Source organism: Saccharopolyspora sp. NPDC050642 (assembly GCF_040654735.1).
Classification (GTDB): domain Bacteria; phylum Actinomycetota; class Actinomycetes; order Mycobacteriales; family Pseudonocardiaceae; genus Saccharopolyspora; species Saccharopolyspora elongata.
Map to the genome: position 1 here is coordinate 282,444 of NZ_JBFAIN010000001.1, position 112,420 is coordinate 394,863.

At 71.3% G+C, this 112,420-nt stretch carries 108 protein-coding genes and 1 pseudogene (1 of these 109 running past the window's edge); 57 read left to right on the forward strand and 52 right to left on the reverse strand.

The window, feature by feature from the left end:
- The first annotated feature begins 72 nt into the window (after window positions 1-72).
- Window positions 73-366 carry a hypothetical protein gene (locus AB0H93_RS01285; protein ID WP_358565550.1) on the forward strand — a complete coding sequence of 98 codons (294 nt, stop codon included), beginning with the start codon at window positions 73-75 and terminating at the stop codon, window positions 364-366.
- Window positions 367-388: 22 nt separating this feature from the next.
- Here the strand turns inward: AB0H93_RS01285 and AB0H93_RS01290 are convergent, their stop codons facing one another.
- Genes AB0H93_RS01290 through AB0H93_RS01300 form a run of 3 tightly spaced genes read right to left on the reverse strand, consistent with a single transcriptional unit; the run spans window position 389 to window position 3,329 of the window.
- On the reverse strand, window positions 389-1,831 hold the full coding sequence (locus AB0H93_RS01290) for an aromatic amino acid lyase (protein ID WP_358565553.1): 1,443 nt from the start codon (window positions 1,829-1,831) through the stop codon (window positions 389-391).
- A 32-nt stretch (window positions 1,832-1,863) separates the two neighbouring features.
- Complete coding sequence (locus AB0H93_RS01295; RefSeq protein ID WP_358565556.1) at window positions 1,864-2,436, reverse strand: cysteine dioxygenase family protein; 573 nt, start codon at window positions 2,434-2,436, stop codon at window positions 1,864-1,866.
- Window positions 2,433-3,329 carry an amidohydrolase gene (locus AB0H93_RS01300; protein ID WP_358565559.1) on the reverse strand — a complete coding sequence of 299 codons (897 nt, stop codon included), beginning with the start codon at window positions 3,327-3,329 and terminating at the stop codon, window positions 2,433-2,435. The genes AB0H93_RS01295 and AB0H93_RS01300 overlap by 4 nt, the downstream gene beginning before the upstream one ends.
- A 107-nt stretch (window positions 3,330-3,436) precedes the next feature.
- Here AB0H93_RS01300 and AB0H93_RS01305 point away from each other — a divergent pair, with 107 nt between their 5' ends.
- Entirely contained in the window at window positions 3,437-4,441 is a 1,005-nt protein-coding gene (locus AB0H93_RS01305; protein ID WP_358565562.1) for a LacI family DNA-binding transcriptional regulator, read from the forward strand.
- A 31-nt stretch (window positions 4,442-4,472) separates the two neighbouring features.
- On the opposite strand, the gene AB0H93_RS01310 is transcribed toward AB0H93_RS01305, so the two are convergent.
- Window positions 4,473-4,838, reverse strand: a complete 366-nt coding sequence (locus tag AB0H93_RS01310; RefSeq protein ID WP_358565565.1) for an MmcQ/YjbR family DNA-binding protein — start codon at window positions 4,836-4,838, stop codon at window positions 4,473-4,475.
- Window positions 4,839-4,946: 108 nt separating this feature from the next.
- Between AB0H93_RS01310 and AB0H93_RS01315 the strand changes: the two genes are divergently transcribed.
- The 7 genes from AB0H93_RS01315 to AB0H93_RS01345 all read left to right on the forward strand — a co-directional run bounded on the left by AB0H93_RS01315 (window position 4,947) and on the right by AB0H93_RS01345 (window position 12,073).
- Window positions 4,947-7,472, forward strand: a complete 2,526-nt coding sequence (locus AB0H93_RS01315) for a LuxR C-terminal-related transcriptional regulator (RefSeq protein ID WP_358565568.1) — start codon at window positions 4,947-4,949, stop codon at window positions 7,470-7,472.
- Window positions 7,473-7,776: 304 nt separating this feature from the next.
- Window positions 7,777-8,895 (forward strand): hypothetical protein, encoded by a 1,119-nt coding sequence (locus AB0H93_RS01320; RefSeq protein WP_358565571.1) that lies wholly within the window; start codon window positions 7,777-7,779, stop codon window positions 8,893-8,895.
- 20 nt (window positions 8,896-8,915) lie between these two features.
- Window positions 8,916-9,263: a hypothetical protein gene (locus AB0H93_RS01325; protein ID WP_358494937.1), complete on the forward strand. Its 348-nt coding sequence runs from the start codon at window positions 8,916-8,918 to the stop codon at window positions 9,261-9,263.
- Window positions 9,260-10,093, forward strand: coding sequence for an ESX secretion-associated protein EspG (locus AB0H93_RS01330; RefSeq protein ID WP_358565574.1), 834 nt, complete (start codon window positions 9,260-9,262; stop codon window positions 10,091-10,093). The genes AB0H93_RS01325 and AB0H93_RS01330 overlap by 4 nt, the downstream gene beginning before the upstream one ends.
- Before the next feature lie 38 nt (window positions 10,094-10,131).
- The gene (locus tag AB0H93_RS01335) at window positions 10,132-10,554 is read left to right on the forward strand and encodes a YbaB/EbfC family nucleoid-associated protein (RefSeq protein ID WP_093270741.1); all 423 of its coding nucleotides are present in this window, start codon (window positions 10,132-10,134) and stop codon (window positions 10,552-10,554) included.
- Window positions 10,551-10,865: a type VII secretion target gene (locus AB0H93_RS01340; RefSeq protein WP_358565577.1), complete on the forward strand. Its 315-nt coding sequence runs from the start codon at window positions 10,551-10,553 to the stop codon at window positions 10,863-10,865. The genes AB0H93_RS01335 and AB0H93_RS01340 overlap by 4 nt, the downstream gene beginning before the upstream one ends.
- Window positions 10,862-12,073 carry a hypothetical protein gene (locus AB0H93_RS01345; protein WP_358565580.1) on the forward strand — a complete coding sequence of 404 codons (1,212 nt, stop codon included), beginning with the start codon at window positions 10,862-10,864 and terminating at the stop codon, window positions 12,071-12,073. Before AB0H93_RS01340 ends, AB0H93_RS01345 begins: the two co-directional genes overlap by 4 nt.
- 395 nt (window positions 12,074-12,468) lie before the next feature.
- Here AB0H93_RS01345 and AB0H93_RS01350 read toward each other — a convergent pair whose 3' ends face one another.
- From AB0H93_RS01350 to AB0H93_RS01365, 4 genes are all read right to left on the reverse strand, one after another.
- Window positions 12,469-13,098: a response regulator transcription factor gene (locus AB0H93_RS01350; RefSeq protein ID WP_132479668.1), complete on the reverse strand. Its 630-nt coding sequence runs from the start codon at window positions 13,096-13,098 to the stop codon at window positions 12,469-12,471.
- Window positions 13,095-14,252, reverse strand: coding sequence for a GAF domain-containing protein (locus AB0H93_RS01355; protein WP_358565584.1), 1,158 nt, complete (start codon window positions 14,250-14,252; stop codon window positions 13,095-13,097). The genes AB0H93_RS01350 and AB0H93_RS01355 overlap by 4 nt, the downstream gene beginning before the upstream one ends.
- Window positions 14,253-14,502: 250 nt before the next feature.
- The gene (locus AB0H93_RS01360) at window positions 14,503-15,129 is read right to left on the reverse strand and encodes an amino acid transporter (RefSeq protein ID WP_358565587.1); all 627 of its coding nucleotides are present in this window, start codon (window positions 15,127-15,129) and stop codon (window positions 14,503-14,505) included.
- 28 nt (window positions 15,130-15,157) lie between these two features.
- Entirely contained in the window at window positions 15,158-16,525 is a 1,368-nt protein-coding gene (locus tag AB0H93_RS01365) for a Gfo/Idh/MocA family oxidoreductase (RefSeq protein ID WP_358565590.1), read from the reverse strand.
- A 181-nt stretch (window positions 16,526-16,706) separates the two neighbouring features.
- On the opposite strand from AB0H93_RS01365, the gene AB0H93_RS01370 reads away from it, so the two are divergent.
- The 3 genes from AB0H93_RS01370 (at window position 16,707) to AB0H93_RS01380 (ending at window position 19,935) form a co-directional block, all read left to right on the forward strand.
- Entirely contained in the window at window positions 16,707-17,489 is a 783-nt protein-coding gene (locus AB0H93_RS01370) for a DeoR/GlpR family DNA-binding transcription regulator (RefSeq protein WP_358565593.1), read from the forward strand.
- Between the two features lie 97 nt (window positions 17,490-17,586).
- Window positions 17,587-18,468, forward strand: a complete 882-nt coding sequence (locus AB0H93_RS01375) for a sugar isomerase (RefSeq protein ID WP_358565596.1) — start codon at window positions 17,587-17,589, stop codon at window positions 18,466-18,468.
- Window positions 18,469-18,546: 78 nt separating this feature from the next.
- Window positions 18,547-19,935, forward strand: coding sequence for a sugar porter family MFS transporter (locus AB0H93_RS01380; RefSeq protein WP_358565599.1), 1,389 nt, complete (start codon window positions 18,547-18,549; stop codon window positions 19,933-19,935).
- Between the two features lie 94 nt (window positions 19,936-20,029).
- Here AB0H93_RS01380 and AB0H93_RS01385 read toward each other — a convergent pair whose 3' ends face one another.
- Window positions 20,030-20,287, reverse strand: a complete 258-nt coding sequence (locus tag AB0H93_RS01385; protein WP_358565602.1) for a cell division protein SepF — start codon at window positions 20,285-20,287, stop codon at window positions 20,030-20,032.
- Between the two features lie 173 nt (window positions 20,288-20,460).
- Between AB0H93_RS01385 and AB0H93_RS01390 the strand changes: the two genes are divergently transcribed.
- The 4 genes from AB0H93_RS01390 (at window position 20,461) to AB0H93_RS01405 (ending at window position 26,163) form a co-directional block, all read left to right on the forward strand.
- Window positions 20,461-21,876, forward strand: a complete 1,416-nt coding sequence (locus AB0H93_RS01390) for a DHA2 family efflux MFS transporter permease subunit (protein ID WP_358565605.1) — start codon at window positions 20,461-20,463, stop codon at window positions 21,874-21,876.
- Window positions 21,877-21,899: 23 nt separating this feature from the next.
- Window positions 21,900-22,718 (forward strand): SDR family NAD(P)-dependent oxidoreductase, encoded by an 819-nt coding sequence (locus AB0H93_RS01395; RefSeq protein WP_358565608.1) that lies wholly within the window; start codon window positions 21,900-21,902, stop codon window positions 22,716-22,718.
- A 160-nt stretch (window positions 22,719-22,878) separates the two neighbouring features.
- Window positions 22,879-23,277: a hypothetical protein gene (locus tag AB0H93_RS01400; RefSeq protein WP_358565611.1), complete on the forward strand. Its 399-nt coding sequence runs from the start codon at window positions 22,879-22,881 to the stop codon at window positions 23,275-23,277.
- 126 nt (window positions 23,278-23,403) lie between these two features.
- Window positions 23,404-26,163, forward strand: a complete 2,760-nt coding sequence (locus AB0H93_RS01405) for an AAA family ATPase (protein WP_358565614.1) — start codon at window positions 23,404-23,406, stop codon at window positions 26,161-26,163.
- Between the two features lie 44 nt (window positions 26,164-26,207).
- On the opposite strand, the gene AB0H93_RS01410 is transcribed toward AB0H93_RS01405, so the two are convergent.
- Window positions 26,208-26,651, reverse strand: a complete 444-nt coding sequence (locus AB0H93_RS01410) for a hypothetical protein (RefSeq protein ID WP_358565616.1) — start codon at window positions 26,649-26,651, stop codon at window positions 26,208-26,210.
- Between the two features lie 485 nt (window positions 26,652-27,136).
- Between AB0H93_RS01410 and AB0H93_RS01415 the strand changes: the two genes are divergently transcribed.
- Window positions 27,137-28,420 carry a diguanylate cyclase gene (locus tag AB0H93_RS01415; protein WP_358565618.1) on the forward strand — a complete coding sequence of 428 codons (1,284 nt, stop codon included), beginning with the start codon at window positions 27,137-27,139 and terminating at the stop codon, window positions 28,418-28,420.
- Between the two features lie 12 nt (window positions 28,421-28,432).
- On the opposite strand, the gene AB0H93_RS01420 is transcribed toward AB0H93_RS01415, so the two are convergent.
- On the reverse strand, window positions 28,433-29,128 hold the full coding sequence (locus tag AB0H93_RS01420; RefSeq protein ID WP_358565621.1) for a hypothetical protein: 696 nt from the start codon (window positions 29,126-29,128) through the stop codon (window positions 28,433-28,435).
- Between the two features lie 211 nt (window positions 29,129-29,339).
- On the opposite strand from AB0H93_RS01420, the gene AB0H93_RS01425 reads away from it, so the two are divergent.
- Complete coding sequence (locus tag AB0H93_RS01425; RefSeq protein ID WP_358565624.1) at window positions 29,340-29,609, forward strand: DUF1876 domain-containing protein; 270 nt, start codon at window positions 29,340-29,342, stop codon at window positions 29,607-29,609.
- An 8-nt stretch (window positions 29,610-29,617) separates the two neighbouring features.
- On the opposite strand, the gene AB0H93_RS01430 is transcribed toward AB0H93_RS01425, so the two are convergent.
- The 9 genes and pseudogenes from AB0H93_RS01430 to AB0H93_RS01470 all read right to left on the reverse strand — a co-directional run bounded on the left by AB0H93_RS01430 (window position 29,618) and on the right by AB0H93_RS01470 (window position 38,211).
- Complete coding sequence (locus AB0H93_RS01430) at window positions 29,618-30,544, reverse strand: helix-turn-helix domain-containing protein (protein ID WP_358565627.1); 927 nt, start codon at window positions 30,542-30,544, stop codon at window positions 29,618-29,620.
- A gap of 58 nt (window positions 30,545-30,602) precedes the next feature.
- A pseudogene (locus AB0H93_RS01435) lies at window positions 30,603-30,776 on the reverse strand (zinc-binding dehydrogenase); the annotation flags it as partial.
- A gap of 39 nt (window positions 30,777-30,815) precedes the next feature.
- Window positions 30,816-31,349 carry a 2,4'-dihydroxyacetophenone dioxygenase family protein gene (locus AB0H93_RS01440; RefSeq protein ID WP_358565629.1) on the reverse strand — a complete coding sequence of 178 codons (534 nt, stop codon included), beginning with the start codon at window positions 31,347-31,349 and terminating at the stop codon, window positions 30,816-30,818.
- A 111-nt stretch (window positions 31,350-31,460) separates the two neighbouring features.
- Window positions 31,461-32,795 (reverse strand): MFS transporter, encoded by a 1,335-nt coding sequence (locus tag AB0H93_RS01445; RefSeq protein ID WP_358565632.1) that lies wholly within the window; start codon window positions 32,793-32,795, stop codon window positions 31,461-31,463.
- A 95-nt stretch (window positions 32,796-32,890) separates the two neighbouring features.
- On the reverse strand, window positions 32,891-33,268 hold the full coding sequence (locus AB0H93_RS01450; protein WP_358565635.1) for a RidA family protein: 378 nt from the start codon (window positions 33,266-33,268) through the stop codon (window positions 32,891-32,893).
- A gap of 8 nt (window positions 33,269-33,276) precedes the next feature.
- The gene (locus AB0H93_RS01455) at window positions 33,277-33,981 is read right to left on the reverse strand and encodes a hypothetical protein (protein ID WP_358565638.1); all 705 of its coding nucleotides are present in this window, start codon (window positions 33,979-33,981) and stop codon (window positions 33,277-33,279) included.
- Window positions 33,978-34,970 (reverse strand): membrane dipeptidase, encoded by a 993-nt coding sequence (locus AB0H93_RS01460; RefSeq protein WP_358565641.1) that lies wholly within the window; start codon window positions 34,968-34,970, stop codon window positions 33,978-33,980. Before AB0H93_RS01460 ends, AB0H93_RS01455 begins: the two co-directional genes overlap by 4 nt.
- Window positions 34,967-36,730: a hypothetical protein gene (locus AB0H93_RS01465; protein WP_358565644.1), complete on the reverse strand. Its 1,764-nt coding sequence runs from the start codon at window positions 36,728-36,730 to the stop codon at window positions 34,967-34,969. Before AB0H93_RS01465 ends, AB0H93_RS01460 begins: the two co-directional genes overlap by 4 nt.
- On the reverse strand, window positions 36,727-38,211 hold the full coding sequence (locus AB0H93_RS01470) for an aldehyde dehydrogenase family protein (RefSeq protein WP_358565647.1): 1,485 nt from the start codon (window positions 38,209-38,211) through the stop codon (window positions 36,727-36,729). The genes AB0H93_RS01465 and AB0H93_RS01470 overlap by 4 nt, the downstream gene beginning before the upstream one ends.
- A gap of 133 nt (window positions 38,212-38,344) precedes the next feature.
- Between AB0H93_RS01470 and AB0H93_RS01475 the strand changes: the two genes are divergently transcribed.
- The 4 genes from AB0H93_RS01475 (at window position 38,345) to AB0H93_RS01490 (ending at window position 42,196) form a co-directional block, all read left to right on the forward strand.
- Window positions 38,345-39,259, forward strand: coding sequence for a LysR family transcriptional regulator (locus AB0H93_RS01475; RefSeq protein WP_358565650.1), 915 nt, complete (start codon window positions 38,345-38,347; stop codon window positions 39,257-39,259).
- Between the two features lie 67 nt (window positions 39,260-39,326).
- Entirely contained in the window at window positions 39,327-40,319 is a 993-nt protein-coding gene (locus AB0H93_RS01480) for an alanine racemase (RefSeq protein WP_358565652.1), read from the forward strand.
- A gap of 102 nt (window positions 40,320-40,421) precedes the next feature.
- The gene (locus AB0H93_RS01485) at window positions 40,422-41,036 is read left to right on the forward strand and encodes a serine/threonine-protein kinase (RefSeq protein ID WP_358565654.1); all 615 of its coding nucleotides are present in this window, start codon (window positions 40,422-40,424) and stop codon (window positions 41,034-41,036) included.
- Window positions 41,033-42,196: a DUF3558 family protein gene (locus AB0H93_RS01490; protein WP_358565657.1), complete on the forward strand. Its 1,164-nt coding sequence runs from the start codon at window positions 41,033-41,035 to the stop codon at window positions 42,194-42,196. Before AB0H93_RS01485 ends, AB0H93_RS01490 begins: the two co-directional genes overlap by 4 nt.
- Before the next feature lie 159 nt (window positions 42,197-42,355).
- On the opposite strand, the gene AB0H93_RS01495 is transcribed toward AB0H93_RS01490, so the two are convergent.
- The 4 genes from AB0H93_RS01495 to AB0H93_RS01510 all read right to left on the reverse strand — a co-directional run bounded on the left by AB0H93_RS01495 (window position 42,356) and on the right by AB0H93_RS01510 (window position 45,448).
- On the reverse strand, window positions 42,356-43,147 hold the full coding sequence (locus tag AB0H93_RS01495; RefSeq protein ID WP_358565660.1) for an FHA domain-containing protein: 792 nt from the start codon (window positions 43,145-43,147) through the stop codon (window positions 42,356-42,358).
- Window positions 43,148-43,242: 95 nt separating this feature from the next.
- Window positions 43,243-44,490, reverse strand: a complete 1,248-nt coding sequence (fmdA, locus tag AB0H93_RS01500) for a formamidase (RefSeq protein ID WP_358565663.1) — start codon at window positions 44,488-44,490, stop codon at window positions 43,243-43,245.
- A gap of 12 nt (window positions 44,491-44,502) precedes the next feature.
- On the reverse strand, window positions 44,503-45,144 hold the full coding sequence (locus AB0H93_RS01505; RefSeq protein WP_358565666.1) for an AmiS/UreI family transporter: 642 nt from the start codon (window positions 45,142-45,144) through the stop codon (window positions 44,503-44,505).
- Between the two features lie 31 nt (window positions 45,145-45,175).
- Window positions 45,176-45,448: an FmdB family zinc ribbon protein gene (locus AB0H93_RS01510; protein WP_358565668.1), complete on the reverse strand. Its 273-nt coding sequence runs from the start codon at window positions 45,446-45,448 to the stop codon at window positions 45,176-45,178.
- 286 nt (window positions 45,449-45,734) lie between these two features.
- Between AB0H93_RS01510 and AB0H93_RS01515 the strand changes: the two genes are divergently transcribed.
- The 4 genes from AB0H93_RS01515 to AB0H93_RS01530 all read left to right on the forward strand — a co-directional run bounded on the left by AB0H93_RS01515 (window position 45,735) and on the right by AB0H93_RS01530 (window position 48,201).
- The gene (locus AB0H93_RS01515; protein WP_358565670.1) at window positions 45,735-45,926 is read left to right on the forward strand and encodes a hypothetical protein; all 192 of its coding nucleotides are present in this window, start codon (window positions 45,735-45,737) and stop codon (window positions 45,924-45,926) included.
- 282 nt (window positions 45,927-46,208) lie between these two features.
- Window positions 46,209-46,367 carry a hypothetical protein gene (locus AB0H93_RS01520; RefSeq protein ID WP_358565672.1) on the forward strand — a complete coding sequence of 53 codons (159 nt, stop codon included), beginning with the start codon at window positions 46,209-46,211 and terminating at the stop codon, window positions 46,365-46,367.
- A gap of 217 nt (window positions 46,368-46,584) precedes the next feature.
- The gene (locus AB0H93_RS01525) at window positions 46,585-47,187 is read left to right on the forward strand and encodes a TIGR03086 family metal-binding protein (protein ID WP_358565674.1); all 603 of its coding nucleotides are present in this window, start codon (window positions 46,585-46,587) and stop codon (window positions 47,185-47,187) included.
- 126 nt (window positions 47,188-47,313) lie between these two features.
- The gene (locus AB0H93_RS01530; RefSeq protein WP_358565677.1) at window positions 47,314-48,201 is read left to right on the forward strand and encodes a serine protease; all 888 of its coding nucleotides are present in this window, start codon (window positions 47,314-47,316) and stop codon (window positions 48,199-48,201) included.
- 75 nt (window positions 48,202-48,276) lie between these two features.
- On the opposite strand, the gene AB0H93_RS01535 is transcribed toward AB0H93_RS01530, so the two are convergent.
- Complete coding sequence (locus AB0H93_RS01535; protein ID WP_358565680.1) at window positions 48,277-48,447, reverse strand: hypothetical protein; 171 nt, start codon at window positions 48,445-48,447, stop codon at window positions 48,277-48,279.
- A 102-nt stretch (window positions 48,448-48,549) separates the two neighbouring features.
- Between AB0H93_RS01535 and AB0H93_RS01540 the strand changes: the two genes are divergently transcribed.
- On the forward strand, window positions 48,550-48,768 hold the full coding sequence (locus AB0H93_RS01540; RefSeq protein WP_358565683.1) for a hypothetical protein: 219 nt from the start codon (window positions 48,550-48,552) through the stop codon (window positions 48,766-48,768).
- A gap of 23 nt (window positions 48,769-48,791) precedes the next feature.
- A complete protein-coding gene (locus tag AB0H93_RS01545; protein ID WP_358565686.1) occupies window positions 48,792-50,018 on the forward strand; it encodes an Ig-like domain-containing protein in 1,227 nt (408 codons plus the stop codon).
- Here the strand turns inward: AB0H93_RS01545 and AB0H93_RS01550 are convergent.
- The gene (locus AB0H93_RS01550; RefSeq protein WP_358565689.1) at window positions 50,003-51,433 is read right to left on the reverse strand and encodes an MFS transporter; all 1,431 of its coding nucleotides are present in this window, start codon (window positions 51,431-51,433) and stop codon (window positions 50,003-50,005) included. The genes AB0H93_RS01545 and AB0H93_RS01550 overlap by 16 nt on opposite strands.
- Window positions 51,434-51,547: 114 nt before the next feature.
- On the opposite strand from AB0H93_RS01550, the gene AB0H93_RS01555 reads away from it, so the two are divergent.
- The 6 genes from AB0H93_RS01555 to AB0H93_RS01580 are packed head-to-tail and all read left to right on the forward strand — an operon-like array spanning window position 51,548 to window position 56,291.
- On the forward strand, window positions 51,548-52,765 hold the full coding sequence (locus tag AB0H93_RS01555; protein WP_358565692.1) for a cytochrome P450: 1,218 nt from the start codon (window positions 51,548-51,550) through the stop codon (window positions 52,763-52,765).
- Between the two features lie 2 nt (window positions 52,766-52,767).
- Window positions 52,768-53,412, forward strand: coding sequence for a TetR family transcriptional regulator (locus tag AB0H93_RS01560; RefSeq protein WP_358565695.1), 645 nt, complete (start codon window positions 52,768-52,770; stop codon window positions 53,410-53,412).
- A gap of 42 nt (window positions 53,413-53,454) precedes the next feature.
- The gene (locus AB0H93_RS01565) at window positions 53,455-53,655 is read left to right on the forward strand and encodes a ferredoxin (RefSeq protein WP_132484958.1); all 201 of its coding nucleotides are present in this window, start codon (window positions 53,455-53,457) and stop codon (window positions 53,653-53,655) included.
- A complete protein-coding gene (locus tag AB0H93_RS01570; RefSeq protein WP_358565699.1) occupies window positions 53,652-54,833 on the forward strand; it encodes an FAD-dependent oxidoreductase in 1,182 nt (393 codons plus the stop codon). The genes AB0H93_RS01565 and AB0H93_RS01570 overlap by 4 nt, the downstream gene beginning before the upstream one ends.
- A 22-nt stretch (window positions 54,834-54,855) precedes the next feature.
- A complete protein-coding gene (locus AB0H93_RS01575; protein WP_358565702.1) occupies window positions 54,856-56,073 on the forward strand; it encodes a cytochrome P450 in 1,218 nt (405 codons plus the stop codon).
- A gap of 23 nt (window positions 56,074-56,096) precedes the next feature.
- Window positions 56,097-56,291 (forward strand): ferredoxin, encoded by a 195-nt coding sequence (locus AB0H93_RS01580; RefSeq protein ID WP_132484962.1) that lies wholly within the window; start codon window positions 56,097-56,099, stop codon window positions 56,289-56,291.
- 40 nt (window positions 56,292-56,331) lie between these two features.
- Here AB0H93_RS01580 and AB0H93_RS01585 read toward each other — a convergent pair whose 3' ends face one another.
- A complete protein-coding gene (locus tag AB0H93_RS01585; RefSeq protein WP_358565705.1) occupies window positions 56,332-56,871 on the reverse strand; it encodes a CGNR zinc finger domain-containing protein in 540 nt (179 codons plus the stop codon).
- Between the two features lie 81 nt (window positions 56,872-56,952).
- On the opposite strand from AB0H93_RS01585, the gene AB0H93_RS01590 reads away from it, so the two are divergent.
- Window positions 56,953-57,645 carry a haloacid dehalogenase type II gene (locus AB0H93_RS01590; protein ID WP_358565708.1) on the forward strand — a complete coding sequence of 231 codons (693 nt, stop codon included), beginning with the start codon at window positions 56,953-56,955 and terminating at the stop codon, window positions 57,643-57,645.
- A gap of 222 nt (window positions 57,646-57,867) precedes the next feature.
- Here the strand turns inward: AB0H93_RS01590 and AB0H93_RS01595 are convergent, their stop codons facing one another.
- Window positions 57,868-58,881: a M14 family zinc carboxypeptidase gene (locus tag AB0H93_RS01595; RefSeq protein WP_358565711.1), complete on the reverse strand. Its 1,014-nt coding sequence runs from the start codon at window positions 58,879-58,881 to the stop codon at window positions 57,868-57,870.
- 329 nt (window positions 58,882-59,210) lie between these two features.
- On the opposite strand from AB0H93_RS01595, the gene AB0H93_RS01600 reads away from it, so the two are divergent.
- Together AB0H93_RS01600 and AB0H93_RS01605 are read left to right on the forward strand one after the other, a co-directional pair.
- Complete coding sequence (locus AB0H93_RS01600) at window positions 59,211-60,404, forward strand: amidohydrolase family protein (RefSeq protein WP_358565713.1); 1,194 nt, start codon at window positions 59,211-59,213, stop codon at window positions 60,402-60,404.
- Between the two features lie 192 nt (window positions 60,405-60,596).
- Entirely contained in the window at window positions 60,597-61,796 is a 1,200-nt protein-coding gene (locus AB0H93_RS01605; RefSeq protein ID WP_358565716.1) for an MFS transporter, read from the forward strand.
- A 22-nt stretch (window positions 61,797-61,818) separates the two neighbouring features.
- Here AB0H93_RS01605 and AB0H93_RS01610 read toward each other — a convergent pair whose 3' ends face one another.
- Window positions 61,819-62,718 carry a LysR family transcriptional regulator gene (locus AB0H93_RS01610; RefSeq protein WP_358565719.1) on the reverse strand — a complete coding sequence of 300 codons (900 nt, stop codon included), beginning with the start codon at window positions 62,716-62,718 and terminating at the stop codon, window positions 61,819-61,821.
- Window positions 62,719-62,903: 185 nt separating this feature from the next.
- Between AB0H93_RS01610 and AB0H93_RS01615 the strand changes: the two genes are divergently transcribed.
- Entirely contained in the window at window positions 62,904-64,208 is a 1,305-nt protein-coding gene (locus AB0H93_RS01615) for an MFS transporter (RefSeq protein ID WP_358565721.1), read from the forward strand.
- A 27-nt stretch (window positions 64,209-64,235) separates the two neighbouring features.
- Window positions 64,236-65,888, forward strand: coding sequence for an amidohydrolase (locus AB0H93_RS01620; protein ID WP_358565724.1), 1,653 nt, complete (start codon window positions 64,236-64,238; stop codon window positions 65,886-65,888).
- 36 nt (window positions 65,889-65,924) lie between these two features.
- Here AB0H93_RS01620 and AB0H93_RS01625 read toward each other — a convergent pair whose 3' ends face one another.
- The 3 genes from AB0H93_RS01625 to AB0H93_RS01635 all read right to left on the reverse strand — a co-directional run bounded on the left by AB0H93_RS01625 (window position 65,925) and on the right by AB0H93_RS01635 (window position 67,661).
- Window positions 65,925-66,761: a class I SAM-dependent methyltransferase gene (locus AB0H93_RS01625; RefSeq protein WP_358565726.1), complete on the reverse strand. Its 837-nt coding sequence runs from the start codon at window positions 66,759-66,761 to the stop codon at window positions 65,925-65,927.
- 250 nt (window positions 66,762-67,011) lie between these two features.
- On the reverse strand, window positions 67,012-67,179 hold the full coding sequence (locus AB0H93_RS01630; protein ID WP_358565729.1) for a hypothetical protein: 168 nt from the start codon (window positions 67,177-67,179) through the stop codon (window positions 67,012-67,014).
- Window positions 67,180-67,229: 50 nt separating this feature from the next.
- Window positions 67,230-67,661: a MerR family transcriptional regulator gene (locus AB0H93_RS01635; RefSeq protein WP_358565732.1), complete on the reverse strand. Its 432-nt coding sequence runs from the start codon at window positions 67,659-67,661 to the stop codon at window positions 67,230-67,232.
- A gap of 55 nt (window positions 67,662-67,716) precedes the next feature.
- On the opposite strand from AB0H93_RS01635, the gene AB0H93_RS01640 reads away from it, so the two are divergent.
- Entirely contained in the window at window positions 67,717-68,670 is a 954-nt protein-coding gene (locus AB0H93_RS01640) for an SDR family NAD(P)-dependent oxidoreductase (RefSeq protein ID WP_358565735.1), read from the forward strand.
- 169 nt (window positions 68,671-68,839) lie between these two features.
- Here the strand turns inward: AB0H93_RS01640 and AB0H93_RS01645 are convergent, their stop codons facing one another.
- From AB0H93_RS01645 to AB0H93_RS01660, 4 genes are all read right to left on the reverse strand, one after another.
- Window positions 68,840-70,291 (reverse strand): glutamate synthase subunit beta, encoded by a 1,452-nt coding sequence (locus AB0H93_RS01645; RefSeq protein WP_358565738.1) that lies wholly within the window; start codon window positions 70,289-70,291, stop codon window positions 68,840-68,842.
- Window positions 70,284-74,822, reverse strand: a complete 4,539-nt coding sequence (gene gltB / locus AB0H93_RS01650; RefSeq protein WP_358566864.1) for a glutamate synthase large subunit — start codon at window positions 74,820-74,822, stop codon at window positions 70,284-70,286. Before gltB ends, AB0H93_RS01645 begins: the two co-directional genes overlap by 8 nt.
- 487 nt (window positions 74,823-75,309) lie before the next feature.
- Entirely contained in the window at window positions 75,310-76,578 is a 1,269-nt protein-coding gene (locus AB0H93_RS01655) for a glycosyltransferase family 87 protein (protein WP_358566867.1), read from the reverse strand.
- A 166-nt stretch (window positions 76,579-76,744) separates the two neighbouring features.
- A complete protein-coding gene (locus AB0H93_RS01660) occupies window positions 76,745-77,227 on the reverse strand; it encodes a MarR family transcriptional regulator (RefSeq protein ID WP_358566869.1) in 483 nt (160 codons plus the stop codon).
- A gap of 51 nt (window positions 77,228-77,278) precedes the next feature.
- Between AB0H93_RS01660 and AB0H93_RS01665 the strand changes: the two genes are divergently transcribed.
- Window positions 77,279-78,922, forward strand: coding sequence for an FUSC family protein (locus tag AB0H93_RS01665; protein ID WP_358565741.1), 1,644 nt, complete (start codon window positions 77,279-77,281; stop codon window positions 78,920-78,922).
- 226 nt (window positions 78,923-79,148) lie between these two features.
- Window positions 79,149-80,129 carry an LD-carboxypeptidase gene (locus AB0H93_RS01670; RefSeq protein WP_358565744.1) on the forward strand — a complete coding sequence of 327 codons (981 nt, stop codon included), beginning with the start codon at window positions 79,149-79,151 and terminating at the stop codon, window positions 80,127-80,129.
- A 383-nt stretch (window positions 80,130-80,512) separates the two neighbouring features.
- Here AB0H93_RS01670 and AB0H93_RS01675 read toward each other — a convergent pair whose 3' ends face one another.
- Complete coding sequence (locus AB0H93_RS01675) at window positions 80,513-81,133, reverse strand: TetR/AcrR family transcriptional regulator (protein ID WP_358565747.1); 621 nt, start codon at window positions 81,131-81,133, stop codon at window positions 80,513-80,515.
- Between the two features lie 124 nt (window positions 81,134-81,257).
- Here AB0H93_RS01675 and AB0H93_RS01680 point away from each other — a divergent pair, with 124 nt between their 5' ends.
- From AB0H93_RS01680 to AB0H93_RS01720, 9 genes are all read left to right on the forward strand, one after another.
- Window positions 81,258-82,268: an ABC transporter ATP-binding protein gene (locus tag AB0H93_RS01680; protein WP_358565750.1), complete on the forward strand. Its 1,011-nt coding sequence runs from the start codon at window positions 81,258-81,260 to the stop codon at window positions 82,266-82,268.
- Complete coding sequence (locus AB0H93_RS01685; protein ID WP_358565752.1) at window positions 82,265-83,248, forward strand: oligopeptide/dipeptide ABC transporter ATP-binding protein; 984 nt, start codon at window positions 82,265-82,267, stop codon at window positions 83,246-83,248. The genes AB0H93_RS01680 and AB0H93_RS01685 overlap by 4 nt, the downstream gene beginning before the upstream one ends.
- On the forward strand, window positions 83,245-84,753 hold the full coding sequence (locus tag AB0H93_RS01690) for an ABC transporter substrate-binding protein (RefSeq protein ID WP_358565755.1): 1,509 nt from the start codon (window positions 83,245-83,247) through the stop codon (window positions 84,751-84,753). The genes AB0H93_RS01685 and AB0H93_RS01690 overlap by 4 nt, the downstream gene beginning before the upstream one ends.
- Window positions 84,750-85,730, forward strand: a complete 981-nt coding sequence (locus AB0H93_RS01695; RefSeq protein WP_358565758.1) for an ABC transporter permease — start codon at window positions 84,750-84,752, stop codon at window positions 85,728-85,730. The genes AB0H93_RS01690 and AB0H93_RS01695 overlap by 4 nt, the downstream gene beginning before the upstream one ends.
- Window positions 85,731-85,734: 4 nt before the next feature.
- A complete protein-coding gene (locus AB0H93_RS01700; protein WP_358565761.1) occupies window positions 85,735-86,592 on the forward strand; it encodes an ABC transporter permease in 858 nt (285 codons plus the stop codon).
- Between the two features lie 157 nt (window positions 86,593-86,749).
- A complete protein-coding gene (locus AB0H93_RS01705; protein ID WP_358565764.1) occupies window positions 86,750-88,282 on the forward strand; it encodes a carboxyl transferase domain-containing protein in 1,533 nt (510 codons plus the stop codon).
- 16 nt (window positions 88,283-88,298) lie between these two features.
- A complete protein-coding gene (locus tag AB0H93_RS01710) occupies window positions 88,299-89,474 on the forward strand; it encodes a CoA transferase (protein WP_358565767.1) in 1,176 nt (391 codons plus the stop codon).
- Window positions 89,471-90,793 (forward strand): biotin carboxylase N-terminal domain-containing protein, encoded by a 1,323-nt coding sequence (locus AB0H93_RS01715; protein WP_358565770.1) that lies wholly within the window; start codon window positions 89,471-89,473, stop codon window positions 90,791-90,793. The genes AB0H93_RS01710 and AB0H93_RS01715 overlap by 4 nt, the downstream gene beginning before the upstream one ends.
- Window positions 90,794-90,808: 15 nt before the next feature.
- Window positions 90,809-91,024: a biotin/lipoyl-binding carrier protein gene (locus AB0H93_RS01720; protein WP_132485012.1), complete on the forward strand. Its 216-nt coding sequence runs from the start codon at window positions 90,809-90,811 to the stop codon at window positions 91,022-91,024.
- Between the two features lie 68 nt (window positions 91,025-91,092).
- Here AB0H93_RS01720 and AB0H93_RS01725 read toward each other — a convergent pair whose 3' ends face one another.
- The 7 genes from AB0H93_RS01725 to AB0H93_RS01755 all read right to left on the reverse strand — a co-directional run bounded on the left by AB0H93_RS01725 (window position 91,093) and on the right by AB0H93_RS01755 (window position 97,974).
- Window positions 91,093-91,329, reverse strand: coding sequence for a DUF397 domain-containing protein (locus AB0H93_RS01725; RefSeq protein WP_358565773.1), 237 nt, complete (start codon window positions 91,327-91,329; stop codon window positions 91,093-91,095).
- Complete coding sequence (locus AB0H93_RS01730; protein WP_358566872.1) at window positions 91,295-91,588, reverse strand: Scr1 family TA system antitoxin-like transcriptional regulator; 294 nt, start codon at window positions 91,586-91,588, stop codon at window positions 91,295-91,297. The genes AB0H93_RS01725 and AB0H93_RS01730 overlap by 35 nt, the downstream gene beginning before the upstream one ends.
- A 219-nt stretch (window positions 91,589-91,807) precedes the next feature.
- Window positions 91,808-95,053, reverse strand: a complete 3,246-nt coding sequence (locus tag AB0H93_RS01735) for a carboxyl transferase domain-containing protein (protein ID WP_358565776.1) — start codon at window positions 95,051-95,053, stop codon at window positions 91,808-91,810.
- A 115-nt stretch (window positions 95,054-95,168) separates the two neighbouring features.
- Entirely contained in the window at window positions 95,169-95,360 is a 192-nt protein-coding gene (locus AB0H93_RS01740) for a hypothetical protein (RefSeq protein WP_358565779.1), read from the reverse strand.
- A gap of 230 nt (window positions 95,361-95,590) precedes the next feature.
- Entirely contained in the window at window positions 95,591-96,622 is a 1,032-nt protein-coding gene (locus tag AB0H93_RS01745; RefSeq protein ID WP_358565782.1) for a LacI family DNA-binding transcriptional regulator, read from the reverse strand.
- A gap of 49 nt (window positions 96,623-96,671) precedes the next feature.
- Complete coding sequence (locus AB0H93_RS01750) at window positions 96,672-97,007, reverse strand: DUF6385 domain-containing protein (protein ID WP_358565785.1); 336 nt, start codon at window positions 97,005-97,007, stop codon at window positions 96,672-96,674.
- A 10-nt stretch (window positions 97,008-97,017) separates the two neighbouring features.
- Window positions 97,018-97,974, reverse strand: coding sequence for a DUF6772 family protein (locus AB0H93_RS01755; protein WP_358565788.1), 957 nt, complete (start codon window positions 97,972-97,974; stop codon window positions 97,018-97,020).
- Window positions 97,975-98,132: 158 nt separating this feature from the next.
- On the opposite strand from AB0H93_RS01755, the gene AB0H93_RS01760 reads away from it, so the two are divergent.
- Together AB0H93_RS01760 and AB0H93_RS01765 are read left to right on the forward strand one after the other, a co-directional pair.
- Window positions 98,133-99,434: an MFS transporter gene (locus tag AB0H93_RS01760; RefSeq protein WP_358565791.1), complete on the forward strand. Its 1,302-nt coding sequence runs from the start codon at window positions 98,133-98,135 to the stop codon at window positions 99,432-99,434.
- A gap of 182 nt (window positions 99,435-99,616) precedes the next feature.
- Window positions 99,617-100,843, forward strand: a complete 1,227-nt coding sequence (locus AB0H93_RS01765) for a phospholipase D-like domain-containing protein (protein WP_358565794.1) — start codon at window positions 99,617-99,619, stop codon at window positions 100,841-100,843.
- A 175-nt stretch (window positions 100,844-101,018) separates the two neighbouring features.
- Here AB0H93_RS01765 and AB0H93_RS01770 read toward each other — a convergent pair whose 3' ends face one another.
- The 7 genes from AB0H93_RS01770 to AB0H93_RS01800 form a co-directional block, all read right to left on the reverse strand.
- The gene (locus AB0H93_RS01770; protein ID WP_358565797.1) at window positions 101,019-101,501 is read right to left on the reverse strand and encodes a cupin domain-containing protein; all 483 of its coding nucleotides are present in this window, start codon (window positions 101,499-101,501) and stop codon (window positions 101,019-101,021) included.
- 16 nt (window positions 101,502-101,517) lie between these two features.
- A complete protein-coding gene (locus tag AB0H93_RS01775) occupies window positions 101,518-102,549 on the reverse strand; it encodes an Rrf2 family transcriptional regulator (RefSeq protein ID WP_358565800.1) in 1,032 nt (343 codons plus the stop codon).
- Between the two features lie 217 nt (window positions 102,550-102,766).
- On the reverse strand, window positions 102,767-103,732 hold the full coding sequence (locus tag AB0H93_RS01780) for an ABC transporter substrate-binding protein (RefSeq protein ID WP_358565803.1): 966 nt from the start codon (window positions 103,730-103,732) through the stop codon (window positions 102,767-102,769).
- 16 nt (window positions 103,733-103,748) lie between these two features.
- Window positions 103,749-104,561 carry a class II aldolase/adducin family protein gene (locus AB0H93_RS01785; protein ID WP_358565806.1) on the reverse strand — a complete coding sequence of 271 codons (813 nt, stop codon included), beginning with the start codon at window positions 104,559-104,561 and terminating at the stop codon, window positions 103,749-103,751.
- Between the two features lie 35 nt (window positions 104,562-104,596).
- Complete coding sequence (locus AB0H93_RS01790) at window positions 104,597-105,697, reverse strand: LLM class flavin-dependent oxidoreductase (RefSeq protein WP_358565809.1); 1,101 nt, start codon at window positions 105,695-105,697, stop codon at window positions 104,597-104,599.
- A complete protein-coding gene (locus AB0H93_RS01795; RefSeq protein ID WP_358565812.1) occupies window positions 105,694-106,431 on the reverse strand; it encodes an ABC transporter ATP-binding protein in 738 nt (245 codons plus the stop codon). Before AB0H93_RS01795 ends, AB0H93_RS01790 begins: the two co-directional genes overlap by 4 nt.
- Entirely contained in the window at window positions 106,404-107,264 is an 861-nt protein-coding gene (locus AB0H93_RS01800) for an ABC transporter permease (protein WP_358565815.1), read from the reverse strand. Before AB0H93_RS01800 ends, AB0H93_RS01795 begins: the two co-directional genes overlap by 28 nt.
- Window positions 107,265-107,786: 522 nt before the next feature.
- Between AB0H93_RS01800 and AB0H93_RS01805 the strand changes: the two genes are divergently transcribed.
- Complete coding sequence (locus AB0H93_RS01805; RefSeq protein ID WP_358565818.1) at window positions 107,787-108,446, forward strand: 4'-phosphopantetheinyl transferase superfamily protein; 660 nt, start codon at window positions 107,787-107,789, stop codon at window positions 108,444-108,446.
- Window positions 108,447-108,495: 49 nt separating this feature from the next.
- Here the strand turns inward: AB0H93_RS01805 and wrbA are convergent, their stop codons facing one another.
- Entirely contained in the window at window positions 108,496-109,113 is a 618-nt protein-coding gene (wrbA, locus tag AB0H93_RS01810) for an NAD(P)H:quinone oxidoreductase (protein WP_358565821.1), read from the reverse strand.
- A 161-nt stretch (window positions 109,114-109,274) separates the two neighbouring features.
- Here wrbA and AB0H93_RS01815 point away from each other — a divergent pair, with 161 nt between their 5' ends.
- The 3 genes from AB0H93_RS01815 to AB0H93_RS01825 form a co-directional block, all read left to right on the forward strand.
- Complete coding sequence (locus AB0H93_RS01815) at window positions 109,275-109,748, forward strand: MarR family transcriptional regulator (RefSeq protein ID WP_358565824.1); 474 nt, start codon at window positions 109,275-109,277, stop codon at window positions 109,746-109,748.
- A gap of 712 nt (window positions 109,749-110,460) precedes the next feature.
- Window positions 110,461-111,783: an MFS transporter gene (locus tag AB0H93_RS01820; RefSeq protein ID WP_358565827.1), complete on the forward strand. Its 1,323-nt coding sequence runs from the start codon at window positions 110,461-110,463 to the stop codon at window positions 111,781-111,783.
- On the forward strand, window positions 111,780-112,420 hold the 5' portion of the coding sequence (locus tag AB0H93_RS01825) for an SDR family NAD(P)-dependent oxidoreductase (RefSeq protein WP_358565830.1). It continues 145 nt past the right edge of the window; only the first 641 of its 786 coding nucleotides appear in the window; it begins with the start codon at window positions 111,780-111,782; its stop codon lies off the right edge, out of view. Before AB0H93_RS01820 ends, AB0H93_RS01825 begins: the two co-directional genes overlap by 4 nt.

The window sequence follows — 112,420 nt, forward strand, 5'->3', positions numbered from 1 at the left end:
CCGCCCGCCGGATTACGACCGGAATCGGCCCGGGTACACCCATTTCGAACATCGGGATGGGTGGCGGTGGCGATGACGCAGCAGTACCTCGTCGGCGAACTGTCCGTTCGGTTGGCCCAGCTCCAGGAGGCGGCCGATCCGCAGGCCGCGGACCGGTTCGCGAGCCTGCGCCGGGAGGTGGAGGCCGCGCCGCCGCACGCGCTGGGCCCGGCGGTGGAGCGGGCGATCCGGCTGGCCGACGAGTACTGCTGGGACTCGGTGCGCAGGGGCGACGTCACCGCGTTCGACGGCCTGGCCGCGTGGTCGGCGGAGCTGTGCGAGTTCGCCGCCTGCGCGGGCCTGCTCGATCGGGAGGCCGGCGGGTGAGCCCCCGGTAGGTCCACATTGGTCACTCCCGGCGAACCAGCCGCGGGATCTCGTCGACGACGGCCGCCGCGGCCGCGACGTCGCCGGACAGCGGGCGCTCCCGGGTATCCGGATCCAGCGCGTCGCACGCCCGCTGGTAGACCGCACGGAGCCGTCGCCCCGGGCTGATGCCGCGCAGCCGGTTCGCGCGGACCGCGGCCACGAGCTCGCAGGCCAGGACTAGCCGGTACGCATCCGCGGCGCGCCGGGTCTGCCGGACCGCCTGCGGTGCGAAGCTCGCGTGTTCTTCGGCGCCCCTGGACAGCGCGATGTGGCCGAGCGTCGCCGGGAACGCCGCGGCGCGCAGTTCGGCGAGCGCGGAGCCGACGCCGTATTCGAGCGCCATGACCCCCGAGCTGCCCGGTGGTCCCGCCGCCAGGAACGGACGCAGCCCGGTCATCCCGGGTTCGGTGAGCATCGCCAGCCTCGCCGCCGACAGCTGGGCCGTGGAGAGCATCGCCAGCCGCAACCGGTCCAGCGCCAGGGTCAGCTGGGCGGCGTGGAATCCGCCGTGGTGGTGGGCCGCCGCCGGTTCGCCGGCCGTGAGCAGCGGGTTCTCCGCGGCCGCGTTGAGCTCCACCACCACGACCGCGTCGGCGTCGGCCACGGCCTCCACCGCCGGGCCGTGCACCTGCGGGAAGCACCGCAGCCCGAACGGATCCTGGATCCGGCGGCCCGGAACCACCTCGCCGCCGAGCAGCGCCAGCACCTCGGCCGCGACCCGGGATGCGCCGGCGTGCGGGCGGCCCGCGTGCACCTCGGGCGCGAACGGCTCGGCCGAGCCGTCGACGGCGAGCGCGGTCAGCGCCGCTATCGCCGCGGTCGCCGACACCAGGCCCCGCACCGCGGCCACCGCCTGCGCCGCCTGGCCGATGGTCAGGGCGTTGCTGCTGATCAACGCCAGCGCCTCGCCCTCGGCCAGGGCGACCGGGGCCGGTCCGCGGCCGATCCAGCGCGCCTCGCCCGCGAGGGCGAGCCCGAGTTCGGCCAGCGGCCCGAGATCGCCGGTCCCGACCGAACCGTGCTCGTGCACCTCCGGGTACGCCCCGGCGTTGAGCGCCGCGGCCATCGCCTCGGCGAGCCCGGGCCGCACGCCGGTGCCGCCGCGCAGCACCTGGTTCAGCCGGACGGCCAGCATCGCCCGCACGTCCCGCTCCGGCAGCAGGTTCCCGATCCCGCTGGCATGGCTGCGCAGCAGCCGCATCCCGTGCGCGGCTCCGCCGGGCACCACCTCGGAGCGGTTGGCGCCCACGCCCGTGGTGCGCCCGTAGACCGGCCCGGTGAGCACCGCTGCCGCGCCGAGCCGGGCCAGCGCGGCGGGCGCGATGCAGACCGCCACCCGGTCGTCGGCGATCCGCACGACATCCACAATGGACATATCAGCGCCGTCGAGGAGCACCGATGCTCCGGCGCGCACCGCGGTCATGACCCCTTCCCTCCCCGCGAACCCGTGCCGGGTCAGACGGGCGCGGTGTCGTCGATGGGACGCAGTTCCTCCGCGTAGGACACGGAAACGCGCCGGATCACGCCGTCGGCCACGGAGTACTGGCCCATCCGCCACAGCGGCGGCGAGTAGGCGTGGATCGAGACGCTGCGCGGCTCCTGGCCGGTGAGCCGGTGGATGTGGTCCGGCCCGCCGCCGTACGCGAAACCCGCGGCGACCTCGGTGGCCGCGCTCGGCCCGGCGACGGCCAGGTTGTGCTCGACGAGCGCGCCGCGGGCCACCGCGACCGCGAACGCGGAGATGTCGTGGTCGTGCCAGCCCGTGTCGTTCTCCGGCGTCCAGCACAGCACCCAGACGTCGACGTGCGCGTCCCGGTGCAGCGATGCGTAATGACGCTTCCCGTCGCTGAACGCGACGTGGTGCCGCCACGCATCCGGTCGGCGCGCGAGACCCGCGACCAGACCGAGCAGTTCGCCTTGGTCGAGGTAGCGCCCGGGCAGCGCTTCGAGGGTGAATCCGCCCGGCACGTCGCCGATCCGGCGCGCTCGCCTGGCGGGCAGGCCGGGCGCGGTGGGTTCGCCGATCACGGTGTTCCTCCTTCCAGCAGACGACGCGGGTTCGAGCAGCGGATGGCCCGGGCTGCGGCCTCCCCCAGCCCCGGATCGGCCGGTTCGGCGTAGGGCCGGTCGCTGCCGAGGACGACGGGGTCGATCCCGAGCACCCGGACCAGCGCGTCCACCCCGCGCGGCCCGTACGACGAGGTCTCGACGAAGACGCCCGGATCGACGCGGTCGAACGCGCCTCCCCTGGCCGCCAGCCGCTCGTGGTGCACCGGCGCCAGCCCGGCCCCGGCGGCGAAGCAGATCCGCAGCCGCGGGAGCAGTGCGCGGCCCGCGACGTGCCAGGACCACCACGCCGCCTGCAGCTGCGCCACGTAGTCGACGACCGGTGGCCACCAGCCGGGCACACCGGCGGCCGGGCTCGTCGCGGCGCCGGGGTGCACGAACACCGGCCGGTCCGCCTGCTCGCACACCGCGAGCAGCTCGGCGATGCGTTCCACATCGGCCGGTTGCCGCATGGCGTCGGCCGGGATCTGCAGGCCGGCGCATCCCCTGCCGAGCGCCTCCCGCACTTGCTGCTCGTCGGGCTCCAGCACGTTGGCCGCCGCCCACACCCGGAACGGATCGGGCAGTGCCGCGGCGCCGCGATGCCAGGCGTCCAGCAGTGGTTCGGCCTCGTCCGGCGGCAGCCACTCGATGCCGAGCGGGCTGGACAGCGACACGAGCGCGACCGCCGTCCCCGCTTCGCGAGCGGCCCGCTCGGACGGCTCGTGATCGGCCGGGTCCACCTCGAACGGCGGCTCGCCGGTCAAATGCAGCGTCCAGCCGCGCAGCAGCGGTGGATCCGCGCGTGCGCGCAACGCGTCGACGAACTCCGCGGGCCACAGGTGCTGGTGCACGTCGATCACCGGATCGGACACGGACACACCCTTGTGAAGCGCTTCAGTGAACGGTTTCAGTGAACCGCCTCAGCGTTCGCGTGGTCAAGGGCCGAACGTGCGCAACCGCCGCGCGCTAGGCTTTCCAGGTGCAACGCCGCAAGCGCCCCACGATCAAGGACATCGCGGCGGAGACGGGGCTCTCCCCGGCCGCCGTGTCCTACGCGCTCCGCGGCCTGCAAGTTCCCCCGGAAACCCAGCAGCGCGTGCGGGAAGTCGCCGACCGCCTCGGCTACGAGGCCGACCCGGTCGCCCGCGCGCTGGCCAGCGGCCGCACCGGCATGGTGGGCGTGCTGTGCAGTTCGCTGGACGACCTGTGGCAGCAGAACTTCGCCACCACGCTCGGCAGGCGCTTCCTCGCCGCCGACCGCAACACGCTGTTCATGGACTCCGCCGCCGATCCCGCGCGCGAGGCCCTGCTCGCCAAGAACCTCCTCGACCAGCGGGTCGACGCGCTGGTCACGATCCCCGTCGACCCGAATTCCCGGCACTGGCCGGACGCCGCCGAGCGGACCATGCTCGTCGCGATCGGCGACCCGCTGCCCGGGGCGGCGACCGCCGCCGAGGTGGTGTTCGACAACGGCCTGGGCGTCACCGACGCGCTGAAAACGCTCAGCTCCGCCGGGCACGACGAGATCCTGGTGCTGACGCCGGGGCCACGGCTGCTGCGCCAGCGTCCCGCGGAGAAGGTCGTCCGCGAGGTCGCGCAGGAGCTGCGGATGAGCCTGCGCGTGGTGGCCTGCCCGAACGACCTGACCGGTGCCGCCGAAGTCGCGCGGGCCGCGCTCGCCGAAAAGCCCCGGCCCACGGCCGCGTTCTGCCTCACCGACTCGATGGCCTACGGCGTCTACGAGGCTGCACGCGATCTCGGCCTGGCCATTCCCGCCGACCTCTCGGTCCTCGGCTACGACGACCACCCGGTGTCGCGCCTGCTGACGCCCGCGCTGTCCACCTACCGCTGGGACGTGCGAACCGTCGTCGACGCGGTCGTCGAGCGCGTGCTCAAGGCGGTCGACAAGAACCGGCGGAGCCGCCGCAAGCTCATCGCCCCGGAGCCGAAGCACCGCGACTCGGTGGCCGAACCGCGCGGCTGAACCCGGGCGTCCATCCACAGTGGTCCCGGGGTCAGGCGGGATCGGCCCCCGACCGGGCCGGGAGCGGATTCTCCTCGACCAGGGTTTCCGGGGCCGAGAGCCGCCACGCCTCGTACACCAGCTCGGCGAGCTCGTCGGCGTCGATCTTGGCCAGGTGCACGACGACCCAGCCGTAGCCACCCGCCGTGAACTGCACCTCGAACACCTCCGGCCGCTCGGCCACCAGCGCGACCTGCTCGGACAGCGTCTGCTTCAGCCCGACCGTCTCGGTGCGCGGCCAGTAGTAGCCGAACCCCTTGCCGCGCACGCTGAACGACGTGTAGTTGCTCGAGTCGGCCTGCTCGACCTCGGCGAGCTCGTCGACCATCCGCAGGAACTGACCGCTCGGGACACCCATGTGGAGCATTCTCCCGCAAGCCCCTGACAGGAACCGGCCACCTGGGGTTTTCTGGGCGGAATCGCCTCTTCTCGTGATCACCCGCTTGTAGGATTCCCGCTGATTGCGATGGTGAACTTATTCGGACGAGACGAGGCGCAGCGCCTGCTCGCTGACGCCACAGCGGCAGCGCGTGCCGGGCGCGGCGGGCTCGTCGTGCTGCGTGCCGATCCCGGTCTCGGCGTGACCGCCCTGCTGGACGCGCACCTCTCGGCGGCGCGCGAAATGGGCATGCGGACCCATCGGATTCCCGTGCTGCCGCAGAGCGGAACCACCGCGTTGTCGGCCGGGGTACCGGACTGGACCGAGCCCGCCACGATCGTCATCGACGATCTGCACCGGGCGGACGACGCGACGCTGCTCGCGCTGCACGAACTCGCCGTAGGACTGCCCGACCGGCCGCTGCTGGTCGTCGCCGGACGGCATCGCGGCGTCGAGCCCGCCCGGTTCGCGGGCCTCGACCGGCTCGCGACCGCGCACGACCTCGAACCGCTGGACGACTGCGCGGTCCGCGCCGTCCTCACCGAGGTCTCCGACGGTGAACCGCCGGAATCGCTGCTGCGGCTGGCCGACGGCGCAGGCGGTAACCCGTGGCTGCTGGCGCGCCTCACCGAGGACGAACGCGCCGCGGCGGTGACGGCTTGGGCGACCGGGCTGGCGGGCGACGACGCCGCCCTGCTGCGCTTCGCCGCGATCCTGGCCGAACCCGCGTCGGTGGACGAGCTGGCCGCCGTCGCCGGAACGACACCGGTGGACGCGCTGGCCCGGATCGAGCGGCTGGCCGGGATCGGGTTGCTGGCGGAAGAAAGCGGGCTCGTCCGGTTCCGGCATCCGGTGGTGCGCCAGGACCTGGCCGCGACCTCGGCGGGTTTGCGCGGCTCCGCGGCCCGCGCGCTCGCGGCCCGCAACGCCCCGCCCCGGGCGGTCGCCGAGCAGCTCGCGCACACTCCCGTGGACGCGTGGACCGTCGACTGGCTCGACGACCACGCCGATCGGCTCGCCGCCCGGCCCACGCCCGCGGTGGTGGACCTGTTCCACCGGGCCGTTTCCGGGCTGCCGCCCGGCGATCCGCGCCTGCACCCGCTGCGCGCCGCGCTGGCCGAGGCGCTGATGTGGTCGGGCCGGACCGACGAGTCGCAGCGCATCGCCACCGCCAGCCTGGCCGCGCATCCGGACACCCCGATCCGGCACCGGTTGCGGGCCGTGCTCGCCCTGATCTGCTTCCGGGAGATGGATCCTGCCGCCGCCATCGCGGCGCTGGACCCGGAACGCGTCGACGGCAAGCTGTCCGGCCGGCTCGCCGCGATCGACGCCGCCGCCTGCCTGGCGGCCGGCGATCTGACCGGGACGGAGCGCGCCGTCGAGCTCGCGACGCCGGCCGCCGCGCACGACCCGCTCGTCGAAGTGTTCCTGCTCAACGTCGAGGCGACGGGCCTGTTCGTCTTCCGCGACCTCGACGGGGCGTTGGAGCGGCTGGACCGCGCGGACGCGCTGCTGGAGATCGCCGTCGACGACCGCGGGCTGTGGCTGATGTCGCGCCTCCTGCGCGCGGTGGTCCAGGACCTGCGCCACGACAAGGCCGCGCTGGAGACCGTCGAGCAGGCGCGCCCGATCGCCCGCGAGATCGGCGCGGGCCTGCTGGTCTGGCTGCACACCATCGCCGCGTTGGCCTCGTTCAACAACGGGCTCTGGGACCGGGCGCTCGACGAGATCGGCGCCGCCATGGCGCTGCCCGACCAGCACGGGCTGGCCGGCCCGCTGCACGGGGTGGCCTCCATGATCATGCTGCACCGCGGCGATCTGCCCGCCGCCCGCGTCCACGCCGAGCTCGCCGAGCAGTCCCCCGGCCGCGGCGTTGCCGTGTTCTACGAGCAGATCTCCGTCCTGGCCAGCGCGCACGTCGCCGACGCCGAGGGCAACTCGCAACGGGCGCTGGAGATCGTGCACACCCTCGCCGCCGGCGACGTCGGCGTGCACCACGCGCACGCGGTCGCCACGGTCGGCGCCCGGCTCGTGCGCATCGCGGTCACCGGCGGCGACCGCGACCTGGCCAACCGGCTCGTCGCGCAGATGCGGGACCTGAGCACCGGCGAATCGGCCGGCGAGCGCGGCGCGCTGATGTACTGCCAGGGACTGGTCGACAGCGACGTCGACGTCCTGCTGGCCGCGGCCCAGGAGTTCACCGACACCGGCTCGCCGATCCTCGCCGCTCGGGCGGCGGAGGACGCGGCGAAGGTCCTGGCCGCGTCCGGCAGATCCGCGGACGCCCGGGCCGCCTACCAGATCGCGATCGACCGGTACACCGCGCTGACCGCCACCGGCGACATCCACCGGGCGGACGCCGCGCTGCGCGCGTTCGGCCTGCGGCGCGGCGCGACCGGCTCCCGGCGCAGGCCGAAGCACGGCTGGGAGAGCCTCACCGCCGCCGAGTACCGCGTCGCGGAACTCGTAGCGCAAGGCCTGACCAACCGGGAGGCCGCCGAACGGCTGATCGTGTCGGTGCGAACGGTCGATTCGCACGTATCGCGGGTGCTCGCCAAGCTCGGCTACTCGTCGCGGATCGAGATCGCGCTCGGATTCGGGGAGCGCGAATGACGCCCGCTACCTACCCGGCTCCCGGAACATCAGCAATGTTGCGGATGATTCCGCCGCACCGTTCTGGTGATCTTTGTGCGGTGCCCGCAGAGGGGAAGCGGGTCCGGCACGAAGGTGGACATCCCGCATGGATCTCGCGCGCAGACCAGCGCCGATCGGCGGCCCCGTCGCGCCCGCCGTGAGCGCACCACCGCTGCGCGACGACGGCGGCAGCCGTCTCCAGCGATTGTGAACTCAGCAAGATCACCGTGATCGGTGGTCCGCCGCCGGATCGGCGGACCGATTGGAAGGCAGAACACCGGACATGATCAACGACTCGGAGACGGCGAACGTCGTTGAGATGGCGTCCGCCGGCGTGCAAGACCTGGCGAACGCCGCCACCTCCGTGCTGGACCAGGCCGGGCCGGCCGGCGCGCTGGCGCAACCCGTGGTGAACGCCCTGCGCAACGTGTGGGAGGGGTACTTCGGTTCACCGATCCCGCCCGAAGGCACGAACTGGAACTCCTACTCCCACGAGCAGCTCTACCAGATGCTGTGGGACAACGCCGACGTCGGGGACGTCAGCGCGGTCGCCACGGAGTGGGGGCGGCACAGCAGCGAGCTGACCGATCACGCGGAATCGATGCGCCAGCAGCGGACCGCCATGCAGGCGAACTGGAACAGTTCGTCCGCCGACCTGGCGACGGAGCGGCTCGGCTCGATCGGCGAGCGGACCGACGACATCAGCACCCGCGCGGCCACGACCCAGCAGGCCACCCAGGACGCCGGCGACGCGCTTTCCGTCGCCCGCAACACGATGCCGCCGCCGCCCGGCGACCCGACCGGAGGCGCCGTGGCCAGCGCCGCGGCCGGTGCCGGGGCCGGCGCGGTCATCGGCGGCCTGATCGGCGCGGGCGCGGGCGGCGTCGGCGCGGCCCCGGGAGCCCTGATGGGTGCCGCGATCGGCGCTGTGGCGGCCGGTGGCGGCAGCCTGTTCCTCGCCAACGTCGCGGCCGCCGAGAAGAAGGCCCAGGCAGTGCACGTGATGCAGCAGTACGAGAAGAGCCTGCTCAACAGCAGCAAGACGATCGCCCCGGCCGGTTCGACGGAGGCCTTCGGCTTCGGGGCGCCGGCGTCGACCTCCGCGGCCGGATTCGGCGGCGCGGCCGGCGGGGCCGGCGGCGGCACGCCCTGGGGGAAGCTGGTCGGCGCCGGACCGCTGGAGGCGGGGCTGCGCGGCGGAGCCGCGGGCGGCGCGCTGCTGGCCGGGTCCGGCTCGATGGCCGGTGTCGCCGGGCGCGGCGGGGCCGGCGGCGGCATGGGGCCGGCCGGCGCGCGGCGCGGCGAGGAAGAGGAAGAACAGGTCCACCAGAACCGCATGCCCACCGTCGACCAGAAGCTCTTCGCCGACGACCGGCCGGCCAGCGCCCCGGTCATCGGCTGACACGAACAGGAGTGAATCCCTTGACCTCCGAAGCGAACCCCGGGCCCGGCTACCAGGTCTCGCCGCAGGACCTGGCTGCCCAGGTCAAAACGCTCACCAACCTCGGCGAGCAGACCAACGGCCTGGTGACGTCCGCGCGCCAGCTCGCCGAGCGGATGCCGATGCTCGGCACCGCGCCGCCGGCGATGCACCTGGCTATGCGCCTGCGCGAGGCGGCCGGCCAGTCCGGGCTCACCGGCGAGATCAGCGCGGCCGACACCGAGCTGAACGGCTTCCACGACGCGCTGCACCAGACCGTCACCCGCTACGTGAGTTCCGACGACAACACCGCGCAGGTGCTGCGCAGGACGGGCGGTGCCGCGGAATGACGACCGCGACCACGCGCACCGCCCGGCGCGGGGCCACCGACGGAACCATCCACTTCGGACAGATCGAGCTCGATCTGCTCGCCACGCACGTCGGCGTGCGCTTCCCCTTCCCACTGCGCGTGCCGTCGTTCGGGCGGATCGAGGGCGAGCGGGAGGTGCTGCTGGCCACCGCGGGCCAGACCCTCCAGGCGCGCGGGCTCGCCGACGAGGACGGGCCCGCCGGGGCCGCGGCCGAACTGGTCACGGCGCTGCGCGAGTACCGGGGCACGGTCGATCTCGTGCTGTTCGACGGCGACGGCGCGACCGCCGTCGTGGCGATGGTCTACCGGTCGTGGGCGCTGATCTGCGAGCAGCCGCTGGACGGCGACCCGGCCAGCCCGGTGCGGATCAGGCGGGTCCTGGCGAACGCGCTGGGCGACGCGCTGCGGCCGATGGTGCCCGACCTGGGCCCGGCCCGGGCGATGCCGATCTCGTTGCCCGAGCGCGCGATCGGCAGTGCGGCGGAGCTGATCCGCGACGTGGCGGACGACGAGGCGAAGGAACGCCTCCTGCGGGAGCTCGTCCGCGACTGCGGCGGCGACCCCGACGTGCTCGACCAGCTCACCGGGCTGCTGCCGACCCTGACCGGCCGGGGCCAGCTCGGCGCGACGCGGCGCGACGGCGCCGAGAACGTCCGGACCGGCACCGAACTGTCCTGGTTGGACGGTCCGCGCGGCCGGTTGCGGGTCAACCCGGCCCGCAACGGCTGGGTGAGCATCAACCCGTTGCGCAGCGAGGACCTGCGATTCGCGCTCGACGAGCTGGCCGGGATCGCCCGCCGACCGCGGTGAGCGCAGGCAACTTCCAGGACGAAGTCGGAGGAAACACCGTGGATTCACCAGCGCAGTGGCTGGCTGACTACGACAAGAAGCTCGCACGGGCGGCGGCGAACGCCCGCGCGGCCAGCGAAAGCCTGAGCCGGATGAGCGGCACGGCGTCCTCGCCGCGCGGCGAGGTCACCGTGCAGGTAGGGCCCAGCGGCGCGATGGAGGACATCCGGCTGACGCCGGCGGCTCGCGCGCTGGAGGCCGAGCAGCTCGCGCGGCTCATCCTGACCACCGCGCAGCAGGCGCAGCGCTCGGTCGGCGCCCAGGTGGTCGAGATCATGACCGACTACGTCGGCGACGGTCCCGCGCTGGACTTCGTGAAGCAGAACATGCCGCCGGCCGCCGGTGTCGACGCCTCGTCGGGCCCGCCCCCGCCGGACGACGACGACTACTTCTTCGCGAACCCGCAGGTGATCGTCCGATGAGCGCGCCAGGCGAATTCCAGGTCGATCCCGGGCAGATCCGGGAGCACGCCAAGACGGTCGCCGGCATCGCCGACGGGCTGTCCTCCGCCGCCGGGGGTCTGCCCGGCGCGCTGGCCGAGAACGCGCTCGGCTCGTTCGTGCAGTTCATCACGGCCGGGCTCAGCGGCGCCATGACCCAGGCCGGGGAGGCCATCGGCAGCGCCGCGTCCGCCATGGACGGCATGAGCTCGGCGCTCGTGCAGACCGCCGAGGGCTACGAGCGCTCCGACGACCGCAACGCCGGCCTGCTGTTCGGGAGGGACGCGCGATGACCGTGGAGATCAACTTCTCGGCGAGCCCGGACCCGTCGAACGCCTCGCAGGTCGTCGACGACCTGAAGTCGACCATCCAGGCCGTGCAGAACAAGGACTGGCAGACCGGTGACTTCGGCGGGGCCGGCGCCGGGCTGCAGGTGCTCGGCTCGGTGTCCGACCCGCTGTCGGCCCTGGCCGGTGCCGGTTTCGGCTTCCTCGCGGAATCGGTGTCGTTCCTGTCCGAACCGCTGCAGCAGCTGGCCGGCGACCCGAGCTCGATCGCCTCGGGCGCGGAGGGCTTCCAGAACGCCGGGCGAGCGGTCTCGACGATCGCCTCGGAGTACGGGCAGTCGACCGGGCCGGAGACCAGCGGCTGGTCGGGCGAGGCCGCGGCCGGATACCTGAAGACCGGCGCGGAGCTGGTGGACGGGATCAACGGGCTCGGCCAGGCGGGGGTCGCGCTGGCGGAGGCCGCGGCCGGCGCGGGCGAAGCGGTCGCGAAGACCCTCCAGGAGGTCACGACCCTCGTCAACGAGGCCGTCGGCAAGATCATCATGATCATGAACCAGGCGATCGCCGCGGCCCAGGCGACCTTCGGGGCGAGCATCGCGGCCGCGATCCCGCAGGCCGTGCAGGTCGCCGTGGAGTACGGCGGCCGGATCATGGGGCACCTGCAGACCCTGCTCTCCAGCGCGCAGAACCTGATGAAGCACGTCGATTCGACGGCCAAGGCCGTGGCCTCGCTGACCGACAAGATCGTGCAGATCAGCGAGCTCGCCCAGCAGAGCACCGGCTCGCCGAGGGGCACGACGGCCCAGAGCGCGCGGTCCGGGCACTCCGGCCTGCCGTCGGACCAGTCGTCGATCCCGGGATCCTCGTACGAGGGGTCGCCGTACTCGGCCGCGGCAGGCACGGCCGCGGCAGGCGCGACCTCGTCGCTCGCCGGCTCGCCTCGCCTGGCAGCGGCCGGCTACTCCACCGCCAATCCCGTGGGGGCCAACCCGGGTGCGTCCGGCTCGGCCTACTCGGCCGCGGCCGGGGCGGGGTCCCAGAGCGGCTCGCCCTACATGGCGGCGGGCGGCCCGATGGCACGTCCGGCGAACTCGTCCGAAGCGGCGACGACCCGAAAGAACCCGTACGAAGCGACGTGGCCGGACCCGGACTCGTCCGAAACGACCCAGTACGGCACGGGTCAGTACGGCGCGCCCCCGCCCGGCAACGCCTGAGCCCTGCCGATGAACGCCTGCACTCCCGGCTGCGCCCGGGGGTGCAGGCGTTTTTTTCAGCCCACCGACACGGCCACGAACAGCAGTCCGATGGCGATGACCCCGGCGACGACGATGATCAGCAGGTTCGACTTCTTGTCCATGGCGATCACCTTCCAGGCCGGCACCGGGGACCCGACGCCGACCGTTCGCGCCGCCGATCCCCTGACCTGCGCCTACGCCGGATCCGGCGGGCGATCGAGCCGATGGGTGAGACGCAGAACGCACAGCCGACCCCCACACCTGTGGGGTTTCGCCCCCGAATCGGGGGCTAGCGGCGAAACCCGTTCGGGTTGGTGGCGTTCTCGCGGGGACGCGACCGGTACCGGCGTGCCGGGCGAGTTCTCGAACGGGCTCTACAGCAGGCCCGACTGGGCGGCCTTGGTGATCAGCTCGATCCGGTTGCGGGCGTTGAGCTTGCGCATCGCGTTGCGCAGGTAGCCGGTGACGGTGTGCCGGGTGAGGCCGAGCTGCTCGGCGATCTCCGGGTTGGTCCGTCCCGCGGCGGCGTGCCGGACCACGTCGTACTCGCGTTGCGTCAGCCCGGTGTCGTGCAGCCGGGCTCGCATCCGGGGCGCCGCCCGGGCGTCAACGCGCGGATCGAAGATCGCGACCCCGCTCACCGCCTGGCGCACCGCCGCCACCAGGTCCGTCGCGCCGGCGTCCTTGAGCAGGCATCCGTCGACACCGGCGTCGAGCGTCGCCTGGAGCGCGGCGTGGTCGCGGTAGGCCGTGAAAACCACGATCCGCGCGTCGGGCGCGGCCTGGCGCAGCGGTGCGACGAGTTCGCTCGCCACCGCGTCCGGCAACCGCAGGTCCAGCAGGACGACGTGCGGCCGGGCCCGGGCGACCAGCCGCACCGCCGAGGCCGCGTCCGGTGCGCCGCCGACCACGCGGATCGCCGGATCGTCGCGCAGCAGCAGGCGAACGCCGTCGAGCACCACCGGGTGGTCGTCGACGACGACGAGGCGGATGTCCTCGCTCACGTCAGCGGAACCCGGATGCGCACGGTCAGCCCGCCGTCCTCGTTGGCCACCACCGACAGCGTGCCGCCGACCTCGCCGACCCGGTCGGCGGTGGCCCGCAACCCGATGCCGTTGCCCTCCTGGCCCCGGCCGGGCCAGCCGCTGCCGTCGTCGGCGACCGAGACGGTGATCTCGTCGTCCAGCGCGATCGTGCTGATGAGCACCGAGCGGGCGTTGGCGTGCTTCTCCACGTTGAGCAGCGCCTCGCGGGCGGCCGCGAGCAGCACCCGGGCGCGGTGCGGCCCGCAGTCCGGCACCGCGCCGACCTCGACCGACTGCGCCGTCGTGCCGGTGCGGCGCTGGAACGCCGCGCAGTCCCGGGACAATGCCTCGGCGAGGCCGCCGCCCGGTTCGCCGTGGTCCAGGGCGTGCACCGAGTCGCGGAAGGCGGACGCGGTCTCCGCGAGCTGGTTCTCCAGCGACACCAACCGGTCCAGCAGTTCGCTGCTGCCGCCTTCGGCGTGCGTCCGCAGGTCGCGCAGCTCCGCGCCCATCCGGAACAGCCGCGCTCCCACCGAATCGTGCAGTTCCGAGGCGATCCGGCGGCGTTCGGCCGCGGCCGCCGCCTCGCGCTGGCGCCGTGCCGCCGACGCCGTCTGCAGCGCCAGTCCCCCGCTGTTGGCGACGTGCACCGCGGCGTCGAGCTGCCTGCCGCCGAAGTCGGTGATCTCGCGCATCGCCGCGTAGACCACGCCGTGCACCTTGCCCGCCCGGACCATCGGCACCGCCAGCATGGTCTTGATGCCGTCGGCGGAGATCGGCCCGTCGAAGTCGTGGGTGATCAGCTCCGACGCGCAGTAGTCGTCGACCCACACCGGCCGCAGCTCGGCGAAGCCCAGCCCGCCGAGCCCGAGGCCCATCGGAACGCGCAGGTCGTGCAGGCCGGTGGCGCAAGTGCCGTTCCACTGCCGCAGCACCAGCAGGCGGTCGGCCTCGACCGGCCCGGCCAGGCCGATGTGCGCGCCGCACTCCTCGCGCACCCGCTGCGCGAGCCCGCGCAGCGCGGCCGTGTCGTCGAGCAGGTGCAACACCTGCGCGTGCTCGTCCAGCAGGTGCTCGAACCGAACGCCCTGTTCCGCCGCCCGCTCCACCTGCGCGCGGTGCCCTTGCGCCACCCGGCCCCCGAACTTCCGTCCACTGTGCTCGCAGCGCGAAAGCCGGCCGGGATTCCGCTGGCCGGCGGGAGGTTTCGCGCTCCGGCCACCCCGGGGGTGGCCGGAGCCCGATGCTACCCGGCGGCGTCCCGGCCCCGGCAGGACCGAGCCGCTGCCGGTCGATCACCGCAGGTCGAGGCTCAGCTCGCCTAGTGCGGCTCAGCGCCGGTGCGGTCGACACCATCGCGTGCAACACATGTGGATCCGGGCGTCAGCCGGGATCGCGCGGGGCGTCGGCGGGGACGAGCGCGGACAGCCAAGGATGGGCTCCGCAGGTCGTCGCGATCGCGTCGGCGAGCCAGCGCCGCTGCGCCGCGTCGAGGCTCGGGAGCACCGCCGCGAAGTCGAACTCGTCCTTCGGGCGCGGGTTCGCCGCCTTGTAGAACAGCTGGATCTCGGGCGCCAGGAACGGGATGCCGTCCGCGGTCCGGCCGCCGATCTCGGCGATGGACCGGCGGAGGTGCCGCGCTCGTCTCGACACCCACTCGTCGCCGGCCGATTCGTCCAGCATCACCTGGATCCGCCAGGGCGAATCCGCGGCCCGCCGGCACCAGATGTCGTGCACGCCGACGGGCAGCCGCTCGTCGCGGCGCCAGGGCCGAAGCGTTCCGGGCGGGTCGGCCGCCCACCACTCCCAGCCCGCCAGGGCCTGCTGGACGGCGAGCTGGTCCCGGCGCAGCAGCAGCACGTCGATGTCCCCGTGCTCGCGCAGCCTGCGCCCCACCGCGAGTTCGACCGCGCACCCGCCGGCCACCCACCAGGGCGCGGGCTGCCGCGCGAAGAGGCGTTGCACCTCGGCCGGTGCGGCCGGGTCCCACGGCGCGAGCTCTGGTGCCACGCACCGATCCTCGCAAATGCCCGGAACGTCAGGGTTTGGCGGAATCGGTCCCGGGGTGCGGGGTGTCCCACCGGCCGCGGGTGAAGTCCGGGAAATCGACCGCGGAGCTGCCGCCGGCGATCGACTCCGCGCTGAGCACGAACGGCGCGCTCCAGGTCGCCGAGTCGTAGACGTCGATGTCCGGCGGCAGCCCGAGGCGCATGGTCTGCGCGAGCCGGTAGAGCATCAGGTAGTCCATGCCGCCGTGCCCGCCCGGGCCCGGGCCGACGTCCCTCCACAGCCAGTGGTCGTGGCCCGCGTAGTCGTCCCAGTTGCCCCACTCGTGCGGATTTCCGGTCGGCTCCAGGTAGATCCGCGGCGGGTAGTCCTCGAACACGCCCTTGGTGCCCTGCAGCTGGTTGAGCCGGCTGTAGGGCCGCCCGTTGGACACGTCGTGCACGAGGTGGATGACGCGGCCCGCCTCGGTCTGGATCAGGCTCATGGTCGCGTCGCCCTTGACGTAGGGCTCCTGCCACGCCGGGTCGTCCGCGGGCAGGTGCTCCTGCCGGTAGGCGGCCAGCCCGAGCGCCGGGGTGCTCATGGAGGTGATCCGCGTCAGCCGGTCGCCGCGGTTGACGTCGAGGTACGCCGCGACCGGGCCGAGCCCGTGCGTCGGGTAAAGGTCGCCGTCGACCTTGGTGTGCCACGCGCGGCGCCACTGCTTCGCGTAGTAGGTCTTGGAGAACAGCAGTTCCCGCAGGTCGTGGAGGTAGGCGCCGGCGCCGTAGAGCAGGTCGCCGAACATGCCGTCGTGCGCCATCCGCAGCACGCGCAGCTCGTTCTGCCCGTAGCAGCAGTTCTCCAGCTGGATGCAGTGCCGCCGGGTCTGCTCGGAGGTGTCGACGAGTTCCCACAGCTCGGCGGTGGTCACGCCAGCCGGGCACTCCACGCCGACGTGCTTGCCGTTGCGCATCGCCGTGACCGCCATCGGCGTGTGCCATTCCCACGGGGTGGCGATGTAGACGAAGTCGACGTCGTCGCGGGCGCACAGGGCCTCGAAGTCGTGGTCCCCGCCGCCGTGCTTGGCCGGTTCCGGGCGTCCCGCGTCGACCACGGCCTTGGCCGCGCGGTTCACGGCATCGGGGTTCGCGTCGCACAGCGCGGTGATCGCGACGCCTTCGAGCTCCAGGAACAGCGGCAGCATGCTCGCGCCGCGGTTGCCCAGGCCGATGATCCCGACGCGGACGGTGTCGAGCGGCTCGAAGGGCACGCCCACCATGGAATCTCCCTTGGCCGCGGGCCAGGCCTGCTGCGCTGCGGCGGATCCGGCCGCCAGGTCGGCGAGCCCGAGCCCGGCTCCGGCCACCGCACCGGTTCGCAGCAGGGTCCGCCGGGAAAGAGGAGTGCGGTCGACCATCGGTCTCCTCCTGCATGAAAATGCGTGATTAAACAATGTTTCGCGCAGAATTGCACACCTACCCTCGAAGCAGTACCGACGCACGGGCGGTTCCGCGATGATCCGTTCGGCTGCCCCGAAGCGCCCGAGGCGCGACGGGCGCTGTAGTACTTTTCGTCGGGGCCGCGCGAAAGGAATGGCTGTGAACCGGCACGAACGGCTGAGCAAACTCCTGGACATCGTCGGCCGGCGCGAACGCGCCGACGTCGAGGAACTGGCCGCCGAGCTGGACGTTTCCGCCGCGACCATCCGCCGCGACCTCGACCACCTCGCGGACCAGCAGCTGCTCGCCCGCACCCGCGGCGGCGCGGTGGCCACCAACGTCGCCTACGACCTGCCGCTGCGGCACAAGGCCGCCCGGCACGCGCCGGAGAAGCAGCGGATCAGCGCGGCGGCGGCGCGGCTGGTCCAGCCCGGCATGGTGATCGGGCTCAACGGCGGCACCACCACGACCGAGGTCGCGCGCTGCCTGGCCACCCGGCCGGACCTCAGCGAGCGCGGCGATCCGGGGCTGACCGTGGTCACCAACGCGTTGAACATCGCCAACGAGCTGGTGGTCCGGCCGCACATCAAGATCGTGGTCACGGGCGGCGTGGCCCGGCAGCAGTCCTTCGAGCTCACCGGGCCGCTGGCCACGCACATCCTGCAGGAGATCACCCTCGACCTGCTGTTCCTGGGCGTCGACGCGATCGACAGCGAGCTCGGCGCCTACGCGCACCACGAGGGCGAGGCGAGCATCAACCGGCTGATGGCTTCGCGCGCGGCGCGCGTCGTCGTGGTCGCCGACAGCTCGAAGCTGGGGCGCCGCGCGTTCGCGCAGATCTGTGCTGGCGACGCGATCGACACGCTGATCACCAACTCCGGCGTCGACGACGAGGTCCGGCACGCCTTCGACGCCGCCGGGACCAGGGTCCTGGTCGCCTGACTGATCAATGATGCTCGAATAGAGCATTGATCAAGCACTTTCACGCACTTAGCCTGATGGCTGTTTCATTCGCCGACGCCCTTCGGAGGAGCGCGCGATGGCGCAGTCGTTCGTGCAGGCCGAGATCACCAGCCAGCCCGAGTGCTGGCGCCGGGCGGCCGCCCTGGCCGACTCGGTGCAGGACGCGTTGCCGCGAGCGGGCGAGCTGGTCGCGGCGATCGGCTGCGGGACTTCGTGGTTCGTCGCGCAGTCCTTCGCGGCGCTCCGGGAGGCGTCCGGGCTGGGCGTGACCGACGCGTTCCCCGCGTCGGAGATGCCGGCCGGCCGCCGCTACGACCGGGTGCTGGCCATCACGCGCTCCGGCACGACGACGGAGGTCCGGCAGCTCCTGGCCTCGCTGCGCGGAAAAGTGCCCACCACGGTGCTCACGGCGACGCCCGACGCGGTGCGCGACGTCGCCGACGAGGTCGTGGACCTGTCGTTCTGCGACGAGCGCTCGGTGGTGCAAACCCGGTTCGCCACCAGCACTCTCGCACTGCTGCGCACGCATCTCGGGCAATCCCTGGCCGGCGCCGCCGACCAGGCCGAGGCCGTGCTCCGCGAGCCGCTGCCGGACCTGTTGGAGGCGAACCAGTTCACGTTCCTCGGCACGGGCTGGACGGTCGGGCTCGCGCACGAGGCGGCGCTGAAATTCCGCGAGGCGACGGGGATCTGGGCCGAGTCCTACCCGGCGCTGGAGTACCGGCACGGGCCGATCAGCATCGCCGAACCGGGGCGCGTGACGTGGCTGCTCGGCGCGGCGCTGACGGATCTGGAAACCGACGTGCGGCGCACCGGCGCGACGTTCGTCCGGCACGCCATCGACCCGATGGCGGACCTGGTCCGCGCCCAGCTGCTCGCCGTCCGGCTCGCGCGGCGGCGCGGCCTCGACCCGGACGCGCCGCGGCACCTCAGCCGCTCCGTCGTGCTCGACCGCTGACGGCAGAGGCCCTGGCCGCCGTCGACCCCCGCAAGCACCTGGACGTCCTCGGAACCTGACCGCACCAAGGAGGGTGCCATGTCCGGAGCCTCCCCCTCGCTGGGCGCCGCCTCGGCAACGGCCCGGCGGATCGCGATCGCCGCCGCGACCATCGGCGTCATCTACGGCTACGACATCGGCAACGTCTCCGGCGCGCTGCTGTTCATCACCGAGGAGATGCGCCTGTCCCCCGCGCTGCAGGGCAGCGTGACCACGGTGCTGGTGGCGGGCAACATCGTCGGCGCGCTGCTCGCCGGGAAGCTGGCCACCGCGATCGGCCGGAAGCCGACGATGATCGTCGTGGTGCTCGGCTACGCGCTGTTCGCCGCCTGGTCCGGGCTGGTCTCCGACATCCTCTGGCTCGACATCGCGCGGTTCTTCCTCGGCGTCAGCATCGGGTTGTCGCTGGTGGTGGCGCCGATCTTCCTCGCCGAGTCCGCGCCGGCGGCGATCCGCGGCGCGCTGGTCGTCGGCTACCAGGTCGCCACCGTGGCCGGCATCCTCGCCGCCTACCTCGTCGACTGGAGCCTGGCCGCGTCGGGGAACTGGCGGCTGATGCTCGCGCTGTCCGCGATCCCGTCCGTGCTGGTGGTCTTCCTGCTCGTGCGGCTGCCCGACACCGCGCGCTGGTACGTGCTCAAGGGCCGGCACGACGAGGCCCGCCGGACGCTGCGGCTGGTCGACCCGGGCGCCGACGTCGAGCGGGAGCTCGCCGAGATCCGCGCCGACATCTCGGCCCGGCACGGCGGCCGGTTCGGCGAGATGTTCCGCCGCCCTTATTCCGGCGCGACGATGTTCGTGCTGGTCCTCGGCTTCCTCGTGCAGATCACCGGGATCAACGCGATCACCTACTACAGCCCGATGATCTTCAAGCAGATGGGATTCCAGGGCAACGCCACCGTGCTCGGGCTGCCGGCGATGGTGCAGGCGGCGGCGCTGCTGGCGACCATCGGATCGCTGTTCGTCGTGGACCGCGCCGGGCGGCGCCCGATCCTGCTCGGCGGCATCGCGGCGATGATGGCCGCCGGGGTCGCGATGATCCTGGTGTTCGCCACCGGATCGCTGGGCGGCGGCGGATCGTGGTGGGGTTTCGCGGCGATCCTGGTGTTCACCGCCGGGTTCAACTTCGGTTTCGGTTCGCTGGTCTGGGTGTTCGCCTCGGAGAGCTTCCCCGCGCGGCTGCGCGCCTTCGGCGCGTCGCTGATGCTGACCGCGGACCTGGTGGCGAACCTGATCGTCGCCCAGTTCTTCCTCCCGCTGATGGACGGCCTCGGCGGCGCCACCACGTTCGCGATCTTCGTGCTGCTCGCGGCGATCGCCTGGGCGTTCGTGTTGCGCTTCGCCCCCGAGACCAAGGGCCGGTCCCTGGAGAGCATTCGCGCCTACTGGGAGAACGGCGCCCGCTGGCCCGCCGACCATCGCGAGTGAGCGCACCCCGCGCAGCCCCTCCGCCCCGTGCGCGTTTTTTGTTGCTGTAGCAGCACAAAACGCGCACGGCTTTCCCCGCCCGGTCGATTCCCGGTCAGGACGGGGCTTTCGCCGGTTCCGGCTGGGTGTCCTCGGCCGACACCCCCGGCGGCGTCAGCAGGAAGACCCGCGGCGCGACCCGGTCCATGGAGCCGCCGCGCCCGACGACCATGCCCGCGGCGAAGTCGACCAGCCGCACCGCTTCCGCCTTGGGCAGGCTCGTCAGGTCCATCACCACCGGCACGCCCTTGCGGAAGTAATCACCGACGTCGTAGGCGTCGCCGTAGTTCTGCGGGTGCAGCGTCTTGACCACGTCACCAGTCTCGTCGGCCGGGCGGCAAAGTCAACTGGAAGCCGGATGAGCCGCCACGTCCCGCCGCGTGGGAACCCGCGCCCGGATCGCAGCCACCCCCGTTGCACATGTACTCACTTGATCGCTAAATTGAACTCATAAGTTCAATGTTAGATACCATCTGGGAAACGGACATGGCTGCTCGCTCAGAACCACTGGATTCCGCGCTCCGCAAGTTGCTGGTCACCATGACCCTCGGCGCGTTCCTGGCCCTGCTGGACACGACCATGACCGGCGTCGGAATCGACACGCTGGTCCGCGAATTCGGCTCGACGCTGGCCGCGATCCAGTGGGTGACCACCGCCTACCTGCTCGCCGTCTCGGTCACCGCGCCGCTGTCCGGCTGGGCGATCGACCGGTTCGGCGCCCGCCGCACGTGGCTCGCCGGGCTGTCGGTCTTCGTGCTCGGATCGGTCGCCTCCTGCCTGGCCTGGGACGCGCCGAGCCTGATCGCGACGCGGCTGCTGACCGGCCTCGGCGGCGGCCTGCTCGAACCGGTCATGCTCGCCACGCTCGCCAGCGCGGCCGGTCAGCAGCGCGTCGGCCGGGTGCTCGGCCTCGCCGCGGCCCCGATGACGATGGGACCGGTGATCGGCCCCGTCCTCGGCGGCCTGCTGCTGCAGGCGCTGCCCTGGCAGTGGATCTTCCTGGTCAAGGTCCCGGTCGGGGTGCTGGCGATCGTGCTCGCTGTTCGCCTGATGCCGCCCGACGACGCGACCACCGGCGAAGCGGCCAAGCGCCTGGACGTCCTCGGCGTGCTGCTGCTGCCGCCCGGCTTCGCCGCGCTGATGTACTCGCTGGCGAACGCCGTCGAGGGCGTCACTGTCCCGGTGCTGATCGCCGGTGCCCTCGGCGCCCTGCTCTTCGCCGGCTACGCCGCCCACGCGCTGACCACCCGGCGCGAACCGCTGATCGACCTGCGGCTGTTCCGCAGCGGCGGTTTCGCCGCCAGCGTGTCCGTGCTGTTCCTGATCGGCGCGATCATGTTCGGGACGGTCTTCCTGCTCCCGCTGCACTTCCAGCAGGTCGGCGGGCAGGGCGTGATGGCGGCGGGCCTGCTGCTCGCCCCGTTCGGGCTCGGCGCCGTCGTCGCGCAACCGACGGCCGGGAGGCTCTCCGACCGGACCGGGGCCCGCCTGCCGGCCACGGCCGGCGGCCTGCTCCTCATCCCGGGATTCCTGCCCTACGCGCTCGGATTCAACGGCGTCGTCGCCACGCTCGGGCTGGTCGTCGTCGGGTTCGGGCTCGGCGTCGTCGCGTCCGCGACCATGGGTTCGGTCTACCGGACCGTGCCGCCCGCCGCGGCCTCCCGCGCGACCGGAGCGCTGTTCATCGTGCACCAGATCGGCGGTGCTCTCGGGATCACGCTGCTGACCCTGGTCCTGCAGAGCGCGACGGCCTCCGCGCCGCCGGAGCCGGCGTTCCGCACGACCTTCTGGTGGCTGGTGGGCGCCGGCGTGGCCATCTCCGCCGCGGCCAGGATCCTGCCCGGACGCCCCGCACCGGCCGCCCCGACGACCGAAACCGCACCCGTCGCCGAACACGCGTGACCAACCATCCACTGGAGACGACCTTGACCAGGACATTCGTGATCAGCGGCGGCACGGACGGAATCGGCGCCGCCGTGGCGCGTGCGCTGTTCTCCCGCGGCGACCACGCCGTGGTGATCGGCACCGATCCGCGCAAGGGCGACCGCCTGCTCCGCGAGGCGGCCGATTCGCCCGGAGCCGCCTCGTTCGCGCGGGCGGATCTCAGCTCCGTGGCCGAGAACCGGCGACTGATCCGCGAACTGACCGAAAAGCACCCGGAGATCGACGGGCTCGTGCTGTGCGCGCGCTTCTTCCAGACTCGCCGGAAGGTGACGCCGGAAGGGTTCGAGCACAACTTCGCGCTCTTCTACCTGAGCCGCTTCCTGTTGAGCCACGGCATGATCGGCGCGCTGGCGAAGGGCGACCGCCCGGTCGTCGTCAACGTCGCCGGCCCCGGCCAGGACATCCCGATCGACTGGGCCGATCTGCAGAACGAGAACTACGACGGCGTGCGGGCGATGTTCGCGACGGGGCGCTACAACGACCTGCTCGGCGTCGACTTCGCGCGGCGCCACGGCGACGGACCCGTGCGGTACGTGCTGTTCCAGCCGGGACCGACGTCGACGAGCTTCGCGGGCGAGTTCGACGCGCCGACGGCCCGGTTCGTCGAACAGCAGAAGGCCACGGCGAAACCGGCCACCGAAGTGGTGCCACCGATCGCCGGGCTCCTCGATGCCCCGCCCGCCGAACCGCTCAGCGCGTTCGGCACGCACGCCAGGATCGGCATCCGGGACGACCTGTTCTCCCCAGCGGCGGCGGCCCGCCTCGCAGCCATCACGGAGCAGCTGCTCGGATCCGGGTGACACCGCCCCGCGGCACGCCCGGCCGAATGCGCTCCCCCACGGCAGCGCACCTGTTCGGTCGGGCGACCCGGACCGCTTGTCGTGATCCCTGCGTTCGGCGCTGCTGGTGGTGCGCCGAAACGCGGTCCGCGGTGGAACTGCGAGCAGCCGGGCTCACCCGGTGGCCGCAACCGGCAACGAATTTTGCCCGGAGACACCCGAGCTGCTGTTGCTTCCGCTGCTGCTTCGGCTGCTGGAGCTGCTGGTGCTCCCCTCGCTGCTGTTGGTCTCGCCCCTGGTGTTGCCCCCCTTGCTCTTCTTGTCCTTGCTGTTGTCCTTCTCGGCGTGGAAGTGCCCCGCTGTCGAGGCCGGTTGCGCCGCGGCCACGACGCTCGACGCGCCGCTCGCAGCAGCCGTTCCGACATCGGCAACTCCCAGTGCCAAAGGCGCGACCAAAGCCAGACCGGCCAACGCCCCAACCGCTGTGCGCATGGAGATTTCCCCTGATTCCGTTACTTTAGTCCCTTGCCCGTACTTCTCCGCCGTGGTGGCGGCTTCGAAAACCCCCGGACACCAATGAGTTTTCTCCGCCGGCGCGCCGAATGCGCCAGTGGAACACCCGGGCCCGCTCCCTGGCCGCACCCGCTCTTCCGCGGGTGCCCGGCGGAGTTGCCAATCGAGGGGTCGCCGCCCCTACCATCGGAATATGGCTATTTCCGGCCGTGCTGGGGCCGGGCTGCGTGGCCGGGACCGCGAGTGCGAGTTGCTGGATCGCATGTTGGCGAGAGTCCGGACGGGGCAGAGTTCCGCGCTGGTGCTCCGCGGCGAGCCCGGTGCCGGCAAGACGGCGTTGCTGGACTACGTCCGGGAGCGCGCGTCGGGTTGTCGCCTCGCCCACGTCGTGGGCGTGGAGTCCGAAATGGAGCTCGCCTTCGCCGGTCTGCACCAGTTGTGCGCGCCGATGCTCGACCGCCTGGACCGGCTCCCCGAGCCGCAGCGGGACGCGCTGCGCGTCGCGTTCGGCCTGCACGAGGGTGGCGCCCCGGATCGCTTCATGGTGGGCCTGGCCGTCCTGACGCTGCTTTCGGAAGCCGCCGCGGAGCGGCCGCTGGTCTGCCTCGTCGACGACGCGCAGTGGCTCGACCGGGCCTCGGTGCAGGCCATGTCGTTCGCGGCGCGCCGCCTGCTGGCCGAACCGGTCGCGGTGGTGTTCGCCGTGCGCGAGCCCAACGACGACCACGACCTGGCCGATCTCCCGGAGCTCGCCGTCAACGGCCTCGGTTCCGCCGACGCCGCCCAGCTGCTGGCTTCGGTGATGCACGGGCGGCTCGACGAGCAGGTGCGGGACCGGATCATCGCGGAGACCCGCGGAAACCCGCTGGCGCTGCTGGAGTTGCCGCGCGTGTTCACCCCGGCCGAGCTCGCCGGCGGGTTCGGGCTGCCCAACCCCGGACCCGTTTCCGGCTGCCTCGAACAGTGCTTCACCCGCCGGATTCGGGCGGTGCCCGGCGATACCCAGCGGTTGCTGCTGACCGCCGCGGCCGACCCGTCGGGCGACGCCGGCCTGCTCTGGCGGGCCGCTGCCGGGCTCGGGCTGTCGGCCGGTGCGGCCGGCCCGGCCGAGGCCGACGGGTTGATCGAGATCGGCGGCCGGGTGCGGTTCCGGCATCCGCTGGTGCGCTCCGTGGTCTACCGGACGGCGCCGCCGGACGAGCGCCAGCAGGTGCACCGCGCGCTGGGCGAGGCCACCGACCCGGAGGCGGATCCCGATCGGCGCGCGTGGCACCGCGCCCGCGCGGCCCGCGGACCGGACGAGGTGGTGGCCGGCGAACTGGAACGGTCGGCCGACCGGGCGCACTGCCGAGGCGGGATCGCGGCGGCGGCCGCCTTCCTGGCGAAAGCGACCGAGCTGACGCCCGATCCGGCGCGCCAGGGTGCGCGCGCCCTGGCGGCCGCCCAGCAGAAGCTGGATGCCGGGGCGCCCGACGCTTCGCTGGGACTGCTGGCCATCGCCGAAGCATCACCGCTCGACGAGCTCCAACACGCCAGGGCCGACCTGTTGCGTGCCGAGATCGCGCTCGCGGTGAACCGGGGCCGCGACGCCCCACCGCTGCTGCTGCGAGCCGCCGAACGCCTCGAACCGCTCGACGTCGCGCTGTCGCGCGAAACGTACCTCGAAGCGCTCGAAGCGGCGATCTTCACGGGTCGCGTCGGCCACTGCAACGAGGCGCTGCGGGCGACCGAAGCCGCCCGGCGCGCCCCGCAGCGGCCGATAGACCTCCTGCTGGACGGGCTGGCCGCGCGGTTCACCGACGGCTTCGCCTCCGGCGTTCCGACGCTCCAGCGCGCGGTGCGGGCGTTCCGCCGCAGTGGCACAGCCGGGAGCGACGACGCCCGCTGGATCGGGCTGGTCTGCCGCGTCGCGACCGACCTGGGCGACGACGAGGCGTGGCGCGAGCTCGCCGCCCGCGGCCTCCGCCGGGCGCGCGACACGGGCGCGCTCACCACGCTCGCCACCGCGCTCAGCTACCGCGCCGGGGAGCACGTGCACGCCGGCGAGCTCGACGTGGCGTCGGAGATGCTCGCCGAGGCCGATGCGATCGCCCAGACGTCCGGCAACGCGCCACACCGGTACGCCGAGATGACGCTCGCGGCGACCCGCGGCCGCGAAGCCCAGGCGCTGGAGCTGATCGAGACCAGCACGCGGGATGCGGACGCCCGGGGCGAGGGACGGGCGATCACGATGGCCGACTACGCGACCGCGGTGCTGGGCAACGGCCTCGGCAAGTACGAGACGGCGGCCGCCGCCGCCGAGCGGGCCTGCCGGAACGACCAGCTGAGCGTCTACTGGTGGGCGCTGGGCGAACTGGTCGAGGCGGGCGTGCGAAGCGGCCGGCGCGAGGACGCCGAGGACGCCTTCCGGCGGCTCCACGAGCGAACGAGAGCTTGCGGCACGAACTGGGCTTCCGGGATCGAGGCTCGCTCGCTGGCGCTGCTGAGCACGGGTGAGGAGGCCGAGAAGCTCTACCGCGAGGCCGTCGAGCGGCTGGCCCGCAGCCGTGCCGCCGTGCACCTCGCCAGGACCCACCTCCTGCACGGCGAGTGGCTGCGCCGGGAGAACCGGCGGCTGGAGGCGCGCGAACAGCTGCGCACCGCGCACGAGATGTTCGGCCGCATCGGAACCGAGGCGTTCGCCGAACGCGCCCGCCGGGAACTCCTGGCCACCGGCGAAACCGTGCACCGGGCCACGCCGCAGACGCTGGTCGTGCTTACCGCCCAGGAGGCGCAGATCGCCCGGCTGGCCCGCGATGGTCACACCAACCCGGAGATCGGCGCCCAGCTGTTCCTTAGCCCGCGCACCGTGGAATGGCACCTGCGCAAGGTGTTCACCAAGCTCGCCATCGGTTCGCGCCGGGAACTCCGCCGGGTCCTCCCCATCGCCGCCCTAGCGGATTCGCGCACCTAGCGGCGGCCGGCCCGGGTCCGCTGCGGAACCCGGGCCGTGCCGGTTCATCCGACGAAGACGTTCAGCTGCATCCCCATCTGCCGGTGGTTGCCGACCGGGCACCAGAAGTCGTAGAGCCCGCGGCGCAGATCCACGGTGAGGTCGGCGGCCTGGCCCGCCTGCACCACCGGCGTGCGCGCGTTCGCGACGCCGGGTCCGCCGATCTGCAGGGCGTGCGGCGCGCGCCCCTCGTTGATGGCCCGGAACGTGTAGCGCCCCGGCGGCAGGAAAGCCGGCTGCAACAGCCGGTAGTCGACCATCTTGACGATCACCAGGTGCGATCCGCCGCCCACCGGTCCGGCCGGCGCCGGCGGCGCCGCGGCGGCCGACGCACTGGTGCAGACGGTCGCCACCAGTGCGAGCACGCCGAGCAGCACGCTCAGCAGCACCCGCCTCGTTCGTCCGGATTTCCTGCCGATGACCCTTTTTCCGCTCACTTCGATCAGCATTGCCGACCCCCACGAGAAATTCGGCACCGGGCCGGGAAATGCGCTAGCATTCGGAAAACCATTACCGGCCCGGCTGTTTCGACGGTGCGAGCCCGTCCAGCGTAAATCCGCAGGCCGCCCGATTGGTGGCGGAAGTTCCCGGCGGGGCCACTGTTGCCGGTCTTGCCGTTGAAAGAACCGCGACTGCGCGTGCGCATCGGCTCGGGCGTGAATTTAGGTATGGAAGTCGGTAATTACAACGCCGCAGGGTTCGCGGTTCTCGCGCAAGGTGGACGACATCGTCCCCGTCCCCCGACGTTCGAGGCCGTTATGCCCCGTTCCGCTCGTCCCCGACAGGCCAACCGAATCACCCCGTTCCCCGGGCCGCCAGGCATCGGACGCCCCCTCGGCGGCCCGGGGAGCGGAGGTGCCCCCGAGTTCGCCGGGTATGCGCGCAGCTGCCGTCCAGATGCCGCACACCGGCAGAACTCCTCCCCGGAAGCCTGATGCGAACCACCCCCGATCACGAACCGACCGAGCAATGGCTGCCGCTGCTCGACAGCGCCACAATCCCGATGGCGCTGCTCGACGCGAGCGGCCGCTGCGTGCACGCCAACGACGCGCTCTGCCGCGCGCTCGGATACGACCGGGCCGGCCTCGTCGGACACCCGCTCGACGGCTTCACCGCGGATGAGGCCGATCCGCGAAGCACCACCGGATCAGGAACGGCCGAACGGCGATTCAGGCGCTCCGACGGCGGCACCGTGCGGATGCTCCAATGCACGTCGCCGATCCACGGCCGCGGAAGCGAGCCAGGGCTCTTCCTCTCGCAGTTCCACGAGATCGAGGACCGCCCGGAAACCGGCCCCCTGTGGAGCCGCGTGTTCGCCAACGCCCCCACCGGCATGGCGCTGCTGGACCACGACGGCCGCTGGACCGACGTCAACGAGGCGTGGTGCGAGCTCCTCGGGTACAGCAGGCGCGAAATGCTCGAAATGCACATCCTCGACGTCACCTACGCGCAGGACCACGAACACTCCGCAGCTGCGCTGGCCGACCTGGCGGCGGGCCGGCTGACCACGGTCAGCTTGAAGAAGCGCTACCGGCACAAGAACGGCCATCCGATCTGGGTGCTGATCCGGACCAGCGTGGTCCCCGGCGCCGACGACCGCCCGGCGTACCTGGTCAGCCAGTGCGAGGAGCTCGGCGAGCGCGGCGCCTCCGACATCCACCTCGCCCACCTGGCGCTGCACGACCCGCTGACCGGGCTGGCCAACCGCGCCCTGCTCGACGACCGCCTGACGCACGTCCTCGCGGACCTCGAACGGGACGGCGGCGTGGTCGCGGTGCTCGTCGCCGACCTCGACGAGCTGAAGCCCGTCAACGACACCTACGGGCACGCCGCAGGCGACCGGCTCCTCATGACCGCCGCCGACGAACTGCTCAACGCGGCGGGCCCGACCGACACCGTGTGCCGGATCGGCGGCGACGAATTCGCCGTCGTCAGCCGGGTTCCCGATGTCCGAGCCGCCGCGGAGTTCCGCGACCGCGTCGCCGGGCGCCTCCGGGCCGAATGCGACACGCCCCACGGCCTCCTGCGGATCCGGGCCAGCGTCGGGCTGGCCACCACGACCGACCCGGCGACCCGTCCGAACGCGCTGCTGCACGAAGCCGACCGGGACATGTACCGGCGCAAGCACGACATGCGCGCGGTCGCGGAGGCGACCGCACCCTGCCCGCACTGCCAAGCCAGGAACGAGCCGCCCGCCCGGCCCCGGGCGGGTGGCTGACGCGTCCGGCGGTCAGTGCGCGAACGCCGTGCCCGGCACCTCGACGCGGTCGACCTCCGGCCGGTACAGCATCAGCACCGCGGCGTCACCGATCCACACCGCGAACACGATGCCGGTGACCATGGCCGCGATCGTGACGAACGGGCCGGACACGTAGAAGGCGGTGACCCCGGCGATCAGCCCGATCGCGGCCACCGCGAACCCGAACCAGCCGACCCAGGGCCCGAGCACCTCGCGGCGCACCATCGCGGCGCCGGTGGTCGCGGCGAACAGCGCCACCAGCAGCCCGAGCGGCCCGAGCGCGAGCCGGTGCAGCTCGGAGAGCACGAACACCGCCGACCCGCTCGCGGTCGAGATGTCCCGGCTCATCGACGCCAGCGCGGTCACCGGGAGCATGCTCAGCATCGTCATGGCCGACAGCACCACCCCGGCGGCGAACACCACCGGCGAGAACGCCTCCGCACCGCCTTCGGCGCGCTGCAACAGGTGCCTCAGGTGCCCGACGAACCACAAGAACACCACCGCCGCCAGCGTCGCCAGCAACGCGGCCAGCACCACCGTGGCCCGGTTCCCGGCGACGTAGAAGAAGGTCAGGACCGGCTCGTCCCCGGTCGGGGCGGTCGGGTTGAGGAACAAGCTGGCCAGCAGCAGCACCGCCGCCACCAGACCGCTCGCCGCCCCCGCGCGCTCCCATGCCCGCTCGTTCATCGCAGCCTCCTCCGCTCGGATTCCGCAAGCCACCGGGTTACCCCGACGACGACGTGAACCCAACACGACGCACCCCGGCCACCGGGCCGGGAAAAACCGGCACCACGTTCCGCGACGACGGCGGCGATGCACGGCCCGCGAAGCGGTGCCAATGGGCTCTGGCATCCCGCGCGAAGGCTCCGCGACGCTGAGGTGTTGGAGGCGAACAGCAATGGCCGCGACGAAGCACTGGACGGTCGACGTCTACTTCGACGAGGACATCGACCACACGCACGCCGAAGCGCGCCTGCGAGCACCGGCGGCCGGGGAACTCCGCGGCAAGGGCGCGGCACGGCGAAACCCGCAGGACCGCAGCGTGCCGGAGATCGGCGACGAACTAGCGGCGGCGCGAGCGCTGTTCGACCTGGCCCGCCGCCTGCTGAGAACGGCGGAAGACGAAGTCGAGCGAATGACGGGCCACCCGCCCCGCCTCCACACCTGAGCGCGGCGTCAGGTGGGGCGGGTTTCGCTTGGGGGGTGGCCGAATTCGGTCTGGAAGACCCTGGTGAAGTGCGCGTGGCTGGCGAAACCCCAGCGGTGCGCGATGTCCGCGATCGTTCGGTGGTGGGCCGCCGGGTCCGCCAGTTCGCGGCGTGCCCTTTCGAGCCTCCGGCGTTGCAGGTAGCGCGCCGGGGAATCGCCTTCCGCGGCGAACAGCCTTCCCAGGTGGCGCACCGACATCCCGGCCGCCGCCGCTATCCGGCCCGGCGTCAGGCCCGGGTCCGGCAGGTTCCGCTCCACGAAGTCCTTCGCCACCACCAGCGGCGCTGGTGCCGCGCCGTCGGTGGCCAGTGCGCGGATCAGGTCGAGCACCGCGTCGTCCCTCCCGGCGCCGGTGCGCTGCTGCGCCACCCTCGTCAGCAGCGCGCGCAGGGTGTCCAGCAGGGCGGCGGTGCGCGGCGTGTCGGATCCGAAACGCCTCGGCCTGGCAACGCCTTCCGGCAGGCAGCGGGTGGTGAACACCTCGCGCGGGACGTCCACCAGGAGCTGGCGCATCGGCGCGGCGAACCCGAAGAGGTAGGAGCGCCGCGTGTCGTAGAGCGCGAGGTCGCCCGCTCGCAGCGTGAGGCAGCCCTGGCCGTGGTAGAAAACGGCCTCCCCGGCGAGCACGAGGCTGGCGAACACCGAATCCTTCGGCAGCGCCCGGCAGGCCGCCGGGGTCCGCTCGATCACGTGCTCGTTGCCCTCGATGTCCGCGAGCCGCAGCTCGCCGAAGCGCACGTTGGTCTGGGTCGCCAGCAGGCCCCGCTCGGAGTACGGCGAGCAGGTCAGCCCCACCAGGGCGCGCCGGTTGTGATCCTCCCAGAAACCGACCCGGTCCGCGGGCGCGACGGCGTCGGTGGACACTCGCGAGATCAGCGACACGGTACGCGTCATTGCGGCCTCCGCTCGTCAGCCCCCAGCGGGCGCAGGTTAGCCCCCGCGCAGGCGCCGCTCAAGTGGCCAGACAGCCGCCGTCGACCAGGTCCAGCGCGTCGAACCGGAGTTCCCCGCCCAGCCCGGCGAACAGGACCCGCCCGCCGGGCCTGGTCACCGCCAGACAGGCGTCCAATGTGGACTGAATGCCGACCACCTCGAAGGCGATGTCCACCGGTTCGCCCGCGAAACCGGCGGCGACCTCGGCGGGCCGGGTTCATCGCGGGCCCCGTCAGCGGAACAGCGAGTTGACGTAGTCCGCCCCGATGCCCACGGCGTCGTAGTGCTTGCGCACCAGGTCGATGTAGTCGTGCACGTCGAAGTAGCCGACGGTGTCGCCGTTCTCGTCGAGCCAGATCAGCGGGCCCTTGACTATGAACAGCGCCTTCATCGGCTCCTCGCTCTCGTAGGCGACGAGCGTGTGCCCCTCCCCCGGCGCCTCGTAGACGAAGTCACCGGCCGAAGCCGTCCACGGGCGCTCCAGGTAGCCCCACTTCCCGGAGATCGTGTAGGCGAACACCTCGTGCGGGTGGTAGTGGCGGTTGACCAGGCCGGCCTGCTTAGCGCGCAGGATGTCCGACCACGAGTTGTCCTTCACGTTGATCCACAACGGCCGGGATCCCACGGTGTCGGAGAACGGCGCGTAGTAGCGGTCGTCATCGGTGGCGACCTGCGACAGGTACACCTCGGGCTGCGCGTCGGGCTTGACCGAGTTCTCGATCGGCTTGAGGTCCTTCCAGAACTCCGTGGTGGGTTCGTCGGGCATGTCCGCTCCTCCGCGGTCGGCGCTGGGTTACCCGGGCAGTGAACCGCCCCCGGCAGCACCCGGTCTTCCCGCTCGCGGACATGCCCTTGCCCGATCCGGACATCGGCCGCGTCAGCGCTGCAGCGCCCCGGCGACGTCGAGGTCCACGCCCTTGGTCTCCGGCGCCATGAACACCCCGATCACGGCGCCGACCAGCGCGATGCCGGTGGCGATCCACATCGTCGCGCCGATGCCGAGGTTGGCCAGCGCCCACGGCGTCGCGAAGGTGCCCACGGCCGCGCCGATCCGGCTGATCCCCGTGCACAGCCCGACCGCCGTCGCGCGGACCTCGGTCGGGAACAGCTCGTTCGGGTAGATCCACTCCAGGATCGAGGGCCCGCCGTTGAACACGGCGTACACGGCGAAGGCGATGGCGACCGCCCAGAGCCCGGATTCCGGGAACGCGGCCAGGTACGCCAGGCCCAGGGCGGACACCGCGAAACCACCGATCAGCACCGGCCGGCGCCCCATCCGGTCGACCAGCAGGAGGGCCACCACGTTGCCCACCAGGAAGAAGAAGTTGATGACGCCGGACCCGAGGTTCGCCGCGTTCCCGCTGTCGAGGTGGAACAGCTGGAGGATCTGCGGGCCGAAGGCGTAGATCGCGAAGAGGGTGACCGTCGTGGCCGTCCAGAAGACCGAGATGAACACGACGCGCCCGAGGTATCCCTTCCGCAGCAACGCGCGCATCGAGACCGGCTGCGGCTTGTCCTCGACGTCGGCGAGGGTGGCGCCGGGCCCGAGCGCCTTGTGCAGCACCGCGCGCGCTTCTGCATAGCGCTGCTTGCTGACCAGCCATCTCGGCGACTCCGGGATGCTGGCCCGCGCCAGCAGGATCACGGCCGCCGGGATCGCCGACGACAGCAGCATCCACCGCCACCCGTCGTCCAGCGCGAGCAGGGCGTAGCCCACGAACGCCGCGACCGTCGCGCCGACGAACCACATGGCGTTGAGCCCGCCGAGCAGCTTGCCGCGCCAGTCCCGGGGCACGAACTCGGCCACGAGCGTCGTCGCGATCGGGTAGTCGGCGCCGACGGCGATGCCGATGAGCAGGCGGAGCACGAACAGCTCGACGTCGTTGGTGACGAAGAACTGCAGCACCGAGCAGACGATGATCACCGCCAGGTCCAGCGTGTACATCAGCTTGCGCCCGATCCGGTCGGTGATCGGCCCGAAGACCATGCCGCCGAGGAAGATCCCGATCAGCGCGGACGAGCCGATCAGTCCCGACCACAGTGGACTCATCTGCCACTGCGGCTCGATCTGGACCATCGCGATGCCGATGATGCTGAGGATGTACCCGTCGAGGAAGGGCCCGCCGGAGGAGAACAGGGCCAGCCGCTTGTGGAAGCCGCTCAGCTTCGCGTCGTCCAGCGACACCCCTCTGGTGGTGGCATGAGCAGACATCGGCTCTCCGTTCGTTGGAAGTGGTCGGGGTGCGCCGCATCCGGGCATGCCGCACCGGCCGCCGAATGCGGGTCGTTCTCGGAAAAGGGGAATCCTCAGCGGTCGGCGACCGCGGCGATCGCGTCGATCTCGATCCTCGTGCGGCCGCGGAAGCGCGCCACCTCGACGGTCGTGCGGGGCGGGAGCCGGAGTCCGGCGAAGCGCTTCAGGTAGGCGTCGTTGTAGGCGTCGAACTCGTCGAGATCGGCCAGGAACACCGTCATCTTCAGCAGGGAGTCGAGCCCGCCGCCGGCCGGTTCGAGGACGCGTTGGAGGTTGTCGAGCGCGAGCTCGACCTGGTCGGCCATGTCCTCGGGCGTGCTTCCGTCCTCCGCCCGGGGCAGCTGACCGCACGCGTAGATCACGCCTTGGTGGACCGCCGCTGCGGCGTAGGGGCGCTCGACTCCGTCGGGATGGGGGTGCAGCGTTGTCATTCTCGTCCTCACTTCGCCGGTTCCGCGATGAGGAAGCCCTGGGAAGCGCGGTGCGCCGCCGCCCAGTCGCCCGCCTCGACGCGGCGTCCGTTGTTGATCGCGTTCACGCGGTTGCGCTCGCGCTGGGCCGTCGTGGAGATGACCGGCCACCGGAGTCCCGGTGGTTCGCCGCCGCGCGCGTTCGAGATGTAGAGGCCGCCGGACGTGACCGCCCCGGCCGGGAGATGGCGATCGAGCTCGGCGGGGTCGGCTGCGCGGGCGCAACCGTCGGCAGTGCAGACAACACCGGCGGCCGCCGCGCCGTCGCCGTCGAGTTCGGCGAGCACCGCCGTTCCGCCGACCCGCTCGACGAGTTCCAGTGCGAGGCAGAGGAATGCCTGCTGGAAGCCGAGTCCCCGGACGAACACGCCGGCTCGCTGCTCCCGGTGCACTCGCGCCGCCACCAGGTCGAATACCGAGACTCCGAGTCGCAACGGCCCGCGGTCCGGATCGGCGTCGACGACCAGCACGCCGTCCTGGACGGCTGCGGTCGCGGCGGCCGAGCCCGGCCCGCCGTCGATCTCCTGCCGCAGGGCCGCGAGACCGCCCCAGCCCTGGACCTCGGCCCGCAGCACGAGGTCCGCCACGGCGGCGGCCTCCCCCGCGGACGCGCCCGCGGCGCGCATGGCGCGGAGGGCCACTTCCCGCACTTCGCGCGTGCTCGCCCGGATCATCGGTCCGATTCCGGGACGAGGACGTCGGCGAACAGCCGCATCCAGTTCTCGCCGAGCACGCCCCGGACCGCCTTCTCGTCCAGCCCCGCGTCGAACAGGCCCTCGGCGAGCACCGGGAAGTCGGCGGGCCCCGAGAACCACTCCGGCCACTCGGGCCATTTCGGCACGACGGGATTGGCTTCCGGCGGCTGCCAGCGCCCGTTGCGCAGCCACGCCACGAACTCCTCGGACCAGTTCTGCGTGCAGTCGCTGCCGACGGCGACGTGCTCCGGGCCGATCTCGTCCACCAGCCGCGCGACCATGGCGCAGAACTGGTCGCGGGTGGTGCGCTCGCCGCCGATCACGTTCGGGTACAGGCAGCAGCCGATCACGCCGCCCCGGTCGGCGAGCGCCCGGATCACCTCGGTCGGCTTGTTCCTCGGGTTGTCGAAGAACCACCTCGGGTTCGAGTGCGTGATCGACACCGGCACCGCGGACGCGTCGATGGCGTCCAGGCAGGTCCGGTCGCCGACGTGGGACAGGTCGACCATCATGCCGACCCGGTTCATCTCGGCCACGACGTGCCGGCCGAACCTAGTCAGGCCCGAGTCGTGCGGGTCGTAGCAGGCGCCGCCGACCAGGTTCTGGATGTTGTAGGTCAGCTGCGCGACCTGCACCCCCAGCCTGCGGAAGACCTCGACGAGCCGGAAGTCGTCGCCGAACGGCGAGGTGTTCTGGAAACCGAGCAGGACCGCGATGCGACCGTCGTCGTGCGCCCGGCGGATCTCGTCCACCCCGTCGGCGAGGGTGACGAGGTCCGGATTCGCCGCGGCCAGCCGGCACCAGGCCCCGACCGCGCGCAGCGTCTCTGCCGGCCCTTCCCACACCGCGCAGGTCGCGTTGACCGCGCCGACACCGCCGGTCCGCAGCTGCTCCAGCACGCCCCGGTCCCAGTTGTTGATCTGGAGGCCGTCCACGACGAGCCAGTCCTCGTACCGCAACGCAGTCACGCGTGCTCCCCTTCCGGTTTCGCGGTGAACATCCAGTCGTCGGCGGCGATTCCGGCCGCCACGTCGGCGGCCCTCGGCGCACCCGAGAACAACGTGACGCGGAGCCAGTCGGTCGACTGCGGGCTGTAGTTGTCCATGCCGTAAACGGCCAGCTGGAAGCGCTGGAGGTGCAACGGCAAGAAGTCGCGCGCCAGGAGGTTGGTGCGCACCTCCGCCCACGGTGTTGCCGCCAGCGCCTGCACGCGGCAGGCGGTGCCGCGGTGCCATGGGCGGGCGAGCAGGAACTCCGCCACGCTCGACGCCGGATCGGCGTTCCGGAGGTCGTCGCGCAGGCGCGCCACCGCGCGTGCGATGTCGACCGGCTGCTCGACCTGCTCGCCCGGGTCGTGACCGCGACGGCCGCGGCGCGGCTCTTCGCTGTCGGCCGAGACGAACCAGAAGTAGTGGCTCTGCTCCGGCTCGCCGAAGTCGAACGCGTCGACCCAGGCGTACGCGGAATCGATGCTGTCCAGCAGCTCGCCGCAGTCCTGTTCCGGTTGCAGGGCCAGCGACTCGTCGCAGCGCAGCAGCTGCTCCACGTCCTCGTCGAGTTCGTCGTAGAGCTCGACGACGAGCGAGTCGAACACCCCGCACGCCTCGACGTCGATCCGCTCGGCCGCGTCGTGCAACGCCTGCCACGCGAACGAAGTCGGCGTCGCCCCGACCGTGCCTCGTGCCCGGTATTCGGCGAGCAGCTCCGCCACGCGTCCGAGGTGCTCGGCGAGCTCGGGTCCCGGCGCGTACGGCGTGGTGACCAGGGTGTCGCGTTCCGCGAAGTAGCGCTGCGCACCGGCCAGCAGCTCCGCCAGCCGCGCGACCCGCCCGTCCTGCGGATCCGTGGCCTGCCCGAGCGCATGGGCCAGCGGCAGTTCGCGCATCGCGCACCACGCGTCCAGGACCCGGGGATGGTTGACGATGTAGGGCACCATGCCCAGCCCGGTGGCGTTGCCCAGCCCCAGGAACCGGCGCCATCCCGCCGAAAGCCGCACGGCAGCGGCAGATCGCTGGGCGGCGCAGTGCTCCACCAGGTCGTAGCTGAGTTCGCGCAGCAGCCAGGCGGCCAGCATCTGCGCGCGGTACGGCGCCGCCAGCGGGTGTTCCGCCGGGAAGGCGTCGAAGTCCTGCAGCCCGAACTTCCCGTTGCTGTAGAACGCGGTGCTGCGCAGGACGTACGCCGCATCCCCGAACGCCGCCGGATCGGGCTGCCGCCCTTCCGCGAGCCGCTCGACGGTGTAATCGAAGAACCGCTGGCTGCGATTGGCCCGGGTCCACACCAGACTGCCCGCGTCGGCGCGCCCGGTCTCCTGCCCGGGAACGTGGTCGCGCAGCGACGACATCCGCTCCTCGGAAAGCGGCCCCTCGATCAGCGCCGCCGTGACGTCCCAGGATTCCGCGATGACCCGGTCGGTGCGCTGCCGCTCGTCGAGCTCGGTCGAGAAGACCACGAAGCGCAGCCGGACCCCGGCGGCGTCGACCCGGTAGACGGCCTCGCCCCGGCCACCGGAGTCGATCTCCCAGCGTTCCCGGGTGACCTGCCAGCGCTGCTGGGCCGCCCGCCGAAGCATCGAGCGCGCGAAGCTGTGGCGGGTGTGCCGGGCGGCTCCCATGCGCTCCGGCGACAGGACGACGTCGGCGCTCCGGGCCCGGGACTGCGCCCGGCTCAGGCGCTCGGTCGGACGCGGGAAGCCCGTTCCCACCCGGCGGTCCTGCGCGGTGGTCATGAGCGCGCCTCGCGGGGTGCCGTGGTCCGCAGGTACGCGGTCTTGGTCCAGGTGAAGAACTCGGCGCTGCTGTCGCCGTTCTGCTCGCGCGGCGCGGGGAACGTGGAGTCCTTGAGACCGCCGAACGGCGCGTGCAGCTCGGACCCGGTGTTCGGGGAGTTCACCTTGATCAGCCCGGCGTCGAGATCCGCCAGCCCCCGGCGGACCGCGCGCTCGTCGGTGGTGAAGAGCGCCGCCGTGAGCCCGTAGCGGGTGTCGTTCGCGATGGAGATCGCCTCGTCGAGGTCCGCCGCGCGAAGCGCGGTGACGACCGGGCCGAACACCTCTTCCCGGCAGATGGTGAGTTCGGGCGTCCCGGCGAGCAGCGTCGGGTGGACGAAGTGGCCGGCGTCCGGGAGCGGGCCGCTGGACCGCGCCACGACCTCGGCGCCCTCGGCAACGGCCTGCTGCACGGCATCCGCGATCTCGGCCCGAGCCCGCTCGTTGATCACGGGCCCGACCTGGGTGTCCGCGTCCCGCCCGGCGCCGACCCGCAGTGCTTCGAAGCGCTTCGCCAGCTCGGGCAGCAGGTCGTCGTAGGCGTCGCCGACCGCGATGATCCGCCGGGTCGCGGTGCACTTCTGCCCGGTGCTGCCGACGACCGCGCCGACCAGCACGTCGGCGGCCGCCGCGGGGTCGACGTCCGGGAGCACGATGGCGGCGTTGTGACCGCCGAGTTCCATCTGCAGCTTCGCGCCGCGCGGGACGACCGCGTCCCGGATGAGCCTGCCGACCGCGTCGGATCCGGTGAAGGTGACCCCGGCGATCTCCGGCCTGGCGACGAGGCCGGCACCGAGCGAACCCGGCCCGAGCACGAGGTTCACGACCCCTTCCGGCACACCCGCCTCGCAGAGCACCTCCGCCAGCGTGACCGCGACCGCCGGGGTGTCGCTGGCCGGTTTCCAGACCACCGCGTTGCCCCACAGCAGCGCCGGGGCCAGCTTCCAGACCGGGATCTGCAACGGGAAGTTCCAGGGGGTGATGACCGCGACCACGCCGAGCGGGCGGCGCAGCGTCCGGATCACCTCGTCGGGATGGCCGGAGGGATAGGTGGCGCCGTCGGCCGCGCGGGCCCGGGAGGCGTGGTAGTGCAGGGTTTCCACGCTGCCGGCGACCTCCGCGCGCGACTCCGGGAGGGTCTTGCCGTGTTCGCGGGTCATCAGCACCGCGATGTCCTCGGCGCGCCCCGCCAGCACCTCGGCGGCGCGCCGCAGGATCCGGCCGCGCTCGATCAGGCCGAGGTCCCGCCACGCCCGCTGCGCGGTCACGGCGGCGCGCACCGCGCTGTCGAGCTGTTCCGCGCCTGCGGTCCGGTAGGTCGCGACCGCCTCTTCGGGGCTGGCCGGGTCGGTGCTGCGGGCCGGTGTGCCGCTGCCGTCGATCCACCTCCCGCCCACGAGGTGGCGAAGCCGGATCGCCGACGAATCCTGGTTCGATGTCACGTGCTGCTCCATTCGGGCCGACCGAGCGCGGCGTCCGGACGACGGGGCCGCGGCTGGACGCAACGCTAAGCGCGGCAAAACCGCACGTGAAGTACCTATTGCCGATCGCTTGATAAGCCATCACTATCAATCGGTGGAGATTCGTCAGCTTCGGTACTTCGTGGCGATCGCCGAGGAGGGGAACTTCCGCCGCGCGGCGGAGCGCCTCCACGTGGCGCAACCCGCGCTGAGCCAGCAGATCCGCCGCCTGGAGCAGCAACTGCGGACGCCCCTGTTCATCCGCACGACGCGCCGCGTGGAGCTCACCGCGGCCGGGTCGGTGCTGCTGGAGAACGGGCGGCGCGTGCTGGCCGAGGCGGATCAGGCCCTGAACGCGGTCCAGCAATCCGCGCACGGCGAGATCGGCACCCTGCGGATCGGTTTCGTGAGCTCGGCGGCGCTCACCCTGGTGCCCAAGATCGTGCACGCGCTGCGCGCGAACCGGCCGAACCTGCACCTGGACCTCAAGGAGATGACCACCGATCGCCAGCTCGAGGCGATCAACGAAACCGCGCTGGACGTCGGGATCGTGCGGGAGCTGGAGCCCCAGGCCGGGCTGAACGTGGTCAAGCTCGTGCAGGAGCCGCTGCTGGTGGCGCTCCCGAAGAGCCACCCGCTCGCCCGCCGGCGGTCCATCCGGCTCGGCGAGCTCGCGGCGGAGAAGTTCGTGGGGTTCCCGCGCAGCCAGGTTTCCCGGCTCTACGACCACATCGCGGCCCTCTGCCACCAGGCCGGGTTCCGCATGCGGCCGGCGCAGGAAGCCGTTCAGTTCCCGACCATCCTCGGGCTGGTCGCGGCCGGTGAGGGGATCGCCGTGGTGCCCAGCTCGCTGCGCCACCTGCGGCTGCCCGGGTTGTCCTACGCGCGGCTGGACCACCCCGACGCGGTGTCGCGGATCGCGATCGTCTGCCGGCCCGACCGCGCGGAACTCCCGTTGGTGGCCAAGTTCTTCGAGCTGTCGGCCGCGGTCGACCTCGACGGGGAACGGCTGCCCGCCTCGTCCCGATGACGGGGAACGCCGTCGGCCGAACCGTATGATCCGGGCGGGAAGACCGGTACTGGCGAGGGAGACGACGTTGCACCTCTTGGACCTGCAGACCCCTGCGCTCGTCGTCGACGCCGCGCTGCTCGACGCCAACCTGCGGACGATGGCCGAGGCACTGCCCGGGGCCCGGCTGCGCCCGCACGTCAAGGCGCACAAGACGACCGCGCTCGCCCAGCGCCAGGCGGACATCGGGCATCGCGGCTTCACCTGCGCCACCGTCCGCGAGGTCGAGGGCATGGCCGCCGCCGGGCTCGGCGAAGACCTGTTGCTGGCCAACGAAGTTCTCGACACCCGGCGCCTCGGTGCGGTCGTGCGCGGCGGCGCCCGGGTGACGCTGGCCGTGGACTCGCCGGAAACCGTCGAAGCCGCCGCGTCCGGCGGTGTCCGCGAGGTGGTCGTCGACGTCAACGTCGGCCTGCCGCGCTGCGGCATCGATCCCGCGGCCGCGGGCGAGCTCGCCGATCTCGCTCGCAGCAAAGGACTTTCCGTTCGCGGTGTGATGGGGTACGAGGGCCATCTCATGCTGCGCAAGGACCCGGCGGAGCGCGCCGAGCGCGCGGCCGAGAGCATGGCGCTGCTGCTGGCCGCCCACGAGGACGTCGGCGGCGATCTCGTCAGCGCGGGCGGCACCGGGACGTACGCGGTGAACACCTGGGCCACCGAGATCCAGGCCGGCTCCTACACCCTCATGGACACCGCCTACGCCGAGCTCGGCCTGCCGTTCCGGCAGGCCCTGACCGTCCTCGGCACCGTCATCTCGGCGTCCCCGAAGTGGGTCGTCGCCGACGTCGGGCTCAAGGCGCTCGGCATGGACCACGGCAATCCCGCGATTCCGGGCGCGCGCGTGCACTTCTGCTCCGACGAGCACCTGACCTTCACCCCGGAAACCCCGGCCCGGGTCGGCGACCGGGTCCGGGTGCTGCCCGCGCACGTCGACCCGACCATCGCGCTGCACGAGCGCATCCACGTCGTGGACGGCGACGAGGTCGTCGAGATCTGGCCCGTCGACCTGCGCGGCTGGTGACGCGTTCGCGACTTTCCCGGACCGGTCCCGCCCGCGGTTCGCCGTGCAATAGGGTTGCGCCACCTCGTCCGAGGCTGGCGCGACTCGTGGATCGGAGTGGCGGTGCGGATCGGTCAGTTGATCAGCGGCCGGTATCGGTTGGCGGAGCAGATCGGTTCCGGCGGCGGCGGGACGGTCTGGCGCGCCGTCGACGAGGAACTGGGCCGGGACGTCGCGATCAAGCACGCCGTCTCGCGGGACAGCGAGCACGGCGCCGAGCGGATCCGGCGGCTGCGCACCGAGGGCAAGATCCTGGCGAAGGTGAACCACCCGAACGTCGTCACGTTGTACGACGTGGTGGACGAGGGCGGCGAATGGCTGCTGGTCATGGAATACCTCCCCGCGCCGGACCTGGCCCACCACCGCGTGCTGCCGCCCGCGCGGGTGGCCAGGCTCGGGGCGCAGCTGGCCGCCGGCCTGGCCGCGGTGCACGCCACGGGCATCCTGCACCGCGACATCAAGCCCGGGAACGTGCTCGTCACCGCCGACGACATCGCGAAGCTCGGCGACTTCGGCATCTCGCGCGCCGTGCACGCCGACGTGACCCTCACCGAGACCGGCCTGCTCTCCGGCACACCGGGCTTCGTCGCCCCCGAGGTGGCCAAGGCGCGGACCCCACCGCGGCCTCCGACGTCTTCTCGCTCGGCGCCACCCTGTTCGCCGCGATCGAGGGCGTGACGCCGTTCGGCGAATCCGGCAATCCGTTCGTGCTGCTGCGGCAGGCAGCGGCGGGCAAGGTCGCCGCGCCCAGCCAGGCCGGGCCGCTCACTCCGGTGCTCGCCCAGCTGTTGCGGGTCGATCCGGCGAAGCGGCCGAGCGCGGCGGAAGCCAGGACGATGCTGGAGAACATCGCCACCGACGTGCCGGTCGAGAAGCGGCGGCGCGGTCGCGTGGTCGCGGTGTCCGCGGCCGTCGTCGGCGTGCTGGCGGCCGGCGCCCTGGTGGCGACCGGTTTTCCGCCCACGTCGGCGGATCTCCCCGCGACGGATCGGGCCGGCGCGCCGAAGCCGGTGTCGCCGATCGGCGAACCCCGCACGGTTGACCCCTGCGCCCTGCTCGACCCGGTGGCGCTCGCCCGGTTCGGCGAAACCGACCTGAACGCCGAGTACGGGAACTTCAACCGATGCGACGTCATCGTGGATTCCGGCGGCGGCGAGGTGGACGTCGAGGTGCTGTTCTTCGCCGCCGACGGGCCGCCGGAGGGCCGGATCGAGAAGATCGGCGCGCTGGACATCGTGCGGGAGCCGCAGGAAAGCGACGAATGCGCCCGGATCCTGCCGATGCCCGACCAGCGAACCCGGATCGTGATCACCGCGGACCAGCTCGGCGAGGGCAGGTCCGATCTGTGCGGCATGGCCGAGGCGGCGGCCACGACCGCGGCCGGGGTGCTCGGCCGGGGCGAGGTTCCGCGCCGGCCCGCGCCGAATCCCGCTTCGCTGATCAACGTCGACGCCTGCGGCCTCCTCGACGGCGACGCGCTCGCGCGCTTCCCGGGTGTCGACGCCATCCGCCCGGAGCCGGGCTTCGGCGGCTGGAGCTGCCGGTGGAACAGCACCACCGGACCGGCCACGCTCCGGCTCATCTTCGACCGGCACCAGCCGCCCACCGCCGAAGACGGGCGGCCCGTCCGCTTCGGCGACCACCGGGCGTTCGTCGAACCCGAGGGCTACGGCGAGGAGTCGTGCCAGGTCGGCATCGTCCACCGCGAGTACCGCGGCGAGGACGGCCGGCTGGTCGAGCGGCTGCTCGTCGTCGTGATGGGTCCGCAACCCACCGACGAGCTCTGCCGGCTGGCCACCGCCCTCGCCGAACCGGCCGCCGCAGGCCTCCCCACCTGACCCCTCCCCGGGATGCGGCGCGCACCGGAGATCCGCAATTTCCATTGAAATCGAAGGTTCGATTTCAATGGAAATTGCGGCGGACGGCGGCCGGACCTCCCGCAGCGGGCCGACACCCGCACTGCGGCGCACGACGAGCGTGAAAACGGGCCCTGCGGGTCAGGCGTCGAGGACCCGGAGGTCCGGCGGCACCAGCGTCGTGCTCTCCATCAGTTCGCGGATGAGGTTGTGGTTCAAGGTGTTCCCGACCGGCTCGCCGACCTCGTCGCGGGTCAGCCCGGGCACGCCGCCCTTCGACAGCCTGGTGCGGACGTCGACGACGTCGTGCTCCACCCGCTTCGCCGTCCACCCGGCATCCGGTTGCAGCTCGGCGAGGTGCTCGGCGGCCTGCCGCCAGGACAGCGGCTGCGGGTAGGCCTCGTGCATCAGGTAGCGCTGGCCCAGGACGACCAGGAGGAGCTTCTCGGTCGGCGAGAGCTTCCACGTCCTCGGCGGCTGCGTCGGGTCGCCGTGCTGCGACGCGGGCGGCTGCCCGTCCGGCCCCGCCACGTACAGCTCCAGCAGGTGCTCGCGACCGCTCGAACCGCGCAGGAACAGCGGCGTGTACCCGGTGGTGAGCGGGACCGGCTCGTCGTCGGCGAACAGCAGCCGGGAACCGGGGAACCGGACCGGGAGGCGCCCCGTGTTGTGCACCCACCAGTGGTCCAGGTGGTGGGTCAGCAGCCCGTGGTGGCGGCTGATCCGCCGGTCGTTCTCCCCGACGCAGACGTGCACCTCCGGCCGGTTGCGGCCGAACACGATCGTCCGCCCCTCCCGCGGCCGGACCGTGATGCCCCCGGTGACCGACAACGCGAAGATCGTGCCCGGTACCGACCCGGGCACCCCGAACGCCAGGCTGCCGTGCCCGGCCCCGAGCGGACGACCCCCGGCCACCTGCAGGTTCTCGCGCATGCCCACCTCCGCTTCCTCGAACGCACCCGCAGCATTCCACGGCCGGCCGGGAGCCCTCCCGGAACCGGTGCGGCCCCGCGGGGCCGCACCGGTGCTCAGGACGTGACGGCGCACTGGCCGCGATCCTCGCGCGCGGGCCCGGCCGCAGTGGGCCGCACGTCGAAGTCGAAGATCGCCGCCGGGACGTAGAGCGTGCAGCAGGCGTTGGGGATGTCGACGATGCCGCTGATCCGCCCCTCGACGGGCGCCGAACCGAGCAGCAGGTACGCCTGTTCGCCGGTGTAGCCCCACTTCTTGAGGTACTCGACGCCGTTGAGGCAGGCACGCCGGTAGGCGGTGGTGGCGTCCATGTAGTGGTTGGTGTCCGTGTCGTGGTCCACCGAAACCCCGGAGAACGACAGGAACTCCGAGTACCGCGGTTCGACGTTGCCCGGCATGAACACCGGGTTGGTGGTGATGCCGAACTTGTCCATGCCGCCCTTGATCAGGTCGACGTGCAGGTCGATGAAGCCGCCCATCTCGATCGCGCCGCAGAAGGTGATCTCACCGTCGCCCTGGCTGAAGTGCAGGTCGCCCATGGACAGCTTCGCGCCCTCGACGAAGACCGGGTAGAAGACCCGCGACCCGCGGGTGAAGTTCTTGATGTCCTGGTTTCCTCCGTTCTCCCGGGCCGGCACCGTCCGGGCGCCCTCCCGGGCGATCCGCTGCGCCTCGCTGCCGTCCGCCTGACCGGCCAGCGCCCCGGGCTCGGTCGGCGGCAGGGCCAGCGGTGGCACGCGGTTCGGGTCGGTGTCGATGAGCGCCTGCTCCCGCCGGTTCCACTTGGCCAGCAGATCGGCCGATGGCGCGGTGCCCATCAGGCCGGGGTGGGTGATGCCGGTGTAGCGGATGCCCGGCAGGTGCCGCGAGGTGCACTGCTGCCCGTGGAAGTCCCAGATCGCCTTGTAGGCGTCCGGGAAGTAGTCGGTCAGGAAGCCGCCGCCGTTGACCTTGGCGAACACGCCCGTGTAGCCCCAGCCCTGCCCCGGGGCCTCGCCGGTCTCCTGCGGCACCGGCCCGAGGTCCAGGATGTCGACGATCAGCAGGTCGCCGGGTTCGGCGCCCTCGACGCTGATGGGGCCGCTGAGCATGTGCGTTTGGTTCAGGTCGACGTCGCGGACGTCGTTGGCGGAGTCGTTGTTGCCGAGCTGCGCGTCGGTCCACTCCCGGCATTCGACGCGGAACTCCTGGCCGGGCCGGACCATCGCGGCCGGCGGGACGTCCGGGTGCCAGCGGTTGTGCCCCGGCACCGCCTGCTCCCGCATCGACTTCGACTGGTCGACGCTGAAAACCACTTCTGGCATGGGAAATCCTCCTCACTGATGTGCCGGACGGTGGGGCGCGGACAACATCCGGACGCCCCGGACCGACCACACGCCGGTGGTGAACAACCACAGCGCGACGAAGACGACGACGCCGAAGATCACCAGCACCGTCGCGATAGCGTTCGGGTTCCGCCAGTAACCGGTCATGATCAGGAACGACGGGATCGCGGCGGTGACCCAGCCCTCGATCGCGGCGACCCAGCCGGTGTAGCGGGTGAGCCGCTCCATCTTGAGGCCCAGCAACAGGAAGAACAGCAGCCACAGGAACGACCAGTACAGCCAGATCACGCCGAACGGGCTGTCCCCGAGCAGCCGGAAGTTCGCGAACGAGTAGCCGAGCGCCATGATGGCGACGAAGAGCGAGAACCAGCCGACTCCGCTCGTGTCGAAGTCGCCGAGCAGCCCGATCCCCACGTACAGGTAGGTGAAGCCGAACAGGTAGATGCCCGACGCGCTGAGGACCGTGACCGGGTCCCCGAGGTTCACCGCGATCAGGATCGTCGGGGTGATTACCTGGAGCGCCCCGACGAAGAGGTTGAACACGCCGATCGCCTTCGGGTCGGCCTTGCCCAACAGCATGACGCCGTTGAGGAACAGCACGGCGCCGACGTACAGCAATCCCACGTATGCCACCGATGACACCTCCGCTGGCGCCTGGGCCCGGTCAGGGGCGCGGGAGCTGGGACAGCGACGGATGCGGCTCGGGCGGCTTCCTGCGGGGCACCTCGGTGACCACCTCCGGCTCCGCGCCGCTCCGCTCCGCCCGGTCGAGTGCGGCGGCGAGCCGCGCGGGCACGGCGGCGAGGTGCGGTGCGGAGAAGATCCTGCGGGCCGGTCGCCCGCAGTGGAGGCACTCGTGCGAAGCCGAGGCCGTCCCCATCGGCTGGTGCGTCTCGAAGCGACCGCACCGAGGGCAGTCGTACTCGTAAGTCGCCATGGCCGGCCCTTCCCCCGAAGACCTGAGACCGATGCGATCCCGCTGCGGTCGCCGGCCGGAGAATCGCGGACCGGCGGCCCAGAACCGAGGAGACTCCCGGTGCCGTGCGCTGTCAAGGGCGGCATGATCTGCGGCGACGCGGCCCCGGTCGGCTTCGGCGTGGCGCGCGGCACTGTTGACTGCGCGTGCCCGCCTACCCAATAATTTCCACCCAACAGAGTGAGCACCCGTCGGAGCGGTCACAGCATGCAGGCGGCACCCGACACGATCAGAGTGGTGGCTGCCCATGCGTCCCCGACACGATCCCCGCGGTCACATCATCCTGACCGCCTGGCTGTGCCCGGGCTGCGATGTCGCCGGACGTTCCGCGCCCGAGAACGAGCCGGAATGCTGGAACTGCGGCGGCCCGGTCGTGGTCACCGCGCGCCCCTCGGTTCCCGTCGCCGAACCTGCCGTCGGCTCGCCGGTCAACTCCTGACGGTCCGTCCACTGTGCACTCCAATACCCCGCGACCGACGCCGGCGCCGCCCGCATGCGCAGCGTGACTGATCGGCTACGGATCGAACTCGGGGCGAAAGACCCCTTTACCGGCCTTTTACTGGCAATACCGTGACAAGTACCGGCAAAAGTCGGTGAATCCGACGACGTACTCACGTCGCCGGGGTCGGCAGAAAAGCACCGGGAGTCCCGGCGGGCTCTTCGCGCTCCCCGGAAAGGCCCGGTGCGGCAATCCCCATCACGGGATTAACGAGGGGTCACCATGCAGATCAGCACTATCTTCAGCAACCGTCACGGCTGGGGCTGGGGCCACGGCTGGGGCTGGGGCTGGGGCTGGGGTTGGGGCTGGGGCGGCGGCTGGGGCCGCTGGGGTGGCTGGGGTGGCTGGGGCGGATGGGGTCGTTGGGGCGGCTGGCGCTGAGCCGGCATTGACGTCCCGGGATCCTCTTCCGAACCAGAAACCACATCCAACCCGATAGACCAGTCCAGCATTTCTGGTAGCTCCCGTCTTCATCAAGGCGGGAGCTACTGCTGCGTCGGGACGACCCTCGTAGTCCACACAGGACTCGAACACCGCTCGGAAGTACCGGGGCCGATTGCCGCCGGACACGAGCCGGCGGCGCCACCATGATCGGCTCATGCGTGCTTCCGACGACGTGCTGTTCGCCCACCTCCGCCGCACCAACGCGGACTTCGCCCGCGGGGTGCGGTCGATCGAGCCCGGCCAGTGGGCCGATCCGACCCCCTGCGCCGAATGGGACGTGCGCGCGCTGGTGAGCCACCTGGTGCAGGCGAACGCGATCTACCGCCTGCTGCTGCACGGCGGCGACAGCGCCCAGTTCCTGGTGATCCGCGAGCAGGACGCGCTCGGCGACGACCCCGCCGGATCGTTCGACGCCGCCGCGGCGAGCTGCCTCGCCGCCTTCGGCGAGCCCGGGGCGCTGGACCGGGTCGTGGACTACCCGTTCGGCCCGGTCGACGGCCGCAAACTGCTCGGCCTGCTCATCGCCGACACCGTCGTGCACAGCTGGGACCTCGCCCGCGCCACCGGCGCCCCGGAGGAACTGGACCCGTCGCTGGTCGAGTGGGTCGACGACAACTTCGAGTGGCTCTACACCGGCGTCGCCGAGGGGCCGCTCGACCCGGGCAGCACGCACAGCTACTTCGCGGCGGCCGCGGCGGCTCCCGCCGACGAGACCCGCCAGCAGCGGATGCTGCGCCTGATGGGCCGCCAACCCTGAGCTCCGCCACCGGAATTCGATCTGGAATTCGATCTTGCAGAATCCGCTCCCCGCGCGCCCGGGCTGGGCTACCTTGATCAACATCGCACGTGATCTTCGTGCGGGGAAATCGGAGGACAACAGCAGATGACCAAGAACCTGCCGGTGCCGGGGTCGCTGAAGCGCACCGCGGCGCTGGCCGCCGCGGTCGCCGCCGCGGGCGCGTTCACGAGCTTCGGGACGGCGCAGGCCGGCGAACCGACCGGCGACGTGACGCCCTCGATCATCGGCGGCACACCCGCGGACCAGACCTACTCGTTCATGACGTCATTAGAGTACGAACGCAACGGGGACCCGAACTCGCACCGCTGCGGCGGCGCGCTGATCAGCCCGGAGTGGGTCGTGACGGCGGCGCACTGCGTCACCTCGCCCGACCCGAACGGCGGCGCCTACGTCGTGATGGACCCGGCGCTGCTGCACGTGCGCGTCGGCTCCAACGACCGGACCTCCGGCGGAACCATCGCCAAGCTCCAGGACATCGTGGTGCACCCCGAGTACCACTCGTACGAGGACCGCGAGCTGGGCAAGGACATCGCGCTCCTGCACCTCGACGGGCCGATCGCCGACGCGCCGGCGCCGATGGCCGACGAGCTCACCGCGCCGGGCACCGCGGTCCGCGAGATCGGCTGGGGCTACGTCTCCAACGCCGACGCCGGTGACCCGACCAAGCTGCCGACCCAGCTCCAGCAGCTCGACACCTCGATCATCCCGTCCGACACGCCGAAGTGCGTGGCGGGCCCGGACGGCGACACCTCCTGGGGCATCCACGACGGCGACGTCTGCGCGGACAACCCCGAAGGCGTTCGCGGTCCCTGCGGCGGCGACTCCGGTTCGCCGCTGCTGGTCAAGGAAGGCGACCGCTGGCGGGTCGTCGGCGTGGACAGCCGCGGCGTCGGCCACGTCTGCGGCGAGTCGCCCGACGTCTACACCAGCGTCGGCCACTTCCGCGGCTGGATCGACAGCGTCATCGCGTGATCTCCTGATCGCGACAGGGCCCCGGCGGTGGATCGCACCGCCGGGGCCCCGTGCCATCAGCACCGATCACGCCGATCAGGTGGAATCCCGCACCACCAGGTTCACGAACGGTCCTTCCGCCGGCGGCGCGGGACGCCCCAGCGCCGACAGCACGGAGTCGGTCAGCCGCCGGGCTTCGGCCGCCAGGTCGACCCGGATCGTGATCAGCGGCGGGTACGAGTAGCACGCCAGCGGATCGTCGTCCACTCCGACAACGGCATCGCACCGACCGTGCGCACTTTGTGCTGCTATAGCGACACAAAGTGCGCACGGGCCAAGACCGCGAGGACGAGACGCAAACTGACCATTGTGGACCCGAACCGGACCACCTCCTGGCGAGCTCCGGCGGCTGCGGCGGTTCGCACCGCCGGCATGCTCATCACCGGTTCGATGCCGGGCTGCGAGGGCCGCCGCTCCCCCGCCGACTTCGACAGGCCCGGCGCCCGGTACGACAGCTGCCGGCTGGACGCCGCGGGTGAGGGCGACGAGGTCGAGAACCCGATCGTTTGGCGCCTTCCCGGCAGGTAGCCCGGCCGCATGATCGTGTTGAGATGTTCGGCCCCGCCCCGGACAGTGGTTTCGATGTCGGGCACATCGGCAAGGGACGGGGGCCGGGGATGCGGGTAGCAACAGCGTGGCGGGTCGTCGTCGGAGGCGTGCTCGCCTGCGCGATGGCCTCGTGCACGGCTCCACCGAAGCCTTCGGCCGCGTCCGTGACGGCCTCGGTGCCGGACCGCGCCGCGCAGGTCGCGCCCAGCGAGCCGCTGGTCGTCACCGCGCACGCGGGCACGCTCACCTCGGTCACCGTTACCACGGACGGGGGAAGGACGATCCCCGGTTCGCTGCGCGACGGCGGCCGCTGGTGGAGCACGACGACGCCGCTGGAGTTCGGCACCACCTACCGGGTGCACGCCCTGGCCGAGGACGTCGAGCGGAAGCCGTCGGCGCCGCTGAACTCGACCTTCAGCACGGTCAAGCCCGTGGACACCGTCACCGTCGAGCGGACCCGGCCCACCGACGGCGACACGGTCGGCGTCGCCATGCCGGTGTCGATCTACTTCAGCCGGCCGGTGACCGACCGGGCCGCCGTCGAGCGCCGCCTGTCGGTCGAGCCGTCGGTGCCGACCGAGGGCTCGTTCCACTGGATGAGCGACGAGCAGGTGAACTGGCGCCCCAAGGAGTTCTGGAAGTCCGGCACCATCGTCCGGGTGCGCGCGCAGCTGTACGGCGTGGACACCGGCGGCGGCGTGATGGGCACCGACGACACCGAGACCAGCTTCCTCATCGGGCGCGACCAGCGCGCGATCGGCGACGTCAACACCCACACGTTCACCGTCTTCCAGGACGGCCAGCCGATCCGGGAGCTCCCGGCCTCCTACGGCAGGAGCGTCTACCCGACCCAGTCCGGCGTCCACGTGGCCTTCGAGAAGCACACCTCGACGCGGATGCGCTCGGACACCTGGGGCGGGCCGCAGAAGGGCCAGCCCGGCTACTACGACGAGGTCCTCCCGCACGCCGTGCGCATCTCCAACAACGGCGAGTTCGTGCACGTCAACGCCGCGACGGTCGGGCAGCAGGGGGCCGCCAACGTCTCGCACGGGTGCATCAACCTGTCGCCGGCCAACGGCAAGTGGTACTTCGACTTCGTGCAGATCGGCGACCCGGTGGAGATCGTCGGCTCCGACCGGCCGCTGACCCCGGCCGACGGCGACATCCCGGACTGGACGATCCCCTACGACGAGTACATCAAGGGCAGCGCCCTCTACCAGCCGCGCTGAGCGGCGTGCCGGGGCAGGAAGGCGGCGATCGCGAGCGCGAGGAGGGCCGCTGCGGCGGCCATCGCCATGATCACCTGGAAACCTGCCTCGGACGGTACGGTCAGCGCGCCGAACGTCGCGGTCAGCTGCGCGAGCACGGCGCCCGCCACCGCGCTGGAGACCGAGGTGCCGATGGCGCGCATCAGGGTGTTGAGGCTGTTGGCGGCCGCGGTCTCCGCGACGGGCACCGCCGCCATGATGAGCGCGGGCATCGCCCCGTAGGCGAGCCCGATGCCGGCGCCGATCACGCTGGAGACGAGCACGAGCTGCCAGACCGCGGACATCAGCACGATGCCCAGGCCGTAACCGGCTGCCACCACGACGGCGCCCAGCATCAGCGTCGTCTTCGGTCCCCGGGCCTTCGAAATGCGCGCGGACAGCGGCGCCATGGCCATCATCACCAGACCCGACGGGCCCATCGCCAGTCCCACGACGAACATCGTCTGCGCCAGGCCGTAGCCGGTGGCCGCGGGCAGCTGCAGGAGCTGCGGCAGCACCAGGGACATCGCGAACATGGCGAACCCGAACACCGCGGACGCGATGTTGGTGAGCAGCACCTGGCGGCGCGCGGTGGTGCGCAGGTCCACCAGCGGCCGGGCGACGCGCAGCTCCCACCAGCCCCACAGCAGGAACAGCACCGCCGACGCGCCGAGCAGTCCCCCGGCACGGGTGGCGGTCCAGCCCCACTCCGCGCCCTTGGAGATCGCCAGCAGCAGGCAGATCAGTCCGGCAGACAGCCCGATCGCGCCCACGAGGTCGAAGCGCCCGCCGCTGCGCACGCCGGATTCCGGCACGAATGCCAGCACCAGCGCGGTCGCGACCGCACCCAGGCCCGCCGACGTCCAGAAGAGCACGTGCCAGTCGGTGCGTTCGGCCAGGAAGGCGGCCGCGGGCAGGCCGAACGCGCCGCCGACGCCCAGCGAGGCGCTCATCGTCGCGGTCGCCGAGCCGAGCCGTTCGGCCGGGAGCACGTCGCGCATGATGCTGATCCCCAGCGGGATGACGCCCGCGGCCAGCCCCTGCAGGATCCGCCCGACGACCATGGGCGTCAACGAGTCGCTGAGGCCGCACACCGCCGAGCCGGCCACCAGCAGCACCAGGCTGATCAGCAGCATGCGCCGCTTGCCGTACATGTCCCCCAGCCGGCCCACGACCGGGGTCGCGACGGCCCCGGCGAGCAGCGTCGCGGTGATCGCCCACGCGGCGTCGGCCGCGGACGCGCCCAGCAGCGCGGGGAGCACGGGGACCAGCGGGATGACCAGGGTCTGCATCAGCGAGACCACGATCCCGCCGAAGGCCAGCACCGCCACGACGGTGTTCGCGCGCGGCTGGCCCGAGACCACGGCGTCGGCGGCTCGGGCTGGGGCGTGGGGCATGGCGGGGCCTCCGTCGGCGTGATCGGCGTTGCCGGTCGGCTACTTTAAATCAGTTGATTGACTTAAAGTAGCGGGATCGGTTAACTGGTCGCAGACCGACCGGGAGGAGCGCGCATGACCGCCGAGGGCGAACAGCTGCTGGACTACCCGATTCCCAGCGCGGCGGCGCTGGAACCGCCCGCGGAGTGGGCGCAGCTGCGGCAGGGGTGCCCGGTGGCGCGGGTGTCGCTGCCCAGCGGCGACGAGGCTTCGCTGCTCACCCGCTACGACGACGTCAAGCGGGTGCTGTCCGACCCGCGGTTCACCCGGCAGCTCAGCGCCGAAGGCGCGGCCCGGATCTCGGCCAACGAGTCGGGCGGCGTGTTCAACAGCTCGCTGGCGACCGCGCTCCCCCAGTCCGGTGACGCGCACCAGCGGTGGCGGCGGATGGTCGGCAAGTGGTTCACCGCGCGGCGGATGACCGCGCTGCGGCCCGAGATCGAGGCGATGGCCGAGCGGCTCATCGACGACATGGTGGCGCGCGGCGACCACGCGGATCTCAAGGCGAGCCTCGGCTTCCCGCTGCCGGTGTGGGTCATCTGCACCATGCTCGGCGTGCCGGACAGCGACCGGGACGAGTTCGCGCACTGGTCCGACACGCTGCTCAACCTGACCCGCTACGAGCAGGCGGAGATCGACGCGGCGCAGGCCGAGTTCGTCGAGTACATGGCCGCCCACATCGCCGCCAAGCGCGCGGCGCCGGGCGACGACCTGCTCAGCGAGCTGATCGCGGGCACCGACGCCGAGGGCCGCCGGCTCAGCGACGCGGAACTGGTGGGCACCGGCCAGGGCCTGCTGGTCGCCGGGCACGAGACCACGGCGAACATGATCGGCAAGATGGTGGCGCTGCTGCTGGCCGACCGCACGCGGTGGGAACGGCTGCTCGCGGACCGCTCCCTGGTGCGCACCGCGGTGGAGGAGGCGCTGCGGTTCGACGCCAACCCCGGCTTCGGCATGCCGCGCTACATCGGCGAGGACGCCGAGGTCGCCGACATCCGGCTGCCCGCGGGCACGACCGTGGTGTGCAGCATGGCCGCGGCCAACCGCGACGCCACGGCGTTCGACGGCGCCGACGAGATGGACCTCGGCCGCAGCCCGAACCCGCACCTGGCCTTCGGCGCCGGGGCGCACTCCTGCCTGGGCCAGGCGTTGGCCCGCACCGAGCTGCAGGCCGTGCTCGACGTGCTGCTCCGCCGCCTCCCCACGCTGGAGCTCGCCGTGGCGCCGGACGACCTCAACCGGGTCGAGGGCCTCGCCGTCGGCGGCCTCCGCGAACTTCCGGTGCGGTGGTGACGATGGCCGGGAAGACCGCCCGGGCAGAACGGGTCAACGCGACGCGGGAGCAGATCTTGGCGGCGGCGGAACGGCTTTTCGCCGAGCACGGGGTGTTCGCCGTGTCCAACCGCCAGGTCAGCGAGGCCGCGGGGCAGGGCAACAACACCGCGGTCGGCTACCACTTCGGCACCAAGGCCGACCTGGTGCGGGCGATCGCGCGCCGGCACTCCGAGCAGATCGAGCGGCTGCGCCTGACCATGGTCGCCGAGGCCGACGGCTCCACCGACGTGCGGGACTGGGTGGCCTGCCTGGTCTGCCCGGTCACCGAGCACCTGGCCGCCCTCGGCAGCCCCACCTGGTTCGCCCGGTTCGGGGCGCAGGTCATGACCGATCCCGCGCTGCGCGAGATCATGATCGACGAGTCCCTCACCGCGCCGTCGCTGCTGACGGTCCTCGACGGCCTCAACCGGTGCCTGCCCGACCTGCCGGTCGACGTGCGGCTGGAGCGCGGCGACATGGCCCGCCAGCTCATGGTGCACATGTGCGCCGAGCGCGAACGCGCTCTCGCCGAAGGCACCGCCACACCGCGGAACAACTGGCAGGACGCCGCGAGCGGCTTGATCGACGCTATCGTCGGGATGTGGCTGGCACCGGTCACGCGTTGATTTCCGTTCGGCCCAGCCGAAATCCGCTCGAGGAGGATGCTCGTGAAGGTGACCGTCGACGAGGACAGGTGTTGCGGCGCAGGGCAATGCGCGCTGCTCGCCCCCGAGGTGTTCGACCAGCGGGAGGACGACGGGGTCGTGATCCTGCTCGACGCGGCACCGGCCGAGCCGCTGCACGCCGCGGTCCGCGAGGCGGCCGGCGTGTGCCCGGCGGCGGCGATCGAGCTGGGCGAGAACGCGTGAGCGCGCCCGCAGGCGTGCTGGTGGTCGGCGCGTCCGCCGCCGGCATCACCGCCGCAGATGCGTTGCGCCGCAAGGGATATCTCGATTCCCTGACCATCCTGGGAGCCGAGTCGCATCTGCCCTACGACCGCCCGCCGCTGTCCAAGCAGGTCCTCTCCGGGACATGGGAGGCCGAGCGGGTGCGGCTCCGGTCGCCGGAGAAGCTGGCCGAACTGGACGCCGACATCATCCTCGGCGACCCGGCGGTCGGCCTGGATCCGGCGACCCGCACCGTTCGCACCGCCTCCGGCCGAACCCTGACCGCCGGAACCATCGTCGTGGCGACGGGGCTGCGGCCCCGCACGCTGCCCGGCCAGGACGGCCTGACCGGCGTGCACGTGCTGCGCACCGTCGACGACTCCCTGGCGCTGCGGTCGGCCCTGCTGAGCGCGACGCGCGTGGTCGTGGTCGGGGACGGCGTCCTCGGTACCGAAATCGCCGCCACGGCAAGGGGAATGGGCGCGGACGTGACGCTGGTCGGCCCGCAGCCGGTGCCGATGGCGAGCCAGTTCGGCACCCTGGTCGGCGGGCTGCTCGGCGACCTGCACGCCGAGCGCGGCGTCCGGCTGCGGCTGGGCACGGCCGTCGACGGGCTGACCGGGCAGGACGGCAGGGTCACCGGCGTGCGCCTGGACACCGGCGACGAACTGCCCGCCGACGTCGTCGTGGTGGCGCTCGGCGCCGCGCCGGCGACGGAATGGCTCGCGGAAAGCGGGCTGCAGCTGGACAACGGGCTCGTCTGCGACTCCCGCTGCCGCGCGGCGGAAGGGATCTACGGGGCTGGGGACGTAGCCCGCTGGCAGCACGACGCGCTCGGTGTCTCGCTGCGGCTGGAGAACCGGACCAACGCGACCATGCAGGCGAACGCCGTCGCGGCCAACATCCTCGGCGACGACCAGCCCTACTCCCCCGTGCCGCACTTCTGGACCGACCAGTACGACACCAAGATCCAGGTCCACGGCCTGCCCACGGCCGCCGCCGAAGCGACCATCGTGGACGGAGACCCGGCGGACGGGCGGTTCGTCGCGATGTACCGCCGCGATGGCGAGGCCGTGGGCGTGCTGGGCTGGAACATGCCCAAGCAGACCCGGTTGCGCCGCGGCGAGGTCGTCGAGGCGCTTTCCGCACCGGTCCGGTGACGACGACCCAGGAAGGCAAGCGATGATCCCAGTTCGCGAGGAATCGGCGGATGTCCCGGAGTTCCCGATGGCCCGGGCGGCGGGCTGCCCGTTCGACCCGCCGCCAGACCTGCGGTTCCGGCAGGAGGCGGGGCCGCTCGCGAAGGTCCGGCTGTGGGACGGCAGCACCCCGTGGCTGGTGACCCGCTACGCGGAGCAGCGGACGCTGCTGGCCGATCCGCGGGTCAGCGCCGACATCACCCGCCCCGGCTACCCCAGCTCGGCGCCGGTCAGGCCGGGCGGTTCCGGCGTCAGCTTCATCCTGATGGACGATCCCGAGCACGCGAGGCTGCGGCGGATGGTGACCGCGCCGTTCACCGTCAAGCGGGTGGCCGCGATGCGCCCGGCCGTGCAGAAGATCGTGGACGACCTGATCGACGAGCTCCTCGCCGGCCCGAACCCGGTGGACCTGGTCGAGGCGTTCGCGCTGCCGGTGCCCTCGCTGGTGATCTGCGAACTGCTCGGCGTCCCCTACTCCGATCACGACTTCTTCCAGGAGAACAGCAAGACCATCATCAAGCGGGACGCGAGCCCCGACGACCGCACCGCCGCGATGGGCCGGCTGGCCGGTTACCTGGACGAACTCGTCGGCGCGAAGCTCGTGAACCCCGGCGACGACCTGCTGTCCCGGCTGACCGAGCGGGTCGCGGCCGGGGAACTGCCCCGGGACGAAGCGGCGCGGATGGGCGTGTTGCTGCTGATCGCCGGGCACGAGACCACCGCGAACATGATCGCCCTCGGCACGCTCGCCCTGCTGGAGCACCCGGAACAGCTGGCGCTGCTGCGCGAGACCGACGACCCGAAGCTGGTCGCCGGCGCGGTCGAGGAACTGCTGCGCTACCTGCACATCACGCACAACGGGCGGCGCCGGGTGGCGCTGGAGGACATCGAGATCGGCGGTCAGGTCATCCGCGCCGGCGAGGGCATGATCATGGCCAACGACATCGGCAACCGCGATCCCGAGGCCTTCCCCGATCCCGACCGGCTGGACCTCACCCGCGACGCCCGCCACCACGTGGCCTTCGGCTTCGGCGTGCACCAGTGCCTCGGGCAGCCGCTGGCGCGGATGGAGCTGCAGGTCGTCTACAGCACGCTCTACCGGCGCATCCCCACCCTGCGCCTGGCCGAGGACCTGGCGCAGATCCCGTTCAAGCACGACGGTTCCGTCTACGGCGTCTACCGCCTGCCGGTCACCTGGTGACCGCCCGACCCCGAGGAGTTCCGATGAAGGTGACCATCGACCAGGACAAGTGCGTCTCGTCCGGTCAGTGCGTGCTGGCCGCGGAAGAGGTCTTCGACCAGCGCGACGAGGACGGCGTCGTGGTGCTGCTCAACGCGAATCCGCCCGCCGAACTCGCCGAGGACGTCCAGCAGGCCGCGGTGCTGTGCCCGGCGCTGGCCATCGTCGTGGAGGACTGACATCGGCGATCGCGCCGCGGCTCGCCTGCGGCGCGATCGTTCAGGCCTTGGCCCGTCGGCGAGCCCGGTAGGCCGCGGCCTTGACGCGGTTGCCGCATTCGTCCATCCCGCACCAGGTGCGCCGGGCGCCGCGCGAGCGGTCGAGGTAGATGCGGGTGCAGTCGTTGCGACCGCATTCCTTGAGACAGGCGTGGGGATCGCCGAGCACGGCGATACCGCTCCTGGCTATGTGAGCCAGCACCGCACGGAGATCTCCCGAGATGTCCAGCCCCGCGTCGCTGAGCTTGATCGCGGGCAGCGGCGCGGCGGCCGCGCCGTTGACGATCTGAAGGCTGCCCGGATCGAAGGGCCGGTCGAGCATGCGATCGAGGGCGAGCCGGTAGAGCGCTTCGCGCAGTGACAGCGCGAACTCGAAGGTTGCGAAGTCGGCGGTGACCCGGTCCGGGAGCTCGGCGCATTCGGCCACCCACCGCTCCAGGTCTGCGGGCGTGGCCAGGCCATCGATGGGCTCGTCGCGGCGAGACCCCACGGTGCCGGCCAGGTCGAGGGCCGCGTTGCCGCTCACGAATGCGAAATCCACGTCACCATCTTGACCGGTGACGAACCTGGGAGCAATATCGTCACCTGTCAAACCGGTGACGCCAGCCCAGGAGGAGATCGCGTGGCAGAGATCCGCGACGTCGAGGTCGTCGTCTTCGACGTCCTCGGAACACTGGTCGACGAACCCAGCGGACTGCGTGCGGCGATTCGCGACGCGGTGCCCACGTCCGACGATGCGACGGCCGACGAGCTGCTCGCCTCGTGGCTGGGGCACGTTGAGCTCGAACAGCAACGCATCGCGCAAGGACATCGCGCGTACGCCAACTCCGAGATCATCGACGGAGAGGCCGCGCGGCTGGTGGCCGACCGCGCCGGGCTCACCGATCCGGCGGTCATCGCCCGGCTGGCCACGGCGGGTCAGCGGCTGCCGCCCTGGGGCGACACCGTCGCCACCCTGGATCGGCTCGCGGAGCACTTCGCCGTGCTCGGGCTCTCCAACGCCAGCCGCACCGCATTGTTGCGGCTCAGCGCGCATGCGGGGTTGCGCTGGCACCAGGCCTTGCCCGGCGAAGCCGCCCTGGCCTACAAGCCCGCGCCGGAGGTCTACCGGCTCGCGATCGACACCGCAGGCTGCCCACCAGAACGCGTGCTCATGGTGGCCGCCCACGCCTGGGACCTCCGCGCGGCCCAGGCGACCGGCATGCGGACCGCCTACGTCCACCGGCCGGGAGGAGATCCGCCGACGAGCTCCGACACCTTCGACTGGCGGTTCGACGACCTGGACGACCTGATCGCCGCGCTGACGGAGGGCTGACCAGACCCCGCCGACCAGGCCCGCCGCCTCGCCGCCGCCGCGTACGCGGTCTACCTCGGCACGGCCGCGCTGAACAGCGCCGCCGCCGCACACGAGAACGTGAAGTCCTATGTGGACACCGTGCTGGAATCCTTCGGCGTGCCGGCGAACCGCTAGCGCACCTGCGCCCGGAAACGAAGAAGCACACGACCTGCGCACAGGCCGTGTGCTTCTGCTACCGGCTCAGTCGGCGTGCGCGCCGCTCGCCGCGGCCTGCGGCAGCGGCGTCCCGCGCGGCGGGATCGCATCGGCCTCGGCCGGATCGACGGTCGCCAGCGAGCCGTCGGCCGCGCTGTGCGCGATGGCCAGCATCGACCGCAGCGCCGAGTCGATCTGCGCCTGCTCGTGCTCCGCACCCATGTCGCTCAGCTCGATGAGCACGCTGCCGCTGCCGCGCAGACCGTAGGCGTTGCGGGCGATGCCCTGGTAGTCGCCGCCCGGGTACTGCGACACGTTCGCGCCGCCCTCGGTCATCGACCGCTGCGCCACCACCGAGATCTGCTTGGCCAGCGCGATGTCGTCCGCTTCGACGCCCGGGGTCGTCGGCCACAGCAGCGACGCGGTGATCTCGCGCCCCGAGCCGTCGACGTAGCGGCCCTGCATGTGGTAGTCGACCACGATCTGCGGCTGGAACTCCGCGTAGTGCCGCTGGATCAGGCCGGCCTCGGTGGCCGGGTTGTCCTCGGGCGCGACCGCGGGGTCGTGGTAGCGGTTGATGTCGTAGCCCTTGCCCGCCTCGCCGTACTCGGGGTCGGCGTCGGGCGCGTAGTTGTAGCGCCAGTTCTGCTCGTGGCCATCGGGATTCGCCCGCACCACGATGTCGACGGTCACCTGCGACCGCAACCAGCGCTGGTAGTCGCTCCGGCCGACGCCGACGTCGCGCAGGAACTCCAGCGCGGCGGGCGTGCCGAGCGGCTCGTCACCGTGCTGCTGCGTGACGTAGAGGATGCGCAACGGCCCGTCGCCGACCCGCGTGCTCCACACCGGCCTGCCCTGGTTGGACTCGCCGATCGCGTTCACCCGGATCGCGCCGCGGCTGCGCCACTGGAGCTCCTGCAGCTCCCGGGCGAGCTCCTCCGTGCTGGGCCGCGGGTCGACCCGACCGGGCGGCGTGGCCTGCGAAGGCGCGACGAAACCCAGGATCGAAAGGACCGCTACGACAACGGAAAGCAGCGCTATGCGCGTCGACTTCACCATGACGCAGGAGTCTGCCCCGCCGAACGGCCGCACCACAAGATCCGGAGCCGAATTCCCTTGCACCGGCAACGATCGGACGGCCCGCTGCACCGCCAGGCGCTGACGCACTCCCGACCGCGACGGCCCGACCGGTTCGTGTCGGCACCCGCCGGCGATCATCCAGCGCAAACCCGTTGGCGCCGAACGAAACCGGGACGCCGAGCGGCGCTGTTCGGGTGGCGCGGTTAGCCCGTTCGTGCCCGCCGGTCGTGGTCCGCCCCAACGCCGCCTGCCACCGGGCCTACGTTTGCGCTACGCGACAACAGGCCGGGCGTGGAGAGGACGAGGACGTGCAGCAGGTGATCACGGCGGGACAGGTGCTCATCGGGCCGGCCCGGCAGCGGATTCGGGACGGTGGCGTGCTGGTCGAGGACGACACCATCGTCGCCGTCGGCGACCGCCGGGAGATCGAGCAGCAGGCCGGGCCGGCAGCTCGCCACCGGCACTTCCCCACGACGTCCACCCTGCTGCCCGGGCTTATCAACGCGCACGTGCACCTCTGCTTCGACGCCACGCCGCACTTCCTGGAGAACCTGATCCAGGCGGACGACCTGGACCTGTTGCCGGGCATGGCCGGGCGGGCGCAGCAGGCGCTGGGCAGCGGCGTCACGACCGTCCGCGACCTCGGCGATCGCAGCGGCCTCGCGATCCGCCTCCGCGACGCCATCGCCCGCGGCGACCTGCCGGGTCCGCGCATCCTCGCGTCGGCGCCGCCGTTGACCATCCGCGATGGGCACTGCCACTTCCTCGGCGGTGCCGTCTCGGGCGAAGCGGAGATCCAGGAGCGGGTCCGGCAGAACGCGGCCCTGGGCGCCGACGTCATCAAGGTGATGGCCTCCGGCGGCCAGATCACGCCGGACTCGCCGCCGATGTGGGCATCCCAGTTCACCGGGGCAGAACTGGCGATCATCGTCGAGGAAGCGGCGAACCACGGGTTGCCGGTGGCCGCGCACGCCCACGGCACGGAGTCGATCGCCGCCGCGACGGCCGCCGGAGTCTCCACCATCGAACACTGCTCCTGGAAGGGGCCCGACGGGCCGGATCGCCGCGACGACGTCGCGAAGCAGATGGCCGACAAGGGAATCCACGCCTGCACCGCCTTGTCGCGGAACTGGCGCGCACTCATGGAGCGGCTGGGCCCGGCGGGCACCGAGGAGATGTACGGCCGGCTGGTCTGGCTCGACGAACTCGGCGTGCCGCTGATCATCGGCACCGATGCGGGCCTTCCCGGCTCGGTGTTCGACGATCTGCCGGGCACCATGGAACTCTTCGACCACCTGGGCTTCCCGCTGGACCAGGTGCTCGACATGGTCACCACCGCGAGTGCCGACGCGCTCGGCATCGGCGACCGGGTCGGACGGATCCGGCCGGGGTACGACGCCGATCTGATCGTGGTCGAAGGCGACCCGCTGGCCCGCCTCGACGACCTGCGCAACCTGCGGCTGGTCCTCGCCCGCGGGCGCGAGTTCCAGCCGCCGGGCTGACCGGGCGGCGGCGAATTGGCCCGTGTTCCCCGCCTGCGAATGCACCAGATCCGCGGTCGTTCCGGCGCTTAGGGTCGTGGGGTGACAGCTTTCCCGGTGCCACAGCGCATGGACTCCTCCGCCGTCCTCGTCACCGCCTGACCGGCGGCAGCGCGCCGCGGATCACTCTCCCCGAGAAAGGTTTCTGGAGTCGTGACGACCTGCGAGGATCCGGTGTCCGCGACCGGCCGGTCGACTGCCAGGGGCTGGCTCGCCGTGCTGGCCGTGGCCCTGGGCATCTTCTCCCTGATGACCTCCGAGCTGCTGCCGGTGGGTCTGCTGACCCCGGTCGGTTCCGAGCTGGACGTGTCGGAGGGCACCGCGGGCCTGATGCTGACCGTTCCCGGCCTCGTCGCCACCGTCTCCGCTCCGCTGGTCACGGTCGCGACCGGCCGGCTCGACCGCCGCGTCGTGCTGGCGGCCCTGATCGGCCTGGTCGGCGCCGCCAACCTCGCCTCCGCCTTCGCGACCGGCTTCACCACCGTCCTGATCGCCCGCTTCCTGATCGGCATCAGCGTCGGCGGCTTCTGGTCCGTCTCCGGCGGAATCGCGCTGCGCCTGGTGCCGGAGCGGCACGCGCCCCGGGCGACCGCGGTCATCTTCGGCGGGGTCGAAACCGCGTCCGTCTTCGGCGTTCCCATCGGCACGTTCCTCGGCGACCTCACCGGCTGGCGCAACGCGTTCGCGGCGGTGGGCGTCCTCGGCCTCGTCTCCCTGGTCTGCATCGCCCTGCTGATGCCGAAGGTGCCGGCCCGGCGGACCATCGGATTCGCCGACCTGCCGCGGGTCTTCCTGGGCAACGCCGGTGTGCGGGCCGGCATCGCCATCACGTTCCTCGGCGTCACCGGCCACTTCCTGGCCTACACGTTCATCCGGCCGATCCTCCAGGCCGACGGCGTCGACGGCGCGCTGATCGGCGTGCTGCTGCTGGCGTTCGGCCTCGCCGGGATCTGCGGCAACTTCGTCGCCGGCGCGCTCATCGCCAGGCGGATGCGGCAGACCGCCGCGGGCATCGCCGCGATCCTCGCCCTGGCCATGGTCGTCCTCGCCATCGTCGACAACACCGCCGTCACCGCGGCCGCCGTCCTGGTGCTGTGGGGCGCGGGCTACGGCGCGCTGCCGGTCACCTTCCAGACCTGGATCCTCAAGACCGCGCCGGAGACCACCGAGGCCGCATCCTCGCTGTACGTCTCCACGTTCAACCTGTCCATCGCGCTCGGCTCGCTCGTCGGCGGCTTGGCCGTCGACGGCATCGGCACCACGAGCGTGCTGTGGTTCGGCGCGGCGCTCGCCGTCCTCGCCCTGTTCGTGGTGGGCGGATCCCGCCGCGCGAAGCCCACCACCTCGCGATGACCGTCCACAAGGGACGCTGGGCTCAGGGCTGCAGTCCCGGGAACCGCCGCGTGCGCTCCACGCAGTAGACGCGCAAGCCGTCGACCAGGGCCTGGATGGAAGGCCGTGCGTAGTGGGCGGCGTCCCAGCCCGCGTGGAGGGGCACCGTCAGCGGGCCTTCGCCGGTGCGCACGATCAGGTCCCGCAGGCCGAACCGGGCCTCGTCGGTGACCAGGCAGATCCCCCGGCCCGCCGCGGCGAGGGCCTGGGCGAAGGCCGAGGAGCCGGTCTCGACGACACCGGCCGGCGTCAGGCCCTCCCGGCTGATGGCCTCGTCGACGACCAGCCGGGCCACGTTCGACCGGGTCATCACGATCAGCGGCTCGGCGACCAGCTCGGCGAGGTCGATCGTGGTGCGCCCGCCCAGGGGGTGCTCGGCGGGGACCTGGGCCAGCACCGGGGTGCACCCCAGGAACGCCGACTCCAGAGAGGCCGGGGCCGGGAACGTCGAGATCCCGATGTCCGCGTCGCTGCGCATCAGCGTCTCGAAGACCCGGCTCGGCTCCTCCTGGATGGCATCGCGGAGCGTGGGCCCCGCCGCGCCGCCGCCCGCCATGAACGGGGCCAGCAGGGACGCGACCGTCGCCGGCGCGGCGACCACGGTGAGCGCCGCCTCCTCCCCCTCGCCCATGGCGGCCATCGTCTCGGCGGCCTGCTCTGCGCGGCGCACCAGGTCCTGGGCGACCGGGCGGAAGCGGCGGCCGGCGGCGTTGAGCGTCAGCGACCCGGGGCGGCGTGTGAACAGCGATACCCCCAGGTCCCGCTCCAAGGCGCTCAGCTGGCGGGACAGGGACGGCTGCGCGACGTGCACCATTCTGGCCGCGGCCGTGACCGACTCGGACTCCGCGACGGCGAGGAAGTAGCGAAGCACCCGCAGCTCCACGTCGCCCTCCCTTCGACGATGCCTCTGAGGCATCAGATTGCTAGCAATCAAGTATTAGACGACATCGGAGCCCGAACTCAAACTATGGGCTGTCCAACACACCCGCCCGGCTCCTCCGGTGAGAACCCGCACCGAAGGCTCCGCTACCGCCGGAGACCCCATGAACGTCCCACGCCCCGCCGGGGTTGCCCGCGCCTCCGGCCAGGCCCGCCGCGCGGGTCTCGCCTCCTTCGTCGGCACCACCAATCGAGTGGTACGACTTCTACATCTACGGAACGGCGTCCGCGCTGGTCTTCGGGAAGCTGTTCTTCCCCGAGGTCTCGCCCGCCGCGGGTGTGCTCGCCTCCTTCGCGACCTTCTGGGTCGGTTTCCTCGCCCGTCCGCTGGGCGGCATCATCTTCGGCCACTTCGGCGACCGCATGGGCCGCAAGGGCACGCTGGTCACGACGCTGCTGCTGATGGGCGTCGCCACCTTCCTGATCGGTGTGCTGCCCACCCACGCGCAGATCGGCGTCGCCGCCCCGTTCCTGCTGGCGCTGCTGCGCGCCGTCCAGGGCATCGCCGTCGGCGGCGAGTGGGGCGGCGCGGTCCTGATGGCGTCCGAGCACGCGCCGAAGGGCCGGGGTTCCTTCTTCGCGATGCTGGTGCAGCAGGGCTCCCCGGCCGGGGCGATCCTGGCCACGCTGGTCTTCCTGGCCGCGGGCACCCTGGACGACGCCGCCTTCCTCGCGTGGGGCTGGCGGGTGCCGTTCCTGCTGTCCGGGGTCCTCGTCGTGGTCGGCCTGCTGATCCGCATGAAGGTCGAGGAGTCCGGCGAGTTCGAGCGGGTCAAGTCCAGCGGCGACGTGGTGCGGCTGCCGGTCGCCGAGGTGCTGCGCACCGCCTGGCGGACCGTGCTGCTCGGCATCGGCGCCTCGATCATGGGCATCTCGACCGCCTACTTCACCAACACGTTCGTGCTCTCCTGGACCACCAACGAGCTGCACATGAACCGGCAGACGATGCTGTACGTCCTGCTCGCGCTCTCGGTGGTGCAGTTCCTGTGGCAGCCGATCGCCGCGCTGATCTCCGAGCGGGTCGGCGAGGCCCGGTTCATGGTGTGCTCGCTGCTGGTCAACGCCGTCGTCGCCGTCCCGATGTTCCTGCTGATCAACACCGCGCAGCCGCTGCTGGTCTTCGCCGGCATCGCGCTCGCCATCGTCAGCGGCTCCGGGTACTACGCCGTGCTGGCCGGCTTCCTCGCCCGCGCCTTCCCCTCCCGGATCCGCTACACCGGGATCTCGCTGGCCTACCAGCTCTGCTCGACGCTCATCGGCGGCACGACGCCGTTCGCAGCCCAGGCCCTGCTGACCTCCAGCGGCGGTTCCTTCTGGCCGGTGGCCGCGTTCTACGTGGCCCTGCTGCTGATCACGACCGCGAGCGTCGCCGGTCTCGCCCGCTTCGGCGCGCGGCGAGCGGCCCAGGAACAGCCCGCCCAAGCCATCGCCTGACCCATCCAGAGAAGGAGTTGACCAATCGTGCGCCTCGACGCGATCTTCCACAATGGACGGTTCACCACCCTCGACCCGGACCGTCCGGCGGCCCACACCGTCGGCGTCCTGGGCGGCCGGATCGCCGCGCTCGACGACGAGGCGGCGGGCTGCGCGTCCGACGTGGTGGTCGACCTCGGCGGCGCGCACGCCGTGCCGGGCTTCAACGACGCGCACCACCACCTCAGCCTGGTCGGCAAGGGGCTGCGCGAGCTGGACGTCTCCTACGAGGCCGCACCGAGCCTCGACGCGCTCTACCAGGCGGTGGCCGAGCGGGCGGCGACGCTGCCGACCGACGCGTGGGTGACGGGCTCGGGCTACGACCAGAACAAGATCGGCGAACACCCGACCGCCGAAGCGCTCGACCGGGCCGCGCAGGGCCGCCCGGTGTGGCTGATGCACACCTCGCACCACATGGCCGTGGCCAACACGGAGGCGTTCAAGCGGGCCGGGTTCACCGACCTCGCGGACGTGCCCGACATGCCGGGCGGCCACGTCGTGCGCGACGCGGACGGGCGCGCGGTGGGGCTGCTCCAGGAGACCGCGATGCAACTGGTCGAGCACGTACTCCGGCCGGAGTCGTCCGAGGAGTGGGTCGCCAACATCGCCGCCGCCTCGGAGGCCGCGCTCGCGATCGGGCTGACCAGCGCGACGGAGCCGGGCATCGGCGTCGTCGACGGCATCGGCAACGGCCCCGCCGACCTGGATGCCTACATGCGCGCGCGGGAACGGGGGCTGCTCGGTGTCCGGATGACGGTCATGCCCTACATCACCGCGCTGCACGACTGCGGCGCGCTGGAGCCGGGCAACACCTGGTACGGCCTCGACCTCGGCCTGCGCACCGGGTTCGGCGACGAGTGGCTGCGCATCGGGCCGACGAAGATCCTCTCCGACGGTTCGCTGATCGGCCGGTCCGCGGCGATGTGCTGCGACTACCACGACTCCCCCGGCAACAGCGGGCTGCTGCAGTACGAGCGGGAGCAGATCCGCCGCTACATCGTCGAAGCGCACCGCTGCGGCTGGCAGGTCGCCACGCACGCCATCGGCGACGCCGCCCTCGACGTCGTCCTCGACTCCTACGAGGAGGCGCAGCGGCTGCACCCGCGCACCGATGTGCGGCACCGGATCGAGCACGCGGCGGTGACGAGCGCCGAGCAGGTCGCCCGGATCGCCGAGCTCGGCCTGATCCCGGTGCCGCAGGGCCGGTTCCTGTCGGAGATCGGCGACGGCATGCTGGCGGCCCTCGGGCCCGAGCGGGGACAGCTCGCCTACCGGATGCGCTCGTTCCTGGACGCGGGCGTGGTGCTGCCGGGCTCCACGGATGCGCCGGTGGTTGCTCCCGATCCGCTGCTGAGCATCCACGACATGGTGAACCGGCGAACCGCCTCGGGCGCGCCGATCGGCCCGGACGAGGCCGTGACGGCGCACGAGGCCCTGCGCGCGTACACGATCGGCTCGGCCCACGCCGTCCACGAGGAGCACATCAAGGGCACCCTCGCCCGGGGCATGCTCGCCGACTTCACGGTCCTCAGCGACGACCTGCTGAGCGTGGCGCCGGAACGCATCGGCGAGCTCACGGTGGGCGCGACGGTCGTCGGCGGACGGATCGCCCACAACACCGGAGCGTTGAAGACCGCCTGAACGCACGCCGCCGCCGCACAACCCTGCGGCGGCGGTTCAGGGCGCGATGATGCGGCCGTAAGGCGTGGTCAGGTGTTGCGGCGGGCGGGACAGGTGCAGTGCGGCGTGGTAGCTGCCCCCGGTCTCCTTCCCGGCGGGGTCGGCTCCGGTGGCCTCGACGGCCGCGATGGCGTAGTGCTGCTCCTCCGGGTCGGTGAACCGGCGTTGCACGAAGGTGCGGTCCGCGTCGACCTCGGTGACGAGCCCGTGTTCGGCGAGGGCGTCGGCGATCGGCCGGTAGGTCCCGGTGCGCAGGACGAAAGCGGCCACCCACACCGGTTCGGGCGCCGCGTGCAGCAGTTGGTGGAAGGTCCGGGCGGAGAGGAAGCTGACGCCGCCGGTCACGATGATCAGGTTCGCCGGAGCAGCGGCCCGCAAGAACGCCGGAGACGCGGACGCGGTCTCCAGGTTCTCGGTGAAACCGGCGTCGAGCAGGCCGGCGGCCACCGCGTAGTCGATCGCGGGCGCGGCGATGTCCAGGCCCACCACCGGGACCGCGTCCGCGCGGCGGCGAGCGGCGTAGAAGTCCTTGTCGCGCTCGATCAGTTCGGCGGTCCCCAGTTCGGCCACGTCCGGCGAGGTGTAGTGGGCGTGGAGGTCGTCGAAGGTCAGGTCGTGGTTGAGCAGCGCGGCGTTGATGCCGTAGGAGCAGCACAGGTCCAGCACCGTCACCCGCCCGGACCTCGCCCGTTCCGCCAGGAGGCGGCGGAACACCGGTTGGGCGTGGTGCGGCGTCCGGTAGCCGTACCGGCCGAGGCTGCGGAAGTAGGCGCGGGGGTCGGGCTGGTCGTAGATCTCGTCGAACGGCGTCCTGTTTCCCCGGGACTGCGACATGCCTCGATTCTGGCAGCGCGCCCGGGTTTCCGAGGCCCGCTGATCATCTGCAACACCTTCGGACCAAGGCTTCGTCCAGATCGGTGAACGCGCTTGCTTCACGGCGCACACCGCCTCCGGCGGCGCAATCCACCGCGCCAGACGGGAGTTCCATTCACGATCCAATGTGGACTCCCCTCGCGCGCGGGAGGGCCAGGACGACGAAACGGGTGCCGGACCTCCGCCGCCCGGCACCCGCTCGCGGTCCCGCTCAGGCCGCCCGACGGCGACCGTCCCGCCGGGTCGCGCCGACCGGCGGCGCAGCGGCCTCGTCCCCGCCGGCACTCGCGGCGTGGGCGGTCGCGCCGCCCCAGGCGAACGTCGCCGCCGTGTTGGCGGGCAGGTCGTAGGCGAAGGACTGGCCCGCCCAAGTCACCACCACGTTCTGCGTGGCATCGGTGGCGTTGAGGGAGCACCGCGAACTCCGCGTCAGCCCGCCTGATCGGCTGATTCCGGCAGGTTCCAGAGGCCGCTCGCGGTGCCGTTGGACACGTGCTCCTCGTAGACCGCGACCTTGTGGTCGATCAGGGCGAGGCAGTCGGTGAGCTCGTTGATCCGGTCGACGACCTGCCGCTGGTGCTCGCGCAGCAGCGCGAGCCGCTCGTCCTCGTTGCCGGGTCCGCTGCGGACCAGCTCGGCGAAGTGCCGGATGGTGGCCAGCGGCATCCCGGAGGCGCGGAACTTGGTGCAGTTGACCAGCCACTCGACGTCCAGCCGGCGGTAGACGCGGCGGCCGCTGGAATTGCGCCGCACCGGGCCGATCAGCAGGCCCTCGCGTTCGTAGTAGCGCAGGGCGTGCACGCTCAGCCCGGTGCGTTCCACGACCTGTCCGATGCTGAGCTCCGAGGCGCTGTGGGTCATGCCGCGAGCCTACTGATTTGACCTAGAGCGGGCTCTAGCTCATAGCGTCCGCCGCATGACAGCAACCGCAACACCGCAGGGCAAGATCGGATCCGGGTTCGGCGCCCGCAGCACCGCCGCCGAAGTCCTGCGCGGGATCGACCTCACCGGTAAGCTCGCGATCGTCACGGGCGGCTACTCCGGCATCGGCCTGGCGACCACCCGCGCGCTCACCGACGCCGGGGCGCACGTCGTCGTCCCCGCCCGCCGGGTGGCCGAGGCGCGGGAAGCCCTCGGGGATGCCGAGGTGGCCGGGCTGGACCTCGCCGATCTGGACAGCGTCCGCGGCTTCGCCGACCGGTTCCTCGCCTCCGGCCGCCGCATCGACCTGGTCATCAACAGCGCCGGGACCATGGCCTGCCCGGAGACGCGGGTCGGTCCGGGCTGGGAGATGCAGTTCGCGGTGAACCACCTCGGCCACTTCGCGCTGATCAACCTGCTGTGGCCGGCGATCGCGCCGGGTGCGCGCGTCGTCTCGGTGTCCTCGGCGGGCCACCAGTTCTCCGGGATCCGGTGGGACGACCCGCACTTCGAGCGCGGCTACGACAGGTTCCTGGCCTACGGCCAGTCGAAGACCGCGAACGCGCTGTTCGCCACCCACCTCGACGCGCTCGGCCGGGATCGCGGGGTGCGGGCGTTCTCGCTGCACCCCGGCGCCATCCTCACACCGCTGGTGCGCCACCTGCCCAAGGAGGAGATGGTCGCGGCGGGCTGGATCGACGCGGCGGGCAACCTGGTGAACAGCGACTTCAAGACGCCGGAGCAGGGCGCGGCGACGCAGGTCTGGGCGGCGACGTCCCCGCGGCTGGCAGGGATGGGCGGCGCCTACTGCGAGGACTGCGACATCGCCGAACCCACTGACAGCACCGAAGGCTGGACCGGCGTGCGCGACTACGTGACCGACCCGGACCAGGCGGCCCGGTTGTGGGCGCTCTCCGCCGAGCTCACCGGCGTCGACGCCTTCGCCTGACGGCGGCAGCCGACGTCGTGAGTGTTTTGGACTGCTATGGCGGTCCAAAACACTCACGACCCCCGACCGCTCCGGGGCGGTCCCGTAGCTGGGGCTCCGCAAGAAGCGAGGGGCGCCCCTGGCCGGCTCGGTCAGGGGCGCCCCTCGGCTCACGGCGAACAGCTTTCGATCACACCATCGGACGATCGGTGGGAGCGATCGGCGACGGCAGGATCTTCCGACCCGCCAGGTAGCGGTCGACTCCCGCCGCCGCGGAGCGGCCCTCGGCGATCGCCCAGACGATCAGGGACTGGCCGCGGCCCATGTCCCCCGCCGAGAAGACTCCGTCCACACTGGACATGAAGTTCTCGTCCCGGGCGACGTTGCCGCGGGCGTCCAGCGATACGCCGAGGTCCTCCAGGAGACCCGCTCGCTCCGGGCCGACGAAGCCCATCGCGAGCAGCACCAGCTGCGCGGGCAGCTCCCGCTCCGTGCCCTCGACCGGCTCGAAGCCGGCGTCGGTGCGCCGCACCTCCACCAGCCGCAACGCCCGCACGCGGCCCTGGTCGTCGCCCAGGAACTCCTGGGTGTTGACCGAGTACAGGCGCTCGCCGCCCTCCTCGTGCGCCGAGGACACCCGGTAGATCATCGGGTAGGTCGGCCACGGGTGCGCCTCGGAACGCGACTCCGGCGGCATCGGCATGATCTCCAGCTGCGTCACCGAAGCCGCGCCCTGCCGGTGCGCCGTGCCGACGCAGTCCGCGCCCGTGTCACCGCCGCCGATGACGACCACGTGCTTGCCCTCGGCGTGGATCGGCGAGCGCGCGAGGTCGCCCTCCTGCACCTTGTTGGCCAGCGGCAGGTACTCCATCGCCTGGTGCACGCCGTCCAGCTCGCGCCCCGGCGCCGGCAGATCGCGTGCCTGCGTCGCACCGCCCGCGAGGACCACCGCGTCGTAGTCGTCGCGCAGCTGCTCCACCGTCACGTCCACGCCGACGTTCACGCCGGTGCGGAATTCGGTGCCCTCGGCCCGCATCTGGCCCAGCCGCCGGTCCAGCCGCTGCTTCTCCATCTTGAATTCCGGGATGCCGTAGCGCAGCAGCCCGCCGATGCGGTCCGCCCGCTCGTAGACCACGACGCTGTGGCCCACGCGGGTCAGCTGCTGCGCCGCGGCGAGCCCGGCGGGCCCGGAGCCGACCACGGCGACCTTCTTGCCCGTGCCCGCGCGGGGCAGCTGCGGGCGGACGTGACCGGCTTCCCAGGCCTTGTCGATGATGGTGATCTCGACCTGCTTGATGCTGACCGGGTCGGAGTTGATGCCGACCACGCAGGCCGCCTCGCACGGCGCGGGGCACAACGTCCCGGTGAACTCCGGGAAGTTGTTCGTGGCGTGCAGCCGCTCCGCGGCCTCCTGCCAGTCGTCCCGCCACACCAGGTCGTTCCACTCCGGGATCAGGTTGCCCAGCGGACAACCCTGGTGGCAGAACGGGATCCCGCAGTCCATGCAGCGGCCGGCCTGCTTCTGCAGCTTGGGCTGTTCGAACTCCAGGTAGACCTCGCGCCAGTCCTTGATGCGCACGTCCACCGGGCGACGCCGCGGCGTTTCCCGCGGCGTCGTCATGAATCCCTTGGGATCAGCCATGTGCGGCCTCCATGATCGCCTCGTTGACGTCGCGCCCGTCGCGTTCGGCGGCGGTCCGGGCCGCGAGCACCCGCTTGAAGTCCCTCGGCATGACCTTGCCGAAGCGCTCGACGGCGGCGTCCCAGTCGGCCAGCAGCTCGCGCGCCACCGCCGACTCGGTCTGCTCGTAGTGCCGCCGAACCCGGTCGTGCAGGAACTCGCGGTCGGCGTCGTCCAGCGGGTCCAGGTCGACCATCTCGGGGTTGATCCGCCTGGCGTCCAGGTCCAGCAGGTACGCGACGCCGCCGGACATGCCGGCCGCGAAGTTGCGCCCCGTCTCACCGAGGATCACCACGCGACCACCGGTCATGTACTCGCAACCGTGGTCTCCGACGCCTTCGACGACGGCCACGGCGCCGGAGTTGCGCACGCAGAACCGCTCGCCGACGACACCGCGAACGAACAGCTCACCGCCGGTCGCGCCGTAGAGCAGCACGTTGCCCGCGATGATGTTCTGCTCGGCCGCGAACGGCGCGGACGCGTCCGGGCGAACGACGATCCGCCCACCGGACAAGCCCTTCCCGACGTAGTCGTTGGCGTCGCCCAGCAGCCGCAGGGTGATGCCGCGCGGCACGAACGCGCCGAAGGACTGCCCGGCCGAGCCGGTGAACGTCACGTCGATGGTGTCGTCCGGCAGGCCCTCGCCGCCCCACCGCCGCGTCAGCTCCGAGCCGAGCATGGTGCCGACCGTGCGGTTGACGTTGCGCACCGGAATGTCCAGCCGCACCGGGGTGCCTTCCTTCAGCGCCCCTTCGCACAGCTGGATCAGCGTGTTGTCCAGCGCCTTCTCCAGACCGTGGTCCTGCTCGGTGGTCTGGTGCCGCGCCGCGCCGCGCGGCAGTTCCGGCACGTGCGTGATCGGCGTGAGGTCGAGGCCCTGGGTCTTCCAGTGCCGCACGGCATCGGAGGTGTCGATCAGGTCGGCGTGCCCGATCGCCTCGGCCAGCGACCGGAATCCCAGCTCCGCCAGGTATTCCCGCACCTCCTGCGCGATGAACTCGAAGAAGTTCACCACGTATTCGGCCTTGCCGGTGAACTTCTCGCGCAGCTGCGGGTTCTGCGTCGCCACGCCCACCGGGCAGGTGTCGAGGTGGCAGACCCGCATCATGATGCAGCCGGAGACCACCAGCGGCGCCGTGGCGAACCCGTACTCCTCGGCCCCGAGCAGGGCCGCGATCACCACGTCGCGCCCGGTCTTGAGCTGGCCGTCGGTCTGCACCACGATCCGGTCGCGCAGGTCGTTGGCCAGCAGCGTCTGCTGCGTCTCGGCCAGCCCGAGCTCCCAGGGACCGCCGGCGTGCTTGATCGACGACAGCGGCGAGGCGCCGGTCCCGCCGTCGTGGCCGGAGATCAGCACCACGTCGGCGTGCGCCTTGGACACACCCGCGGCGACCGTGCCGACGCCGACCTCGGACACCAGCTTGACGTGGATCCGCGCCCTGGGGTTGGCGTTCTTCAGGTCGTGGATCAGCTGCGCCAGGTCCTCGATCGAGTAGATGTCGTGGTGCGGCGGCGGCGAGATGAGGCCCACGCCCGGCGTGGAGTGCCGGGTCTTGGCCACCCACGGGTACACCTTGTGGCCGGGCAGCTGCCCGCCCTCGCCGGGCTTCGCGCCCTGCGCCATCTTGATCTGGATGTCGTCGGAGTTGACCAGGTACTCGCTGGTCACGCCGAACCGGCCGCTGGCGACCTGCTTGATCGCCGAGCGCCGCGAATCGCCGCCTGCGTCCGGGGTGAACCGATCGGCGTCCTCGCCGCCCTCACCGGTGTTGGACTTGCCGCCCAACCGGTTCATCGCGATGGCCAGCACCTCGTGCATCTCCTGCGAGATCGACCCGTAGGAGATGGCGCCGGTGGCGAACCGCTTGACGATCGACGACACCGGCTCGACCTCGTCGATCGGCACCGGCTTGCGCACGCCGTCGCGGAACTTGAACAGCCCGCGCAGGGTCATCAGCTCCTGCGACTGGTCGTCGACGGCCCGGGTGTACTCCTTGAACACCTCGTAACGGCCGCTGCGCGTGGAGTGCTGGAGCTTGAACACCGTCTGCGGGTTGAACAGGTGCGGCTCGCCTTCGCGCCGCCACTGGTACTCGCCGCCGGTCTGCAGGGTCCGGTGCGGTGCCGCGACGCCGTCGGCGGGGTACGCCCGCCTGTGCCGGTCGGCGACCTCCTCGGCCAGCACGTCGAACCCGACGCCGCCGAGCCGCGAGGTGGTGCCGGTGAAGCACTGCCGCACGACCTCGTCGCCGAGACCGATGGCCTCGAAGATCTGCGCGCCCGTGTAGGAGGCCACAGTGGACACGCCCATCTTCGACATGGTCTTGCGGACGCCCTTGCCCAGCGCCTTGATGAGGTTCGCGGTGGCCTGCTTGGCGTCGACGCCCTTGATCACGCCACCGCGCACCAGATCTTCGACGGTGGCCATCGCCACATACGGGTTAACGGCAGCGGCGCCGTAACCGATGAGAAGAGCGACATGGTGCACTTCCCGGACGTCGCCGGCTTCGACGATCAGGCCCACCTGGGTGCGCTTCTTCTCGCGCACCAGGTGGTGGTGCACGGCGCCGGTCGTCAGCAGCGACGGGATCGGCGCGCGCTCGACGTCGGCCGAGCGGTCCGAGAGCACCAGCACGTGCGCTCCGCTCGCCACCGCGGCCGAGACCTCGTCGCAGATCTCGTCGAGGCGCGTGCGCAGCGCCTCGCCGCCACCGGCGACGCGGAACGTCGCGTCGATCACCGCGGGCTTGAGGCCCGGGTGGTCGCCGTCGTCGTCGACGTGCACGATCTTGGCGAGCTCGTCGTTGTCCAGCACCGGGAACGGCAGCGCCAGGTTGTGGCAGGCCCGCGGGTCGTGGTCGAGCAGGTTGTGCTCGGGCCCGACGTGGGTGCTCAGCGAGGTGACCAGTTCTTCCCGGATCGCGTCCAGCGGCGGGTTGGTGACCTGCGCGAACAGCTGGGTGAAGTAGTCGAACAGCTGCCGCGGCCGCTCGGAGAACGCGGCGAAGGGCACGTCGTTGCCCATCGAGCCGATCGGCTCGGCACCGGTGGTGGCCATCGGCTTGAGCAGGACGCCCAGCTCTTCCTGCGTGTAGCCGAAGACCTGCTGCCGGTGCACCAGCGAGTCGTGCGAGGACAGCTCGCGCTCGCGCCCCGGCAGGTCCGCCAGGTGCACCACACCCTCGTCCAGCCACTCCTGGTACGGGAATTCGGCGGCGAGCTCGCCCTTGATCTCGTCGTCGTCGATGATGCGGCCCTCGCCGGTGTCGACGAGGAACATCCGGCCCGGCTGCAGGCGGCCCTTGCGGACGACCTTGTCCGCGTCGACCTCCAGCACGCCGACCTCGCTGGCCAGCACCACGAGCCCGTCCTCGGTGACCCAGTAGCGCCCGGGCCGCAGCCCGTTGCGGTCGAGGACCGCGCCGATCTGGGTGCCGTCGGTGAACGCCACCAGCGCGGGGCCGTCCCAGGGCTCCATCAGGTAGTTGTGGAACTCGTAGAACGCGCGGCGGGCCGGGTCCATCTCGGCGTGGTTCTCCCACGCCTCGGGGATCATCATCAGCACCGCGTGCGGCAGCGACCGGCCGCCCAGGTGCAGCAGTTCCAGCACCTCGTCGAAGGTCGCCGAGTCGCTGGCGCCCGGCGTCGCGATCGGGAACAGCCGCTGCAGGTCACCGGGGATCAGATCGGTGGCCAGCATGCTCTCGCGGGTCCGCATCCAGTTGCGGTTGCCCTTGACCGTGTTGATCTCGCCGTTGTGCGCGATGAACCGGTACGGGTGCGCCAGCGGCCAGGACGGGAACGTGTTGGTGGAGAAGCGGCTGTGCACCAGGCCGATCGCGCTGGCGAACCGCTCGTCGTGCAGGTCGGGGTAGAACGCGCCGAGCTGCGCTTCGGTCAGCATCCCCTTGTAGACGATGGTGCGCGCCGACAGGCTCGGGAAGTACACGTCGGCTTCGTGCTCGGCCCGCTTGCGGACGCAGAACGCGCGCCGCTCGAACTCCAGCGCCGTCTCGCCGTGCCCGGCATCGGTGCCGTGGCCGACGAAGAGCTGGCGGAAGCTCGGCATGGTCTCGCGCGCCGAACTGCCGGCGCAGCTGGGCTCCACCGGGAGTTCGCGCCAGCCGAGCAGCCGCAGGCCTTCCTCGGCCACGATCCGCTCGATGTCCGCCGCGGCCCGCGCCGCTTCGTCGGGGTCCGCGGGCAGGAACGCGGTACCTGCCGCGTAGCCGCCGCGTTCGGGCAGGTCGAACGGTACGACGGCGCGGAAGAACTCGTCCGGGATCTGGGTCAGCAGCCCGACGCCGTCCCCGGTGTCGGGGTCGGCACCCTTGGCACCGCGGTGCTCCAGGTTGCGCAGCGCCGTCAGCGCTTTGGTCACCAGGTCGTGACTGCGCCGACCGCGCAGGTCGGCGACGAATGCGACACCGCAAGCGTCGTGTTCGTAGGCCGGGTCGTAAAGACCCTGGGAAGCGGCGCTGCGCTGCGCCATCATTCTTGCATGGTGGGATTGGGGCATCAGACCTCCCGTCGTCAGGCCGCAGGTCGCAGCAGGGCATGACTCACCCACTGCGATCCCGCAAGAGCCTTTGGGGGCACTGACAAAAGGATGCGCCGTTGCACTCTTGGTCAGTTTGAGGCACTCTACATAGCGAGCGACCGGAAAGCTACCGCTGAGTAACGCGAAGTTAAACGAAGATTGCGGAGCTCCCAGCCATTGGGACACCGTTGTCGCAAACCCGGCGGGCTCGGGAATTCTGCACCACGACAATGTCCATACGCGACTGTTCCACGCCCCGAGTGGCATTGTTCACGATCTTCTTGCGCACCACCGAATCGCCGCACTACGAGTTCGGATTCGGTTCAGAACAAGCGTTTTCCGTGTTCGCCCGGACACCCTGGGTGCAGCACGGCGAACTCATCCGATTGGCAACGAGTTCGCCACCGCAGACCGTCCACTGTCGAGCCGGACGCCCGGCTCAACTCCGCAACGCGGCCGCAGCGAGTGGTTCTTCCGGCGCAGTCGGCCGCGGTTGATTCCGGGCAAAACGACCGAGAAGCGCAAGCAGCGCAAATCCGAGCAGCAGATAGGGATTGCCGAAGACGTGCTGCAACGGCGTCCACGGCGGGCCCGTGGGCAGCATTCGGAACGACGCGACGAGAACGGTCGCCAGGGTCACCCCGGCGGCGAGCAACCAGCCCGGGCTGCGCAGCCGAACGGCGTAGCCGAGCAGCACCAGCAGCCCCGGCGCGCACCAGACCCAGTGATCCGACCACGACGTGGGCGACACCAGCAGCGCGAGCAGGCCGTTGGCGACCACGGCGAGCGCCGGCTCGGTCCGGCGGATCGCGTAGGCCACGACGGCCGTGCAGGCCAGCGCGAGCACCAGCCACATCCCGTTCTGCGCCACCGGGGCCAGCTCAAGCCGGGCCAGCCCGCCCATGATCGACTGGTTGGTGTGGAAGGCGGAGCCGCTGACGCCGTGCGCCGGACCCTTGCCGAACCAGTACTCCACAGCTGCCCGGTAGTTCAGCGCGAAGCCCGCCAGCGTGCCGAGCACGGCCGTCGCCACCGCGACACCGACGGCGCGGAAGTCCTTGCGGAACAGGAAGAACAGCAGGAAGGCGGCGGGCGTGAGCTTGATCGCCGCGGCGATGCCGATCAGCAGGCCGCGCGGCCAGCGCGGGTTGGGCGCCAGGCAGTCGACGATGACGAGCCCCATCAGCGCGATGTTGATCTGGCCCAGCCCGAACGAGGCGTACACCGGCTCCAGGAACAACGTCCACGGCAGCAGCGCCATCGCCACCGCGAGCGCGCCGCGCTTGCCGACCACCGGCCACATGTGGCGGGTGACCAGGTACAGCGCCGCGCCGATGGCGAGCAGGTCCACGACGTAGAGCGCGACCAGCCCGGCGACGAACGGCAGCAGCGCGAACGGCAGCAGCGGCAGCAGCGCGAACGGCGGGTACACCCAGGGCAGCACCCGGCCGATGCTGACGGTCGGGGCGGTGTTCATGATGTCGCCGCCGGCCAGCCAGGTGTGCACCGCCCAGCGGTACACCTGGTAGTCGATGCCGGAACCCTGGTCCAGCCCCGCCCGCCGCATCAGCACCAGCAGCGCGAACGACGCGATCAGCAGCGGCACCGAGACCGCGATGACGGCGCGGGAGTGGTTCACGACGATTCCGCGAAGCCGGTCCGGCAGGCCGCCGAGGTTCAGGACAGCACGGCCGGACTCGAACTGCACCGTGGCCAACTGGGTCCTCTCGATCAGGCGACCGACGTCGACCACCGCTTCGTGATCGAACGATCACTCCGAGTTCGCCAGGTCGCGGGAAACACCCGTGATGAACCGAAGAACTCTAACCCAACGAGATCAGGTGCCCGAACTCGCCTCGCCGCAGGACAGCGGGTCATCGCGCGGTTCCGTCGAGTGATTCCAGCACCTTGGCGAGCAGCTCGCCCAGTTTCTCCCGTTCGTCGGGCGCCAACGGCGCGAGCAGGTCGCGCTCGCGTTCCAGCTGCGCCGGGAACAGCCGGTCGATCAGCTCCAGCCCGCGCTCGGTGAGCCGCACGTCGATCTCCCGCCGGTCGCGCCGGGACGAGGTGCGGGTGATCAGCCCCTCGGCCTCCAGCCGGGCCAGCCGCTTGGTGGTGGCCGCGCCGGACGACAGCGTCTCTCTGGTGAGCTGACTGGGGCGCAGCCCGCCGCCGGCCCGCCGCAGCGCGCTGAGCACCTCGAACTCCATCCGCGACAACCCGGAGTCGGCGAACGCGGACTCGTCGAGCTGGTTGGTCAGCGCGCCCAGCCGCCGCACCCTGCCGATCACGTCGATCGGGGACACGTCCAGATCCGGGCGCTGCTCGCGCCATTGCGCGCTGATCCGTCCGACCACGTCGCCCAACGCAACTCCTTCACGAGTAAACCATCTGGTAATATTTTACTAGTGAACGTCTTTTCCCGCGCTACCTTCTCCCGCCTCCGCCGGACCCTGCGCACCCGCGAAGCGCTGCGGTTCAACTGGACGGTCGGCGGCGTGGTGGTGCCCGCGGCGCGCATCGGCGTGTCGTTCGCCACGCCGATAGTCGCGCTGGTGGCCCTGGACCGCATCGACCTCGTCCCCTTCGCCGCGTTCGGCGCCTTCACGTCGCTGTACTGCCGGGTGGACACGTGGTCCCGCCGGGCGCGCCTGCTGTCGCTGATCGCGCTGGGCTTGGTCGCGAGCGTGGCGGCGGCAACGATGATCGCCGCCACCACGGACCACCCGCTGGCCGGGGTCCTCGTGCTGACGGCGATCGCGGCGCTGGGGAAGCTGGCATCGGACGTGCTCGACTTCGGCCCGCCCGGCGGCCTGATGTTCGTCTTCGCGGCCGGCGCGGCCGCGTACGCCTCGCACGGCTGGTCCACCGTCGGCCTGCACATCGGGGTCACCGCCGCATCGGCGGCGCTGTCGGTGGCGCTGAGCCTGCTCGGCAACCTGCTGCACCCGACCGGGCCCCACCGGGTGGCCGCCGCCCGCGCCCTGGCGGCCGTCGCGGACCACCTCGAAACCCCGGACCACGCCACCCGCCACCGCGCGCACCTCGCGGTGCACCGAGCGTCGGCGACGCTGCGCGGCAAGCCCCACCGCGGCACGTTCGACCGCATCCGCGCCCACCTGGCCCACGCGGAAACCCTGCTCCACCACCCCGCCGACGCCGCCGGCGAACTCCGGGCTCTCTCCCGGAAGATCCACCGAGGCCGAGTCCCGGCCGCACCACACCGGCCCCCGGAACCGCAGTTTCAATTGAAACCGCAGACGACGACCCTCGGTTCGCAGTTTCAATTGAAACTGCGGACCACCCAGCGGCTGCGGCGGGTCGGGCCGTTCCTGCCCGGCGCCGGGCGGATGGTCGTCGCCTGCCTGCTCGCCGGGCTGATCACCGGCGCGCTCGGCCTCGGGCACGAGTACTGGGCGATCGTGTCGGCCAGCGCGGTGCTGCAGTCGGCGAACGCGACGAGCACCTGGCACCGGACGGTCCAGCGCACGACCGGGACCATCGCCGGGGCCCTGCCGGCCCTGGTGATGTTCGGCTTCCACCCGGGTCCGATGGCGATCCTCGTCCTGGTGGTGATCTGCCAGCTGGCCGCCGAACTCGTGGTGCAGGCCAACTACGCGCTGGGCCTGATGTTCGTGACTCCCCTGGCCCTCGGCCTCAGCTCGCTCGGCAACCCGGCGGCGCACAACGCGCTGGTCGCCGAGCGGATCGGCACCACGGTGCTGGGCGCGCTGATCGCGGCGGCGGTGAGCCTCCTGCTGATCAACCGCCAAACCACCCGCCGCCTCGAAGCGGCGATCGCCGAATGCCGCCGGGCCCAGAAATCCCTCCGCGAAGCCGTTTCACGCCAAGAGACCACTGTGGACGACATCCGCTCCCGCCTGACGCGCTCCCTCTTCGCACTACGCAACGCCCACGCGGTCGCCGAAGGCGAACTCTGGCACCGGAACGCCCGAACCCAAGAAGTCCTCGACACCGAGCACACTGCCTACGAGCTCCTCGCGGCGACGGCTCCGGCCGCCGTCGAGCTGCGGCGATTGCCGACGCGATAGGTCGCATGGGCGGCTCGAACCAGTGCGCGCCCCGTGATCACCATGGTGGACGATCAACTGCGGTAGGGGTGAGAAGCCGTCGAGACGGAGCCGCGTGGTCGAGTCCGCCAGGCTGCTGGTTCGCGGAGCGGTCTGGACTGGTAATTGCGTAGCTTGTAGCTGCGGGTGTCGGAATACTGCCCCGGTGACTCACGCTGCTACGCCTCAGCCGCTTCGGCCTCGTGCTTTGAAGCCCGGAGATCTCATCGCGATCGCCGCGCTGTCCGGCCCGCTCGAAGCCGAGCGCGTGCCGGCGCTCGAGCGGGCGGTGGCCACGCTCGAACGGATGGGGTTTCGGGTGCGTCGCGCGCCGCTGCTCGAACCCGGGCGGAGGCATTGGTGGAGTTCGGCCCCGTCGGCGCAGATCGCCGAGGAGCTCAACACTCTGCTGCGGGATCCCGAGGTGCGCGCGATCATCGCGCATGACGGGGGGCAGACAGTGCTCGGCTACCTCGACCTTGTCGACATCGAAGCGGTCACAGCCGATCCCAAGCCCATCCTCGGCTACAGCGACATCTCGTTGCTGCATCTGGTGCTTTATTCGCGCACAGGCTTGGTGGGGTTCCACGCCGACTTGGCAACGCCCGGCCTCGGCGGGGCGTGGCAGACCGTCCCCGCCGCGCGCAGAGGGGAGCATGAGGACCTTTATTCAACGCTGCTGACCGGTACCGAGGCGATCGGCGCGCTGCCTACCCGGCCGTCGTGGGAGTGCTGGCGTGCCGGGCGCGCCGAAGGACCGCTGATCGGCGGGGTGCTCAATCGCATTATGAGGGCGCAGGCGACGCGTTACGCGCTGCCGCTCGACTGGTTCGACGGCGCGGTGTTGTTCTGGGAGGAGCTCGGCGGCGAGGCGTCATGGGTGTGGAGCGACCTGCACGTGCTGCGGCACTGCGGCATCCTTGATCGCATCTCCGGCATGGTCGTCGGTGTTCCGTGCCGGATCGGTGGGCTCGGTTCGTCCGATGTCTCGCCGACCCTCCCCGAGATCGTCTTGGACGTCCTCGGCAAGCGTGATATCCCGGTACTCGGCAACGTCGATTTCGGACACGCCGGCCCGAACCTGCCGATGCCCGTCGGCGTCCGTGCCGCTCTCGATGCGGAGCAACGGACCTTGTCGCTGCTCGATCCAGCGGTCCGACCGCACGCGACAACGGGACCGGTTGGCTGACACCTTCTGCCAGCAGACGGCCCGCAATTTCAATGGAAATCGAAGGTCCGATTTCCATTGAAATTGCGGAGAACCCCGCGCCCGCCGGGATGCGGCCCATGCCGCGCGCCTGCTGAACGAACCCGTGGCGGGAGACGAGACCCCGGGAGACTCCAGCCTCAGCGTGCAGCGCCGCACCTTCTACATCCAGCGGTTCTCCCTCGACACGTGGGAGTACCTGGTCGCGGACGCGCCGGTGCACGTCTTCATGGGAGAGGACTACGTCGCCCTCGACTGGGACTGCGCAGTGACGCCCGCAATTCGGCCTTTCAAGATCTCGGACGGGAACGAGATGACAGTACGCAAGCCCGGTGTTCAGCGGAGCGGGTTTCGCCGAACCCGCATCAGGCCAGGGCGCCGTGGGCCCAGAAGTTCGCCAGTTCCCGGCTCACCTCGTGGACCTCGCGTTCCGGGTAGCGGTGGAGGACGAAGCGCGTGTAGGCGTAGTGCTCCGTCATGCCGCCCAGGAACGCCGCGCTGAGCTCCGGATCGAGGCTCGGGCGGATCAGGCCCCGCTCGATGCCCTTGCGGGCCATCCGCGTGATGCGGTCGTGGAACGTGCGCCGGCTCTCGGCCTGCATCGCTTCGATCTCCGGGTCCGTCTGCGCCGTCTCGTGCAGGACCCGGAACAGGTCGGCGTTGTCCTCGTAGTAGCGGAAGTAGCGCTCCGTGCTGATCACCACCGACTCGATCGCGTCTCCCGGGTTCCACCGGGCGCGGGACTGGTCGAAGAGGCCGTCCAGCAGCTCCGTCATCAGCTCGACCAGCGCTTCGCGCTTGTCCGTGTAGTACCGGTAGAACGCGCCGTTGGACATGCCCGCCTCGGCCGCGATGTCGGCGACGCGCGACGCCGCGAAGCCCGATCGGCCGAACACCGTGCGCGCCGCGCGCAGCAGCGATTCCTTCGAGCCGCGCCCTTTCGGCGTCTTCGGGCTGGCTACCGGTTGCAGCCGCTCAACGGCCACCGCTACCTCCTGGTGACTCGGTACAGAGATGCGCCAACTTAGCGCACGTCGAAAAACTGATATTGACGTCAGTTTTACACACAGCTTAGAGTGCCCGGCGTCACACACCCTCGGGAGGCCAGCGTTGACACTCCCCCGCAAATCCCCGGACCGGGTGCTGGAAGTCGAGCACCTGAACATCTCCTTCCTCGGCAGGAAATCCCGCACCACCGCCGTGCGCGACGTGTCCTTCGACGTCGGCGCCGGCGAGATCGTCGGCATGGCGGGCGAAAGCGGCAGCGGCAAGTCGCTGACCGCGCTCGCCGTGATGGGCCTGCTGCCCACGCCGCCCGCGGTGATCGGCGGCCGGATCCGCTTCGCGGGCACCGACCTGCTCCGCCTCCCGCAACCGGAGCGGCAGCGGCTGCGCGGCAGCGAACTCGGCATGGTCTTCCAGGAGCCGATGAGCGCGCTGGACCCGGTGTTCACCGTCGGCCACCAGCTCACCGAATGCCTGCTGGCGCATCGCGGCATGGGCAAGCGGGCCGCCCGCACGGCCGCGGTCGAGATGCTCGAAGCCGTCGGGATCCCGTTGCCGGAGCAGCGCTTCGGCGAGTACCCGCACCAGCTCTCCGGCGGGATGCGGCAGCGCGTGATGATCGCGATCGCGCTGATCTGCCGCCCCCGGCTGCTGATCGCCGACGAACCCACCACCGCCGTCGACGTGACGATCCAGGCGCAGATCCTCGAACTGCTGCGGGACCTGACGCGGCAGCACGGCACGGCGGTCCTGTTCATCACCCACGACCTCGGTGTCGTCGCCGAGCTCTGCGACCGGATGGTCACCCTCTACGCGGGCGAAACGGTCGAGAGCGGGCCCGTTTCCGACGTGCTCGGCGCGCCCCGGCACCCCTACACCTCGCGGCTGCTGCAGGCGATCCCGCGGATCGAGGCCCGCCACGCCGAGCTCAAGGCGATCCCCGGCCGGGTGCCGCCGCCGGACGCCCCGCCGCCGGGTTGCGTCTTCCACCCGCGCTGCGACTTCACCACCGACGACTGCCGGGACCACCGGCCCGAGCTGCTCCCGGTCGCCGGCGCGCGCACGGTGCGCTGCGGCCGCACCGCCGACCTGACGCTGCCGGGGGTCGCCCGGTGAGCGAGTTGCTTCAGGTCGATGACCTCGCGGTGTCGTTCGCGACCAAGCGCAAGGGCGAGCGGGTGCGCGCCGTCGACGGCGTTTCCTTCGCGCTGCGAGAGGGTGAAACGCTGGGCCTGATCGGCGAATCGGGCTCCGGCAAGTCCACGCTGAGCCGCGCGCTGCTGCAGCTGGTGCGCCCCAGTGGCGGCGAGGTGCGCCTCGCCGGCGCGGATCTGGCGGCGCTGCGCGGCCGGGCCAGGCGCGAGGCGCTGACCCGCTTGCAGATGGTGTTCCAGGACCCGAACGCGTCGCTGGACCCGCGGATGCGCATCGCGTCCAGCGTCGAAGAGCCGCTCGTGGTGCAGGGCAAGGGGAATCGCGCCGAGCGCAGGACCCGCGCGCTGGCGGCGCTGGAGTCGGTCGGCCTGTCGGCCGAACACGGCGAGCGCTACCCGCACGAGCTCTCCGGCGGCCAGAAGCAGCGGGTCAACATCGCCCGCGCGCTCGTCCTGGATCCGGCGCTGGTGGTCTGCGACGAACCGGTGTCGGCGCTGGACGTGGCGCTGCAGGCGGAGATCCTCGACCTGCTGCGCCGGCTGCAGGCCGGCCTCGGGCTGTCCTACCTGTTCATCACCCACGACCTGGCGGTGGTCTCGAACATCGCCGACCGGGTCGCGGTGATGTACCTGGGCCGGCTGATGGAACTCGGCCCGGTGGACGAGGTGGTGGAGCGGCCGCTGCACCCCTACACCGAGGCGCTGGTCTCGGCGCAGCCGCGGATCGGCGCCCAGCAGCGGGACCGGATCGTCCTCGAAGGCGACATCCCGAGCCCGGTGGACCCGCCGTCGGGCTGCCGGTTCCGCACCCGGTGCCGGTACGCGCAGCAGCGGTGCGCCGAGGAGGTCCCGAAGTGGGCGGAGGTCGAACCGGGTCGCTGGTCCGCGTGCCACTTCCCCGAATCCCTGCCGCTGCGCGGCGTCGAAGGAGGCCAGGCGTGAAGCGCATCGCCGCAGTGGCCTGGGTGTTGCTGCTGGCGCTGACCGCGTGCGGCAGTGGAGCAGCCGAGGGCGGGCAGCACCTGCGGGTGGCGTGGCGGTCCAATCCGTCCTCTTTGGACCCGCAGCGCGGCAACTCCGGTTCGGACCACGCGATCCTCTACACCATGTACGACACCCTGGTGTCGTTCGACCCGAAGACGCTGGAGCCCGCGCCGGGACTGGCCGAGTCCTGGAACCAGGACGACCCGACCGCGCTGGTGCTGCACCTGCGTCCGGACGTGCGGTTCCACGACGGCACGCCGGTCGACGCGCAGGCCGTCAAGTACAACATCGAGCGCGCCAAGGGCCCCAAGTCCAACATCAAGTCCGACGTGGCCGCCGTGACCGGCGTCGACGTGCTCGACGCGCGGACGGTGCGGCTGAACCTGGCCAGGCCGGACAGCTCGTTGCTGCTCACACTGGCCGACCGCGCCGGGATGCTGGTCTCCCCCACCGCCGCCGAGCGCGAGGGCGACGCCTTCGAACGCAATCCCGTCGGTGCCGGCCCCTGGAAGTTCGTCGAATGGCGCTACGGCCAGCTGGTGCGGGTGGAGCGCTTCCCCGGCTACTGGCAACGCGGGCTGCCGCACCTGGACAGCATCGACTTCACGATCATGAAGGACGGCTCGACCGCGGTGAACGCGCTGCGCTCCGGCCAGCAGGACATGGTGTTCAACCCGCCGCCGCAGGACGTCGGGCTGCTCAGCGCGGCGAAGGGCACCAAGGTCGCCGCGGGCCCGCAGCTGTACCAGCTGATCATCTACCTGGACCTGAGCGCGCCGGTGTTCCGCGACCAGCGGGTCCGCGAGGCGCTGAACCTGGCGCTGGACCGCGAGCAGATCCTGAAGGTCACGCAGTTCGGGCAGGGCGAACCGGGCTGGACGCCGCTGCCGTCGGACCACTGGGCGTTCCCGAAGTCCGCCGTGCCCACCTACCCGCACGACCCCGACCGGGCCCGGCGGCTGCTCGCCGACGCCGGTCACGCCGACGGCCTGCGGTTCCCGCTGCTCACCTACCCGGATCCGGTCAACGTGCGGCTGGCCGAGGTGCTGAAGTACCAGCTCGGCAAGGTGGGCGTGCAGATCGACCTGATCCCGACCGAGCTGACCCAGGCCAGCAGCGAGTTCTTCAACGAGCGCAAGTACCCGGCGCTGCTGTCGGCCTGGACCGGGCGGCCGGACCCGGGCCTGACCTACAAGCTGATGTTCACCGAGCGCGGCTACTACAACGCCGGGCACGTCGCCACGCCCGGCATCGACGAGGCGCTCAACGCCGCGAACAGCACGGCGGATCTGGCCCAGCGGTCCGAGAAGCTGGGCGCGGTGGCCCGGATCGTGGCCGACCAGTCGCTCTTCGTGCCGCTGATCTTCCCGGACGCGGTCGCCGCCTACCGGGAGCACGTGCAGGGCTTCGAACCGAACTTGCTGGGCAAACCCAAGTTCACCACCGTGAGGATCCAACGATGACCGCGCTGGCTTTGCGACCGGGCCGGGACACCGCGCTGCTGCGCATGATCGGCCGGCGGGTCCTGATGGCCGTCCCGACCCTGGTGCTGGCGACGTTCGTGGTGTTCGGCCTGCTGCACCTGATCCCCGGCGACCCCGCGCAGGCCATCGCCGGGGAGCACGCCACCCCGGAGCGGCTGGCCGAGATCCGCGCCCAGCTCGGGCTGGACCAGCCGTTCGCGCTGCAGTACCTCGACTGGCTGCGGCACGCGATCACCGGTGATCTCGGCGCCTCGCTGAGCACCGGCGAGAGCGTGGGATCGCTGATCTGGCAACGGCTTCCCACCACGCTGACGCTCGGCGCGGCGGCGCTGCTGGTGGCCGTCGGCCTCGGCGTTCCGCTCGGCGTGGCCGCCGCGCTGCGGCAGGGGCGGCCGGCCGACACCGCCATCACCGGCGCGGCGACGCTGGGCATCGCGGTGCCGAACTTCTGGATCGGCATGGTGCTGGTGCTGGTCTTCGCCGTCCAGCTGCAGTGGTTGCCCGCGACGGGATTCGTCGGCCTCACCGAGAATCCCGTGCAGACGCTGCAATACGTGGTCCTGCCCGCGATCGCGCTCGGCATGGTCGGCGCCGCCGAGGTGTGCCGCCAGCTGCGCAGCGCGCTGATCGAGGTGCTGCGGTCGGACTTCATGCGCACCCACCGGGCGAAAGGCCTGTCGCACCGGACGATGGTCTGGCGGCACGCCTTGAAGAACGCCGGGCTGCCGCTGGCGACGATCATCGGTCTGCTGGTCAGCCGGGTGCTCGGCGCGAGCGTCGTGGTGGAGACGCTGTTCGCGATCCCCGGTCTCGGGACGCTCGTCGTGGAGGCGACCACCCAGCGCGACTACCCGGTGATCCAGGGCGTCGTGCTGATCACCGCGCTGCTGGTGCTGCTCACGAACCTGGTGGTCGACCTGGCCTACCGGTTCATCGACCCGCGTATCTCGGAGTGATGCCATGACCACGCTTTCCCCACCGCGCCGGGAGAACCGGCTGTGGCTGGTCGTGCGGGACTGGCGCGGCCTGGCGTCCGCCGGCTACCTCGTGGTGCTGGTGGCGCTGGCGCTGCTGGCGCCGGTGGTGACCGCGCACGAACCCAACGCGCAGAACTTCGACGCCATCCTCGCCCCGGCCGGCACGCCCGGCTACCTGCTCGGCAGCGACGACCTCGGCCGGGACGTGCTCAGCAGGCTGATCCACGGCGCGCAGGCGTCGCTGCTGGCCAGCTTCCTGGCGGTCGGGGTGGCACTGCTGATCGGCATCCCGCTCGGGCTGGCCGCGGGCTACCTCGGCGGCATCGTCGACAGCGCGGTGATGCGCGTGGTGGACACGCTGCTGTCGTTCCCGGCGATCATCCTCGCGATCGCGATCACGGCGGCGCTGCAGCCGAGCCTGGTCAACTCGATGATCTCGGTCGGCATCGTGTTCGCGCCTTCGGTGGCCCGCTTGATGCGCGCGCAGGTCCTCGCGGTGAAGGAGGAGACCTACGTCGAGGCGGCACGCAGCTTCGGCAGCCGGGGCAGGCACCTCGTGCTGCGGCACCTGGTGCCGAACTCGATCCAGCCGGTGCTCGTGCAGTCCAGCCTGCTGCTGGCGCACGCGCTGATCGCCGAGGCCAGCCTGAGCTTCCTCGGCCTCGGCGTGCAGCCACCCGACCCGAGCTGGGGCTCGATGCTGGCCCGCGCCTACACGTTCCTCTACCAGGCACCGCTGCAGATGCTGGTGCCCGGCATCGCGATCGCGGCGACGGCACTGGCGTTCAACGTCCTCGGCGACGTCGCGCAACAGGCCCTCGACCCGCGCCGGAACCGCTAGGAGCTGACCCGAATGCGTCGCACAACGCTTCCGGCACCACGCCGTCCACCCGTCCGCATGCCCGCTCGCGAGTTGGCGTTCTCGCGCGAAAACGGCGCGCGTGCCGCGCGCTGACGCGCCTCCACCGACCGATCCACGTGACCACTTTGGAGGGACATTGTCCTGGCAGCCGGAAATCGACGAACTGCGGCGGCGCGAGGAGCTCGCGCAGCGCATGGGCGGGCCGGAGAAGGTCAAGCGGCAGCACGACCACGGCAAGCTGACCGTCCGGGAACGCATCGACGAGCTGCTGGATCCCGGCAGCTTCCACGAGATCGGCGGCATCGCCGGGAAGTTCCAGCCGGACGGCGCGTTCCAGCCCGCGAACTTCGTGTTCGGCCGCGGGCGGCTGCACGCCAGGCCGGTCGTGGTCGGCGGCGACGACTTCACGGTGCGCGGCGGCGCGTCGGACGCCTCGATCCGGGAGAAGCAGATCATGGCCGAGCAGCTGGCCAACGAGCTGCAGATCCCGCTGGTGCGGCTGGTCGACGGCACCGGCGGCGGCGGTTCGATCCGCTCGCTGGAGACCATCGGCCGCACCTACGTCCCGGCCAACCCGGGATGGGAGTGGGTCGCGGCGAACCTGGGCACCATCCCGGTGGTGGCGCTGGCGCTGGGCTCGGTCGCCGGGCTCGGCGCCGCGCGGGTGGCCGCCAGCCACTACTCGGTGATGGTGCGCGGCATCTCGCAGGTCTTCGCCGCCGGGCCGCCGCTGGTGGCCCGGCTGGGGCAGGCCGTCACCAAGGAGGAGCTGGGCGGCAGCGACATCCACGGCCGCAACGGCGTGGTGTTCGACGTGGTCGACTCCGAGAAGGAGGCCTTCGACCGCACCCGCCGCTTCCTGTCCTACCTGCCGCCGTCGGTGCACCAACTGCCGCCGCGCGCGGAGTGCGGCGACGACACCGAGCGCCGCGAGGACTGGCTGATCGAGGCCATCCCCCGCGACCGGCGCCGCCCCTACCGCATCCGCCCGATCATCAACGCCGTGGTGGACCAGGGCTCGTTCCTGGAGCTCGGCAGGGGCTTCGGCCGGTCCGCGGTCGGCGGCCTGGCGCGGCTGAACGGCTGGCCGGTGGCGGTGCTGGCCAGCGACCCGATGGTCTACGGCGGCGGCATGACCGCCGACTCCAGCCGCAAGATCGAGTGGCTGGTGGACCTCGCCGAGACGTTCCACCTGCCGGTGGTTCACCTGGTGGACCAGCCCGGCTTCGTCATCGGCGTGGAGGCCGAGAAGGCGGGCACCATGCGCTACGGCGTGCGCGCGCTCAACGCCGTCTACCAGGCGAAGGTGCCGTGGGCGTCGGTGATCCTGCGCAAGGTCTTCGGCGTCGCGGGTGCCGCGCACACCAACGCCGCGCGGGTGCACTACCGCTACGCGTGGCCATCGGCGGACTGGGGCTCCCTGCCCATCGAGGGCGGCGTCGAGGCCGCGTACCGGGCCGACCTGGACGCCGCCGAGGACAGGCAGGCGCTGCTGGACGAGATCACCGAGAAGATGAACGCGATCCGCTCCCCGTTCCGCACGGCGGAGGCGTTCAACATCGAGGAGATCATCGATCCCCGCGACACGAGACCGCTGCTGTGCGAGTTCGCCGAACTGGCCGCACCGCTGCGCGCCGCAGGCCCTTCGACCTGGCATTTCAGGGGGTAGCGTGATGATCAGCGCCATGAGCGGGGTGCGCGTGCTGGAGATCGCGCACTACATCGCCGGACCGCAGTGCTGCCAGATCCTCGCCGACCACGGGGCCGAGGTGATCAAGGTCGAGCCGCCGGACGGCGAGATGGGCCGCCGCGCCCAGCCGGTCCACGACGGCGACAGCTTCTACTTCGCCGCGAACAACCGCACCAAGCGCGCCATCGCCCTCGATCTGCGCAGCGAGCAGGGCAAGGAGGTCCTGCACGAGCTGATCGGCCGGGCCGACGTGCTGGTGACCAACTACGCCAACGGCGTGCCGGACCGGCTCGGTTTCGGCTTCGACGAGGTGCACCGGATCAACCCGCGGGCCGTGATGGTGCACATCACCGGATTCGGCCGCACCGGGCCGTATTCGTCGTGGGTGGCCTACGACGGCATCATCCAGGCGATGAGCGGGCTGGCCGACATGACCGGCGAGCCCGACGGCGCGCCGACCATCGCGGGGCCGTTCGTCGCCGACAACGTCACCGGCATGCAGGCGGCGATGGCGGCCATGCTCGGCCTGCTGGCGCGGGAGCGCACCGGCCGGGGCCAGCTGATCGACGTGGGCATGCTGGATTCGATGGTCCCGCTGCTGGCGCACCACCTCTCGGTCGCGGCGGCGGGCATCGGCGAGCCGACGCGGTGGGGTTCGGCGCTGCCGACGAACTACTCCGGGCTGTACCCGGCCGGCGACGGCTGGGTGTACATCGCGCCGATCACGCCGAAGATGTGGGAGTCCTTCAGCACCCTGCTCGGCCACCCGGAGTGGGCGGAGCAGGAGGCGGCCGAGAGCGGCTGGCGGGTGCGGGAGCGCGAGCGGATCGACGCGCAGGTCGTCGAGTGGACCCGGGGCCGCACGAAGGCCGAGGTCGTGGCGGCGCTGCAGGCCGACGGGGTGGTGTGCGGGCCGGTGCAGTCGGTGGCCGATCTGGTGTCGGATCCGCAGGTCCGGGCCCGGGGCATCGCGGTGGAGGTGCCGTTGCGCGACGGCGTGCACGCGACGGTGCCCGGCCCGGCGCTGCGGCTGGCAGACACCCCGGCCCGCTCCCCCGAACGCCCGCCGGGGCTGGGCGAGCACACCGACGAGGTGCTGGCGCAACTCGGGTACTCGGCGGAGCGGATCAGCGCGCTGCGCCGGGACAACGTCACGGGGAGGGCCTCGTGATCGACGGCCTGCTGGTGGCCAACCGGGGCGAGATCGCGCGGCGGATCATCCGGACCGCCCGCCGGCTCGGGGTGCGGACCATCGCGATCCATTCCGAAGTGGACACCGGGCTGCCCTACGTCGCCGAAGCCGACGAGGCGGTTCCGCTGGACTCGCCGCGCGACTTCCTCTCGGCGGAGGCGATCCTCGCGGTGGCGCGGAAGACCGGGGCGACGGCGGTGCACCCGGGCTACGGGTTCCTGTCGGAGAATCCGGATTTCGCCCGCCGCTGCGCGGCTGCGGGCCTGGTCTGGGTCGGTCCGTCGCCGGAGGCGATGGAGCTGCTCGCCGACAAGGCGGCGGCGCGGGCGCACATGGCGTCGGCCGGGGTTCCGGTGCTGCCGGGCAGTTCCGGGATCGCGTCGGCCGCCGAAGCCGACGCCGCCGCCTCGGAGCTGGGTTTTCCGTTGATGGTCAAGGCCGTTTCGGGTGGCGGCGGCATCGGTATGGGCGTCGCTCGCGATGCCGGGTCCCTGGAACGCGCGGTGCGGACCGCGCTGTCGCGGGGCGGGAGCGCGTTCGGCGACGCCCGGATTCTGCTGGAGCGGTACGTGCCGCGCGCCCGGCACGTGGAGGTGCAGGTCGTCGGCATGCCCGACGGCTCGGTCCGCGCGTTCGGCGAGCGGGACTGCTCGGTGCAGCGGCGACATCAGAAGGTCGTGGAGGAATGTCCTTCCCCGGCCGTGGATGCCGCGCTGCGCTCCCGGCTGTGCGCGGCTGCGGTCCGGGCGGCCGAGAGCGTCGGGTACCGCAATGCGGGCACCGTGGAGTTCCTGCTCGATCCCGGCACCGGGGAGTTCTTCTTCCTGGAGGTGAACACCAGGCTGCAGGTCGAGCACCCGATCACCGAGGAGGTGCACGGCGTGGACCTGGTGGAGCTCCAGCTGCGGATCGCCGCAGGGGCGGACGTTCCGGCGGACTTCCCCGCGCCGCGCGGGCATGCCGTCGAGCTGCGGCTCTACGCCGAGGATCCGGTCCGCTTCCTGCCCCGGCCAGGGCGGATCACCGGGTGGACCGAGCCGGCCGGGGTGCGGGTCGAGTCGGGCTACGCGGCGAACACCGAGGTGAGCCCGCACTTCGACCCGCTGCTGGCGAAGATCGTGGTGCACGGCGCCGACCGCGCGGACGCCCTGGCCCGGGCGCGGCGGGCGGTCGAGGAGTTCGTCGTGCGGGGCCCGAAGTGCAACCTGCCGTTCCTGGCCGAAGTGCTGGACGCCCCGGAGTTCCTCTCCGGGAACTACGACACCGGCGTGGTCGACCGGATCATCGCCGCCCGCTGATCTGAAGGGGACAACATGGAGATCAAGGCCGAAATGGTCGCCAACGTCTGGAAGGTGCTGGTGACCGAGGGCACGGCGGTCAAGGCGGACCAGGAGCTGGCCGTCCTGGAGTCGATGAAGATGGAAATCCCGGTGCTCAGCGAAACCGACGGGGTGGTGACCCGCGTGGCGGTCGCCGAAGGCGACGCGGTCAACGAAGGCGACCTCATCGCCGTCGTCTCCGCGGAGTGAACCCCCGTGAGTCTTTTGGGTTGCCAGAGCAGCCCAAAAGACTCACGGTCCCCGTCACACCTGGGCATTCACCTGGTGTCAACGCGCATCGAATGCGCCGCCGCGGAGCTTGGTGCTGAAGTCTCGCCACCGGGCTTGCGCAAAGGCCAACGTTCCACCTTCGCGATCCCTGGTGTGTCTCGGACTCCGACGGCGCCGGCTGCGAATCCGATCTCAACGCAGTTGTGCGTTTCGTTGCTGCGGCTCGACTTCCGCCAACCTGTGAACTGACTACTGCTTGCCACCTTGCTTCTTCCTCGCCTCACGGATCAGCTGCAATGACCGGTCAGCCGACGCCGCAGCGCCGAGCACGTGCGGCGATACGTGTTCGACGGCCTCCCGGTCGTCCGCGTAACGAGCTTCTCCCAACAGGTCGAGATAAACCAAGCCCGGATGGCCCTGCAACGATGGCGGAAAAGTCATCAGCGTCCAAGAAGTGCCCTGCCCCTGGTGTGCGCCTGCATCGAGTGGCAGTACTTGCAGATCGACGGTCGGAGTCTGCCAGGACGAGGTCGAGTTCGAGATCGGTGGTCAGTCCGGCTTCGACCTCTTCACCACCGAGGCGGGCCTCGCAATGCTCGTCGCCAAGGCCACTGACGCCCTTCGGGAGCTCCGCGAGCTCAGGGCTCAAGAGGAGCAGCAGCCGCGGTGCTCGGCTAGCGGAGGGCTTGGTCAGGTCGGGTGTCGTGAGTGATTTTTGGTGCTATAGCGACCCAAAGCACTCACGACACCCATCCAAAGCCGCTACCAGGCGTCGACGATGGCTCGTGCCTGGGGGTTGGTCCAGCCCGCTCGCGCTACCGGGGGGAGGGCTCGCAGCAGGAGGTCCCTGGTGTCGGCCGGGTCGATGACGTCGTCGATCTCCAGGTGCATCGCCGTGTTGATCGCGCTGCCCGTCTCGTACATCTGGGCCACCAGCTCTTCGTAGCGCCGCTGGCGCTGCTCCGGGTCGGCGATCGCCTCCAGCTCGCGGCGGAAGCCCAGGCGCACCGCGCCTTCCAGGCCCATGCCGCCGACCTCGCCGCTCGGCCACGCCACCGTCAGCGCCGGTTTGGTCATCGTGCCGCCTGCCATGGCCATCGCGCCGAGACCGTAGCTCTTGCGCAGCACCACCGTCGCCATCGGCACCGTCAGGCGCGCGCCGTGCACGAACATCCGGCCGAAGTGCCGCACCGTCGCCGTCTTCTCCGACTCCGGGCCGACCATGAATCCCGGTGTGTCGCACAGCGATACCACCGGCAGCCCGAACACCTCGCACAGTTGCAGCATCCGCGCCAGCTTGTCGGCGCCGTCGGCGTCGATCGCGCCGCCGAGCACCATCGGGTTGTTCGCGATCAGCCCCATCGGCCGGCCCGCGATGCGCACCAGCGCGGTGATCGTGCAGCGGCCGAACTCCGGCCGCAGCTCCAGCACCGAGCCCTCGTCGCAGAGGATGTCGATCGCGGCGTGCACGTCGTAGGCGCGCTTGCGGTTCTCCGGCACCACGTGGCGCAGTCCGCGCTGGTCCGGCTCGGAGTGGTCGGCGACATCGCCCTGGAAGTAGGACAGGTAGCGCTTGGCCACCGCGACCGCCTCGGCCTCGTCGTCGACCGCCACGTCGACGACGCCGTTGGCCGTCTGCACGTCGATCGGGCCGATCTCCTCGGGGGCGAACACGCCGAGCCCGCCGCCCTCGATCATCGCCGGGCCGCCCATGCCGATGTTGGCGTCGCGGGTCGCGATCACCACGTCGCAGGTGCCCAGCAGCGCGGCGTTGCCCGCGTAGCAGCGGCCCGCCGCGATGCCGACCGTCGGAACCCGGCCGCTGAGCTCGCCCAGCGCCAGGAACGACGGGGTGATCAGGCCGCCGCCCTTGGGGATGTCGACGTCGCCCGGCCGGCCGCCGCCGCCCTCGGCGAACAGCACCACCGGGTACTGCCGCTGCCGCGCGACCTCCAGGATCCGGTCTGTCTTGCGGTGGTTGAAGTAGCCCTGCGTGCCCGCCAGCACGGTGTAGTCGTAGGCGAGCACCGCGCAGGTGCTGCGTTCCGGCCCGAACTGCGCGCCGTTGACCTGGCCGACGCCGGTGATCATGCCGTCGGCGGGCGTGTTGCGCAGCAGGTCGTCGAGCTCGCGGCGCTTGCGCTGCGCCGCGATGGCGAAGCCGCCGTACTCGGTGAAGGTTCCCTCGTCGACCAGGTCGGCCACGTTCTCGCGCGCGGTGCGCATGCCTCGCGAGTGGCGTTTGCGCACTGCTTCGGGCCGGCTCTCGTCGGCCCACAGGCTCTTCCGCTCCAGCACGCGGGCCAGGTCGGGCCGGATGTGGTCGGGGTCGATGCGCTCGTCCGCGAGGTCGGCGACGCCGAGCTCGTCGTTGCCGGCGACGATCACCACCGGGTCCCCGGCGTCGACCACGTCGCCTTCCCGGAAGCGGACCTGCGTCACCGCGCCGCCGCTTTCCGCGCGGATGACGTGCTGCATCTTCATCGCTTCCAGCACCATCACGACCTGCCCGCGCGCGACCACGTCGCCGAGCACCACCTCCACCGCGACGACCGAGCCGCTCATCGGCGCGACGGTGGCGCCGAGGGGCGCGTCCGGCACGGCGTTCGGCGCGGCCTCCAGCAGCCCGGCGCGATTGCTGTCTACATAGGACGTCGGGCAGCGTCCGGCGGCGAACTCGTCGGAGCGCAGGATCGCCTGCTGCAGCGGGAGGTTCGTGGCGACACCGGTGATCTGCAGCTCGTCGAGCGCCTGGACCGCCAGCCTGCGGGCCGCCGTGAACCCCGCCGCGTCGTGCACCACGATCTTGGCCAGCAGGGAGTCGAAACCCGGGTTGGTGCGGTATCCCGGATAGCCGGCCGTGTCGACGCGGATACCGCGCCCCGCGGGCATCCCGAACCGATCGAGCACGCCCGACTGCGGCAGGACCTGCCCGTCGGCGGTCATCGTCTCGGCGTTGATCCGGATCTGGATCGCGCTGCCGCGCGGGCACGGCACTCGATCCTGGTCGAGACCGAGGTCGGCGAGGCTCGCGCCGGCGGCGATCTCCAGCTGACTGCGCACCAGGTCCAGGCCGAGCACCTCCTCGGTGACGGTGTGCTCCACCTGCAGCCGCGGATTGACCTCCATGAAGAAGAACTCCTGGCCGCCGACCAGGAATTCCACGGTCGCCACGCCCCGGTAGCCGGCGGCGCCGACCAGCCGGGTGGCGGCCTGCAGCACGTTCTGCCGCAGCTGCCGGTCGAGTCCCTGGGCGGGCGCGACCTCGATCAGCTTCTGGTGCCGCCGCTGCACGCTGCAGTCGCGGTCCCAGAGGTGCGCGACCTCCTGGCCATCGCCGATCACCTGGACCTCGATGTGCCGGGCGTCGGTGAGCAGCCGTTCGATGTAGAGCTCTCCGGAGCCGAACGCGGCGAGCGCCTCCGCCTCGCAGGCCCGGTACGCCTCGGCGAGCTCGTCCCGGCCGCGCACCACGCGCATGCCCCGGCCGCCGCCACCGGCGACGGCCTTGATCACCGCCGCGCTGCGCCCGTGCGAGAGGTCCGGTTCGAGGGTGTCCAGGAAGCGTTCCATGTCGGCGAGCGTCGCCACCGCCGTTCCGGGCAGCGTCGGGATCGCCAGTTCGGTGGCGAGCGCGCGGGCCTTCGCCTTGTCGCCGAAGAGCTCCAGCGCGCTCGGGTCCGGGCCGACGAACGCGATGCCCGCGTCGGCGCAGGCCCTGGCCAGGGCGGGGTTCTCCGAGAGGAACCCGTATCCGGGGTGGATGGCCTGGGCGCCGGTCTTGCGGGCCGCTTCGATGATCGCGGCGACGTCGAGGTAGGCGGCGGCGCCGTTCTCGGGCAGCGGCACGGCCTCGTCGCAGCGGGCCACGTGCAGCGAGTCGGCGTCGTCCGCCGCGTGCACGCCGACCGTGCCGATGCCCAGCACCGCCGCGGCGCGGAAGACCCGCAACGCGATCTCGCCCCGGTTCGCGACCAGCAACGTCCCGAACGGCTCCCCGATGCCCATCCACGCCTCCTACGCGCCGCACTGCGCCTGCCGGACCGCACCGACACATACCGACCAGTCGGTTCCTGGTGCCCAGCCTGGTGAAGAACCAGGCGGGTGTCAACACCGGGACGAGTCAGGCGCGGCGCCGGTCGCCCGCGAGGAGCCCGGCCATCGCGGCGCTGATCCCCAGCCCCGTCAGGATCTCGATGCAGAGGAACTGGCCCCGCGGGTTCACCTCGAAGAAGACGTGCTCACCCTGCTCGGTGATCTTCAGGTCGACGGTGCCGAAGCAGAGGCCGAGCGCGCGCATCAGGCCGAGCAGCATCGTAAACCCGGACCAGCACAACCGAAATGCCCGATTGACCGGGAAACCCCATGTTCACAACAGAAAAGGAACGGTCGGCCACCGCACGTGACGACTCGCGCCGGACGCGACCACGTTCCACATCGGCCGACCACGCCGCGTGGTCGGCCAGGAGCAGGTGGCCGGAGCCGGCCCCGACCACCCACACGCGTCAACCCTCCCCGGCTCCAGGTGGTTGAACGCTCGGGGAGCTAAGCAGACCGCGGACGCCGGGTTGAACCTCGCTCCACCAGCTCGGGACTGAGCAACCGGGTCTTGCGCGGTCCGGCCGGACCGGCGATGCGTTCGAGCAGGTAGTCCACGGCAGTGGCACCCACTTCCTCGGCGGGCAGCCGGAGCGTTGTCAAAGCGGGCTCCAGGTACGCCGCGAACGGATGGTCGCCGTACCCCACAACCATCACGTCGTCCGGCACGGTCAGGCCACATTCCCGCAACGCCTTGAGAATTCCGAGCGCGAAGTAGTCGTTGCCCGCGACGATGAGATCGGGGAAGTTCTGCGCGGTGATCAGGTTCGCCGCCATCTGGTACGCGTCGTCCGGCCGCCACGGCAGGCTCGCGCCCGCCGTGCGCCGGGTCTGCACCTTGATCACCAGCGAGCGCTGCTGATCGATTTCAGCGGATTCCAGCGCACGCCGGAACCCGGCGATCCGCGCCTCCGTCGTGCTGATCCGCAGGTCCTCTTCGAACAGCCAAGCCCGGGCGATCCCGCCGGAAACGCGCTCGACGGCATCGGCGATCCCGGTTCCGGCATCGATGCCCACGAAGTCGAAGCCGAACTCTGGGATGTCCCGGCTGACGAAGACCACGGGGACCTTCGCGGCCGCCAGCCGGGACCAGCTGTCACCCTTGTCCTGCACCGGAATCCCGATGATTCCATCGACGCCGTAGGTCAGCAGCTGCTGGACCGCCTCCTCCTCGTTCTCCTCCGACTCCTCGGTGACCAACAGCAGCACCGAATAGCCGGACCTGCGGCAGCGCTGCTCCACGGCCGAGATCAACGCGGCGTAGAACGGGTTGGAGGGGTTGGTGATGACCAGGCCGATGACCATCGTCCGGCCGGACACGAGCGAGCGGGCGTGGCTGTTGGGGACGTAGCCGAGCCGGCTGGCTTCGGCCCGGATGGCGCTGCGGGTCTGTTCACTCACCTGGCTCTTGCCGGCGAGCGCGCGCGAGACCGTGTTGACCGACAGACCGACCTTGTCGGCAACATCCTGAAGCGTCACGCGCCGCGAACGAACCATGAACTCCCCTAAACCAAACCCCGCCCGCTGATCAGCTCTTGCCGACCAGGTAGATCCGCACCGTCGCGGCCGGCTCCGGACCGGTCACTCGACAGCTTAGCCGCAGCCACTGCCCGAACCCGGTGACCAGCCAGCTGGTGACACCGACCGAGTCCACCCGGTGCTGCACGTCGTCGAGATCGCACCAGTGCAAGCCGTCCGGCGAGATCTGCGTGATGAACTCCAGACTCGTATCGTCCCCGTCGAATTCCAGCGCGTGGACGAAGAAGCGAGCCTCGGCGGCCCACGGCAGTTCGTAGGGCTCGGTGGTGAACGACGTGCGCACCTTGGCCTTGCGTTCCAGAACCGCCGTCGTCGTTGATCGCATCGTCAGCATGTCACCATTCCACCGAGATGAGGACCGAGTCGAGGAACAGGAAGTTCCGGACCCCGGCGTGGGTGCGTACGGAGAAGTAGAAGTTCAGCAGGTTGTCCAGCGTCCGGTACCGATCCGGGTACACCGGGACCGGGACGTCCCGCATGTCCATGATCTTGTCGTTGATCTGCAGTTCGACGTTCGTCCTGGACTCGGTGTCGATCTGCCAGCGCAGGTAGTGCCAGTTGATCTTGGTCGGGACCTCGTTGACGCACAGGTCGAGGGGCTCACCGAAGGTGCGCCAGTCGTTCGGGTCCGGCGCGGTGAAGTCGCTGGCGTAGGGCAGCGCGAACTTGCCCTCGAAGTGGTCCCTCGGGGTCGGCTCGGGCACGGTGGGGTACATCCACCGCTGGGTCATCTCGTTGTCCATGTTGGTGTTCTGGTAGCGAGCGACGTTGTGGTAGCGCACCCCGTTGTCGGCGCAGATGTCGGTCGCCACGGTGAACGCGCCGAACTCCGCCTCCGAGGGGTGGTGGTTGCCGTCCCAGCTCACCGCCTGCGCCGACCGCCTCGGCGCGCCGACGTTCGCCTCCGCCTTGAACGCGAAGTGGGTCTCGATCTGCACCAGTCCCCGCCCGGCCATCGTCAGCCGGCGGATGGCGACAGCCGTGTGCCCCTTGTGCGGACGGGTGGCGAGCTTGAGCGCGTAGTCTCCGCTGAGAGTGCCGTGCGTACCCACGTCGAAGAACGAGCACGTGGACAACTGCGGCGGCCGGAAGTCCCACATGTGGTCGTCGACCGTGTCGAGATCACCGGTGCCGTCGTAGTTGCCGAGCAACTCCGTCCACCCGTGCGTGCTCGAGTCGAACTTGTCGTAGCAGAGGACGCGCGGCAGCGGGTTGAACTTGGACAGCTCCACGTCGTGCCCAGGAGGAAAGGGGCGCTGGGCACCCTCCCGCCGAACTGAGGCGGTGGTCATCTGATCTCCATCTCGTGTCGTGTTCGATGCGCCATCAACATTAACGTTCATGTCGACGAATGAGAGGCTAATCCCTTGTTCTTCAGTATGTCCAGCCGTACTCTCATCGATCAACATGAACGTTTAGATCTCTTCTGCACCGCTACGTGAGGTACTCGATGGCACGAAGAATCAGCCGAGCAACGGTCGCTTCGACGATCGGCACCGCTCTGGAGTGGTACGACTTCTCCCTCTACGGCACGGCCGCCGCACTCGTGTTCCCGGCCGTGTTCTTCCCAGCAGGCGACGGCGTCGCCGCCACGTTGTCCTCGCTGGCGACCTTCGCGGTCGGCTTCCTCGCGCGTCCGATCGGCGGCGTGCTCATCGGCATCATGGGCGACCGCATCGGCCGCCGGACCATGCTGTTCCTGACGCTGGTGCTGATGGCGGTTTCCTCAACGCTGATCGGCTGCCTGCCCGGCTATGCGAGCATCGGCGTCGCCGCGCCCATCCTGCTCATCGCCCTCCGCGTCCTGCAGGGCATCGGTGCGGGCGGCGAATACGCCGGCGCGATGCTGATGTCGGCCGAGCACGCCGACCGCCACTCGCGCGGTCTGAACGCCAGCGCTCCGACGCTCGGCAACGCGGTCGGGGCGCTGATCGCCACGGGCGTCTTCGGGCTGACCGCCGGGGTCATGCCCGAAGAGCAGTTCCTCTCCTTCGGCTGGCGGATTCCCTTCCTGATCAGCTGCTTCATCGGGGTCGCCGGCCTGCTCATCCGCCTGAAGATCTCCGACAGCCCCGAATTCGACGAAGCCAGGGAGGCCGACGGCGTCTCCCGGACGCCGCTGCGCGACCTGCTGACGACCTCCCGCCGTCAGGTCTTCGCAGGCATGCTCATCAGCGTCGCGCCGAACGTCATCAGCTACGTGCCGTCGGTCTACGCGCTGACCTACCTGGCCAAGAACGTCGGCGCACCGGCGTGGATCGGGCTCACCGGCATCGTCATCGCCAACCTGGTCAAGCTGGTGACCGTGCCCACTGCGGGATGGCTGTGCGACCGGTTCGGCCGGCGGCCGGTGATGATCACCGGGTCGGTCGCCGGCGCGGCGATGTTCTACCCCTTCTTCGTCATGCTCGACACCGGCACCCCGGTACTGGTGTGGGCCGCCTTCGTCCTCGTGTTCACGCTCTGCAACGACCTGACCCTCGCCTCCCAGGCGACGATGCTGTCCGAGCTCTTCGACGTGCGGTACCGCTACACCGGAGTCACCTTCAGCCGTGAACTCGTCGGCGCGGTGGTCGGCGGCTGCCTGCCGTTCGTCGCGGCGCAGCTGAGCGGGTGGACCACCGGCTACTGGAGCATCGTCGTTCTGTGTGCGGCGCTTTGCCTGCTTTCCACACTCGGCGCTCTGCTGGTCGTGGAGCCGGAACACTTGCGCGAACCGCGCGCCGCAGTTGCGACTGCTGGTCGCGAATGAGCCCGGGGCCCGGGCAGGACGCCTGGCGAACGAGGCGCCGTGTGCCCAGAAACCGGCGAGTTCTGGCTCACCTCCTCGACCGCCCCGGGGAGAAGCGCCCATCGGCCACCTCGACGTCCACTTTGGTTCATCGGAAGCACTTACGTTCTGCTCGCACCATCCCGATGCACGAGGGAGTATCCGTGTCACGCCTCAAAATGCTCTGCCTGTCCACCGGTTTGGCAGTCACAGCGGCCACCGGGATCGGAGGCTTCTCCACCGCAGCAGCGGCCCCGGATCCGGCCCAGCTCACCGCACCTGCGGCCACTGCGGAGAACGACCCGATGAAGGCCTGCACGAACGCCGAAGAGGCACCCGTGCGAACCACGGCCGTGTTCAACGACCCTGCGGCCGGCGAACCGGCGACGATCATGAGCCAGCTGTGCTCGCTCATCAAGCAGGCACCGGCCGGATCCCGGATCCGGATCGCCCACTTCGTGGTGAGCGGCGAGGCGGGGGGCGACTTCGCCGAGGTGCTCAGCGACGCCCACCGCCGCGGCGTCCAGATCCAAATGGTGCTCGACGGCTGGCAGGACGACAAACCCCCGGCGCAGGCCATCCTGGCGGAACTCGGCACCGATCAGGAGCAGCCCTCCTGGCTCCACGTGTGCAGCAACGTCTCGCCGGAGGGCAACACCTCCTCCTGCCTGGGTACCAAGGGAAACCACAACAAGTTCGCGCTCTTCTCCGAGACGGGAGGACAGCGGAACGTGGTGATGCAGTCGTCGTCCAACCTCACCGACGTCAACTCGCAGACCTACTGGAACAACGCCGTCGTCCTGCGGGACAACCCGCAGCTCTACCGCGTGTACGACCGGTACTTCACCGAACTCGCTGCGGAGAAGCGCACGTCCGCCACCATGGGGACCTTCCACACCGGCATGCCCGAGGGCCCGGTCGACGTGTACTTCTCGCCAGTACCCCAGGGGGACCCCGTCGCCGAGCAACTCGCACGTGTCCGCTGCACGCCGACCACCCGGATCAGCGTGGGTATGTCCGAGATCGACGACACCCGCCTGGCCGCGGTGGAACAGTTGGTCCGCCTGTCCAACGCCGGTTGCCAGGTCCGCGTGGTCCACGGCAGCCTTGAACCCAGGGGGCAGGCACTGATCGACGCCACACCCGCCATCGAGGTCCGCAAGCTGAAGAGCGGTACCTTGCCCGGCACCGTCCACTCCAAGTACCTCGTGGTCGACCACGGTCGCAGCGGTGCTGCCGCCGGCTGGGTGACCACCGGCAGCCAGAACTGGACGCACACGTCGCTGCGCCGCAACGACGAGGCCACCCTCACGTTGCACCAACCCGCCATGGTCGCGGCGTACTCGGCCGCCTTCGACCGGATGTTCAGCGTCGCCGAACAGGCCGAGTGAGGCCGCCTCGGTCGCGCGATCGACCCGGCTGCGGGACGTGCCCTCCGCGGTAGGAGGGCACGTCCCCCGGGGCGTGCCTCAACACGTAACCGGATCAGCCAGCGGGGACGGCCCGCGCACCGCCCTGCATGGGCGTCGGCAAGCGGGGCGGTCGACGAGGTGGTCGGAGACGCGATCAGCTCTCCTCCGGCTCCAGGTGGTAGAGCTCCGGGAGGTTGACCACGATCGCCTCCTGCGTGCTGCGGGCGATCACCACCTCCGCCGGGTCGTTCGGGTCCGGGTTCTCCTCGCGGTGCGGGACGAACGGCGGCACGAAGATGTAGTCGCCCGGCTCCGTCTTGATCCGCACCTCCTCGGTGCCGTCGTGGAAGACGAACTCCGGGTGGCCGCTGACCACGTAGATCGCCGTCTCCGACTCGCCGTGGTGGTGGTTGTCCGAGGCCGTCGACGGGCCGACGTGCGTCTCACCCATCCAGATCCGCTCCGAGCCGACCAGGTCGCCGCTGATCGCCGCGAGCCGCCGCATGCCCTCCGTCTGCGCCGTCTTGTTGTCCAGATCGGCGGCCCGGACGTGGTGCAGCCGGGTGCGCAGCGAGCGGCGCTGCTCCTCGGACACCCGGGTCGGGAGATCGGGGTGGAACGCGTCGTGCTGGGTCATCAGAATCCTTCCTTGTTCACCGATCGCCGACCAGCGGCACCCCGTCGAGGAACTCGCCGACCTGCCGACCGAGTTCGCGCCACACCTCGGCGCCGGGTGAATCGTTGTGCACCGAGGTAACCCCACCTTCCACCGCGCGCACAACCTCGCCGATCGTGATTTCGCCGGCCGGTCGCGCCAGCGAGTAGCCCCCGTCGCAGCCGCGCTGGCTGGTGACCAGCCCGGCCCGCCGCAGCTCGATCATCAGGTTGACCAGCGAGTTCAGCGGGATGCCCTGCCGCCGGGCGATGACCTCGCACTTGACCTGCTCGGGGCCGCTGGCCGCCAGGTCGCGCAGCGCCCGCACCGAGTAGTCGGTGCGGGCCGAGATGTGCACCGGGGCCGACCGGCGGGCCCGCGGCGCGGCCGGCGTCTCGGGCAGCAGCACCGCGCCCTTGGCGACCTCCTCGCAGAACAGCACGATGCGCGCGGCCACGCTCCGGTGGAACTTGTCGTTGAGGATGTCGTGCACGCCGTCCTTGAACACCGCCACCGAGCTCTGCGGGTGCTTGGCCGCCAGCGAGGTCACCGGGGCGACCGGCGCGAGCGTGTCCGCGTCGCCGTGCAGCAGCAGGGTCGGCACGTCCGGCAGCCGCTTCGGCGGCTCGGGGACGTCGTCGGTCAACCGGCCCCACTGGAACTCCGGGTCGTTCTCCAGCAGTTCGCGGTGCACCGGGCAAGACGTGCGCACCCCGATCTCCTCGTCCCGGTCGGCGGGCTGCTGCCCCTGCGCGAGCGGGGTGCCCGCCAGGACCAGGCCGTCCACCTCGACCTCCAGCGCGAGCGCCCAGGCGCGCAACGCCCCGACATCGGTGCCGGCCAGGAATCGCGCCGCCCCGGGCCGGAACCACGTCTCGAGATCGGTGTCCGGATCCGGCACCGCCACGGCGTAGCCGTCCGCGGACAGCCGCCGGCCGAAGCGCTGGTAGACGGCGGGGTTCTCGCCCCTGCCCGGCAGCACCACCACGGTGCCGCGGCAAGGCCCGTCCGGCTCCCAGTTCCGGGTCATCTCAGGCTCCTCTCACTGAACTGTTTCGAAAGCGGCTTGCGTGGCGGTGCAGGTAGCGGAACCTCAGACGCCTTCTCGGTCCGGGATCCCCGACTCATGTATGACCAATACACCACGCCGGGGCTGTCCTCCCGAGAAGACGCCTGAGAACCCGCAGCGGTGCAAGTTGAGTTCCACACCGCAAGCGGCTGCCGCCGCTTCTTAACAGAACAAGGATTCACTTGCCGGGGTACAGATCCCGCTCGCAGGCCTTCGCCACGTCCACCTTCTCGCGCAGCACGCCCGCCTGGAGGTAGCGATCCGCCACGGCCTGCAGGTCGGCGACCACATCATCGGTCAACGGCCGCACCTCCTGCTTGGTCCGGGTCAGGATCTGGTGCGCCACCGGCGGTTCCAGCGACGTCAGCTTCTCGTAGACGCGCTGGTACTCCTCGGGATTCTCGTCGCTCCACCGCCACGCCGCTTCGAACCGCCGCATCGCGTCGGCCAGCGCCTCGCGCTTGAGCGGGTCCGCAGCCGACGCCGTGGACACCGACAGGATGCCGTTGCGGCCGTTGATGCCTTGGCCGTCGCGGATCACCCGGGCCCCGGCGTGCTCCGCGATCGACAGGTACGGGTCGAAGGTCGCCCAGGCGTCGATGTGCCCGGCGCTGAAGCCCGCCTGCGCGTCGGTCGGCAGGCTGAAGGTGATCTGCACGTCCTGCTGCGTCAGCCCGGCCTCCTCCAGCGCTCCGAGCGCGGTGTAATGCGAGACGCTGCCCGGCGCGGTGGACACCACGAGGTGCTTGCCGCGCAGGTCGGCCACGGTGCGGATCGGCGAGCCCGGCGGCACGATGATCGCCGTCGATGACGGGGACGCCGCGGTCGCCACGGCCGGTCGCGCCGGCACGCCGCCGGCGATGGCCTGCACGGTGGGCGCGTCCGCGGCGGTCGCGGTGTCCACGTCGCCGGAGCGCATGGCCTCGAAAAGCGGTGCCGCGCCTTGGAAGTTGGCCCAGCGGATCTTGTACGGGGCGTCCTCGAACGCCCCGGACGCTTCCACCCTGGCTCGCAGCCCGCCGGCCTGGTCGCCGAGCACCAGGGTCACGTCGGACAGCGACTTGGGCTCGCTGCCCCCGGCGCAGCCGGCCACGGCGAGCAGCACCGCGGCCAGCACCGACACCAGGATTCTGGTCGTACGCACTCCGTTGTCTCCAGTCTCAGTCGAGCAGATCCGGCTGCTCGTGCACGATCTCTTCGAAGAGCGGGGCGAAGGTCACCCAGCCCGGGTCGCGGTGCTGCTGGTACTGCTGCCTGGTGTGCCGCGCGATCTCGTGCGGGATCAGCTGCAGCTGCCCGGCCGCCTGGGCGACGACCTGCACCTTCGAGTTCCGCTCGGCGGCCACGTACAGCGACACCGCCTCTTCCAGGCTCCGGCCGACGGTGAGCAGCCCGTGGTTGGCCAGGATCGCCAGCCTGCGCTGCCCGAGCGTCGCGGCGATCCGGCGGCCCTCCTCCAGGTCGAGCACGACCCCGGAGAAGTCCGGAACGATCACGTTGTCCTCGTAGAACTGGGCGCTGTCCTGCGAGATGGGCAGCAGTTCGGTGCCCAGCGCGGCGAGCGCCTTGCCCCAGATGGAGTGGCTGTGCGCGGCCGCGTCGACGTCCGGGCGGGCCTGGTGGATCTGCGAGTGGATGGCGAACGCGGCCTGGTTGACCGGGAGGTCCCCGTGCACGATCTCGCCGTCGTGGTTGACCAGCAGCAGCTCGGACGCCTTGATCCGGCTGAAGGCCCGGCCCAGCGGGTTGACCCAGAAGTGGTCCGGCAGCTCCGGGTCGCGGACCGTGATGTGCCCGGCGGCACCCTCGTTGTAGCCGAGCTTGCCGAAGATCCGCAGCGCGGCGGCCAGCCGCTGCTTGCGGAACCGGCGTTCGTCCTCGACGTCGTCGAAGACCGGGCGGGCGGGGAAGCTGTTCTGCCGTGGGGAAAGCGACCGGGCGAACTCGGATCGCCCGGCTGCGGTGGTGGTCATGGCGTTCTCCTCGTGTTGTCTCGGCACACCGCGGGTCAGGCGGCGGCGCGGTGGGCGATTTCCTGGCGGACCAGCGGGATCAGCTCGCGGCCGTAGTCGACCGCGTCGTCGAACGGGTCGTAGCCGCGGATCAGCAGTGTCGTCACGCCGATGTCGACGTAGTCCAGCAGCGCCGCCGTCACCGTCTCCGGGGTACCCACCAGTGCGGTGGAGTTACCCGCCGCGTTCGTGGCCGCCGCCGTGGGTGTCCACAGTGCACGGTCGTGCAGCTCCCCCGCCGCTGCGGCGGCGAGGAGTCGCTGCGAACCGACGTTGGCGACCTGCTGGCCCGGGTTCAGCGTCTTGGGCCCGGTGAAGGACGCCAACCCGCCGCGCGATGCGTTGATCCGGTCGAGGATGCGGTGCGCCCGCTCCCACGCCTGCTCCTCGGTCGCGCCCAGGATCGGCCGGAACGACACGCTGATCCGCGGCGGTTCCGCCCGCCCCGCTTCTGCGGCGGCCTTCCGGACCGCGGCGATCTGCTCCGCGGTCTGCGCCAGCGGCTCGCCCCACATCGCGAAGACGTCGGCGTGCTTGCCGCCGACCCGCAGGGCGGCTTCCGAGGAACCGCCGAAGTACAGCGGGATCCCGGACTGCCGCACCGGGCGGACGGCCGCGTTGTAGTCCTCGAAGCGGTAGTGCGCGCCCTCGTGGCTCACCGGTTCCTCGGCGGCCCACACCCGGCGGAGGACGTCCAGGTACTCGTCGGTGCGCGCGTAGCGCTCCTCCTTGCCCAGGTAGTCGCCGTCGCGGCGCTGGTCCGCGTCGTTGCCGCCGGTGATGATGTGCACCGCGATCCGGCCGCCGGTGAGGTGGTCGGCGGTGGCGAAGGTGCGGGCCGCCAGCGTCGGGGCCACGAAGCCCGGGCGGTGCGCGATCAGGAAGCCCAGCCGCTCGGTGTGCGCGGCGGCGTAGGCGGCGAGCTGGGTGTTCTCCGGGCTGCTCGACCCGTAGCCGATCAGCACCCGGTCGAACCCCGCCGCCTCATGCGCCTGCGCGAACTTCCGCAGGAACGCGGGGTTGACCGCCGGTCCGTCCGCGGCGTGGATCTCCGAGACGTGCTGCGCCCCGATCATCCCGATGAACTCGACGGTCATGACGAACTCCCCTCTCCGGTCCCGACACCCAGCCAGGACAGCAACTCCGCGCGCAGCGCCAGGAAGGCCGGGTCGGTGACATCGCGCGGGCGGTCCAGGTCCAGCACCTGGTCGTAGCCGATGCGGCCGTCGCGCATCACCAGCACCCGGTCGGCCAGCAGCAGCGCCTCCTCCACGTCGTGCGTGACGAGCAAGATCGCGCAGCCGTGGCGCTGCCACAGCTCGCCGACCAGCTGCTGCGCCTTGATGCGGGTCAGCGCGTCCAGCGCCGAGAACGGCTCGTCCAGCAGCAACAGGTCCGGTTCGCGCACCAGCGCACGCGCCAGCGACGCCCGCTGCGCCTCGCCGCCGGAGAGCACCTTCGGCCAGACGTCCACCCGGTGGCCGAGGCCGACCTCCTCCAGCGCGGCCACCGCCCGCTTCTTGTCCGGGCGGCCGGGCAGGCCGAGGATCACGTTGCGCCACACGCGTTTCCACGGCATCAGCCGCGGCGCCTGGAACGCCACCGCGCGCCGCACGGCCACCTCGACCTCGCCGGTCACCTCGCGGTCGAGGTCGGCCAGGATCCGCAGCAGCGTGCTCTTGCCGCAGCCGCTCGGGCCGAGCAACGCCACGAACTGGCCGGGCTCGATGTCCAGGTCGAGGTCGTCGAGCACGGTGCGGTCGCCGAATCTGCGGCTCAGGCCGCGCACCGCGGCGGGTTTCACTACGCTCCGCTGAACGCCGGTCGCCATGCCAGCAAGGTCCTTTCCAGCAGTCGGACGATGAAGTCGGCGACGAGGCCGAGCAGTGCGTACAGCACCAGGCAGACCACGATCACGTCGGTCTGGAAGAACTCGCGGGCCATGTTCATCTCGTAGCCGATGCCCGCGGTGGCGTTGATCGTCTCGCCGAAGACCAGCGCCAGCCACGCCGAACCCAGCGAGTACCGCAGCCCCACCAGGGCGTTGGGCATCGCGGCGGGCAGGATGATGTGCCGCACCTGGGCGAACCAGCCGAGCCCGAGCGTCTTGGCCGCCTCCACCAGGCCGGCGTCGACGTTGCGGATGCCGCCGTAGATGTTCATGTACAGCGGGAAGGTCACGGCCAGCGCGATCAGCACGATCTTGGGCTGCTCGCCGATGCCGAACCAGATGATCAGCAGCGGGATGAGGCCGATCACCGGCACCGTGCGCAGCATCTGCATCGGCGCGTCGATGAGGTCCTCGCCGCGGCGGAACAGGCCGGAGAGGGTCGCCAGCGCGATCGCGACGACGACGCCGATCACCAGGCCTGCGCCGACGCGTTGCAGCGAGGCGGCGATCGCCTCCTGCAGCCGCCCTTCGTCCCACATCTCCACGGCGGTCTCAGCGACCGTGGCGGGCGAGGCGAGGGTGTCGTCGCTGAGCACCCCGGTGCTGCTGAGGACCTGCCAGAGCGCCACCAGCGCGATGGGGCTGATCAGCTTGAAAACCCAACGGGGAACGCGGTTCTCGCGCCGCGCGGTGCGGGTTTGCACGGTTGTGACGGGGATCGGATCTCGATCGGTCGGCGCGCCGGTGGGCGCGCGTTCGGTGGATACAGTCATCTGCACTCTCCGGAGGGCATGAGGGCGCAGCACGGCCACGACGGATGGGCCGCGCTGGAGGATCACCGGAGCCCCGGTTCCGCTGCTCAGATTCCCGTGCGCACTTTTTGCTGCTATGGCGGCAAAAACCACGCACGGGTTTCGACCAGCGGAGACGCTGTGCGGGGGAGCTCCGGCGGAGCTGTAGGCGGTCGCGCTACGACGCGCGCGAAGAAGCGGAGAAAACCGTTACCGGCAACAGAGTGCGGAGGACACGAGCACGAAGTCCACGTAACCTCGTGTCGTCAGGGCCGCTGTCCGGATCATGCCCAAGACCGTAACCGGACGCCCGGATCGTGTAAACCCAACTCCACGGATTGGGATTGTGATCGGATCCGCACCGGCGGAGGTCCTCCGCGCGACCCGCGGGCGCCTCGGGCGGCTCCCCCGGCGCTACCGTGGACCGGTGCAGCCGGAACTTTCCAGCGGGTCGGGCCGACCCGTCACCGCGACGCGAGCGGGCAGGCGCCCTGGAGGCCGTTCGTGATCGAGGAACTGCTGCCCGCCGAGGTCAGCTCCGCCGAAGCCTTCGCCGATCCACCGGACGTGGTCCTGTTCCCCGAAGAGGAAGCGCTGATCGCGCGCGCCCGGGACAAGCGCCGCCGGGAGTTCACGACCGGGCGGTGGTGCGCGCACCAGGCGCTGAGCCGGCTCGGCGTGCCGGCCGCTCCCCTGCTCCGCGGCGAGCGCGGAGCGCCGCAGTGGCCGGCCGGGATCCTCGGCAGCATCACGCACTGCGCCGGCTACCGGGCCGCCGTCGCGGCGCGCGCCGAGCAGGTGCACACCGTCGGCATCGATGCCGAGCCGCACGCCCCGCTGCCCGACGGCGTGCTCAACGTCGTGTCCCTGGAAGCGGAACGCGCCGACCTGGCCCGGCTGTCCGCGGCGCGACCCGGCACGCATTGGGACCGGATCCTGTTCAGCTGCAAGGAAACCGTCTACAAGGCGTGGTATCCGATCACCGGCCGCTGGCTCGGCTTCGAAGACGCCCGGCTCGAACTCGGCACCGGAACGTTCACCGCGCACCTGCGCAAGGAGGGCGCGGAACTGGCGGGCCGCCCGCTGACGGCGTTCACCGGCCGCTGGCTGGTCCGCGACGGCCTCGTCGTCTCCGCCATCGCCGCGACCCGGTCGAACGCATGAAGGGCGCCTCCCGACGGGAGACGCCCTTCACTCCTGGGCCTGAGGTCGATCAGGCGTCGGCGCCGGCCTTGAGGGCCTTGGCGACCGCCACGACCCGCTTCGCCTGGACGGCAGCCGCCGCGCGGGTGACGTCGTCGACCTTGTTCGCACCCTGGGCGTCGACGTGGCTGGTGCCGTACGGGTTGCCGTCGGCGAACTTCGCGCCATCGGTGTAGCCCGGGGCGACCACGATGCCGCCGAAGTGGTGGAACGTGTTGTACAGCGCCAGCAGCGTCGACTCCTGGCCGCCGTGCGCGGTCGAGCTGGAGGTGAAGCCGCTGTAGACCTTGTCCGCCAGCTGCCCCTGCGCCCACTGGCCGCCGAGGGTGTCGATGAACTGCTTGAGCTGCGAGGCGATGTTGCCGAAGCGGGTCGGCGAGCCGAACAGCACCGCGTCGGCCCACACCACGTCGTCCGGGGTGGCCTCGGGGATGGACTTGGTGGCCTCGACGTTGGCGCGCCACGCCGGGTTGCTGTCGATCGCCGCGTCGGGCGCCAGCTCCGGGGCGCGCCGCACCCGCACCTCTGCGCCGGCCGCCTCGGCCTCGGCGGCCAGGGTGTTGGCGATCTCGGTGCCGGTTCCGGTGGCCGAGTAGTAGATGACGCTGACCTTCACGGGGGTGCTCACTGTCGGACTCCTGTTCAAGGGGCTGGGCGGCTGCGTCGGAACCAGTCGCTCATCTCTTCCATGGAAGACAATACTCGGGCTGCATCTTCTTCGCAAGAGATTTCCTTGCGAGCTGTTTCAGGTAGACTGGTGGGGCCGCAATCGCAGGAGGGAGCATCCCGGTGAACAGCAAGACCGGCCCGGATCCGTGCACCGATGACGACGAGATCATCACCTGGTGGGGACTGGTGATCGAGGGCTACCACGTCACGCAGGGACACATCGAGGCCGAGATCGGCGAGCACTTCGGGCTCCCCCCGGCCTCCTTCGACATCCTGCTCCGCCTGGTCCGCACGCCCGACCACCGGATGCCCATGACCAAGCTCGCCCGCGAGGCGGCGCTGAGCAGCGGCGGCTTCACCAAGGTCGCCGACCGCCTCGCCAAGGCCGACCTGATCCGCCGCGAGCCGTGCGAGTCCGACCGCCGGGTCACCTACGCGGTCCTCACCGACCACGGCCGCGACATCGCCGAGCGCTCCCGCGCGGCGTGCGCCGAGATCCTGCGCAAGCGCGTCCTGGCCCCGCTCGGCAAGGCCGACTCGGCGGCACTCGCCGAGGCCATGCGCACCCTCCGCGCCGCCAACGCGCCGGACTGAACCCGAGCCCGGTCCCGCCCGAGGGATCGCACCAGAAAGGCCCCGAGGACAGGCTCCCCCGGATGCGCCCGGCGCCTGACGGGGTGGCGGTTTCGCGCGAGATGCCACCCCGCCCTCACGCCGAGCGTCGTTTCCCGCGAATGCCTTCGCTCGGGTTGACCTTTGGGACCGAACCGCGTCAGCGTGCTGACCAGAACTCGGCAACGGGCAAGGCCTCGTCTCCCGCCCTCCCGCCAACCGCCCTCCGGCGCGTTGGCGGGCGCTGGCAGAGTGGGCTGCGAGGCCGCGATCGCCTTCTCCTTGTGCGGGACCGTTTGAACGGCCGCCGCACCGGCACGCAACGCGGATGCTTCCCGATCCAGCAGGTGCGCGAACGGGTTCGTGCCGACCTCCGGCAAGAGCGGGCGCACGAGACGGCGCACCTCCTCCAGCGGCATCCGACTCGCTGGATCCTCCACCATCAGCCCGCTGATCACCTCACCGATCGGCCCGGTCTGCTGATGCCGCGGTACCTCCCCGTTGACGATCATGCTGGTCGTGACGCCGAGCCGCTGCACGCAGTCGGAGCGGTCGTACTGCCCCGGTTGCGCCCGTTGACCGTTGCCAAGGAACGGGACGGATCCATATACTCCCATTTAGTGAGCATAACGCTCACTATTTGAGCATCCTGCGCTCATTCGTCCCGGACGAGGGCCGCACCGAAGGACATTCAATGGCGAATTCCACCACCGACGGCGTCACAGCCACCGACCAAGCGGGCGCGCGACCCGCGCAGTCGCACGCCAAAGTCATCCGCGCCGCCATCCTGGGCACCGTCGTCGAGTACTACGACTTCGGCATCTACGGCTACATGGCGACCATGGTCAGCGCCCACTTCTTCGTCCAGGACGATCCGACCGCGGCGCTGCTCGGCACCTTCGCCGCGTTCGCCGTGGCGTTCTTCCTCCGCGTGCCGGGCGGGATCTTCTTCGGCCACATCGGCGACAAGTACGGCCGCAAGAAGGCGCTGACCTGGACGATCCTGCTGATGGCGGTGGCCACCGCGCTGATGGGCCTGCTGCCCACCTACGCCACGCTCGGCGTCTGGGCGACCGCGCTGCTGACGCTCTCGCGCTGCTTGCAGGGTTTCGCCGCCGGTGGCGAGCTCGGCGGCGCCAACTCGTTCGTCTCCGAGCACGCCCCGCCCAAGTGGCGCGCCTTCCAGACATCGATGGTCAACTCCGGCACCTACATCGGGTCGCTGTGCGCATCCCTGATGGCGCTCGCGCTGACCACGGGGCTGTCGGCCGAGCAGATCGCGGCCTGGGGCTGGCGAATCCCGTTCCTGCTGAGCCTGGTCATCGGCGTGGTCGGGCTGTGGATCCGCAACTCGCTGGATGAGACCGAGCAGTTCGAGGACGTCCAGCAGCACAGCGAGGTCGTGAAGGTCCCGCTGTTCGCGGTGCTTTCGACCGCGTGGCGGCAGGTCCTCACCATCATCCTGCTCGGCGCGGTGATCACCGGCGGCTACTACATCGCCTCGGTCTACGCCGCGACCTACCTGCAGACCGCCGGGCAGCGCTCGCCGCAGTTCGCCTTCGCCGCGACCTGCATCGCGATGGTCCTGGGCGTGATCACCCTGCCGATCTCGGGCTACCTCGGTGACCGGATCGGTCGCAAACCGGTGTTCATCGGCGGATCCGCGGCCGGGGCGCTGCTCGGGGTGCCGATGTTCATGCTGATGGCCGACGGCCCGGCGCCGCTGGCGATCCTGGGCCCGGCCGTGCTGTTCATCTGCGTCTCGGTGGTCAACGGCGTCTCGTTCGCCACGTACGCCGAGATGCTGCGGGCCCGCTTCCGGTACAGCGGAATCGCGTTGGGCAACAACGTGACCAACATGCTGCTCGGCGGCACTGCGCCGTTCGTCGCGACGCTGCTGGTGAGTTCGACCGGCAACAAACTCGCCCCGGCCGGGTACTTCGTCGCCTGCGCCCTGATCAGCCTCGTCACCTCCTTCTTCCTCAAGGAGACCAAGGGAAGGGAACTCGCACTATGACAGCCAGGTTTCGCGATCGCCGGATCGTGGTGACCGGCGCCGGAAGCGGCATGGGCCGGGCGGAGGCTCTCCGCCTCGCCCGGGAAGGCGCCGATGTTCTGCTCGCCGACATCGATCTGGCCGCCGCCCGCGCCGTCGCCGACGAAATCACCGCGGCGGGAGGCACCGGCCGGGCTCACCACCTCGACGTGGCCGACCCCGATGCGTGGCGAGGACTCGCGACGGCGCTCGACGGGAAGCCGTTGCACGGCCTGGTGAACAACGCCGGTGTGAGCTTCCGGAAAGGCATCGCCGAGACGTCGGTCGACGACTGGCGCCGGGTCGTGGACATCAACCTGTCCAGCGTCTTCTTCGGGATGAAGTTCCTCTCCGGCCCGCTGGCGCGAGCCGGGGGCGCGTCGGTGGTCAACGTGTCCTCGATCGCCGGGATGGTCGGCTACTTCTCCGCTTCCTACGGGGCGAGCAAGTGGGGTGTGCGCGGGCTGTCCAAAGTGGGCTCCCTGGAATTCGCCGCCAAGGGCGTCCGGGTGAACTCCGTCCACCCGGGGCTGGTCGACACCCCCCTGCTGCATTCCGGTGACCACCGGTTCGTCGACGAGAGCCTCCGATCCGTGCCCGCCGGCCGGGTGGCCGCGCC

What these genes read in the sequence shown, in the direction of transcription:
- AB0H93_RS01285 (WP_358565550.1), top strand. Translation starts at nt 73, where the DNA reads ATGACGCAGCAGTACCTCGTCGGCGAACTGTCCGTTCGGTTGGCCCAG.
- AB0H93_RS01290 (WP_358565553.1), bottom strand. Translation starts at nt 1,831, where the DNA reads ATGACCGCGGTGCGCGCCGGAGCATCGGTGCTCCTCGACGGCGCTGAT.
- AB0H93_RS01310 (WP_358565565.1), bottom strand. Translation starts at nt 4,838, where the DNA reads ATGGGTGTCCCGAGCGGTCAGTTCCTGCGGATGGTCGACGAGCTCGCC.
- AB0H93_RS01315 (WP_358565568.1), top strand. Translation starts at nt 4,947, where the DNA reads ATGGTGAACTTATTCGGACGAGACGAGGCGCAGCGCCTGCTCGCTGAC.
- AB0H93_RS01320 (WP_358565571.1), top strand. Translation starts at nt 7,777, where the DNA reads ATGATCAACGACTCGGAGACGGCGAACGTCGTTGAGATGGCGTCCGCC.
- AB0H93_RS01330 (WP_358565574.1), top strand. Translation starts at nt 9,260, where the DNA reads ATGACGACCGCGACCACGCGCACCGCCCGGCGCGGGGCCACCGACGGA.
- AB0H93_RS01340 (WP_358565577.1), top strand. Translation starts at nt 10,551, where the DNA reads ATGAGCGCGCCAGGCGAATTCCAGGTCGATCCCGGGCAGATCCGGGAG.
- AB0H93_RS01345 (WP_358565580.1), top strand. Translation starts at nt 10,862, where the DNA reads ATGACCGTGGAGATCAACTTCTCGGCGAGCCCGGACCCGTCGAACGCC.
- AB0H93_RS01365 (WP_358565590.1), bottom strand. Translation starts at nt 16,525, where the DNA reads ATGGTCGACCGCACTCCTCTTTCCCGGCGGACCCTGCTGCGAACCGGT.
- AB0H93_RS01375 (WP_358565596.1), top strand. Translation starts at nt 17,587, where the DNA reads ATGGCGCAGTCGTTCGTGCAGGCCGAGATCACCAGCCAGCCCGAGTGC.
- AB0H93_RS01380 (WP_358565599.1), top strand. Translation starts at nt 18,547, where the DNA reads ATGTCCGGAGCCTCCCCCTCGCTGGGCGCCGCCTCGGCAACGGCCCGG.
- AB0H93_RS01390 (WP_358565605.1), top strand. Translation starts at nt 20,461, where the DNA reads ATGGCTGCTCGCTCAGAACCACTGGATTCCGCGCTCCGCAAGTTGCTG.
- AB0H93_RS01405 (WP_358565614.1), top strand. Translation starts at nt 23,404, where the DNA reads ATGGCTATTTCCGGCCGTGCTGGGGCCGGGCTGCGTGGCCGGGACCGC.
- AB0H93_RS01410 (WP_358565616.1), bottom strand. Translation starts at nt 26,651, where the DNA reads ATGCTGATCGAAGTGAGCGGAAAAAGGGTCATCGGCAGGAAATCCGGA.
- AB0H93_RS01415 (WP_358565618.1), top strand. Translation starts at nt 27,137, where the DNA reads ATGCGAACCACCCCCGATCACGAACCGACCGAGCAATGGCTGCCGCTG.
- AB0H93_RS01420 (WP_358565621.1), bottom strand. Translation starts at nt 29,128, where the DNA reads ATGAACGAGCGGGCATGGGAGCGCGCGGGGGCGGCGAGCGGTCTGGTG.
- AB0H93_RS01425 (WP_358565624.1), top strand. Translation starts at nt 29,340, where the DNA reads ATGGCCGCGACGAAGCACTGGACGGTCGACGTCTACTTCGACGAGGAC.
- AB0H93_RS01430 (WP_358565627.1), bottom strand. Translation starts at nt 30,544, where the DNA reads ATGACGCGTACCGTGTCGCTGATCTCGCGAGTGTCCACCGACGCCGTC.
- AB0H93_RS01440 (WP_358565629.1), bottom strand. Translation starts at nt 31,349, where the DNA reads ATGCCCGACGAACCCACCACGGAGTTCTGGAAGGACCTCAAGCCGATC.
- AB0H93_RS01445 (WP_358565632.1), bottom strand. Translation starts at nt 32,795, where the DNA reads ATGTCTGCTCATGCCACCACCAGAGGGGTGTCGCTGGACGACGCGAAG.
- AB0H93_RS01450 (WP_358565635.1), bottom strand. Translation starts at nt 33,268, where the DNA reads ATGACAACGCTGCACCCCCATCCCGACGGAGTCGAGCGCCCCTACGCC.
- AB0H93_RS01455 (WP_358565638.1), bottom strand. Translation starts at nt 33,981, where the DNA reads ATGATCCGGGCGAGCACGCGCGAAGTGCGGGAAGTGGCCCTCCGCGCC.
- AB0H93_RS01465 (WP_358565644.1), bottom strand. Translation starts at nt 36,730, where the DNA reads ATGACCACCGCGCAGGACCGCCGGGTGGGAACGGGCTTCCCGCGTCCG.
- AB0H93_RS01495 (WP_358565660.1), bottom strand. Translation starts at nt 43,147, where the DNA reads ATGCGCGAGAACCTGCAGGTGGCCGGGGGTCGTCCGCTCGGGGCCGGG.
- fmdA (WP_358565663.1), bottom strand. Translation starts at nt 44,490, where the DNA reads ATGCCAGAAGTGGTTTTCAGCGTCGACCAGTCGAAGTCGATGCGGGAG.
- AB0H93_RS01510 (WP_358565668.1), bottom strand. Translation starts at nt 45,448, where the DNA reads ATGGCGACTTACGAGTACGACTGCCCTCGGTGCGGTCGCTTCGAGACG.
- AB0H93_RS01515 (WP_358565670.1), top strand. Translation starts at nt 45,735, where the DNA reads ATGCGTCCCCGACACGATCCCCGCGGTCACATCATCCTGACCGCCTGG.
- AB0H93_RS01520 (WP_358565672.1), top strand. Translation starts at nt 46,209, where the DNA reads ATGCAGATCAGCACTATCTTCAGCAACCGTCACGGCTGGGGCTGGGGC.
- AB0H93_RS01525 (WP_358565674.1), top strand. Translation starts at nt 46,585, where the DNA reads ATGCGTGCTTCCGACGACGTGCTGTTCGCCCACCTCCGCCGCACCAAC.
- AB0H93_RS01530 (WP_358565677.1), top strand. Translation starts at nt 47,314, where the DNA reads ATGACCAAGAACCTGCCGGTGCCGGGGTCGCTGAAGCGCACCGCGGCG.
- AB0H93_RS01545 (WP_358565686.1), top strand. Translation starts at nt 48,792, where the DNA reads ATGTTCGGCCCCGCCCCGGACAGTGGTTTCGATGTCGGGCACATCGGC.
- AB0H93_RS01550 (WP_358565689.1), bottom strand. Translation starts at nt 51,433, where the DNA reads ATGCCCCACGCCCCAGCCCGAGCCGCCGACGCCGTGGTCTCGGGCCAG.
- AB0H93_RS01555 (WP_358565692.1), top strand. Translation starts at nt 51,548, where the DNA reads ATGACCGCCGAGGGCGAACAGCTGCTGGACTACCCGATTCCCAGCGCG.
- AB0H93_RS01560 (WP_358565695.1), top strand. Translation starts at nt 52,768, where the DNA reads ATGGCCGGGAAGACCGCCCGGGCAGAACGGGTCAACGCGACGCGGGAG.
- AB0H93_RS01575 (WP_358565702.1), top strand. Translation starts at nt 54,856, where the DNA reads ATGATCCCAGTTCGCGAGGAATCGGCGGATGTCCCGGAGTTCCCGATG.
- AB0H93_RS01580 (WP_132484962.1), top strand. Translation starts at nt 56,097, where the DNA reads ATGAAGGTGACCATCGACCAGGACAAGTGCGTCTCGTCCGGTCAGTGC.
- AB0H93_RS01595 (WP_358565711.1), bottom strand. Translation starts at nt 58,881, where the DNA reads ATGGTGAAGTCGACGCGCATAGCGCTGCTTTCCGTTGTCGTAGCGGTC.
- AB0H93_RS01625 (WP_358565726.1), bottom strand. Translation starts at nt 66,761, where the DNA reads ATGTCGCAGTCCCGGGGAAACAGGACGCCGTTCGACGAGATCTACGAC.
- AB0H93_RS01635 (WP_358565732.1), bottom strand. Translation starts at nt 67,661, where the DNA reads ATGACCCACAGCGCCTCGGAGCTCAGCATCGGACAGGTCGTGGAACGC.
- AB0H93_RS01640 (WP_358565735.1), top strand. Translation starts at nt 67,717, where the DNA reads ATGACAGCAACCGCAACACCGCAGGGCAAGATCGGATCCGGGTTCGGC.
- AB0H93_RS01645 (WP_358565738.1), bottom strand. Translation starts at nt 70,291, where the DNA reads ATGGCTGATCCCAAGGGATTCATGACGACGCCGCGGGAAACGCCGCGG.
- gltB (WP_358566864.1), bottom strand. Translation starts at nt 74,822, where the DNA reads ATGGCGCAGCGCAGCGCCGCTTCCCAGGGTCTTTACGACCCGGCCTAC.
- AB0H93_RS01695 (WP_358565758.1), top strand. Translation starts at nt 84,750, where the DNA reads ATGACCGCGCTGGCTTTGCGACCGGGCCGGGACACCGCGCTGCTGCGC.
- AB0H93_RS01700 (WP_358565761.1), top strand. Translation starts at nt 85,735, where the DNA reads ATGACCACGCTTTCCCCACCGCGCCGGGAGAACCGGCTGTGGCTGGTC.
- AB0H93_RS01710 (WP_358565767.1), top strand. Translation starts at nt 88,299, where the DNA reads ATGAGCGGGGTGCGCGTGCTGGAGATCGCGCACTACATCGCCGGACCG.
- AB0H93_RS01720 (WP_132485012.1), top strand. Translation starts at nt 90,809, where the DNA reads ATGGAGATCAAGGCCGAAATGGTCGCCAACGTCTGGAAGGTGCTGGTG.
- AB0H93_RS01735 (WP_358565776.1), bottom strand. Translation starts at nt 95,053, where the DNA reads ATGGGCATCGGGGAGCCGTTCGGGACGTTGCTGGTCGCGAACCGGGGC.
- AB0H93_RS01740 (WP_358565779.1), bottom strand. Translation starts at nt 95,360, where the DNA reads ATGCTGCTCGGCCTGATGCGCGCGCTCGGCCTCTGCTTCGGCACCGTC.
- AB0H93_RS01750 (WP_358565785.1), bottom strand. Translation starts at nt 97,007, where the DNA reads ATGCGATCAACGACGACGGCGGTTCTGGAACGCAAGGCCAAGGTGCGC.
- AB0H93_RS01755 (WP_358565788.1), bottom strand. Translation starts at nt 97,974, where the DNA reads ATGACCACCGCCTCAGTTCGGCGGGAGGGTGCCCAGCGCCCCTTTCCT.
- AB0H93_RS01760 (WP_358565791.1), top strand. Translation starts at nt 98,133, where the DNA reads ATGGCACGAAGAATCAGCCGAGCAACGGTCGCTTCGACGATCGGCACC.
- AB0H93_RS01770 (WP_358565797.1), bottom strand. Translation starts at nt 101,501, where the DNA reads ATGACCCAGCACGACGCGTTCCACCCCGATCTCCCGACCCGGGTGTCC.
- AB0H93_RS01775 (WP_358565800.1), bottom strand. Translation starts at nt 102,549, where the DNA reads ATGACCCGGAACTGGGAGCCGGACGGGCCTTGCCGCGGCACCGTGGTG.
- AB0H93_RS01785 (WP_358565806.1), bottom strand. Translation starts at nt 104,561, where the DNA reads ATGACCACCACCGCAGCCGGGCGATCCGAGTTCGCCCGGTCGCTTTCC.
- AB0H93_RS01790 (WP_358565809.1), bottom strand. Translation starts at nt 105,697, where the DNA reads ATGACCGTCGAGTTCATCGGGATGATCGGGGCGCAGCACGTCTCGGAG.
- AB0H93_RS01795 (WP_358565812.1), bottom strand. Translation starts at nt 106,431, where the DNA reads ATGGCGACCGGCGTTCAGCGGAGCGTAGTGAAACCCGCCGCGGTGCGC.
- AB0H93_RS01800 (WP_358565815.1), bottom strand. Translation starts at nt 107,264, where the DNA reads ATGACTGTATCCACCGAACGCGCGCCCACCGGCGCGCCGACCGATCGA.
- AB0H93_RS01820 (WP_358565827.1), top strand. Translation starts at nt 110,461, where the DNA reads ATGGCGAATTCCACCACCGACGGCGTCACAGCCACCGACCAAGCGGGC.